Origin of the sequence: Paraburkholderia sp. SIMBA_027 (assembly GCF_046535315.1) — a bacterium.
In the GTDB taxonomy this organism is placed as follows: domain Bacteria; phylum Pseudomonadota; class Gammaproteobacteria; order Burkholderiales; family Burkholderiaceae; genus Paraburkholderia; species Paraburkholderia tropica.
Window position 1 is genome coordinate 113,901 of the sequence record NZ_JAWRWY010000010.1, and the last position, 115,343, is coordinate 229,243.

Below are 115,343 nucleotides of genomic sequence, written 5' to 3' on the forward strand. Positions count from 1 at the left end.
AGGAGACGCTCTTGAAAATTGCCATTCTGGGAGCCGGCGCGCTGGGCTGCGCGATCGGCGCCACGCTGACCGAAGGCGGCCACGAGACCTGGTTGATCGACCGTTCGCCCGCGCATGTCGAGGCGATGCGCACGCACGGATTGCGCGTCGACGACGCGCGCGGCTCGCGCCAGGTCGCCGTGCGCGCGACCACGCAGGCCGCGGAGGTGGGCGTGGCCGAAGTCGTCATCGTGCTCGTCAAATCGTTTCATACCGACGCGGCGATTCGCGGCGCGCTGACGCTCGTCGGGCCGGAAAGCGTCGTGCTGTCGCTGCAGAACGGCCTCGGTCACGAAGACATTCTGGCCGATGCCGTGGGCCGCGAACGCGTGCTCGCGGGCAAGACCTATGTGGGCGGCGTGCTGCGCGGCGCGGGCCATATCGAGTCGGGCGTCGTGGGCAAGCACACGGTGATCGGCGAACTGGATGGACGCGTGACAGCGCGCGTGCAACGCATCGCCGCAGCGTTCGATCAGGCGGGTCTCGCCACGCAGGTCAGTGACAACATCGTCGGCGCCATGTGGGACAAGCTGCTCGTGAACGTGGCCACGGGCGCGCTCACGGGCCTCACGTCGCTCACCTACGGCCAGCTTTACGACGAGCCGCTGCTCAAGGCCGCGTCGCTGGCGGCGGTGGCCGAAGCGATCGCGGCGGCGCAGGCCGCGGGCGTCACGCTCTCGATGACCGAACCGGAACAGGCGTGGACGCTGGCGGCCGACGGTCTGCCCGCCGCGTTCAAGACCTCGATGCTGCAGAGCCTCGAAAAAGGCTCGGTGACCGAGATCGACTTCATCAACGGCTCGGTCGTGCGCTGGGGCGCGCGTCATGGCGTGCCGACGCCCGTCAACGCGACGCTCGTCGCCTGCATCAAGGGCGTGGAGCGCGCGATGGCCGACCGGCGGCAAGCGCAGGCGCGGGCATGAGCGCGCCGAAAGCCTATCTGGAGCACGTCGCCCTTTTCGTGCGCGACATCCACTGGCATATCCGCTTCTTCGAGGACGTGTTCGGCATGACGATGCGCGAGGTCGACGGCACGCTCGACGCGCCGCGCCAGTTCTGGACGCTCGGCGGCATGCAGTTCATCCAGATGGCGGATTTCGCGGGCCCGGAAGGGCGGCTCGGTCATCTCGGCATCATGTGCGAGGACGTCGACGCGGCGCTCGCGGCGGCGCGCCGTTACGACGTGCAGCCGATGCCGCAAGGCGCGAACTGGCTGCGTCTGCCCGATGGTCTCGCCATCGAATTCATTCAGGCGAAGCCCGCGCGCTGTGTCGCGCAGGCGCTCGCCATCGATCCGCGCGCGGAGGCATGACATGAGCATCATCGAAAAAACCTGGGACGACGCGCGCGAAGGCGACGAATGCGTGAGCCCGACTTACGTCGTCACAAAAGAGCGCATTCTCGCCTACGCCGATCTCACGGGCGATCACACGCCGGTGCATGTCGATGAAGACTACGCGAACGCCAGCCATTTCGGTTGTCTCGTCGCGCATGGGCTGTTCGGTCTGTCGATCGCCGACGGCCTGAAAACGCAGAGCGATTATCGTTTTCTGCCGGGCATGTCGCTGGGGTGGAGCTGGGACTTCGTTTTGCCGATCAAGGTGAACGACGTGCTGCACGTGAAGTTTCGCGTCGGCTCGATGCGGCCTAGCCGAAGCCGTCCCGATTGGGGCATCGTCGTGCTGCCTTCGGAACTCGTCAACCAGCACGGCGACGTCGTGCAGCGCGGCGAGCATCGCCTGATGGTGCCACGCCGTCCCCGAGGTGCGCGATGAAACAGGCGCGTCCACTCGAAGGAATTCGCGTTGTCGATTACAGCCACTTTCTCGCGGGTCCGTATGTGGGGCGCTGCCTCGCGGCGCTCGGCGCGGAAGTGATCAAGGTCGAGCGCCCCGGCGGCGGCGACGCCGGACGTCAGCATGCGACCGTGCTCGACGCGCGCAGCAGCGGCTATTTTCTGCAGCTCAACATGGGCAAGCGCGGCGTCAGCGTCAATATGAAAGACCCGCGCGGCAAGGCCTTCATGGAGCGTCTCTGCGATTCGGCGGACGTGTTCGTGGAGAACTATCGTCCCGGCGCGCTCGACAAGCTCGGGCTCGGCTATGAGGCGCTGTCGGCACGCAATCCAGGCCTTGTTTACTGCTCGATTTCGGCTTACGGCCACACGGGACCGGACGCGCATCGCGCCGGTTTCGGCCTGATCGCCGAAGCGAAGAGCGGCATCATGCAGATGGTCGGCACGCCGGGCGAGCGCCCGCCCTTGCTGCGCATCTCGCTCGGCGACATGTACACGGGCATTCATGCGGTGGCGGCGATCAATGCGGCGCTGCTCGGCCGCGTAAAGAGCGGTCGCGGCCAGCATATCGACATGGCGCTGTACGACACGCTGGTGTCGATGCACGAGTACGCGGTTCAGTGCTATACGCTCGCGGATGTGCTGCCCGAACAGACCGGCCACGATATGCCGGGCTCGACGCTCTACGGCGTGTTTCGCGCGACCGACGGCGATCTCGTGATCGCGGCCCAGGTGGACGACGCGTGGAAGCGTTTCGCCGCGCTGATCGAAGCGAGCGGCGGCCCGCGCGGCTTTGGCGCCGACGCGCGCTTTCACGACAGTGTGGGGCGCAACACGCATCGGCTCGATATTCTCGCCGTGGTCGAACCGTGGGTGGCGGCGCGCACGGTGGCGCAGATTCTCGCTCTGCTCGATGGCATCGATGTGCCTTGCGCGAAGGTGCAACGCATCGACGAAGTGATCGCCGATCCGCAGATTCAGGCGCGCGGCATGATCGTCGAACAGGAGCATCCGCGTTACGGCACGCTGCGTCTGCCCAATCTGCCGTTTCGTTTTTCCGCGTGCGATACGACGATCTGCGAAGTCGCGCCCGATCTGGGTCAGCACAATGCGGAAATCGCGCAATCGCTCGGCTTCACGCCCGCCGAGATCGATGCGATGCAAACCGATGGCGTGCTGTTCGAACAGTGAGGCCGCAATGAAGGATGCATATGCAGTCATTGGCCATCCGGTCGGCCATACGAAATCGCCGCTGATTCACGGCCTGTTTGCCGAAGCGACGCAGCAGGCGATGCACTACACCGCGATCGAAGCGCCGCGCGAACCGGCAGGCGCGTTTGCAGCGACGGTGCGCGAATTCATCGCGGCGGGTGGCAAAGGGTTGAATATCACCGCGCCGTTCAAGCTCGCCGCATTCGAAATGGCCGACGCGCGCAGCGAACGCGCGACGCTCGCGGGCGCGGCGAACGCATTCAAGTTCGAAGACGGCAGGATTATCGCGGAGAACTTCGATGGGATCGGTTTGCTGCGCGATATCGAGGTGAATCTGCGCACGCCGCTCGCCGGGAAGCGGGTGTTGCTGCTCGGCGCGGGCGGCGCGGCGCGCGGTGCGTTGCTGCCGTTTCTGGGCGCGCGGCCCGTTGAACTGGTGATCGCGAATCGTCATGTCGAGAAGGCGCGGGCGTTGGCGGCGCAACTGGCCGCACACGGCCGGATCAGCGCCTGCGCCTACGGCGAACTCGAACGCAGGGGGCGTTTCGATCTGGTGATCAACGCGACTTCCGCGAGCCTGACCGGCGATCTGCCGCCGGTGCCGCCGGGCGTTTTCAGTCCGCGTGGCACGGCTTATGAGCTGGCTTATGGCAAGCGACTGACGCCGTTTCTGCGGCTCGCGCGCAATGCGGGCGTGGCGGGTGTGGCCGATGGTGTGGGTATGCTGGTGGAGCAGGCCGCCGAAGCATTTGCATGGTGGCGCGGCGTGCGCCCGGAGACGCAGGCGGTCATCGACCGGCTGACGGTGCCGCTCGATTGAGCGCGAACAAGGAGACGAAGTGACGACGATTCTGATGTTGCACGGCATTAATCACAACATGTTCGGCAAGCGCGATCCGCGCCAATACGGAACCATCACGCTCGAACAGATCGACGCGCAATTGCAGGCGCTCGCGCGCGAACTGGAGGTACGCGTGGAGTCGTTCCAGACCAATAGCGAAGGCGCGATGTGCGAGCGCATTCATCGCGCTTTCGAAGACAGTGTCGATGCGGTGCTGATCAATGCGGGAGCGTGGGCGCATTACAGCTACGGCATTCGCGATGCGCTCGCGATCCTGACCTGTCCCGTGGTCGAACTGCACATGTCGAACATTCACGCGCGCGAGGCGTTCAGGCATCGATCCGTGTTCGCGGAAATCGTGACGGGCCAGATTGGCGGATTCGGCTCGCAGAGCTATTTGCTGGCGCTGCGCGCGGCCGCGGACGCGGCATCGGTGCAGCAGGCTGAGCGTGTTCAATCCGCAACGTGATCCATCACTCGTGACGCAAGGCGAATGATCCCAGATCGTCAAGATGCCTAAGCAATGCCTCGACGTCGTTCGGTGCATGAGCGAAACCTTCGGCTTCGCCGTCCCGCAGACTGACCTTGCGGCTCGCATGTCCGTGAAGCCAGCCGCACAGCCCCGCGCCGAGCACCGGCCATACCGCCTGGCTCGCCGGCAGCGCGAATTGCAGCGCGGTCGACGGCGCTTCGCCGTCACGGGGCGGCCTTTGAGGCGCGGGCGTCAATCCCGTTCCGCCGTCCAGCCGGATCGTTCGCGCCGCGCGCCGCGCATCGTAGAGAAACGCGAGCGCCGCTTCATGGCTGGCGGGATGCAACACCAGATGAACGAGTTTCGTATCCACTTCGCTGGCTCGTCGACGCAGGGTTGAGAACAGGGGATCGACAGCGGTCGTCGCGCCGACGCGCGAGCATCGACGCACGCGACCCTCAAAACTCCACGGCATGCCTGAGCTGGACGCGCGCGGTCAGGCCGGAAGGGCGGCGGTTGAAGAGCGTGAGATGGCCGTCATGCGCGCGCACGATGTCGCGCACGATCGCGAGTCCGAGCCCGACGCTGCCCGGCTGGCTGCCGCGCGACGGATCGAGACGCACGAACGGTTCGAGCACGTCGCGCAGCCGCGTTTCGGGAATGCCCGGACCGTCGTCGCTGACGTCGATGAGAATCGTGTCGTCGCGCACCGAGGCCACGACCACCACGGTCTCGCCGAATCGCAAGGCGTTGTCGATCAGATTCGCCATCACGCGCTGCATGCCGTCGGGGCGGCAGAAGTAGCGGATCTGGCGCGGGCCGTCATAGCGGATCGCCGCGCCGGCTTCCTCGTACTCGTCGCACACGGTCGCAATCAACGCGCTCAGATCGAGCCATTCCTTGTTTTCGTTGTCGTTGCCCGTATTCAGATACGACAGCGCCGAGGACACCATCGTCTGCATCAGGTCGATGTCCTTGCGCACTTTGTCGCGCATGGACGGGCTTTCGTTGGTGTCGATCTGTAGACGCATGCGCGTGAGCGGCGTACGCAGATCGTGGCTCACGGCCGCGAGCATGCGCGTGCGGTTGTGCAGCGACTGCGTGATGCGCTCCTGCATCAGGTTGAACGCATGCGCGGCGCGGCGGATTTCGAGCGGACCTTCTTCCTCGATCGGCGCGAGCGCGATGTCGCGGCCGAACGCGTCGGCCTTGTCGGCGAGACGGCGCAGCGGACGCACCACCAGCGACACGGCCCACACCGACATGCCGAGCACGCCGACGCACATGAACAGAATCGCGCCATAGAACGGGAAGCGAAGGCGCGGCGGCTCGGGGCCGATGTGCTGCGTGCGGACTTCGAGTTGCGCGTCGTCGCCGGGCAGTTTGACGAGCACCTGGATCGTGCCGCCGGGATCGGTCTTGTCGCAGGAATGCACGCTGACCGTCGCGCCGATGTCGCGCAGTTCGTCGCGCAGCGTGTGATACAGCTCGCCGTTGTCGAGCGTGTTGACGGTGCAGCGCGCGGGCGTGGTCGTCATGCCGAGCACGTAGTCGGGCGTCTGCATGACGGCCGCCGTGTGTGCGCGCGCCTCGACGGGCAAGCGCGCGAGCACGCGCGCGAAGTTCGCGATGCGGAAGGTCGGCTGCCACGGCCACGGCGGTTTGGGCGGGCCGCTCGGGTTGAGCAGCAGCAGCGTGAAGAGCGCGAACGTGACGCTCGACGAGCACACGATGATCGCGAGAATCTGGCCGAGCGTGGTGGAAAAGAAGCGGCGCATCACGCGTGCATCACTCGAAAACGACGTCGCGCTGGAAGGCATAGCCGTCCGCGCGCACGGTGCGTATGGTTTCGTCGAGCGGATCGTCGCCGCTGAGCTTGCGGCGCAGGCGGCTGACGAGCAGATCGATCGAGCGCGCGGCGATCGGGAAATCCTTGCCGCGCGTGAGGGCGATCAGTTGTTCGCGCGAGAGCACCTGGCGCGCGTGGCGGCAGAACACGAGCAGCAGATCGGTTTCCGCGCCCGTGAGCGGAATGCGCAGGCCCGTGGGCGAGCGCACGAAACGCCGGTACGGATAGAACGTGTGTCCCGCGAACGCAGCCACGAGCTCGGCGCCGGGGTCGCGCGCGGCGTCGCCGGGCGCGGCGCTCTGGCTGGTCTGGGCGGGCTCCGCGCCGCTCGGCGGACGCCGCAAGGCGGAACGGATGCGCGCGAGCAGTTCGCGCAGATCGAAGGGCTTGGAGACGTAGTCGTCGGCGCCGAGTTCGAGGCCGATCACCTTGTCGGTGGTCTCGACGAGCGCGGTCAGCATGATGATGCGCGGACCGCCTGAGGCGCGCAGACGGCGGCACAGCTCCAGCCCGTCCATGCCCGGCAACATCACGTCGAGCAACACCAGCTCGACGCTCTCCTGCGCGAGCATCGCGAGACCCTGTTCGGCGCTCCCGGCCACCCGCGTGCGATAGCCTTTGCCGCTCAGGAATTGAGCCAGCGGCGCACTGATGTCGGGGTCGTCTTCGACGATGAGAATGGGAACGTTGTTCAAGGGAGGGCGGCAGCGGAGAGGCGTGTGGAGTTCGCTTTCATTGTCCGATAATTCGCTGACGATCGGGCTGCATATCGTGTGTCAATCTGGCTACATTGTGTTGATTCCATTAAAAATCAACAAGATATGAGCGTCATGCCGTATCGTTCGCGGCTTCATTCACGTATTGCGAACGGCATGGACAAGCGCGTAGAGCCCCCCCGAGCACCCGATGAAACCCCCGTGCGCGAGCCGCACGAAACACGCTCGCAGCGGCGTCGCCGCGTCTGGCCGTGGGCGCTGCTGCTGCTCGGCGTCGCCGCGGGCGCGCTGTTCGCGCTGCGTCCCCACGCGCCTGGCGCGGGCGGCCCGCCGGGCTTGCCGGGCGGACCCGGCGGCCCGGGTGGCCCCGGTGGTCCGATGAGTGGCATGGCGCAGTCGGTCGGCGTCGCCACCGCCGCGACGGGCGACGTGCCCGTGCGCCTGAGCTCGCTCGGCACCGTGACGTCGCTCGCGACCGTCACCGTCAAATCGCAGATCAGCGGCTATCTCCAGTCGATTGATTTCCGCGAAGGCCAGCACGTGAAGAAGGGCGACGTGCTCGCGCAGGTCGATCCGCGCCAGTACGAAGTGCTGCTCAAGCAATATCAGGGGCAGGTCGTGAAGGACAAGGCGCTGCTCGACAACGCGCGCCTCGATCTCGCGCGCTACCAGCGCCTCGCGAAAACCGACTCGGTTTCGCAGCAGACGCTCGACACCGCCGAGGCCACCGTGCGCGAGTACGAAGGCACGGTGCTGACCGATCAGGCGCAGGTCGACGCCGAAAAGCTCAATCTCACCTATTGCCGCATCGTGTCGCCGGTCGACGGACGCGTGGGGCTGCGTCAGGTCGACGTCGGCAACTACGTGACGGCGTCGGACACGGACGGCGTGGTCGTCGTGACCGAGACCGATCCGATTTCGGTCGTGTTCACGCTGCCCGAGGACGATCTGGGCCGCCTCAACAAGCGCCTCGCGAGCGGCGCGCGTCTGCAGGTGACGGCCTACGACCGCTCAGGCGAGGAGAAGCTCGCGGACGGCGTGCTCGACACCGTCGACAACCAGATCGACACCACGACCGGCACCGTGAAGCTGCGCGCGCTGTTCAAGAACGCCGACGGCGCGCTGTTCCCGAACCAGTTCGTCAATATCTCGCTGCTGCTCGACACGCTGCACGGCGCGGTGACGATTCCGTCCGAGGCCGTGCAGACCGGCACGCCGGGCACCTTCGTCTATCGCGTCAACGACAATCAGACCGTGTCGCTGCGCAAGGTGCGCGTGGGCGCATCGGCCAACGGCCGCACCGCCGTGCTCGCGGGGCTGGCGGCGGGCGATCGCCTTGTCGTCGACGGCGCCGATCATCTGAGCGACGGCGCGAAGATCCGCGAGCCGAAGCAGGGCGCCAGAAACGTCACGAAGGACGCGGGCAACGACGCAGGTAAAAGCGCGGGCAACGACGCGGGCAATAACGCAGGCAACGACAGCGCCGGCGCAAAGGCCCGCCCGCAGTCATGAATCCGTCGCGCCTCTTCATTCTGCGGCCGGTCGCGACGACCTTGCTGATGGCGGCGCTGCTCGTCGTCGGCCTCGTCGCCTGGCGCTTTCTGCCGCTCTCCGCACTGCCCTCGGTCGAATACACGACGATCCAGGTGCAGACCTTCTATCCGGGCGCGAGCCCGGACGTGATGACGTCCGCCGTCACCGCGCCGCTCGAAGATCAACTCGGCGAAATGGCGGGCCTTAAGCAGATGGCCTCGCATTCGTCGGCGGGCGCCTCGGTCATCACGCTGCAATTCGATCTCGCGGTGTCGATGGACGTCGCCGAGCAGGAAGTGCAGGCCGCCATCAACGCGGCCGACAGCCTGCTGCCGAGCGATCTGCCCGCGCCGCCCGTCTACGCGAAGGTCAATCCCGCCGACGCGCCGATCCTCACGCTCGCGATCACCTCGCCGACGATGCCGCTCACCGAGGTGCAGGCGCTCACGAACACGCGCATCGCGCAGAAGATTTCGCAGATGGCGGGCGTGGGCCTCGTCACGCTCTCGGGCGGCCACAAGCCCGCCGTGCGCGTGCGCCCGAACATTCGCGCGCTGGCCGCTTACGGCCTGAACGTCGACGACTTGCGCACCACGCTCACGAACGTCAACACGAATGCGCCGAAGGGCTCGCTCGACGGCCCGCATCGCGCGTGGACGATCGACTCGAACGACCAGATCGAAGATCCCGAGCAGTATCTGGATACCGTGATTGCGTATCGCAGCGGTCGTCCCGTGCGTCTGCGCGATGTCGCCGACGTGGTGGCGGGCGCGGAAAACACGCAGCTCGCCGCGTGGAGCAACGACACGCCCGCGATCTTGCTGAACGTGCAGCGCCAGCCCGGCGCGAACGTGATCAAGGTCGCCGATTCGATCAAGGCGATGCTGCCTGCGCTCACGCGCGATCTGCCGTCGTCGGTGCATGTGGCGCTGCTCACGGACCGCACGACCACGATTCGCGCCTCGGTGAAGGACGTGCAGTTCGAACTCGCGCTCGCCGTCGCGCTGGTCGTGATGGTGATCTTCGTGTTCCTGCGCAACGTGCCCGCGACGCTGATTCCGAGCCTGTCGGTGCCGCTCTCGCTGGTCGGCACCTTCGCGGCGATGTATCTGTGGGGCTTCAGCCTCGACAACCTCTCGCTGATGGCGCTGACGATCGCCACCGGCTTCGTGGTCGACGACGCGATCGTCGTGATCGAGAACATCAGCCGCCACGTGGAAGCGGGCATGGAGCCGCTCGATGCCGCGCTGAAGGGCTCGCGCGAAATCGGCTTCACGATCATCTCGCTCACGGTCTCGCTGCTCGCGGTGCTGATTCCGCTGCTGTTCATGGGCGACGTGATCGGGCGTCTGTTCTACGAGTTCGCGGTGACGCTCGCGGTGGCCATCGTGATCTCGGCGCTCGTCTCGCTCACGCTGGTGCCGATGCTGTGCGCGCGGCTGTTGCGCGCCGCGCCTCATGGCACGCACGGCACGCATGCAGCGTCGAAAGCACGCAAAGGCCGCGACTGGTTCGGTCCGATCATGACGCGCTACGACCGCGCGCTGACGTTCGCGCTCGATCACGAAAAGGCCACGCTCGCGGTCGCGGTGGGCACCTTCGCGCTCACGGCCGCGCTGTACGTGCTGATCCCGAAGGGCTTCTTCCCGACGCAGGATACGGGCGTGATCCAGGGCATCACCGAAGCCTCGCAATCGATCTCGTTCGAGCGCATGAGCGCGCTGCAAACGCAGCTCGCCGACGTCGTGCTGAAAGATCCGGACGTGGTGAGCCTGTCGTCGTCGGTGGGCGTGGACGGCAGCAACATGACGCTCAACATGGGCCGCATGCAGATCAACCTGAAGCCGAAGGACGAACGCAGCGCCTCGGCGAGCGAGATCATCCGCCGCCTGCAGAACGAAACCGCCGACGTGACGGGCATCGCGCTGCATATGCAGCCCGTGCAGGATCTGAGCGTGGATACGCAGGTGAGCGCGACGCAGTATCAGTTCATGCTCGACAACCCGTCGATGGACCAATTGAGCGTGTGGACGCCGAAGCTGGTGGCCGAACTGCGCAAGCAGCCCGAACTCGCCGACGTGACGAGCGATTTGCAGGACGCGGGTCTCGCCGCCACGGTGCAGGTCGATCGCGCGACCGCGGCGCGCTTCGGCATCACGCTCGCGACCATCGACAACGCGCTCTACGACAACTTCGGCCAGCGCATCGTCAGCACGATCTTCACGCAATCGGACCAGAAGCGCGTGATCATGGAGATCGATCCGAAGCTCGCGCGCGGCCTCAATGCGTTCGATTCGGTCTATCTGCCGTCGTCCACGGCGACCGATGGTCAGGTGCCGCTCTCGGCCGTCGCGCGCATCGTCACGAGCAAAAAACCGATCCAAATTTCGCACCTCGGCCAGTTCCCGGCCACGACCATTTCGTTCAATCTCGCGAAGGGCGCGTCGCTCGGCGCGGCGGTCAAGGCCGTCAAGCGCGCGGAAGCGTCGCTCGCGATGCCGGACAGTTTCGAAACGCGTTTCCAGGGCGCGACGGATGCGTTCCAGTCGTCGCTGTCGAGCGAGCTGTATCTCGTGCTCGCGGCGGTGCTGGTGATGTACGTGGTGCTCGGCGTGCTCTACGAGAGCTTCGTGCATCCGCTCACGATTCTCTCGACGCTGCCTTCGGCGGGCGTCGGCGCGCTGCTGGCGATGGCGCTCACGGGTGCGGATCTCGACATCATCGGCGTGATCGGCATCGTGCTGCTGATCGGCATCGTCAAGAAGAACGCGATCATGATGATCGACTTCGCACTCGTGGCCGAACGCGACGAAGGCCTCACGCCGCGCGAGGCGATTCATCGCGCGTGTCTGCTGCGTCTGCGCCCGATTCTCATGACGACGATGGCCGCGCTGATCGCCGCCGTGCCGCTCGCGCTCGGCACCGGCAGCGGTTCCGAATTGCGCCATCCGCTCGGCATCGCGATGATCGGCGGCCTGGTGTTCAGCCAGGCGCTCACGCTGTTCACGACGCCGGCCGTGTATCTCGCGATGGAGCGCATGGCGGCGTGGCTGCGCGCGCGCGGCTGGACGCTCAACGGCGCACAGCGAGGCGCGTCATGAATCTGAGCGCCGTGTTTATCCGGCGGCCGGTCGCGACCATTCTGGTGACGATCGCGATTGCCGCGGCGGGCGCGCTGGCGTTCGGCCGTCTGCCCGTCGCGCCGCTGCCCGCCGTGGACTTTCCGACCATCCGCGTGCAGGCGCAGATGTCGGGTGCGAGTCCCGAGACGATGGCGGCCACCGTGGCCGCGCCGCTCGAACGCCACCTCGGTCAGATCGCCGACGTCACCGAAATGACCTCGCAGAGCAGCGTCGGCTCGACCGACGTGATCCTGCAATTCGGTCTGGACCGCGATATCAACGGCGCGGCGCGCGACGTGCAGGCGGCGATCAACGCCGCGCGCGCCGATCTGCCGAGCGCGCTCAAGTCGAATCCCACCTATCGCAAGTTCAATCCCGCCGACGCGCCGATCCTGATCGTCTCGCTCACCTCGAAGACGCTCACGCCGGGCCAGCTCTACGACAGCGCCGCGACCGTGCTGCAACAGCGGCTCATGCAGATCGACGGCATCGGCAACGTCGACCTGAACGGCAGTTCGCTGCCGGCCGTGCGCGTCGAGCTGAACGCGGGCGCGCTGTTCAAATACGGCATCGGCCTCGAAGACGTGCGCGCCGCGCTTTCCGCCGCGAACGCGGACAGCGCGAAGGGCATGGTCAGCGACGGCGCGCTGCGCTGGCAGCTCTACGCCAACGACCAGGCCGAACGCGCCGACGAATACCGCAATCTGGTGGTCGCGTGGCGCAATAGCCGGCCCGTGTTCCTGCGCGACGTGGCCGAGGTGAACGACTCGGTCGAGAGCCTGCGCAACGCCGGTTATGTGAACGGCAAGCCCGCCGTGATGCTGTGGATCTTCAAGCAGCCGGGCGGCAATATCGTCGACGTGGTCGACCGCGTGAAAGCCGTGTTGCCGCAATTGCAGGCCGCGCTGCCGCCGGGCACCGAAGTCACGGTTTCCGACGACCGCAGCAGCACGATACGCGCGTCGCTCTCGCATACCGAACGCACGCTCGTGATCGCCGTGGTGCTGGTCGTGCTCGTGGTGCTCGCGTTCCTGCGCAACGTGCGTGCGACGCTGATTCCCGCCGTGACCGTGCCGGTGTCGATCCTCGGCACGTTCGGCGCGATGAAACTGTTCGGCTACAGCCTCGACAATCTTTCGCTGATGGCGCTGACCATCGCGACCGGTTTCGTCGTCGACGATGCCATCGTGGTGCTGGAAAATATCGCGCGCCATCGCGAACGCGGCGCGTCGCGTCTCGAAGCCGCCTTCGCGGGCGCGAAGGAAGTGAGCTTCACGGTGATCTCGATGAGCATGTCGCTGATCGCCGTGTTCCTGCCGATCCTGTTGATGGGCGGACTCGTCGGGCGGCTTTTCCGCGAGTTCGCGATCGTGCTGTCGATCGCGATTGCGGTGTCGATGATCCTCGCGCTCACGACCACGCCCACGCTGTGTGCGCTGCTGTTGCGCAGCGCCGAGGACGAAGCGGCGCAGCCGCGGCGCGACAATCGTTTCACGCGTTTCTTTGCACGCGTGAGCGACGCGCTGGGCCGCAGCTTCGACGCGGCGGAACGCGTTTATGAGCGCACGCTCGGCGCGGCGCTGCGTCATCCGCTGCTGGTGCTCTGCACCTTGATCGCCACGATTGCGCTGAACGTCGTGCTCTACGCCGTGGTGCCGAAAAGCCTGTTTCCGCAGCAGGACAGCGGCATGATGGGCGGCGGCATGATGGCCGACCAGAGCATTTCGTTTCAGGCGATGAGCGTGAAGGTCAAGCAGGCGCTCGCGATCGTCAAGGCTGATCCGGCGGTGCAGACCGTGGTGGGATTTACGGGCGGTCACGGCACCAATCAGGCCTTTACGAGCATCACGCTCAAGCCGCTCGACGAGCGCAAGGTGTCGGCGTTCACGGTGATGGCGCGGCTGCGCAGCAAGCTCGCGTCGATTCCCGGCGCGCAACTGATGATGTTCCCGCGCCAGGATCTGATGGTGGGCGGACGGCAGAGCTTCGCGCAGTTCCAGTACACGCTGCAAGGCGACGACACCGCGCAAGTCCAGCAATGGGCCACGCGTCTGACCGAGGCGCTCAAGCATGTTCCCGCGCTCGCCGACGTCAGCTCCGATCAGCAGAACGGCGGTCTTTCCGCGAAGGTCGTGGTCGATCGCGCGACGGCGATGCGCTTCGGTCTCACGCCGGACACGGTCGACGCGACGCTGTACGACGCGTTCGGCGAGCGCGAGGTGTCGACCATCTACAAGGCGCAGAACCAGTATCACGTGGTGATGGAGATCGCGCCGAAGTGGTTGCAGGACCCGTCGTCGCTGAACGATATCTATGTGAGCACCTCGGGCGCGGCGGCAAGCGGCACGTCGACGACGAACGCGGTTTCCGGCACGGTGACGAGCGCTTCGTCGTCGTCATCGAGCACGACTTCAAGCAGTTCGGCCACCAACGCCTCGACCAATTCGATCGCGACCAGCAGCGGCGGCAGCGTTTCGACGGGCGCGGCCGTGAGCACGTCGAGCAGCACGATGGTGCCGCTTTCCGCGTTCTCGAAGCTTGTGCAGGCGCACACGCCGGTCTCGGTGAATCACCAGGGCCAGGCCGTGGCCGTGACGATCTCGTTCAACCTCGCGCCCGGTCATCAACTCGCCGACGCGACCGCCGCCGTCGATCAGGCCGTCAAGGATCTGAACATGCCGAACACCGTGCACGGCGCGTTCGCGGGCACGGCGGGCAGCGCGCTCGCGGCGGCCTCGGCCATGCCCTTGCTGATCGGCGCGGCGCTGCTGGCCGTGTATGCGGTGCTCGGCATGCTCTACGAGAGCTATGTGCATCCGCTCACGATTCTGTCGACGCTGCCCTCGGCGGGCGTGGGCGCCGTGCTCGCGCTGCTCGCGACCAACACGGAGTTCTCGGTGATCGCGCTGATCGGCGTGTTTCTGCTGATCGGCATCGTCAAGAAGAACGCCATCATGATGGTCGATTTCGCGCTCGACGCGCAGCGCACGCAGAACCTCGCGCCCGCCGACGCCATTCGCGCCGCCTGCGTGATGCGCTTTCGCCCGATCATGATGACGACCTGCGCGGCGCTGTTCGGCGCGGTGCCGCTCGTGCTCGATCAGGGCATGGGCGCGGAACTGCGCCGACCGCTCGGCATCGCCATCATCGGCGGGCTCATCGTCAGCCAGTTGCTGACGCTCTACACGACGCCCGTCGTCTACCTCTATCTCGATCGCCTGCGCCATCGCGCGCGCGCCCTCTGGCGGCGCGTGCGTCCCGGTTCGTCCGGTGGCGCGATGACGGACACATCCGCATGAAGCTCGCACCTTTCCGTATCCGCAATTCTCTCTGCACGACCCTCGCCGTCGGCGCGGCGCTGCTCGCGCTGCAAGGCTGCACGGTCGGCCCCGACTATCGACGTCCCGACGTCGTCACGCCCGTCGCGTTCAAGGAAGCGCCTAAGGGCTGGAAGAGCGCGACGCCCGCCGACGCCGCCGCGCGCGGCGACTGGTGGAGCGTCTATCACGATCCCGTGCTCGACTCGCTCGTGCCGCAAGTGGCGATCAGCAACCAGAACCTGAAGGCCTACGAGGCCGCGTATCGCCAGGCACTCGCGGTCGTGCGCGAGGCGCGCGCGAATCTTGCGCCGACCGTCGCGCTCGCGCCGGGCGTCACGCGTTCGCGCAGCAGCAACACGACGGCGACGACGGGCTCGCTGGAAGCCAGCGCGTCGTGGGATCTGGATCTGTGGGGCAAGGTGCGCCGCCAGGTGGAAAGCGACAAGGCGAGCGCGCAGGCGAGCGCGGCGGAACTGGCGGATCTGACGCTGTCCGCGCAGGAATCGCTGGTGTCGGATTACTTTTCGATGCGGTATCAGGACTCGCTCACGCGTTTGCTGAACGACACCGTGAAGGCCTATGAGCGCAGCCTCGATATCACGCGCAATCAGTACGAAGCGGGCGTGGCCGCGCGCTCGGACGTGGTGACGGCGCAGACCACGCTCGCGACCGCGCGCGCGTCGGCCATCGCCGCCGAAGCGTTGCGCGACCAGTACGAGCATGCCATCGCGCTGCTGATCGGCCGTCCGCCTTCGGGGCTGACGATCGCGCCCGCCGAACTCGCGAGCGAGGTGCCGGACGTGCCGCTCGTGGTGCCGTCCGAACTGCTCGAACGCCGCCCCGATATCGCCGAGGCCGAGCGCACGATGGCGCAGGAAAATGCGCTGATCGGCGTGGCCGTGGCCGCGTACTATCCGACCATTTCGCTCTCGGGCGCGGCGGGCTATTCGGGCGTGCTGCCGCTGCTGAGCGCGGCCAACACGCTCTGGTCGATCGCGGCGAGCGGCAGCGAAACGCTGATCGACGGCGGCGCGCGCTCGGCGGCCGTCGACGCGGCGCGCGCGTCGTACGACCAGAGCGTCGCGAACTATCGGCAGACGGTGCTCACGGCGTTCCACGACGTCGAGGACGAACTGTCGAATCTGCGTGTGCTCGGCGAGCAGGCGGTCGCGCAGGACGAAGCCGTGAAGCTCGCGCGCCAGTCGGTGCAGATCTCGCTCGACGAATACGAGGCGGGCACCGTGACGTACACGACGGTCGTGACCGCGCAGGCCACGGCGCTGTCCAACGAGCAGACCGCGTTGCAGGTGCGTTCGAACCGGTTGATCGCGAGCGCCAGTTTGATCGAAGCGCTGGGCGGCGGCTGGGACGCGTCGCGCCTGGCAGGGACGGAGACGGCGCAAGCGTCAGACGACCCGCAAACGCTGCAAACGGCGCAAGGTCGATGAGGTGCTTGACGTGTATGGCGGTATGACAAGCGAGGTCGGTGCGAAGGCGAAGGCGAAGATGCGCGCCGACATGAAGCCCGTGTCCGCCCGTATTCTCGTGGTCGATCCTGACCGCGCGCTGTGTGAACTGCTCTCGCATTTTCTCGTCGAGGCAGGTTTCGAGGTGTCGCTGTTGTCGACGCCGACGCAGTTGCCGCACGACGTGCGCGCCGCGTCGCCCGATCTCGTGCTGATGGAGCGCAGCTTTCCTGACGTCGATGGCTTTGCGTCGCTCAAGGCGTTGCGCGGACACGGCGACGCCACGCCGGTCATCCTGTTCTCGTCGCTCGCCGATGCGATCGATCGCGTGATCGGTCTCGAACTCGGCGCCGACGATTACCTCGCCAAACCCTTCGTGCCGTCCGAACTGCTGGCGCGCATTCGCGCCGTGTTGCGCCGCACGTCGGCTCGCGCGCAGGTCGCGGTGCCGGAGGCGGCCGTTACGTGGAACGATGTGCGCGGCTTGCGCGATTGCTGCTTTGGCCCATTCCGGCTCGTGTTCGCGTCGCGTACCTTGCTGCGCGACGGCGAGCCGCAAAGCATGACGGACAGCCAGTTCGCGCTGCTCGCGGTGTTCGCGCAGCGGCCGATGGAAACGCTTTCGCGCAGCCGCCTCGTCACGCTCACGCGCGGCTGCATTCGCGACAGCAGCATGACGGTGGCCGTGGCGCGGCTTCGCACGCTGCTGGAGGCCGACCCCACGCGGCCGCGCTGGATACGGACGGTGCGCGGCGAAGGGTATTGCTTCGTGCTCGATCCGGACGGGCAGGCGTGAGGCGAGTCTGGCGGGGGAGAGGTCGCTTCGCGCTCGACGCGGCGCGCTGAAGCGCTGACACGGGGATGTCGATCAATAAGTCTTTGTTATCGCGGGAGAACGAATCAATCTTGGTGTTATCGCGGCCTCGCCTATAACGTGTGAATCAGCTCGCACGCGTCCCGTATGCGTGCTTCCCGCTGCTTCAACACATGGGGTTGGATCTCTACTATGTACAAGGCAATCAACAAGATTCCCTCGGCGCCACAGGCGACGCCTGCAACTATTGCGGCTTTGCGTGAACTTCCGGTTTCGACACTGAGCGACAGTATGCATCGCAACACGGGAACGTCAAGGCTCCGGCCGTATCATCGGCTGGGCAAGCTGACCATGGCGGGCACCGCGGTGACGGTGCGCTCGCGCGGCGGCGACAATCTGGCGTATCTGCGAGCGCTCGATTTTTGCCGTCCGGGAGATGTGCTCGTGGTCGACGCCGGTGGCGATCTGAACAACGCCGTGGTGGGGGGCATCCTGTCGTTCTACGCGGCGTCAGCGGGCCTGGCCGGACTCGTGGTCGACGGTGCGATCCGCGATGTCGCCGAAATCCGCGAGCGTGATTTCCCGCTTTATGCGCGGGGTGTAACGCATCGTGGTCCCTACAAGGATGGCCCGGGTGAGATCAACGTGCCGGTGTGCGTCGACGGCATGGTGGTGCATCCGGGCGACATCGTGGTCGGCGATCAGGATGGCTTGCTTGCCATTCCCCAGGCCGACGCGGAGTCCGTGATCGAGAAGGCGAGGGCCGTCGTGAAGGCCGAAGCGGAAACGATGCGCGCGATGCGCGAGGGACGCTGGAGCCGTGAGTTTGTCGACGCGCTCGAAAGCCGCAGCAACAATTAAAGCCGTCTCTTCCGACGATCTGAACGCCGGCATTGAACGATGCCGGCGTTTTTTATGAGCACGTTTCTGCGAGGACTGTTGCGGGCAGGAAGGGCACGGCTGGAGGAGTCGGAGGTGCGTTCCCCATCGCGCGATGAACGAGGGAAACGCACGGGTCAAGCGATCAGTCGAATATCATGACGACCTTCATCGAGGTCGAGCGATTGCCTGCGGTCTGGAAGGCGCTGAGCGATTCCTGATACGGAAAGATGTCCGAAATCAGCGGCCTGAAGTCGATAAGGCGTTTGTTCAGCAATTCGACGGCGGTGGCGAATTCTTCGTGGAAGCGAAATGCGCCACGCAGATCGAACTCCTTGGCGACGATTACGTTGATCGGCAAGGTCATCTCACCGCCAAGACCAACCTGAACGACGATGGCGCGCGGCTTGAGCACGTTGAATGCGCCGCATAGCGCCGCAGCATTCCCGCTGGCCTCGAACAGCACATCGAACCAGCCTTTGCCGATTGCATAGCGATCGAGCGCGTCCGGCGTCTGCGCGATATTCACGGTGGCGTCGGCGCCCACGCGGCTCGCGCATTCCAGCGGGAGCGAGTTCATGTCCGTGACGACGATTTCCGCAGCGCCGGCGCGTCGCGCGGCCGCGACGATCAACGCGCCAATCGGACCCGATCCCGTGACGAGAACCCGCTTGCCGAGCAGCGGGCCCGCGCGGTTCACCGCGTGTAGCGCTACGGCAGCGTCGGCGGCCCCATGAACCGATCTTTGGGGGCCGACGAACAAGGTGCTCGCACGGGCGCTGGTTCGTCTTCACGCGGAACGCGTGGACGTTGACGCGGTCTGCGTCGTTTGGGCTGTTATCCCAGCGCCTGGTTGATCACCGCGTAATAGCGCCAGTTATTGTCGAGTTCGCCGAACTGAGCATTCTCGGCGATGTTGCGGACCATTCGCACCACATGGCTTGCGGGCGTCAGACCCAGATGGCGAAGCCACGGACCCAGGTTCGCTGTTTCCGGTGCGTCGACCCGCACAACGTCGCCTGCATGCTGCGCCAGCCAATGACCGATCAGCCGCTTCGCCCGCGCATCGTCATGCGACGGAGCGGCGATCACCGGACCGATCGCATAGCCCAATCCAAACGGTCTGATCAGCGAAAACCCGACAATTTCCCCCTCGCGCTCGATCACCACGCCGCGTGCCAGGGCTCGCAGCGACAGCAATATGTCACGCCGGTCCAGTCCGCAAGCACGCGACGCCATCTGAATGACCGCAGGCATGTCTTCATCCGCGAGCTCCCGCAGGGTCTCCTGTTCGAGTGCGTGTTTCTCCGGAATATGCGCGGGAATCCCGCGGTACTGAGTCAGCGTGCCACAAGCCCGGAAGCCGACGCTTTCATACAGGGGCTTACCTGCTGCGGTGGCGTAGAGAAACGTCATGCGGTTCCCTGCTACGTTCGCGACATGCTCCAGCAGACGCCGCCCGATGCCGCAGCCTTGCCGTTCCGGAGCGACGATCAGCATGCCGAGCGTGGCGCGATCGTCGCCGAATGTCCAGCAGAAGGCCGTGCCGATGATCGCGTCTTCTGAACACGCGACGTAGCCATTCCCGGCCGCAGCGGCGAAACGCCAATCCTCTTGCCGGTGCGCCCAGCCGACAGCGGCTGAAAGCCGGGCTGCCGCTTCGACGTCGCCCATCATGAAAGGGCGGTAGTGGAGAGTACCGGTGCGGGCTGAACTGAGCATAGGCGGCGACGGGCGTTGCGACGTGAACTCGGGTGGAACGTGCAATCTTCCACACGACTCGGGCGGAGGATAGGACGTTCTTCTCACGAAACTTCACACCGGCTGACCGAACGTCCATCGGGAATGGATCGATCCGTCGATTCAATATAATGATGGGGATGGTGAGCCACCCCGGGCGGCAACCCCCTTCTCTTCTTTTCGCGCGCTGTCGGTGCATCGAATCGGGCAGTTCATTGCGACCCCGCAAATTTATTTTTGATCACTGGTCAAAGATTCTGTGTTCACTATACTGAAATCCAGTGAGCTAATTTTCATTTGTCGACGGGTCGATACTGCGCGGCGATCGCGGCGTGCAGACATCGCCGCACGGGTGGCTGAAACGACTCCCGTACCTGGCCGATTGTTGTTCCAGAAACCCCTAAAGGAAAGGACGCCATGTCGTACATCGCATTCAACCTGTCTCGCGCTACGTTCGGTGCCGCTTTGAAGCGCTTTGCCGTTGTCTCGGGCGTCACGCTGTCGCTGTCGGTGTGGGGGCATGTTGCACAGGCCGACGCCGCCACGCTGCGGGCCGGCTCGCCGCCCTCGAGCGCCCCGACTACGTTCCTCGACATCAAGACGCAACAGATCGAGGGCTTGATGCCCGACGTCGTGCGTGAGATCGCGAAGCGCGAAGGCTTCGATGTCGATTATCAGGCGGTGCCGTTTTCGGCCCTGATTCCTTCGGTGGTGTCGGGCAAGATCGACCTGATCGTTGCCGGCATGACGCCGACCGAGAAACGGGCCGAAGTCGTATCGTTTTCGCAGCCGGTCACCGCATTCGGCGAAGGCGTTATCGTGAAGGCGTCGGACAAGACCAACTATCGTTCGGCGCAGGACTTCAAGGGCATGTCGATCGGCGCGCTGACCGCGACCGACTATGGCGACCAGTTGACCAAACTCGGCATCTTCAAGGAAGTGAAGATGTACGACAGTCCCGCCGACATGACGCGCGATGTCGCGCTTGGCCGCATTGTTGCCGGTTTCAACGATTACCCGCTGCTCAAGGCGCAGGAAGCGATGGGTTCAATGGCTGGCACGCGCGTCGACGACGCCTATGTGCCGATGAAGAAATTCGACATTGCAGTCGCGGTGAAGAAAGGCAACGACGCACTGCTCGCAAAGATCAACGACGCGCTCACGAAGATGAAGGCCGACGGCACACTCGACGCGCTGCTGAAGAAGTGGCACATGATCGCTTGAGTATCGATGCCACTGCAGGCCCTGCTGTTGAGGCCACTCAGTAGCGTCGACATGACGGTTTCATTGAACAGACGAGAGACATGCTTAAGATCGATGAAGTCATAAATAGCGAAGGCTTTCCCGATCGCTGCGATGTGGCGGTGATAGGGGGCGGCATCGTCGGCGTCAGCACGGCCTATGAACTCGCGCGGCGCGGCGTATCGGTCGTCTTGCTGGAAAAAGGCGTGATCGCGGGCGAACAGTCGGGGCGCAACTGGGGTTGGGTACGTCAGCAGAATCGCGATCTCCATGAATTGCCGCTTGCCATGCAAAGCCTGCGGCGTTGGGGCGAATTGAACGAGGAGTTGGGCGACGATATCGGCTTTCGCAAGTCCGGCATTTTGTACAGCACGGAGAGCCAGGCGGATGTTGCGCAGTGGGAGAAGTGGCTGGCGGGGGCGAGGGCCTTAGGGTTCAGCAGCGACATTCTGTCTGCGCGTGAACTGGCTTCGCGCATTCCATCCGGCAAGGGGAAATGGGCGGGAGGTTTGTGGTCGCCGTCCGATGGTCGCGCCGAACCGTCGAAAGCCGCGCCTGCGATTGCCAGAGGCGCGCAAAAGCTGGGCGCCAGGATTTATCAGAATTGCGCGGTCCGCGCACTCGACGAAAGCGCGGGTCGCGTTTCCGGTGTCTGGACGGAGCGAGGCCGTATCGCTGTCGATAACGTCGTGCTTGCGGGTGGCGCATGGAGTGCGCTGTTTTGTCAGCGGCAGGGCATCGCGCTTCCGGCCATCAACGTGATCGGCACGGCGTTGCGTACCGCCGAGGCGCCGGGTGTGATCGACGGTTGTTTCTCGGGGCCGAATTTCGCGCTGCGGCGTCGGCTCGACGGTGGCTATACCATCGCGGTTCCTGGATATGGCCGCGTAGAACTGGCGCCGCAAAACCTGCGGCATTCGATCCAGTTTCGCACCATGTTCCGCAGCAAATTGAAGAAGAAACTGAAGATCCGCGTCGGGTCGAGTTTCTTCGACGGTCCGGAAGCGCGCGCCAGTTGGGGCGACCGTGACGTTACGCCCTTCGAGCGGCATCGCGTGCTCGATCCACGGCCCGATACCGAGTGGCTCGAGCGCGCTTTGCGCAACGTGGCGAGTGTCTTTCCAGAACTCGCGGGGCTGCGGATCGCGCACGCGTGGGCTGGCGCGATCGACACCACGCCAGACCTGGTTCCTGTTATCTCGCCCGTCGATGCGAAGCCCGGCCTCACGATCGCCTCCGGGTTCAGCGGCCACGGCTTTGCATTGGGACCGGGGGCGGGCATGCTCGTGAGTCAAATGGTGATGGGCGAGCGGCCGCAGTTCGATATCTCGCCATTTCGCTTGGGGCGATTTAGCGACGGTTCCGATGTACGCGTCCCCGAGATGATGTGAGTCGCACGGCGTATTGTGCGCGGTCTTGAAGGCGTGCGACTTTCCGTTGAGCGCGATTTAAAGCGCAGCACGCCTTTCGAGTGCGCGAGATAATGCGCGGAAGGCGAGAAGCTGGGTTTCATGCAATTGTCTGTTGCTGTCGCGCCCGACGAATATCTTGAGCATCGCGCGCCCATCGGCATTGATGAACCAGATGGACGCGGTGTCGACGCCCATGAAACGACGTTCAACGAACGCGATGTGTTCGCAGCGATCGGAGCGGATGTGGCCTTTCAAGCCCTGGTCGCCCTGAAGATTGAAGAAACCGTGTGCATGTTGGCCGCGCGGTAACGTCCCTTGAAATTCGAGGATCAGGTCGTCGTGATGGATGAGCGTGGTGACCTCGCCCCAATCGCAAACGTCCGACCAGACCGTTTCAAAAAGTCCGCCATCCAGAACGTGAGTGTGCGGAAGTCGCCGAATGATCTGCAACGGCGAGACAGAATACGTACGGGCGATGTCTTCGACAGTGCCATCCGGCCCGGTTGCGAGAAAGTCGATCAGTGCCTGGGTGCTATGCATTTGCGAAGTCGCCATGGAGCGTGGTCAGTTGAGGAAGCAGAGTCTGTAGCGCCTGCAGCAGATTGTTGCCCCAGAAGCGGCCTTCGGGCGTCAGGGTAAAGCGCGAATCTTCGCAGTTCACGAGGCCGCACCGTTGCCATTGCTGTAGCAGGGGAGCGAGCACGACTGGGTTTTCGACAATACGGCTCAGGTCGTAGCGCCCCGCTTCGATGCCGCCCTGAAGATCGAGACGCCAGCGTTGTTCGCCATTTGCGCGGGTCATCGCCATGATGGGTTTTCGTCCATCGTCCAACTGCGCAAAATAAGTGGTGAGGTCTGGCGCAATCCTGTACGAATCACCATCGAGATTGCCGCCCGCACCGCTGCCGAATGCAAGACAATCCGCGCCTTGCTTGATCAACAGGTTGTAGATGTTGCGCTCACGCGTGGTTCGCGCCCAATGGCTATTGCTGAGTTGATGCCAACCATTTTCGCCAAGCAGTCGTGCGCCCTCGACATAGAAGTCTCGGCGCGCGGCGAGATCCGGCAACGTGATGCGCTGATCGACGACGGCTTTGGCCAGCGCAGTCGAAGGCAGCAGATTCAGCGAATAGAGATCCACGCCGTCAAGCCCAAGATCGCGAACCAACTTCAGATCGTCGAACCACGATTCGTGAGTTTGGCCGGGCAATCCGAAGATCAGATCACAGACAACGGCTGCGCTGTCGCGTCTCGTCAGCTTGCGCAGGAACGCGAGCGCTTCCTCGCGGGTGGCTCGACGTCCTAAACGACGTCGTATGAGGGTGTCGAACGTTTGAATGCCGATCGAAAAGCGGTTTGCGCCCGCGTCGAGGCATGCATCGACACGATCGTCGTCAAAATTGAGGACGCGCCCTTCAATGGTGATCTCGCAGTCCGGCGCCAGCGGCAAGCAGCGCCGTACGACACTGATCAGCCGATGTAGTTGTGCTGCACCCAGCGCCGAGGGTGTCCCGCCACCCAGGTACACGGCGTGAACCGGCGCGTCGCGATGAAGCGCGCAAGCGGATTCCAGTTCAATTTCGCGGATCAGGTAATCGCAGTATTTCTCCATGACGTCATCTTCCAGACGATTCTGGTAAAAGCCGCAAAACCTGCAGCGTGTCGCGCAAAATGGAATGTGGAGATAGACGAGGCGCTTGTTTGAGGGCAGGCGACGGTTGCAGAGCGTTTGCCATTGCGCGGCAATTTCCTGCGCCGGGACGCTGTTCTGTGCGCGCCAGGGCATGATGGCCGGGCGATCCGCGAACGGTATGCCGTTTTCCGCAGCATAAAATCTTGTGATGTCTGGCGTCATGCGAGTCTGCTTTTCCGAAGATGTCGATGACTCACAATAGATGAGACCGTTTCTCATTTATTGGGTATCTCCGGTCTGCTCTGAGCTATGTCAATTCTGTGCAGTGGCTTACCCACGCACAGCACCGCGCATGAAGTCGAGTGTCTCGCGACACTTTCAACCCGCATTTCCAGCAGAGACTGTTCGTCTATCAGACGGTCCGCAGAGGTTCGCATCGTGCAGGTCTCTCCTCCAGGCCCGTTGCATCGCTGATGCAGTCGCCGATGCCCAGGTAGGTTCTGTTCGTGTGCGGCTCCGTGCGTTCTGTGGCGAGAAACGGTGGGCCTGGCGCGCAACGATCGACAGAAAGCGAGCGGAGCCGCCAAGGCTGCGCTCGCGTCGGAGTGCCTATTTTCGGAGTCACGCAACGCCGTGCGCAGCGGGCGCCGGCGCCCGATACCCACCGGACGCGAGCCGCCGCGCTCTGTCAATCAGCTCAGCGGCACCTCGACCGATGCCTGTTCGCCATCGCGCACCACCGTAATCGAAACGCTGTCGTTGGCCTGAGCGATCATGTCGCGCAGTTGCTCGACACTCCGGATCAGTTCGCCATCCACCGCGACGATGATGTCGCCAGTTCGAATGCCCGCTGCCGCGGCCGGCCCGGTCGCCTGCTGCACCATCAATCCGCCCGGCAACTGCGCTTGCTGCTGCTCGTCGTCGCTCAGCGGTCTGACGGCGACGCCCAGACGCGGGCCGCTCTGCTGCTGGCGTTGCTGGCGCGGTGCAGTTTCCGCGCGTTCCGGCGATTGCTGCGCGCCGATGACCATCGGCAGCTTGCGCTCGGCACCGGAGCGCCACACGCCGACGCTCGCGTCGCTCCCCGGCGAAAGCTGGGCGATCTGGCCGATCAATTCCGTCGGGCTGCCAATGTGCTTGCCGTTGACGCTGATGATCACGTCGCCTGCACGCAGGCCGGCCGCTTGAGCGGGGCCGTCGGGATCGACAGAGCCTACGAACGCGCCGCTGTTCGAGTCGAGGCCAAGCGCTTTTGCCTTATCCGCGCCAAGCGGTTGCACGCCCACTCCGATGCGGCCGCGCGTGACGTGGCCGGTGCTGACGAGTTGATCCTTCACGTGCATGGCGGCATCGATCGGAATTGCAAACGACAGGCCCTGGAAGCCACCTGTGCGCGAATAGATCATCGAGTTGATGCCGATGACTTCGCCGTTCAGATTGAATAACGGGCCGCCCGAGTTGCCGGGATTGACGGGCACGTCGGTCTGTATGAACGGGATTGGGCTGTCGTCGGAGAACGAGCGTGACTTCGCGCTGATGATGCCAGACGTCACCGTGCTGTCAAAGCCGTACGGCGAGCCGATCGCGACGACCCATTCGCCGACCTTGCTGTTGTCCGGATTTCCGATCCTCACCGTTGGCAGATTCGACGCGTCGATTTTGACAACGGCCACGTCCGTGGTTTTGTCCTTGCCGATGACGCGCGCGTGGAATTCACGGCCGTCGGTCAGCTTGACGCTGACGCTGCTCGCGCCGTCGACGACATGGTTGTTGGTAAGTATGTAGCCATCCTGACTAATAATGAAGCCGGAGCCGAGTGCTTCACCGCCGCTTGTGCTCTGGCCGTTCTCATCGATCGAAGCAGCTTCCTTGACTCCGATATGCACCACCGCCGGGCCGTAGCGCGCAACAATGCCAGAAAAATCCGGGGCAGCCGGGCTGGAGGCGCTGGTTTTCGCGGTCCCGCCGCCGCCCGATGCGGACGTCGACGCTTGCACTTCATTGACGACCGCATCGGCAGGTCGATGAAGAATGGCGTACGCGCCGCCGAGCGCGAGGACGAGACAGATCGCAACGCTGTTGCGCCGATATTTTTTGGAGATCATGGCCAGGGAGTGTTGCTGAGGAGAAAGAGATCGACGCGTAATGTAGTGGCGCCTACTTAAAGGAAGCTTAAAGGTGGCGTGAGATTGGACGAATTCGAACGGAGAGGGTTGGGGTATGCATCTGCTCGTTGGAAGTGCTGACGGTTCGACGCTTCTGTGTGCGATGGAGTTGAATGAATCCGTTCACGGTAGCGATGCGCCATGAAGCAATGTTGGTCCACCGATTTCCGTTGTGGTCGCAACCTATTTAATATCGGATGCCTCATGTCGGCTGTTCCTGTTATCGACGGTTGCGGGACGACGGCGTTCGCATCGGAAGCGTTCCTCTAACTTTTCTATGTGATGATCGTCGGGGAAATTGGGGACGTACGCTTTTTGATGAGTGTGTTAATTCCGCGGACGGCTCGTCCCGGCTCTGCCGGGATGGCCGGCATGAATCGTTACAATGTATGGACGAGTTCCTGTCGACAGAATCGCATGCGAAATATCCTGACTTCCTTTTTCCGGAGCGGCGACGCCATCCGCAGTCGTCGCGTAAGTGACATCGTTTTATCCGGTACGCTCGATCTGCCGGCGCCTTCTGCGGCCGTGCTTGCCGATTGGCAAAGAGAGACAGCGTTGCGGCTCGCTCTGGAACCCGGGGATGTCGAGGCAATGCCTCTGGCGCGCACGCAAATGCGCTGGCCGGACTACAGGCGCTGCGTGGAGGCGATGTCCGGTTGGGCCGTGGCCCTGGGACTGCCTGCGGGGATTGCAGATTGCGACATGGCGCTGATGGCCTGTCGTGGCGCGCGGTATCACCACGATGGCGAGCAATATGGCGATACCGCTTTCTGCAATCTCTTCCTGAGTGAAGATAAGGGGCTGGATTTGCATTTTCCCTTGACGGGCCAACGCTTTCCCATCGAGCGGGGAACAGCCGTGATTTTCGATCCGGTCCAACCCCACGGCGTCATTCGGCGCGGCAGCAGCAATTTTTCCGCAGCCGAATTTGCATCGGGCGAGGACTTCACCCAGGTTTTCCTGACGTGGGAACTGCCGATAGAAGACGCCGATATTGGAAGCGCGCTAAAGGTCGCTTTCGATATTGCTCCCTCGACTTCGCTGCAAGTCGAGAAAGAGCAGGTCTGGTACAACGGCTCACCCGCTACCGTGTGTCCGCAATCGGGTCGCCTGCTCCGCGTTGAGCAGTATTGAAGTCACGGCCCGGTACCGCGCACAGCAACGCGAAATAGGCGACTCGTAGCTGATCCACAAGCCGCCGTTTTTCTTAAGCGGTCGATCAAGACATCATTGCTCGCTGTGGACGAGGTTAGCTTCGCCCTCCGCGATTAGGTCTGCGGCGATCTCCAGCACTTCGGCGAGCCTGAACAACAACTGCTCGCGCCACTCTTCATCGTCAGCGGATGCCGAGGGTTTTGCCAGGCTCTCCATCAGCGAGCTGGCGGTTTCAAGGAATGGCAGGCTGCGGTGATAGCTCGATGCGGCCATCATCGCGGCATCTGTCGCGGCCTTTATCGCTTGCGGATTCTCGTCGGGGAATTGCTGCGTCGGCGTCTGTCCTTCGGCTGCGAGCAAATCAATACGCAACTGACTTTGCGACCATACGCGCAGCGCTCGCTGCTGAAGGTTCGCATAGTGCTCGCGCAGTTCGGTTTCACTAAGCATTTCGGCGTTTGCTGCTCTCATGTTCGGGAAGCGATATTTTACGTTAGCGCAGAGACACCGATTGAAGCTTCCTGCTTGCTCGCTCAGAAATATTAGCCACCGTATCAGTTGGCAAAACGATATCTGCCGCCATAAACCGTTGGAAAAGCCTGTTCGGAAAATCGTGCTCGTTTATGGCGAGTCAAACGTCTCCTGTCGTTCGCAGCACCGTTTCCTCACGAGTTCGACAAGCCAGTCGGCGAATACCTGAAGGCGCCGGGAGAGGTGTTGCCGATGCGGATAAAGCAGCGTGACCGGCATGGGCGCAGCACGATATTCCGGCAGAACCTCAACCAGTTCTCCGGCCTGGAGATGGGTCTCGACGTCGTAAGCGGGGATCTGTATGAGCCCGAGGCCCGACAGGCAACACGCGATATACGCCTCCGCACTGTTGACGGTGACGCGCCCCTTGATCGCGAGCGTCCTCGCCGTGTCGCCCTCAACCCATTCCCACGGCGCGAGCCGGCCGCTGGTTGGAGAGGCGTAACCGATCGGTATGTGGTCGACGAGGTCGTCGGGGGCGCGCGGTACGCCGTGGCGGGCAAGATAGGCAGGGCTGGCGACGTTGATGAGCGTGAGCGCGCCGATCGGACGCGCAATGAGCTCGGATTCGTGAAGCATGCCCACGCGCAGTGCGCAGTCGACTCTTTCTTCGATCAAATCGACGGTTCGATCCGTCGCGCCAATTTCAATGTCGATTTGCGGATACGCATCGAGAAACGCAGGAAGCGCCGGCGCAACGATCAAGCGACCAATGCGCCCGGGCATATCGACACGTAAGGTACCGGCGGAGGCGAAGTCCGCCGAACGGAACAGATGTTCCGTTTCCTCTACATCGGCGATCAGTCGCTGGCAGCGTTCGTAGAAGGCCGCGCCGTCCTGGGTTGTGGTGACCTTGCGTGTGGTGCGGTTCAGCAAACGCGTACCGACGCGGTTTTCCAGTTCCTGAATGGCGGCCGATACGGACGAGCGAGGCATGCCGAGCGTATCCGCGGCGCGCGTGAAGTTCGCGCATTCCACGACGCGGGTGAAAACACGAAACAGATCGATTCGGTCCATGTTCGCCGATTAGCCAGAGCGCATTCGATAGGGGAAATTCGACGCCAATAATTGGTCGCGATTTCTGACTGATGCATCCAGAAATACAGGCTTTATAGACCATAAATCGAACTATACCATTCGCTATAGAGTGACTGCATCGGGCGGTCACGCAGATCGGAGCGGCAGAATGGCAAACCATGAAATCCACGGTAAAACGGTGCTGATTGCAGGGGGGGCGAAGAACCTCGGTGGCCTCATCGCGCGGGACCTCGCCAGTCACGGTGCGAAGGCAGTCGTCATTCATTACAACAGCGCGAGCACGAAGCAAGCTGCGGAGGAAACGGTTGCCGCCGTCAAGCAAGCCGGCGCCGCGGCCATTGCACTGCAGGCGGACCTGACGAGTGCCGCAGCGGTGGAGACACTGTTTGCGGATGCGATTGCCGCGGTTGGGCGTCCGGACATTGCGATCAACACCGTGGGGAAGGTGCTGAAAAAGCCTTTCACGGAGATCAGCGAGGCGGAATACGACGAGATGTCGGCGGTCAATTCGAAATCCGCATTTTTCTTCTTGCGCGAAGCAGGCCGCCACGTGAATGACAACGGGAAAATCGTCACGCTCGTGACATCGCTGCTGGGCGCATTCACACCGTTTTACGCTGCTTACGCGGGCACGAAGGCGCCGGTCGAGCATTTCACGCGCGCGGCCGCGCAGGAGTTTGGCGCGCGTGGAATTTCGGTGACAGCGGTCGGGCCTGGCCCGATGGACACGCCGTTCTTCTATCCGGCTGAAGGCGCGGACGCCGTTGCTTATCACAAAACGGCCGCGGCACTGTCGAAGTTCTCGAAGACGGGCTTGACGGATATTCAGGACGTCGTGCCGTTCATTCGTCATCTTGTGAGCGATGGCTGGTGGATCACTGGCCAGACTATCCTGATCAACGGCGGGTACACCACGAAGTAAGTCGCCGGCGCGCCGGGACGCATCCTCCCGGCGTGCGCACGCTTGCACGAAAGATGACGTCAGCGTAAATGGCGAGGTAGTATTCGATGAAATCAGAAACTGCCTTCATCGAATAATGCAGTCGACATAAAAATGGCCAAACTCGGGATCCCTGCCGCTGTCGTGGTGCTGGCATTGCTGTGCGTTGGCATCGCGTCGCCGGGCCGCGCGCAAACGCCGGCCATCCCGACTGCCTCCACACCGGCTCCGGGCACTGAGCGCGATGCCGAGCGGCGGGAAACCATTGCGCGCGTCATCACGGGCATTATTCGTTTTACACATTGGCCTGTTTCGTCGGACAAACTCCGCGTATGTCTGATGGGTGACGAGGCCGATATGGCGCGACTGGCGCCGTCGATTCGCGATCAGGGAGCCGGCCTGGCGCCACCGTTGTCGGTGACGACGCAAGCGAATCTTTCTGGCCGCGCGCAACCCCAAGCCGACTGCAACGTCATTTATTTCGCATCACGATCCGTACTCGATGATGCCGACCGCCATGCCTTTTTTCGCCGCGTGGCGGACCGTCCCATATTGACGGTCGGCGCGCTTCCCGTCGCATGCGATATGGGGGCGATGTTCTGCCTGAAAGCCGAACAGGATCCCGCTTTATTCGGTGCGAATCTGGATGCGATTTCTCGCAGCGGCTTGCACGTCGATCCCAAAGTATTGTTGCTGGCGCGCCGGCCCGGGAGCGCGAAATGAGCAGAGCAAGGCATGAACCGGAAAAGGGGCATACGCCTATCCCGCTCGCAAAGGCCTTGCGCCGGGCGCACGTTTTGAGCGTTGCGGTCGTCGTGATCGTATCGAATGTCTTGCTGATGAGCGGTGGCTTGATCGAATTGCGTCATATTGCAATCGAGAATATGTCGCTGACGGCGAGTTCGATCGCCTACACGCTGGAAGCGGCCGTCGTCTTCCATGACCGGGCAGCCGCGATGGATATCGTGAAGCGCATTGCCACTGCGAACGCAGTGGAAACGGTTGATGTGCTCGATGGCAATGGCGCGCCGTTTGTGTCCTGGCGCGACGCCACCGACGCTGCCGGTGCGGCGCCCTTGCCGATATTCGCTTCCTTCTATCACGCATTAGGACCCAGCCAGATCACCGTTCCGGTCGTCAGCGGTCAACAGAAAGTAGGCGAAGTACGTCTGCGTGGCCGTCCCGACCGCGAAGTGGCATTCATTCTCTCAAGCGCGGCGTGGATTCTGCTGTGCGTGGCCGTGAGCATTCCTGGCATGCTGGCGCTCTCGCACCGGATGTTCAAGGCCATCGTGGAGCCGCTTGGCAATCTCGCCAATGTCACGCGACAGGTTCGCCTGGTGCGCGCGTGGAACCAGCGCGTTCCGCGCTCGCGGCTCACGGAAATCAACGATCTCGCCACGGACTTCAACGCCTTGCTGGAGGAGTTGCAGGTCTGGGAGGCGCGGATGCAAACCGAACAGGCGACGCTGAGCCATCGCGCCGCGCATGACAGCCTGACGGGTTTGCCGAACCGGTCATTTTTTACCGAACGATTCGAAGTCTTGTTACAGGGGGCAGCCGCGACGCACGGACGGCTCGCGGTGCTCTACGTGGACTGCAACGATTTCAAGGTCATCAACGACGAATATGGCCACGATGCGGGCGATGATGTGCTGAAAGCGCTGGCTTCGCGCATGCGTTCGAGCGTGCGCGTCAATGACATGGTCGCTCGCCTTGGCGGCGATGAGTTTGTGATCGTGCTATCGCCCATCACGGATGTTCAGGAACCGCAGCAGATTGCGTTATCCATCGCGCAGGCGATGGCCGACCCGATTCACATCGGCAACGCCAGGACCGTCACAGCGTCGGTGAGCGTGGGCATTGCGGTCTATCCGGAAGATGGCCTGGACAGTGCGGGCTTGACGCGGGCCGCGGATCGCGCGATGTACGAAATGAAGCAGCGCAAGCCCACAAGGCAGCTTGGCGCGACCTCGCACAGCGAAGGGCAAGACGACCAACGGGAAGACCCGCCGGCGGCGTCGCACACCGGCTCGAAGGCTGGCGCGCAAGCAGACCAGACTGCATCCATTCCACCCTTTATCGATTCGTTCAACTCCCCGGCGAACTAATATGCATGGTATGCAACACAATTTTCGCGCAATCGTTGCGGCGAAGGTGATCCGGTTCTTCGGTTTAATGAGCATCGTAAGCGTGGCATTCACGCTTGCGGCCTGCCAGACAGCGGCCAAGGAAACGGGATTCAGTCAGGCACAGATTGCCGTCTTGCAGTCCGAGGGCTTCGTGCAAACCGACGAAGGCTGGACGCTTGGGTTATCGGCAAAACTGCTTTTTCCCACTGACGACGCGGAACTCAGTTCGCAAAGTCGCGAAGTGGTGAAAAAGCTGGCGTCGTCGCTCAAGTCCGTGGGATTGACGCGTCTGCGCGTACTGGGTTTCACCGATTCGGTGGGCAGCGACGCGTATAACGATCTGCTGTCACAGAAACGGGCTGACTCCGTCACGAACGAGATGGTGGCTTCGGGCATTCCGCGCGAAGGCGTTGTTGCACAAGGCATGGGCAAGCGACACCCTATTGCCGATAACAGCAGTGCGCAAGGGCGCGCACAGAACCGGCGGGTAAGCGTTGTGGTGCAGAGCGAGTAGCGGTATTGCCCGCAAAGGATGCTCGTATCTCTCCGTACTACGCGGGCTGCGGCGAGACGCCCGGATTGGCCGCCACAAACGCGGCCAGCGTCTGGATGGGCATGGGTTTGCCGAAGACCCACCCTTGTGCGAACTGCACGCCGGCCGCACGCAGAATGTCGCGTTGTTCGACAGTCTCAACGCCTTCCGCAATCATCTGCAGATTCAGCGAGTGTGCCATTTCGATGATGTGCATCGTCACCTGGCGCGTGGGGGCGGTCGTGGCAATGGAATCGACGAACATTCTGTCGATTTTCAGAAAATCGAGTTTGTACGTGGCGAGATAAGACAAACTCGAATTCCCTGTGCCGAAGTCATCAATCGCGACTTTGAATCCCTGTGCGCGCACGTTCAGCAATACGTCCGTTGCCTGCTCCGGATTCATGAAGCCGCGCTCCGTTGCTTCGATAACGATGTTCTCCGGCAGTGCATTCATCGCGGCAAGCATGTCATTGAGCTTGGCAGGCGTCTCCGCAGAGTTCAAATCGGCTGCGGAGACGTTGATCGCAATATGCAGATCCGGATGGTTCTTGATCAGCAGCGAGGCATCGCGCGCTACCAGTTCAATGACTTTCTGTGTGATATTGACGATCAGGTTGCTCGTCTCCGCAACCGGAATGAATTCAGATGGGCCAACCGGTCTTCCGTCACGGCGCTTCCAGCGGATCAGTGCTTCGGCTCCGACGCATCGAAGCGTACGTAAATCCATGACGGGTTGATAAAGCAGATAGAACTCGTCGTTTTTCAACGCGATCCTGATCTGATTCGACAAAGAGAAGTATCTGCCAATCGCAATCCAGCTGAGCAATGCCAACAAGGCACCGATCTGCACGGAGAGCGGAATCGCGCTGCGTGCAGGTCCGTCCGATAGCGTTTGCCACCACGTCACGGGCATCGATGCAAAAATCACGTCGCTTTCTTTTTCTGTGCGCACGGCGACAACGAGTCGATCTCTATCGACAAAATGGGTGTCCCCTTGCTGGAATCGGCGTGTCCATGCCGGGTCGTAATAGCCGTGAGAGCGGACCACGGATTGCGATGGGAAACTGATGTGCGAAAATGACACCGACGACGTTTCAGGCAGGATATCGAGCACGACGCCCGGCGCAATGAAAATGGCATCGTTGCCTCGCGCATTGACGTTGAACGTTGTGCCCGGCAAGGACGGCAGATTAACGGCGCTCCACGATTTCATCCCGCTCGAATCGATTCGTTCCGGTTGGCCCAATGGTTGGCGTTGCGCCAGATTTGTCATCGTGGCGCACTGGAGCGCGCCGTCGGCGAGGTAGCCCATGCCTTTGAGCATCGGCTTTGTCGCAATGATGTTTCGCATGCGAGCCAATTCACGCTCTGAGCAAGGGTCTTGCGCAGTGGCAACAGTTGTCGATCCAGAACGCCGCGCGTTTTGTACCTCGCTCAGTGCGCGCATCACTTCGTCGCGCGTTTCGGACGAGCGTCGGCCAATATCGGTCGCCAGCGCATTCAGGTGCTGCACTTGCGCCTGTCGTCCGGCGAGCCAGGTCAATGTCACCCCGAGGGCAACGGGCAGCGCCATCGAAACGGTTGCCGCGAGCAATGATGCAATCCAATATTTTGTACCGGAGGCCACGTTTACCCCGCTCTAACATATGGAATTACCTGCGCCCGACTGTTGACCAGTGTAAGCGTTCGTCAGTCAAACGCGATTCTGAATCTCGGCCCTTAACAATAGTTAACGAATCTCGGGAGCCGGCGGTTTGGCCGGGTTTCGCATGGGGCTTATCAGTGGCGTATCGGGAACACCGCGCGCAGATTAACCGGGAATGCGGTTGTGATGGCGTCAGCGACGGTGAAGAGCCCATCAGGGCTTGCTTGCCGTGAACGGCGCGTGAAGTTCATTGACTCGAGAAATGCCGATGAGAGATTGGGACGACGAAACCGAAGAGGAAGAAGCGCCGCCGCTGGTTGGACCGCAGCGGCCTTCAGCGCGCTCTGTCAATTTTTGGCCTAAGGGATCGCGCGGTCTTGACCGCATGGACCAGCAGGCGGCAGAGGCGCGCGCGCAAGTGCTCTTCGGCACGGCATGGGCAAAAGATCCGCTGGAGAAGGGCAGAATAGACGGGATTGGCTTCGCCGGTGATGGTGTAAGGCGGCTGCCAGACGACCGTGCTTCGTCGACGTTCAAGCTGGTGCCCTCGGAGTTTCTTCGGCATGCGCAAAAGATGCGGCCGGAGAAACCAGAAGCGACGGTTTCGGCATTCTCACAGTGGATTTATTCGCTCTACGGCCAGGCGTTTGGCGACGATGAAGACCGCGAGCGCGGGAAGGCGATGGAGCAGGAGATTCTCGAGAGGAGGACAAAGGCAGCCTGTTGCGTCAACAACGGATTTCTGCGCAGCATTGATTCGGATTGGCGTCTGATTCACAACGGTTTGCATGTGCGCGATAGAGATCATGTGGACTACTTCACCATCGATAGTTTGAACGTCAATGGTGAGCCACTGCGCGCGTCTCCGGATCTGGTCTACCGCAACCAGCGGTTTTCAGAGGTCATCATCGTCGAGATCAAGTATTCAAGAATGCAGATTCCGGCGAATCTTTGGCCCAATATTTGGGGGCAACTCTGGTGCTACGCCCAGATCGACGTCGCACGGAACGCCAGCAGCCTCACTGCCGTTGGTGAGGTGTGGGGAGAAAGTTGGACGAGGGGGTACGGACGAGGGCGCAACTACACGCCAGGTGTGCCACTCGTGAGTTTGCGCGCATCGGTGCGCCGGGACCCGCGTTCGGCCGCGTATCACCGGTTCTTTCGGGCGCTCTTCGAGATCTATGGTGGTCGTGGCGGGACTGTATAACTGACGAAACGCCGTCTTGATGTTGCGGCTCCGCGTTCGTTCATCGAAGGCGGCAAATTCAAGGCGGTCGACAGCAGCGCCAACACCTTTGCGCCAACGAAATCGATGGGCGGCAAGCGGCGTCGAGAAAAGTACCCGGCGTGACGTGCGGCGCTCGCAACGGCGCCGTACGCGCCGATCTTTTCAAATAGCGCTTGATTGCAGGCACGAAACCGGCAAAGTGCCACGAAAAGCAGTGGCACGGAGCAGCAGTCACGACTGCATGGCGTCCTTATAAATGAGTCCGTCTTTCATGATCATTTTCAGGTTCCGGTCCGGATCCGCTAGAAGGGCGATGTTTTGAAGCGGATCGCCATCGACGACAAGAAGATCGGCCCACGCCCCGGGTTCAAGCACCCCGAGCCTCGCCGGATACGGATTGCGCTTCCCCGACATGGCGAGCAACTCGCCGTTCGTTGACGTCGCCATGCGCAGCGCCTGCGAACCGGAATACCAGCGGGTGAGGTGCCCGATCATGGTTCCCTGGCGCGTCGCGAGGGCCTGTGAAAAAATCAGGTCCGTTCCGAATGCGACCTTGAGTCCGTGCTTGCGCGCGAGCTTGTACGTATTGTCCGTCCCCGCGGTGACTTCCATGAATTTTTCTCTGCCCGACGGGGGCAATGGGGCCACGTCTTCTTCGGTCAGGAAGGGCTGGGTGCTCAACCAGGTCCCGTTCTTCGCCATGGCTTCGGCGGTCCTGTCATCGATGAGATGGCCGTGCTCGATGCATTGAACGCCGGCGGCAAGCGATCGTTGCACGGCTTCGGGCGTGTAGGCATGCACGAGCACGTATGTTCCCCAGTCCGCTGCCGTTTCAACAGCCGCTCGCAGTTGCGGTTCGGTGAACGTCAGCATGTCGAGCGGGCTGCGCGGCGTGGACACGCCACCGCATCCCACCAGCTTGATCTGCGTGGCGCCCTGCATGAACTGCTCGCGCACGCGCAAACGGACTTCGTCTGCCGTATCGGCAATCGCGCTGCCGCCTGTTCTCTCCACCGCGCTGATCTGGCCAGTCGTGCGCGGTATGTCGGTGAGGAGGCGGAAATCTCCGTGCCCACCCGTCGTGGTGATCATCGCGCCGGACGGGTAGATGCGCGGGCCGCTGATCAGGCCCGTGTCGATGGCTTGCTTGAGCGCGAAAGCGGGCCCGCCCGCATCGCGGACAGTCGTGAAGCCTCGCAACAGGGTGCGCTGAGCTTCGGCGCCGGCAGCGAGGAACAGGAAGCTCATGTCCGCCTGCAGGATGGTCTGGATGGGGACCGCGGCAAGCAAGGAGTGCCAGTGCATGTCGATGAGCCCCGGCATGATCACCTTGCCCGCGCAGTCCACCGTCCTGGCCGAGCTGGATGCCGGCGGCTGGCCTCTTTCGAGCTTCGAAATCCGTTTTCCCTCAACGATAAGATACATCCCGTCGACGAGCGAAGCAGACTTGCCGTCGAACAGCCGGAAGTTCGTGAAGGTAGTGACAGGCGATGAGGCCGGCGGGCTGGCGTTGCCCTGCGCCAGTGCGAATTCGGGCACAACGGTAACGAGCATTGCCGCGGCCATGTCCGCCAGGAAACCACGTCGCGCCAGATCCGCGCCGATGCGCCGGTTCGCATACTGCGCCAGTGCCTTGTTGCAAAAGCAGGAGTACGGCAGGTTTGCAGTCGTTACACCGCGAAACTTTCCTGATGGCATGGCCATGCCCTCCTGAGTCGTCTTCACGGACCAGAGCCAGATCGTCGAGTCGTGCCGATGCGCCGTCTACACAATCTGCTCGCGCGTTACGGCGCATGTTACGACACATTCTTTGCGCGTCGCGAATGCGTGTCCGGCGTTTCAGTGTGGCGTGCTTGGCGGTCGCATTTCTGGCGCACCGGTTAGCCGGGCAAGATGCGCCGATATTCGCACGACATTGCCAGTCTGAAATCTCTCTCTGACGCCGCAAACGTGAACACCCGCGGCTGATGGGGGCAAGCCAGGCAAATTCGTAAAGTCAGATTCCCGGCCGCCTTTGGTGCCGAGACTCTGAGCCAGCGGTGTTTTCTTCGTCGATGGTTACCTTCTAAAGGCGCATCATTTTCTCTCAGATTCTATTTTTTTCACTGCCTCGAGCATCGGTTGATGCTTCGAGTCGAAAATAGCGCAGTTAAATAACAATTTCAAATCTTTGTTCGCAGATTTAAATCGCAAACGTTTGCCTTTCTGCTTCGGCGCGAAAATTAACCGTTTTGCATTAAAAGTCACTGGGGCGGCGAGACCTCGATTCGTCGCCGGTTAAAGGGCGCTGATGACCGGATCGCCAAGGTCATCACATTCATTCGTTTTCACGGAGATCGCGGCGCTTTGCTCTACGACCTGTTCAACAGCCGGGCCATGCTGCGGTTGACCCAGCACCACCGCTGCGAACCCATCGGCGAACAGCGCATTGAATACATCAACGTGCCGACCCAGACGTGATGTCGCGGTTTGCGTGACAGTTTCTTCGTAATCCATATTATCTGGTCCCGGCAAATGATACGAGGACGAATCAGCGGCTTGCGACTCAGGCGAATCAAATCAGTAAGCAGCGGCCGACAACCGATAGCGGATAATTCGCGGCGTGCCAGCCGTGAAGGCAAATCCTGTCCGGCTCGCGAGCGGATGGTCGGCTGAAGGCGTCACAACTCTGCCCAGATCGAAGAAGCCGCTCACGGGCTCCACGCCCAGCGCGAAATTACGGCTGGCCCAAGGCGCGTAATTGCGGCCGCCGTTACTGATCCAGAGCACGGCGTCCGGAAAATCGTCCGTGTTCCAGTCGAGCTTGACTTCCGCTCGGTCAACGGGGTAACGCAGCACGAAGGGCGGTTGGCAAGCCTCCAGCTGCACGAGCTCCTCGGTTTGCTGCGGTAACGGCAGACGCGATACATCGAACGATCCCTCGCAGGTGTCCAGCTTCGTCAGCGAATCGAAACGCCGATTGCGCAGAATCTGCGAAAACTCCGGCTCGATGGCGACCGGATACGTATGGACGGCGCGATACGGGCATGCCAGCACCTCGACACCTTCCGGGGGCACCGCGAAAGTCGGATGGAGGGCGAATGGCAGCGTCACGTCACGCCGCACATGGACCGTCAGGGTGACGGTCAAGGACGCTTCGTGCGGGTGCGCTTCGACGAGCCGTTCGAGATAGTCGATCGCGCTTTCAGGCGGATAGTCGATGCGTAGCTTGATCGCGTGCGCCGTCTGCTCGACGCATCGCCACATATGATTCGAGCTGTAGCCGTGCCGCCATTCGTCGTCGGCCACCTTGGACGCGAAGCCTTCCGGAAGACCGGGCGGCGCGTCGGTCGTCCCGAACGGCAGGCAAGGCCACTCGCCGCGCAGCGCGCGCAGGAGGCCGGGCCACTCCGGATCGTCTCCCCACGGCGCGACATGCAGCGGCGAGACGCTGCGTCCCGCGCCCAGTTCGAATCGCACCGGCGCGAGCATGCCGCCGAGGGCTTGGACCGTCGCCACGCCGTGCGGCCACTTCAAGGTCCAGCGTTCGTTGTCCAGCGTCGTTGCGTCTTCCACGTTCGTCTCCTCGCACAGAGCGTTTTCAATGCCCGATGCGGATCGCGGTCTTGTCGAAGAACGCCCGATCCAGTTCGAAGCCGAGGCCGGGTCGGTCGGGCGCATCGAGCCATCCGTTTCGCTGTTCGAGAGGCTGCGTGACCAGTGCCGTTCTGAACGGATGCGATGACGTATCGTATTCGAACAGCGGTTGATCGGCGTACAGCGCATAGTGCGTGTCCGGCGTCGCGGCGATCATGTGCAGCGAAGCGTACTGCCCGACGGCGGTGCCCCAAACGTGCGGATTGACCTTCACGCCGTGAACCTGCGCGAGCGCGTTGATATGCCTGAGCGCGGTGAAGCCGCCGGCGAGACAGATATCGGGCTGCGCGATATCGACTGCGCCGGCCGCGAACAGATCGTGAAATCCATACATCGAAAACTCGGCTTCGCCGCCGGCGATCGGCGTGTCGATCGCATCGCGCACGCGGCGATAGCCCGCGAGATCTTCGGGAACGACCGGCTCTTCGAGCCAGCGCAGACGCATCGCGTCGAGCGCCCGCCCGAGACGGATCGCTTCGTTCGCACTGTATGCGTGATTGACGTCGACCATGAGCTGCGTCTCGGGCGCCAGCGTGTCGCGTATGGCGTGCATGACCGCGATATCGTCATTCAGACCGAAGCCCAGTTTGACCTTCATGATCGAGAAGCCGGCGCTTTCGTGACGCTTCGCTTCGGCGGCCATCGCGGCGGATTGCCCTTGTCCCTCGGGGCGGAAAAAGCCGGTCGCGTAGCACTGCACACGTTGGCGGAACGCGCCGCCCAGCAGTTGCCATACGGGTTGGTTCGCCACCTTGCCACAGATGTCCCACAGCGCGATATCGACTGCGCTGATGGCGCCCAGCACAACGCCTTTACGGCCAAAGTCGCGCGTGCGGACATACATGTTGTTCCAGAGCACTTCGGTGTCGAGCGGATTCTTTCCGAGCAGCAGCGGCTTGAGCGCGCTTTCGATCACGGTCGCCGCGATTTCGGGCGGTTGCAGGCCGACGCTGAACGTTTCGCCCCAGCCTTCGATGCCGTCGGTGGTGCGGATCCGCACGACGGTGGTTGAGCGGCCCGTCACCCATCCTTGCGAATAGGCGAACGGTTTGTCCAGTGCGGTCTTGAGCACATAGGTGTCGACGCTTTCGATTTTCAACATGAGTGACCTTCCTTGCAATGCATTCGATAAATGGCGCAGCGTCTTGTTGCCGATGGTTTTCGTCGATGCGCTCAACCGACGACATAACCGCCGTCGACGGCCAGCGTGGCGCCCGTGATGTAACGCGAAGCGGGCGTCGACAGAAAGATCGCCGCGCCGACGAGGTCGTCGGCTTCGCCCCAGCGCTTGAGCGCGGTCCGGTCGGCAATCTTCGTCGCGGCGTGCGGTTCGCTCCATAGCCCGTGCGTCATGGCGGTGCGGTGATAGCCGGGCGCGATGGCGTTCACGCGCACGCCGTCGCGCCCATGCCGGTGCGCCAGCGCGCGCGTCAAGCCGAGAATGCCGCTCTTGCTGGCGCAATAGGCGGGGACTTCCTCGTCGGCGAGATAACTGAGCATCGAGGCGATATTGATGATCGTGCCTTGCGAGCGCTTCAGGAGCGACATCATGGCGCTCGACAGGCGCATCGCGCTGACGAGGTTGATGTCCATGACGTTCAGGAATGTCGCGTCGTCGTATTCGTCGCCGGGCCGCGAAATGCCCTGAGAATTGACGAGAATATCGAGGCGTTCGAATCGTTCGGCAAATGCGGTAATCGACGCCGGCGAAGTCACATTCAGGCTGTCGAATTCGAGCCGGTCGGTGGCGTGTTCCCGTTTGAGTTGCGCGATTTTTTCGGCGGAGCTGCCGGTCGCCGTCACGCGTGCACCGAGGCCCGCCAGGCCGCGAGAAATTTCCAGACCGATGCCACTCGTTCCGCCCGAAACCAGCGCGGTCTTGCCGGCCAGCAAATCGGGCGCGAAGCAGGAGAGAATATCGTTCATAACGTATTTACACCTTAGGGATCCTGATCATAGGGAAGCGATCGAACGTAGGGTGTCGATCGACGCAACCGTTTAAAGCGCGGGCATCAGCGCGGCGTCGGCGGGCGTGCTCCGGCATGCGGGGAGTGCGCCGGGCAGCGTCTCGCCCATCATCAGCGCCACGCCGCGATCGGCGACGGCGTAAGTCGTGGCCACCGTGTTGCCGCTGATGATGGTGGGCCACGACGACGTGTCGAACACGCGCAGGCCCGCGATGTCGCGCACCGTCATGTCGTTGCGCAAGACGGCCATCGGGTCGTTGTCCGCGCCCATGCGCGCCGTGCCCGCCGGGTGATAGACGGTCTTGACGGTGCGTCTGCAATGCTCGGCCAGGGCTGCGTCCGAGGCCGCGCAAGCGTGCGTGACGGCCTGTTCGTCGGGCAGCACGATCCGGTCGACCATCGCGGCGAGCGGACCTTCGCGCATGATTTGCGCGGCGCGGCGCAGTCCTGCAATCGACAGGCGCAGGTCGTCGGGATGCTCGAGATAGTTGGGATAGACGATAGGCGTGGCGCTCGGGTCGGACGTTTGCAGCGTGACCCGGCCACGGCTTTTCGGGCGCATCACGCAACTGTTGAGCGTAAAGCCGTAGGCCGCCTTGGTCGACGTCACGTCCGGGTCGAGATAGACGGTCGGCAGGCAGAACATCTGGATCGACGGCGCGCCGGATGTATCGTCGGGATTGAAGAATGCACCGGCTTCCACGGCGTTCGACGCAACGGGGCCGCTGCGGAACGCGAGATATTGCAGGCCGTTGCGAATCTGGTTCCAGCCGCGGTCCTGACCGAAATAGCCTTGCCGCCCGTTGCAGAATGCGACCACAGGCACTTCATGATGGTCCTGGAGATTTTCTCCCACGCCTGGCAGATCCGCGATCACCGGAATGTTCAGGCGCGCAAGCGCATTGGCCGGGCCGATGCCGGACAGCATCAGCAGCTTGGGCGTCACGAGCGCGCCCGCGGTGAGCACGATCTGATCCGCGAATAGCTGTTCGCGCTGCGTCCCGCTTTGAATTTCTATGCCCTTCGCCACGTTCTGCTCGATCAGAATGCGCGTGACCTGTGCGCCGGTGCGGATCGTCAGGCGTGCATCGTTCATGACCGGCGCGAGGAACGCGTCGACGCCGCTGCACCGGCGTCCCTGAAACGTGGTGGTCTGATAGAAGCCCGTTCCCCGCTGCGTGCCGCTGTTGAAGTCCGGGTTATAGGGCAGGCCGTTCTGTTGCGCCGCGAGCACGAAGGCGCGCGACACGTCGCTCAGATTGGCGCCATCGGAAACCTTCAGCGGGCCGTTCACGCCGTGCGCGGCATTGTTGAAAGTCGAGTTGCCTTCGAGCCGGATGAAATGCGGCAGCAAGGCCTGATAGCGCCACGACTCGTCGCCGGTGAGGGAGACCCAGTCGTCGTAGTCGCGCGCCTGACCGCGAATGTAGACCATCGCGTTGACCGAGCTGCCGCCGCCGAGCACCTTGCCTTGCGGGATCGACGGTTGACGGTCGTTCAGATGCGGATGTTTCGCGCTGCGGTGGAACGTCATGTAGTCGTGATTCGACAGCAGTTTGACGAATCCCGCGGGCATGTGGATGAGCGGATTGCGATCAGGTGCGCCCGCTTCGACGAGCAGCACGCGCGCGCCATGGTCGCGCACGAGCCGGCCCGCCGTCAGGCATCCCGCCGCGCCCGCGCCGATGACGATGAAATCGTAGTGTGTCGTTGCCTTAGCCATGAATGAAACCCTGGAACTGTTCTGTGATTCAGCCGCCGGCCGGCGCGATTGCCAGGCCGGCGGGGCCGGGCGTTCAGCGGCGTGTTTGCCGCGCCACGCCCGCGAGAATCGCCGCGCCCGCAATCGCAAGGCCTTGAACGATGAGCTTGCCCGACTCGCCCGCGCCGTACGCGTTGAGCACGTTGAACAGCAGCGTCAGCGCGAAGGCAGCCGCGCCGGGGCCGATGAGTCCGCCGCGTCCGCCGCCGAAGGTGATGCCGCCGAGAATCACGCCGGCAATCGAGTTCATCACCACATCCGCGCCGACGCTGGTCGTGCTCACGCCCACATAGCCCGAGAGCAGGAGGCCGCCGCCCGCGGCGAGCAGCCCGGCCGCGACGTGCGAGGCAATGAACACGCCTTCCACCGGCAGCCCGGAAAGCGCTGCCGCCGCCGGATTGCTGCCGACCGCTTTCAGCAGACGCCCGAACACCATGAGGCGCAGCGGAATGGCAAGCAGCACCAGCACGGCGACCCAGAGCACGGTCGCGACCGGCACGATGCCGATCTTCGCGCTGCCGAGCATTTGCACGGAGTCGGGCACCGAGCCGGGACTGCTGCCCGAACTCAGGAACAACACGGTGCCGGTGAGAATCGATGCCATCGCCAGCGTGGCGATGACGGCGGACGCGCGGAACTGCGTGATCAGCAAACCGTTCACGAGGCCGACGAGCGCGCCGACGGCGAGCGCACCGGCGATCAGCATGGGCGCCGACAGCTCGTTGAGCGGTGCCGAGGTGATCAGATAGTTGGTGAGGACGAACACGCCGCCGATCGACAGGTCGATCGAGCGGCAGCGCATCACGATCATCTGCGCGGCCACGGCGAGCCCGAGCGGGGCGGCTTGCCGCGCGATGACCATCTGGAACGGCCATTGCAGCAGGACCGGCCTGAAGAACAGGCAGAACAGGAGCAGCGCGACGAGCACGACAATCGACGGCGGCACCACGTTGACGAACTGGCGCACATTGAAGCGCGGCGCCGCGCGCAGAGACAGGTTTCCGGTCTCGGAAGCGTGTTGAGCAGGCATGATTTAGATCCCGATTTCTTTGCGGCGACGCAGGCATACCGCGAACAGAAGCAGCGTCCCGTTGACGACCGAGAGCAGGAAGGGATTGATCTGAACGATATTCATCCCGTTGCCGACGATGCCGAGCAGCAGCGCGCCGAAGATCGTGCCGAGCGGGCCGCCGACGCCGCCGCTCAGCTGCGTGCCGCCCAGTGCGACGGCCGCGACGGAGTCGAGTCCGTAAGACGCGCCGACCCACGGATCGCCCGACGAAATGCGTCCCGCGAGGAAGATGCCGGCGACCGCCGCGAACAGCGCGCAGAGCACATAAGCGGCAATCGTCGTGCGCGCGACGCCCACGCCGGCCAGCGCTGCGTTGTCCGCGCCGCCGCCCACGGAATAGAGATGCAGCCCGAAGCGCGAGCGATGCAGCAGCGACCACGCGATCCACGCGGCCAGCGCGACCCAGAGAACGGCGACCGGCACGCCCATCACCGAGTTGCCGACCGCGGCGGAGATCGGCGCCCAGATGCTGCCGCCGGGCGAAGGCTGAACCAGCAGCACGATGCCTTGCAGGATCGTACCGGTCGACAGCGTCATGATGATCGGGTGCACGCGAAAGCGCGTCACGCCGATGCCGTTCACGACGCCGACCAGCGCCGCGCTCGCAACCGTGAGCGCGATCGCGAGCGCGGGCGAGCCGGTCGTGGCGAGGATGCAGGTCGAGAGGCTCATGACCACGCCCACCGAGAGATCGAGGCCGCCGGTCAGAATCGGCAGCGTCTGTCCGAGCGCGACCACCAGCAGCGGCGTCGCCTGAACGATCAGGTTGGCGAGATTCTGCGGCGTGCGGAAACTGCTGAACGACGCGCCCAGCGCGACCACGGCGACCAGCAAAAGCAGTCCCGATACGTATTGGCCGCCGTTACGGTCCGCGCGCCGCGATGCGAGGCGATTGATCATGCTGCGACTCCTGCGGGTTGGACGGTGCGGGCGACGGCGGCCTGAAGGATGTCTTCCTCCGTCGCGTCCTTCGCGTCGATTTCCTTCACGATGCGATGGTCGGACACCACCAGGACGCGATCGGCGAGGCCGATCACTTCGGGCAATTCGCGCGATGTGAAGAGTACTGACCCGCCGCGCGCGCAGAACGTGCGCAAGGCGTTGTAGATCTCCACCTTCGCCCCGACGTCGACGCCGCGCGTCGGCTCCTCGATGAGCAGCACCTCCGCGTCGATCGCGAGCCAGCGCCCCAGCATGACCTTTTGCTGATTGCCGCCCGACAGGTTCACGACGGCCAGCGCGTGACTGGCGGCGCGAATCCGCAAGTCGTCGGACAGGCGCTTGACGAGCGCCGAGAGCGGCCGCGCGAAGGCCCACGGCAGGCGGCGCTGATGCACGCCGAGCGTGAGGTTGTCGCGAATCGGCTGATCGAGATACAGGCCTTCGCCTTTGCGGTCTTCGGGCATGAACGCGAAGCCGTTCGCGAGCGCGCGGCGGGCGCTCGCACGCGGACGCAAGCGCGTCGACGCGCCCGAGCGGCGATGCAGTTCGAGCGTGCCCGTGCAGCCTTTCACGACGCCGGCCAGCGCGCGAACGAGGTCGCGCTGACCTTGCCCTTCAAGACCGCCGAGCGCGACGATTTCGCCGCGCCGCACGGTGAAGTCCACGCCCAAGCGGCCCGGCGCCGTGCTCAGGCCGCTCACGCGCAGCGCGACGTCGTCGCGCGTTGCGGCGCGCGGCGGGTAGAGATGTTCGACGTCGCGGCCCACCATCAGCGAAAGCAGGCGGTCGGGGTTCAGGTCGGCGGTGGCGTACGAACCCACGAGCTTGCCGTCCTTGAGCACGGTCGCCGTGTCGCAGAGGTCGAAGATCTCGCGCATGCGGTGCGAAATGTAGAAGATGCACTTGCCCTGGTCGCGCAGCTTCAGCAGTAGCGACTCGATGCGCTCGACGTCCTTCGTATTGAGCGCGGCAGTCGGTTCGTCGAAGATGAAAACATCGGCGTTGACCGCAAGGCCCTTGGCGATCTCGACCGACTGCTGCTCCGCCACGGTCAGCGAGCCGACGAGGCGGCGCGGGTTGATCTGCAAACCGATGTAGCCGAGCGCGGCCCGCGCCTCTTCTTCCATGCGCCGCCGATCCACGCTATACAGCCCGCGCTTCGGTTCGCGGCCCAGAAACATCGTTTCCGCGACCGTGAGATTGGCGACCAGCGAGAACTCCTGAAACACGGTCGAGATGCCCGCATTCAGCGCGTCGAGCGGCGAGGAAAACTTCACCGGCTTGCCGCGCAGAAAAACCTGTCCTTCGGTGGGCGCGACCACGCCGGCGATGATTTTCATCAGCGTCGACTTGCCCGCGCCGTTTTCGCCCGTGACGGCGTGGATCGAACCGGCGCGGCCGGTGATGCCGACATTCACGAGCGACGGCACACCGTCGTACAGCTTGGTGATGTGCGTCGCTGCGACTAAGGTATCCATGCGAATGACTCCCGCTTGACTACTTCGAGCCGTAGTACTTTTTGAGGTCGGCTGCGGAGAGCGCGCTTGGCGCCCAGTAGTTGTCGTTCAGGTCGGGCCGGTAGAACTGCGCGAAATTGGCCTTGGTGATCGGCGCCGGGCGCAATACGTAGTGCTTGTGCAGCGATTCGCCGCTGAGCAACGCAACGGCGGCGCGAATGCCCGCCGCGCCCTGTTCGGACGGGAAGACGGCAGCCGTGGCGTTCGCGCCGCTGTCCTTCCATGCGCGCATGAAGCCGTTATTGCCTTCGCCGGTGATGGGCGGAACGGGCTTGCCGAATTCCTTGAACACTTCGATGCACGCACGGCTCATGTCGCCGCCGGAGGACCAGATGCCATCGGGGTTAGGATTACTGAGCATCAAGGACTCGCAAACCTGCTTGCCCTTGTTGTAAGACCAGTCTCCATATTGCTCGGAAGCGATCTTGATGTTCGATCCCGCGAGCGCCTTGCGCAGACCTTCGTAGCGCATGGTGTCGGCAGCGATGCCCGCCTGGCCGCGCAGCACCCAGATATTGCCCTTGCCGTGCAGCGTGTCGACGAGGAATTTGCCGCCGACCTCGCCGAAGTACAGCGCCTCGCCCTGAATTTCGGTGGTATACGCGTCGGTTTCGATTTCCGTCGAATGCACGATCACGGGAATGCCCGCGGCGACGGCCTTCTTGATCACGGGCGTCAGCGCCGTATAGGACACCGGCGCGACGATGATCGCATCTACCTTCTGCGCAATCATGTCCTCGATGTCGGCGATCTGCTTGGCGGGCTTGGAATTGGCGTCGGCGAAAATGATCTTGCCGATTTCCTTGTGTTTCGCGGCTTCCGCGTCGGTCTCGTGGACCATCTGCGTCATCCAGGTGTTGCCGAAACCCCAGATGCTGAAACCGATGCGCCACGGCGGCGCTTTCTTGAACTGGTTCGGCGCGCTCAGCGGATTGTTGCCTTCGCGTACGATGGCCCCCGGCATCAAAACGGGCTCGGCTGCATGAGCGGCGACGCCCGCGAGGGCAAGCGCGGCCGCGACGATAGCGCGGCTGAACGAAGTTTTTCGTTGTTTCATGGATGTCTCTCTCCAGGTTGTCCTGCGTCTTATGTGTTCTGTGCGCTGCTTGGCAGCGTTCTTCGTGTAGTGTAATATGTCACATGTTAGATGTTGATGTCAACGACATCTGCGACGGCTCATCGCAACCGAATCGAAAGGAGCAGTGCAAATGAATCGCGTGTTTACGCCCATCACGCATACCCATCTGACCGATCAGGTGTACGACGCGGTGCGGGCCCGCATCCTGAGCCGCGCTATCAAGATCGATGAGCAGATCAACGTGGAAGAGGTCGCCGCCGAGCTGCAGGTCAGCCGCACGCCGGTGGTCGACGCCATCAAGCGGCTCGCGACCGATGGCCTCGTCGAAGTGCGGGCGCGGCGCGGCACGTTCGTCAAGGGCATCACCGAGCAGGATGCGAACGAGATCTTTCAGGTGCGCGAGGCGCTCGAACTGTTCGCGGCTTACCAGGTGATTCACAGCCCGGAAAGCGCGGCGGTGACGGCGCGCATGCAGTCGCTGATCGAGGAGATGAGCGGCTTCATGTCGAACGACGAGTTCCGCGACTACACGGCGTTTTCCGTCGCCGATGCGGGATTCCACAACGCATTGATCGACGCGTGCGCGAATCAGCGCCTGAAGACCAGCTACGAAAATCTCAACATCTATATGCACATCATGCGCAGCCATTTTTATCGGCCGCTCGTGCCGCCTCGTCGCGTGCATACGGAGCACCTCGCGATTCTCGAAGCGGTCGTGGCGAAAGACGACGCGGCGGCGGCGCGCGCCATCCGTCAGCATCTGGCTTCGACGCGCGAAAAGATGATCAACAACATTCGCAACAGCGGCGGCGTGTTGTAGGCGGCAGCACGCCTGTTCCGCGCACCGGCCAGAAGAAGCCGGGCAGCGGGACTGCCGGTTCGCCGGAAACGAATAAAACATGGAGACAAACGTGAACAAGGACGCGGGCAGTACGTGCACGCTGGCGGTGGGCACTTATACCTTGCCCATGCCGCATGTGGAGGGCAAGGGCGCAGGCATTTATCTGCTGGATTTCGACGCATCGACTGGCCGCTTGAGCGAACGCGCGGTCGAGCGCGCGGCGAATCCGTCGTATCTCACGCTATCGAAGGATGGCCGCCGCCTGTATGCGGTTCGCGAAGTGAACGCCGAGGACGGCCCAGGCGTGAGCACGTATGAAGTCGATGCGGCCGGTCGCTCGCTCACACTGCTCGGCGATCTGTCGACGCCGGGCGCGTGGCCGTGTCACGTGGCCGTGGACGAAGAACTGGCCTTGCTGCTCGCATCGAATTATCTGAGCGGCGAAGTGCTCGCCTACAGGCTCGATGCGAATGGCGTGCCGGCGGGCGAGCCGGTCGTGCTCGAACGTGAAGGCAGCGGCCCGAACGCCGCGCGTCAGGAGGCGCCGCATGCTCATTGCGCGGTGTTCAGTCCGGACCGTCGCCATCTGTATCTGGCCGATCTCGGCGTCGATGGCGTCGTGCGCCATGCGCTCGACGCAAGCAAGGTCATCAAGACGCCGGACCGGTTTCTCGATGCCGCGCCCGGCGCCGGTCCGCGTCATCTCGTGTTCACGGCGTCCGGCAAGCATCTGCTCGCCAACTACGAACTCGCGTCGACCGTGCGGATGTACCGGCTCGCGGACCACGCCGCAGAACTCGTCTGCGAAGTGTCCAGCCTGCCCGAAGACTTCGGCGGCGAAAGCGGAGCGGGCGGCATGCGGCTGCATCCCTCGGGCAAATTCGTCTACGTGGGCAATCGCGGACATGACTCGATCTTTTGCGCGCGTATCGACGAGGCCGCGGGCACGCTCACGCCGGTCGGCAACTGGAGTCTGGGCGGGCGCACGCCCCGCGATCTGGCGATCTCACCCGACGGAAAGTATCTACTGGCTGCCGCGCAGGATGACGGTTTCATCCGCGTGTATGCGATCGATGCGCAGACGGGTGCCTTGAACGACACCGGCTACACCTATCCGATTCCCACCGCAGTGTGCCTCGAATTTATCCAGGGAGAATGACACCGTGAATCACACTATGCCCCGCAAGATCATGGTCACGGGTGCCGGCGGCAACCTCGGACAGAAAGTGGTCGAAGCGCTCACGCGCGCCGACTGGTGCGAGCAGGTCATCGGCATCGACCGCAGCGGCGACTATTCGAAGTTCTCGGAGCACGCGCGCAAGCGTCTGCGGCTGGTGCGCGGCGACCTCACGCAACGCGCCGGCGAATGGACCGAGGCGATGAACGAGGTGCACGCGGTCATCCACTTTGCCGCCTTGAATCCCGTTCCGGATTCGTCGTGGCTGGAGTCCATGGCGTCCTACGACATGACGCAAAATCTGTTGATGGAGTGCGTGCGCGCCGGCGTTGGACGTTTCGTGTTCGCGTCGTCGAATCATACGATGGGCGCGTACAAGGACGATCCGCTGGCGCAACAGATGGGGCCGGGGCGCTTGACGACCCGGATCGCCACGGCGCCCGGCACGCGCTGGCACGACGGCAAGCGCGAATTGCATTCGCTCGCGTACGGCACCGCAAAAGTCATGGGCGAAAAACTTTGCGCCTCCATTGCTGAGTTGTCCGAAGGACGTTTGAGCACGGTGTCGATACGGGTCGGCTGGGCGCTGACCGGCGATAACAATGCGCGCGACATCACGCATTCCGGCTCGCCCGCTTCGACCTCGGATACGACCGAGCTGGACGAAGCGGCGCGTCGCACGCTGCGGTGGTTCCGCAACATGTGGCTGTCCAATCGCGATCTCGACCAGTTGTTCATTCGCTCGGTGCTCGCGCCCAGCGACGAATGGCCGGCACCGGCCATCATCGTGAATGGCGTGTCGAATAACGCGGGCATGGATTGGGATTTGAGCGATGCCATCCGCTATCTCGGCTATCAGCCGGAAGACGACGCGTATCTGCACGTCGAGCGGACATGACGGAATCGCGTGCCCATGACCATCTCCAATATTGAGGATCTGCGTCGGCAGGCACGGCGCAAGTTGCCACGCATGTTCTTCGACTATATCGACGGCGGTGCGTTTTCAGAACGCACGCTGGCGAGCAACACCGAAGACTTCGATGAGTGGACGCTCGAGCAGCGTGTGCTCGTCGATCTTTCGAAACGCGATCTGTCGAGCGACATCCTCGGCGCGCGCTACTCGATGCCCGCGATGCTCGCCCCTGTGGGATTCGCCGGATCGTTCTGGCCGAACGGCGAGGTGCAGGCGGCGAGGGCGGCGACACAAGCCGATATCCCGATGTGTTTGTCGACTTTTTCGATTAACTCGATCGAGGAGGTCGGCGCGGTGATGCCGCGCGGTCTCGCGATGCAGTTGTATGTCTTCAAGGATCGCGAGCTGGCAACCGAAATTGTCCAGCGCGCCTGGCAGGTTGGCGTGACCACGCTGTTCCTGACCGCCGACACCAACGTGTCTTCCGTTCGGGAACGCGATACGCGCAACGGATTTCGCACCGCTTCGTCGCTGAAACTCGGCACCGTACTCGATCTGCTGTCGCGGCCCGCTTGGTGTCTGCGCATGGGGCTGAACGGCAGGCTGACGCTCGGCAACGTGAAGGGCAAGGCCGGGGTGCCGCGCAGCCTGATGGCGCAGGCCGCTTACCTGTCCGGCAACGTGGACCCTGGCATGAACTGGGCCGATCTCGCGTGGCTGCGCGAGCAATGGCCAGGCAAGCTGGTGGTGAAGGGCGTGCTGTCCGTCGAGGATGCGAGCCGCGCGCTCGATGGCGGCGCGGATGGCGTCTGCGTGTCCAATCACGGTGGACGTCAACTCGATGGCGCGCGCTCGTCGATTTCCGTGCTGCCGGACATTGCACGGTTTGTCGCCGGGCGCGCGGAGGTGTTGCTCGACAGCGGCATTCGGCGCGGCAGTCATATCGTCAAGGCAATCGGCCTGGGCGCGGACGCCGTGCTGCTCGGACGCGCCTATGCCTACGGACTCGGCGCGGCCGGGCGCAAGGGCGTGAGCCAGGCGATCGAATTGCTGCGCACGGAAACCGAATTGACGCTTGCCCTGATGGGCATGCGGTCGATCGACGAGCTGCGCGCCAATCGCGATGCCGTGCGTCATCGCAGCCATCACGCTGGACAGGCGGGCGCCGTTGCCGGGGCGCTGATCGACACACTCCCGCGCAAATTCACCCCCTCGAAGTCTGAACGCGATACCTGCCATGCCGACAAAGGCGCGACGCTGTAAAGCGGCGTCGGCTTATCGAATGTCGGCGCTTGATTGTCCCCGAAAAAGCCACAACGGAGCACTACCATGCCGGAAATCATCGAGAAGTATTCCCCCATGATGCCGTACCAGTTGCCATTTCCCAAGGAGGCCCAGAAAGAGGTCGTCGTGCCCTTCGCCATCCCCGACGACGAGCGCGTATGGGTGCCGCAGGCGGAGAACGTCTCGTTTCGTCCGCTCTGCCTGAACGCCTCGCAGGGTTACTGGATGAACCTGCTGCGCGTGCGCAAGTCGGGCGTGCTGAGCCGCCATCGCCATCCGCAGGGCGTGCACGGCATGGTGTTGAAGGGGCGCTGGAAGTATCTGGAGCACGAGTGGACCGCCACCGAAGGCAGCTACGTCTACGAGCCGCCGGGCGAGACCCATACGCTCTACGTGCCGGACGACGTTGAAGAAATGATTACCTATTTTCAGGTGAATGGCGTGATGTTCTATTGCGATCCTTACGGCAATTACACCGGCTACGAAGACGTCTTTACGAAGATCGATATGTGCAGAAAGCACTATGCTTCGGTCGGTCTGGGTGAGGACTACGTCGATCAATTCATTCGCTGATCGGCTTATTTCGAACGTCGCTACACGATTCTATTCAAAACGCGTAGTAGTGCAAATAATGTCGATTTAAAACCAGACCCCCTTGATTCCGGAACTCATATGACGTTCAAAGAAGGACTGCTCGAAGGAAAAGTCGCGCTGGTGACAGGTGGACGAACCGGTATCGGCGCCGCGATCGCCAACGGCCTTGCGCAACTCGGTGCAAAGGTTTTCGCGGCGGGATTGCCGCCGCCCGCCGATACGGCCGACACGCTCGCCAGGACGGTCGAACAGGTCACGCTGGATGTGTGTTCGACCGACGAGGTGAATGCGGTGCTCGGCCGCTTCGAGCGTCTGGATATCGTGGTGAATTGTGCCGGCGTGATCCGGCGCGGCGACGAACACCAGGTCGAGGTATTCGAAAAGGTTCTCGACATCAACCTGAACGGCACCATGCGGGTGTGCGCGGCCGCGCGCGCGTTGCTCAAGCAATCGTCGGGCTGCATTGTCAATACGGCGTCGATGCTGAGCTTTTTCGGCGGCGGTCTCGTGCCCGCCTATAGCGCGAGCAAGGGCGCGGTCGCGCAATTGACCAAGTCGCTGGCGATTGCTTATGCGGCGGACGGCATTCGCGTCAATGCCGTCGCGCCCGGCTGGATCGCCACGCCGCTGACCCAGGCGCTGCAAAACGACGATAGCCGCTCGCAGGCCATTCTCGGCAGAACGCCGCTTGCTCGCTGGGGTTCGCCCGACGAAGTGGCTCAGGTCGCACTGTTTCTCTGTACGCCCGCCGCGTCGTTCATGACGGCGGCGATCGTGGCCGTCGACGGCGGCTATCTCGCGGCATAGCGTCGATGCACGGTGAGGCGCGCCGCAGCAAGCGCGCGCACCGTGCATTGTCAATGCGCCCCATGCACTTCGGCGCTTGCAATCCGCGCGGCGATCCGAAGTGTCCGGGCCAGGATTTATGTAGCAGGAAACAGGCATGGACATTCAATCCACCGAAACGCCCGCGCTGATCGGGCTCGATTGGGGCACGTCGTCGCTACGCGCCTATCTGTTCGACGTGTCGGGTCGCGTGCTCGATTCCTGGCACTCTGCCTGCGGCATCATGCATTTGCCGAAGCCGCGCGAGTCGGGCGGCTTCGACGACGTATTCGAATCGATATGCGGCGACTGGCTGAATGCGAGCGCCGTGCCGGTGATCGCGGCCGGCATGGTCGGCAGCGCGCAAGGCTGGGCGGAGGCGCCTTATATTGCGGCGCCCGCGAACAGCGCGCCGCTAATCGGCGCGTTAAAGACGGTTGTGTCGTCACGCGGCACGCTGGTCCATATCGTGCCGGGCATCATCGAACGCGGCGCGTTCCCTAACGTGATGCGCGGAGAGGAAACGCAAATCTTCGGCGCGCTGACCGCACATCCGGCGCTGGGCGCTGGCGGCAAGACGCTGATCGGCTTGCCTGGCACGCACGCGAAATGGGCGTTCGTGGTCGACGGCTATCTCGAACGCTTCCTCACCTTCATGACCGGCGAAGTATTCGCCGTGTTGCGCGACTACACCATCCTCGGCCGCACGATGCATCCGAGCGGAGGCCGCGACGACGACGCCTTCCTGCGTGGTATCGACATGGCCGTGCATGCGGGCGCAACCGGCATGCTGTCGACCATCTTCAGTACCCGCACGCTCGGACTCACCGGCGAACTGCGACCCGAGCAGCAATCCGATTATTTATCGGGTTTGCTGATCGGACATGAACTCGCGGGGCTGTCGAGTCATCTGGCAAGCCAGGGATCGACACTGGACGACTGGAAACTCGGTTTGATCGGCGCAGAAAACCTGTGCGAACGCTATCGGACGGCGCTCCATCGAATCGGCGCGCCCGATGCGGGCATTCTGCACGGCACCACCGAATGCGGGCTTTTCCATATCGCCCGCGAGGCGGGACTGCTGCCGACGATTGCGCGCTCAATCCCCGAATGAAACAACGTGATAATGAATTTCGAATCCGATGAAGTGCGCTGAGCGGAAATCCGCTCACAACTGAAGACGGCGTTGAAAGCCTGCCCGTTGATTGCCATTTTGCGTGGCATGACGGTGCAAGAGGCTGCCGATCACGCGAACGTGTTGTGCGAAGCGGTGTTTCGCGTGAGGGAGGCGCCGCTCGGCGTGGGGCGGCATCGGTATTGATGCCGCTTCACGCAACACGTCGAGGGAATCGATCAGCGACGCTTGTCGGTCACTTGACTGAGCATGACCGCGGCGACAATCAGACCGCCGCGCACGACATACTGCCAGTACTCCGAAACATTCAGCAGTGTCATACCATTGCCGATCACGCCAAGAAACAGTACACCGACAAAAGTGCCCCAGATGCGGCCCTTGCCGCCGAACAGACTGGTTCCGCCGATGATGGTGGCCGCGATCACGTCGAGTTCCATGCCTGTGGCCGTCGTGCCGGTGCCGGAGCCGATCTGCGAGGCAATCAGAATGCCGCTTACTGCGGCGAGACCGCCGGTCAGCACCAGCGTGGCGGTTTTGATCCACGAGACCTTGATGCCCGAGAGGCGCGCGGCCTCGGGATTGCCGCCGACTGCATAGACGGCCCGGCCGAACGTGGTGTAGTTCATCACGAAGTGCATGATCAGCACCACGGCCACGAAGACGAAGGCCGGAAACGGCAGGCCAAACAAGGCGCCGTTGCCGACAAAATCGAACCAGCCCGGAAACGTCGCCAGAGGATAGCCGCCGGTAATCAGGTTCGCGGCGCCGCGCAGCGCGGTGAACAAGCCGAGCGTCGTGATGAAAGTCGGCACGTTGAATACCGCTTTCATCGCGCCACTGAACGCGCCGCACGCCATACCGCAGACAATTGCGGCACATGCGCCCAGGATCACGGCCGCGATGCTCCCGACGAACGGCGTGCAGGCGCCTACCACCCAGGCCAGAATGCAGCCTGCCAGCGCCATGCCGGAGCCGACCGAGAGATCGATTTCGGCGCAGATGATCACTGCGGTCATGCCACAGGCGACGATGCCGAGCATGGAGATCGTCCGCATCACATTGAGCAGATTGGACAGCGTGGAAAAACCCGGCGCGTAGATCGTGAGCATCACGGCCACGAGAATCAGCACGACCTCGAGCATGTAGCGATACAGCAGACCGTTTGCAGGCTGCCGTGTGCGTGCGGGTGACGTTGTGGCGGTCAAGGTGCTGTCTTTGGCGTTCATTGCACGCCCTCCATCATGATTTGGTAGAGATCGTCGAGTGCGATCGTTTGCGGGTCAACCTCGGCCACGAAGCGCCCGTGGTGCATGACCAGAATGCGATCGCACACCTCGAGCAATTCCTCGGGTTCGCTCGACACGACGATCGCGCTCATGCCGTGCAAGGCCTTTTCGCGAATGATGTTGAAGATCTGCTCCTTCGCCTGGATGTCGATGCCACGGCTGGGCTCGTCGAAGAACATCACGCGCGGGTTCGTGTTGAACCAGTTGCCCAGCACTACCTTCTGCTGATTGCCGCCCGACATCGACGACACCGGCAATTGCGCGTCCTGCGCCTTGATGGCCATTTCAGCGATTTGCCGGCGCACCGGTTCCGCTTCCATCCGGCTGTTGACGAAGCCGAAGCGCGACAGGCGCGCGAGCCCGGCCATGCACAGATTCGCGTGGATCGACTGCGCCTGCACGAGCGCATGTTCCTTGCGGTTCTCCGGCGTGTAGCCAAGGCCGCGCCTTTTCATCGCGGAGGGCGAAGGCGAGTCGACGGTTTCGCCGTGCAGTTCGATCGTGCCGCCGTCGAGCGGGTCGGCGCCGAAGATCGAACGCAGCAATTCGGTGCGCCCGGCGCCGAGCATGCCCGCGATGCCCAGTACTTCGCCGCGCCGCAAATCGAAGTGGATGTTTTCGAATGCGCCCTTGCGATGCAGGTTCCGGACCGAGAGCGCGGGCTCGTTCGCACTGAGCTGGCGCGGCTGCACGCGCGCCGGCAAGTGATGCTCGCCGAACATCGCGCGCACGACGTCCTTCGGGCTCGTCTGCGCGATCGGCAGCGAACTGATGTGATCGCCGTCGCGCAGCACCGTGCAGGTATCGGCGATATCGAAGATCTCGTTCATGCGGTGCGTGATGTACAGCATCGTCACGCCGTGCGAGCGCAGGCGTCGCACCAGCATGAAGAGTCGCTCGACTTCGCGATGACTGAGCGCCGAGGTCGGCTCGTCGAGCAGCAGCACGGCGGGCGAAGTCGCGTAAGCCTTGACGATCTCGATCATCTGCTGCTGACCGACCGGCAGTGTCGACACCAGCGCGTCCGGCGAAATCTCCAGCCCGGTGCTTTCGAGCATGCGGGCAGCGTCCTCGCGCAACTGCTTCCAGTCGATGCGGCGCACCAGTCCTTTGCGCGCGAGCGGCAAGCGTCCGAGGAAAATGTTCTCCGCAACCGAAAGCGTGGGCACCAGCGACAACTCCTGGTGCACCATGCGGATGCCTGCGTCGAATGCATCGGACGGGTGATGGAAATCGCATTCCTCGTCGTTGATGATGAGCTTGCCGGCATCCGCGCGGATCGAGCCCGCGAGAATCTTCAACAGCGTGGACTTGCCCGAGCCGTTCTTGCCCATCAACGCGTGAATCTGCCCGGGCTCGAACGTATGCGTGAAAGGTTTGAGCGCGATGCTGGCGCCAAAGCTTCGCGACAGACCGCGCGCTTCGATACGCGCGGTCGTGGCAAGACGGGCGCTTTCGCTGGCCATCTCAATTGACATTTTTGAGGCTCGCGGCGTAAGTGGCGAGCGTCTTGGGGTCGTCGCGGCTCAGCGGCACGGCGGGCACTTCGATGACCTTGTCCACCGGCTGACCCTTGACGGCCCTGAGCGCCGCCTTCACCGCTTCGCGGCCGATGAGCTTGGGCTGCGCGGCGGTGGTGGCCACCAGCACGTCGTCGTTGTCCTGGAGGAAATTCGTCAACTGCTCGGAACCGTCAGTGCCGAAGACGAAGACCTTGCCCTGCTTGTTCATGCGCCGCACGGCCTGGACCGCGCCCACGGTGCCGCCTTCGTTGGCCGCGTAGATCACGTTGATGTTGGGGTTGGCCGTGAGCATGTCGCTGACCACGCTCACGGCTTTTTCCGCGAGCCATGCATCCTGTTCCGCGACCACGTTGAGCTTGCCGCCCTTGCGCGCTTCGGTAAGGAAGCCCTGTGTGCGCGCGTTGCTCAACTCGGGCAACTGCGCCTTGAAGCCGATCAGGCCGACCGTGGCCGAGCCGCCGAGTTTCTCCTTGATGAAGCGTGCGGCGGCCTTGCCGGTTCCGCCGCCCATGATGGCGCCGGACGACCCCACGCGCGCGGCCGGAAAGTCGGCCTTGATGTCGGTGGTCCACGTGACGATCTGGACGCCCTTGTCGTGCGCGCGCTTGAGCGCGGGAATCGACGCCTGATCGCTGAGCGGCGCAATGACGATGGCCTTCACGCCACGCGCCACGTAGGTGTCGATCAGGCTGGCTTCTTTTTCGGCCTTGTTGTCGGAGTTGCCGTCGAGCAGGGTGACGTTTTCCGCCTTGGCTTCTTCGCTCATGCCGCGTGCGACGCTGCGCATGAACATGTCCTGCTGAAAGACGATGCCGGCAATGGAGGTGTTGTCCGCGGCTTGGGTCGCGCCGGCCTGGAGGGCAAAGAGGGCCGCGGTCGCGAGCAGGGTGAGGTTGCGTAATTTCATCGTCGACGTCCTTGATTGTTGGAGAGTGGTTGGAGCGAAGCCACAGGCTGGTCAGGTAGCGGAGATCTGAATGGAGGCGTTCAGGGCGTCTTCGGACGCGGCGATGATGGGCTGGCGCACGAACCAGTGATAGATGCCGGCGCCCAGCACAGAAACGAACGCCGATATGACGAACACCGACGCGAACGACCCCGTGGCATCGACGATCACGCCCGCGACGAGCGGCGAAACCGTCGCGCCGAGAAAACCGCCGAAGTTTTGCACCGCGCCGACCGAAGCGACCGTCGACGCCGCAGTGACTTCGGCCGGCAGCGACCAGGCATGCGCCACGACCGCGCCGTTGAAGCCGAGAGCGAACGCCATCAGCAGAACGGCGAACGTCAGGCCTTGCGTCGCGCCGAAGAGGCTGTTGAGCGGCAGCAGCGCCAGCACGACGGCCTGAAGCAGCAGCGCGCCCACGAGCGTGACCTTCTTGGCGCGCAGCGTGCTCCAGCCCGGACGCGCGGCGAGCTTGCCGGAAAGCACGCCGCTGGCGAGATCGCCGATGATGGCGCCGATCCACGGCACGCTGGCGACGAGGCCGAGCGACGCGAATTTCACGCCGAACTGCTTGATGATGAAGAGCGGAATGAAGACGAGGAAGGTCTGGTAGACCCACATGTTGCAGAAGAAGCCCGCCATCATGCCCCACATGCTGCGTCGCTTGAACAGCGTGAGCCACGGTGCCCGCGATTCCGTTCCGGATAATAATTCGTGATCCTGATCGATCCATTGACGCTCTTCGCTGCCGAGCTGGCGGCAACGATTCACGTCGCGGAAACTCGCCAGAAATACGATGGCGACGACAATGCCGGCTGCGCCTGCAAAGTAAAACATCGTGCGCCAGCCGAGTTCCGCCACGACCCACACGAGCGCAAACGTCAGGAAGGCGGGGCCGACCTTCAGCGCCGCGTCCCAGCTTGCGTTGGCGATGCCTTGTTCGCGGCGCGGAAACCATTGCGTCACGATCTTGTTGGTGGACGGCAAGGACGGTGCCTCGGCGATGCCGAGCGCGGCACGGGCGCAGACGAACGCGCCAAGCGAATTCGAAATCCCCATCGCGGCCGTCGCCGCGCTCCAGACCATGACTGAAATGCCGAGCAGCCAGCGCGGTCCGAAGCGATCGACGAACCACCCAGCGGGCAATTGGCCGAACGCATAGAAGAGCGAAAACGCACTGCCGAGCAGGCCGATTTCGGTCGCGGTGATGCCGAGGTCGGCTTGCATGGCCGGGGCGGCGATCGACAGGGCGAGTCGATCGATGTTGTTCACCAGCGCGAGCAGGCAAAGCAGGGCGAGGACGTACCAGCGGCGTCGGCCTCGCGGTTTGTGCAGCGCGCGCATGGGCGCGTCTTTGAAATGAGTATGCATACGGTGTCTCCTTCTTGTCTCCCGGCCTGCTGGCGCGCGGACTAGATGCGGCCGAACTTCGCGAGCAGGTCCTGGAAGGTCTTGCCCTCGAGAATGAGTTCTCGCATTTGCGCTTCATTGCGCGCGATGGTCGCGGCGCGTTCGTGAACCTCGGCCATCTGCGCGACCGGCACGACGGCCACGCCGATTTCGTCGGCGACCACGAGATCGCCGGGATGGACGATCACGCCGCCGCACGAAACCGGCACGTTGACCTTGAGCGGCTCGCGACGACCCGAGAGCGCCGTGTGCGCCTGGCGCGGGCCGACGGCTTTCGAGGAAATCGCGAAGTCGAGGAAGCGCGCCTCGTCGGTGTCCCGGCAACTGCCGTCGATCACCGCGCCGACGATGCCCGCGTTTTTCGCGAGACCCGTCATGAGGCCGCCCCAGATCGACGTTTCGGTCTCGCCGAATGCGTCGATCACTACGACGTCGCCGGGCCGCGCGACCGTGAAGATTTCGAGGCAGTCGACGATGTCGCCGGCCGTGAGCTGGACCGTCAATGCGGGGCCGATGATCTTGTGTGCGGCCGCACGCGGCTTGATATCGTGGCGCATGGTGCCGTTGCGCTCGAGCGCATCGGAGACCACGCAGGACAGCGACATGACGTCTGCCATCGCGACGAATCGCGCGATCAGGTCGGTATTCAGCTCGGGGCGCGGGTTGATGATGATGCTCATTTGAATTCCTGAAGTAGTACTAAAAGATCAGTTGCGATAATGCACCGCGTTAGGCGGCACCTGTCCGAGCAGCACGGCACGCACGTTTTCGGCGGCGACGCGGCGAGCCTCGTGCAGCGCATCTTCCGAAACGTAGGCGACGTGCGGCGTGATGATGCAGTTGTCGAGCGAGAATAGCGGATTGTCGTTCGGCGACCAGTCGGTCTGTTTGGCGGGTTCTTCTTCTGTGTCGTCGAGCGCCGCGGCGGCGAGCCGGCGGCTGGTGAGCGCGCGATGCAGCGCCGCGTTGTCGACGATCTTGCCGCGCGCGCAGTTGACCAGCAGCGCGCCGGGTTTCATGCGCTCGATGGCCGCTTCGTCGATCAGATGATGCGTCTCGGGCGTGTATGGGCACATCACGTCGACGAGATCGGCGTGACGAAGCAGTTCGTCGAACTCGACTTTACGCACGCCGTGCGAGTGCATCACGCCCGCCGAAACATACGGGTCGTACGCGAGCAGTTCCAGGCCGAACGGTTTGAGCTTGTGCGCCATGTTCTGCGCGATGCGCCCGAAGCCGACAAAGCCGAACACGCTGCCGCGCAAGCGCCGGATAGGCCGGTTCCACGCCGACCAGTGCCAGGTGCCGCGCCGCGTCGCGTCGGCGTAGGTGGGAATCGAGCGCAATAGCGTGAGCGCCATGCTGATGGAATGGTCGGCCACTTCTTCGAGGCAATAATCCGGCACGTTGGTCACGACGATGCCCGCAGCGTGGGCCGCCTTGACATCGAGAATGTCCAGGCCGATGCCGTAGCGCGCGATGACCTTGCACTGCTTGAGCGAGCCGATCGTATCGGCCGAAATCTTCGCGTATTGCTGCATCAGTGCGTCGGCGTCGCGCGCGGCTTGTGCGAGATGCGCGCCCGTGCGGTCCTGCAAGCCGATGACCTGCGCGCCGATTGGCGCCAGCACGGACTCCTCGATCGCGAGGTCGGGGTAGTCGTGATCGGTGACGTACACCTTGTACACGTTGATGTTCTCCTTCAAGGGTGAGATTGCGGTTAAATGTGTTGCGCTATACGCAACATGGATGTATATTTCGCAACACAGGGTCGACAGTACCCTTCGCAAGCCTTTGGGGCAACCAAGGGAAAACGCGTAGGCGTAGCCGCGTCGAGCGGATTGCTCCGCGACCGCCGGGCGTCTGTTCGAGAAAGAGAGAGGAGATACGACGTGTCACAAAGCATCGAGCGCGCGATCGAAGTGCTGGTCTTGCTGGGCGAAGGACCGCAAACGCCGGCTGAGGTCGCGCGGCGACTCGACGTCCATCGTTCGACGGCGTTGCGCATCATGGAGGTGTTGCAGGGGCAGCGGCTGCTGCGCAAGCTCGCCGACGGACGTTATGGTGTCGGGCCGGGCATCGTCTCGCTGGCGCATCGCGCGCAGGACCAGTTCAATCTCGCGCAGTTGGCGCATCCGCATCTCGTGGCGTTGAGCGAGTTGCGCGATCAGACCGTGCATCTTGCCGAGTTGCAGCACGATGCGATCGTCTATATCGACAAGATCGAGCCCAAGCGGTCCATTCGTCTCACGTCGCGCATCGGTCAGGCTGCCTGCCTGCATACGGCGAGTGTCGCGAAATGTATTCTTGCGTCGCTACCCGAAGACGCGAGACAGGCGCTTTTCGAACATTACGTGTTCGAGAAACACACGCCGACGAGCCTGCTTTCCTATGAGGCGCTGGAGCGTGAACTGCGCACCGTGCGCGAGCGCGGCTGGGCGACCGACGACGGCGAGCGCGAAGACTACGTGACGAGTATTGGCGCGCCCATTCGCGATGTAACCGGACAGGTCGTGGCCGCGCTGTCGGTCATTGAGCTCAAGGCCATTCATGATCTTGGTTCGATGCAGCAATTGATGCTGGAGCCGCTGCTGGAAACGGCGAACGCGATTTCGCGGGATCTTGGCTGGAACAGCTAGCGTTGAGGGCTTCACGAATTGCCGCGTCAACTCCGCGCGCGACGTCGCGCGGACATCGCGGCATGGGCTCTAGCACGAACGCAATTGCTCGCAGGCGAGAATTGCGCGGATTTCCTTCATGCGCGCCCGCCAGGAACAGGGTGATTCGCCCACGAACTGCTTGAATACGCGACTGAAGTGCGCCTGATCGCTGAAACCATATTTCTGCGCGATATCCGACGTTTTCAGCGGCAGCGTGATCAGATCGCGTTGCGCTGCGGCAATGCGTTGTTTCAGCCGCCATCGATGCGGCGTCTCTCCCACTTTATCCCTGAAGGCGCCGAAGAAATGCGCCTTCGACATGTGCATGCATGCGGCGACATCGGCGATCGCCATCCCGCCGCACAGATCGGCGCCGAGAAGATGCAATGTGCGCGCGACCCAGGAGTCGTCCGCCGTCGCGCGTGGACGTAAGGCGTCTTCTGGCGGGTTCGGTGCTTTCACGGTGCGTGGGTGTGGGCTTGGGGAGTCTATCGGTCGACAGACTCTGCACGACCCGTCGTTCCGCGTAAATAGACCGCCGGTCAAAACACTCTTGACCGGAAATCAAGGACGCGCGCAGGCGCGCGCGCATCGAGACCGCAGTCGCGCGCGAGATCCACACGGCAGGCCGTGCGCCGCCGATCAAGCGCCGTTTCCACCTTGCACGGCGACGGCGCCCGTGCAATCGATCAGCGCAGTGAAATTCGGCGTAGCCGCGTTTTGATCCGGCGTTCGAAAAGGGACGACCCAGTGACGTGCTTCGTCGTCCCAGTGAGCGCCCGGCTGAATCGCGAACTGCTTGCTGGCGAACGCGGGCGCAGTCGCGCCGGCGATCTTGCCTCTGAGCGCTTTCTCGCGCCATTGCGGCGGATTGTCGGCGCACAGGCCGGCTTCGGCGGGCTTACGGGACCACGGTTTCATTTCGGCGAGCACGAAGGTGGTGATCAGCAGGGCTGCGCAGACGAGCGCGGCGAGGGTCGAGTTCTGGCGCGAGCGGCGACGGACGGCTGGCTGCATGAAGACTCCTGGGTGGCGAGGGGCACGACGCCCCGTTGCAGGTAGGTACATGCTTCAGAGCGCAAGCACGATGCCCGTGAGATTCGCCGATGCGGTTGACGTCGACGGCAACGCCCACGCCGCGCGGCGGCACGTGAATTGCTGGCGCGTTGTCGAACACGAACAACACGCGCGGGAGGCGAGGGTGACCAGACATCAAGTATTGACCGACGTCCCCGAACGACTCGCTGTCGTTCGCAAGGCCGTGGCGGACGAGCTTCCCTGCGGGCTGCGTTATGTCGACGACTCGCGCCGGGGCTACACGCGCAAGCGCAGTCGCAGCGGTTTCGTGTACTTCGATACACGCGGCAAGCGCATCGACGGCGAGCGGGAAATCCGCCGCATTCGCGCGCTCGCCATTCCGCCCGCCTATACCGATGTCTGGATCTGCCCGGATGCGCGCGGCCATCTTCAGGCGACCGGTCGCGACGCACGCGGGCGCAAGCAGTATCGCTATCATCCCGAGTGGCGCGCGACCCGCGATGCCGATAAATACGAGCGTTTGCTCGCGTTTGGCGCGGCGCTGCCGAAGCTGCGCGCCTGCGTCGAACGCGATCTCGCGCTCGACGGCATGCCGCGCAACAAGGTGCTGGCGACCGTGGTGCGTCTGCTCGATACGACGCTGATCCGGATCGGCAGCGAAGAGTACGCGCGAGACAATCGCTCATACGGATTGACGACGCTGCGCAAGCGGCATCTGACCGTGTCGCCGAAGGGGCTGCGCTTCCGGTTTCGCGGCAAGAGCGGCATCGAACACGACGTCGCCGTGAGCGACCCGCGCGTGGCGCGCATCATGAAGCGCTGTATGGATTTGCCGGGCCAGGAGCTGTTTCAGTATCTCGATGCGGACGGCACACGGCACGTCGTCGACTCGGCGGACGTCAACGATTATCTGCGCGAGGCGACCGGCGCGGAATTCACAGCAAAGGACTATCGAACGTGGGCAGGCAGCGTGTTCGCGCTCGCGGCTTTAAGGAAGCTGGAGTGGGCGACGGTGACCGAGGCGCGTTCGCAACTGGTCAGCACCATCAAGGCGGTCTCGCAACTGTTGCGCAATACGCCGGCTGTGTGCCGCAAGTGTTACGTGCATCCGGCCATCATCGCGGCATTCGAAGCCGGTGAACTGGCTGCGGCGATGGGCATTTCACGCCGGCGCGGCTTGAAGAGCGATGAGGCCGCGCTCGTGATGTTTCTTGGCAAGTATGCGAAGCCGGTCGTGAAACGTGCCGCATGAATGCACTGCGAAGCTTGCCCCGGAGCGCGGGGCTGGCGCGCTGCTTGTGCGTAGCATGGCATAGGGATTGCGCTGAAGGTTGGCTCACTTTCAGGAGGCACCCATGCCACATCGCAATCGTCCCCATAGCAAAGACTCCGCACCATCGAACGGCGCCGCCCAGACGGACGCCAAGTCGCAGAGTCTGGAGCCCTTTCGCTCGCGTGCGGAGGGTGAAGCGTTGCGCACCAATCAGGGCGTCAAGATCGCCGATAACCAGAATTCCTTGCGCGCCGGTCCCCGTGGTCCCTCGCTTCTCGAAGATTTCATCCTGCGCGAGAAAATCACGCATTTCGACCACGAGCGCATTCCGGAACGGATTGTGCACGCACGCGGTTCTGCCGCGCACGGCGTCTTTCAGGCCTATGAATCGCAAGCCGATCTCACCCGCGCCGATTTTCTGCAGGACCCCGCGAAACTGACGCCTGTCTATGTGCGGTTTTCGACTGTTCAAGGTCCGCGCGGCTCTGCCGATACCGTGCGCGACGTGCGTGGTTTCGCCACCAAGTTTTATACCGATGAAGGCAATTTCGATCTCGTCGGTAATAACGTGCCGGTGTTCTTTATTCAGGACGCGATCAAATTCCCCGATTTCGTTCACGCGGTCAAACCGGAGGCGCCCGATGAAATGCCGACGGGCGCCAGTGCGCACGATACCTTTTGGGACTTTGTCTCGCTTGTGCCCGAAAGCGCGCACACGGTCATCTGGGCCATGTCGGACCGCGCGATTCCGCGCAGCCTGCGAACGATGGAAGGGTTCGGCGTACACACGTTTCGCTTCGTCAATGCGAAAGGTCGGGCGCGCTTCATCAAATGGCATTGGCGTCCTGTGCTCGGTTCCTATTCGCTGATCTGGGACGAAGCGCAGAAAATCGCCGGCAAGGACCCCGATTTTCATCGGCGCGATTTGTGGGAAGCGATCGAGCGCGGCGATTATCCGGAATATGAACTGGGCGTGCAGATCATCGAAGAGGAAGACGAGCACAAGTTCGGTTTCGATCTGCTCGATCCGACCAAACTCGTACCGGAAGAACTGGTGCCGGTGAAGATCATCGGCAAGATGACGCTCAATCGCAACCCGGATAATTTTTTCGCGGAAACCGAGCAGGTCGCGTTTCATCCCGGGCATATCGTGCCGGGCATCGATTTCACGAACGATCCGCTTTTGCAAGGGCGATTGTTCTCGTACACCGATACGCAGATCAGCCGTCTGGGCGGCCCGAATTTCCACGAGATTCCGATCAATCGCCCCGTGTGCCCGTACGCGAACAATCAGCGCGACGCCATGCATCGGCAAACAATCAACGTGGGGCAGGCGTCTTATGAGCCCAATTCGGTCGGCGACGGCTGGCCGAAGGAAACGCCGCCGGCCAAAGGTGGTTTCGAAAGTTATCAGGAGCGCGTGGACGGCACCAGGATTCGCGTGCGCAGCGAGTCGTTCGCCGATCACTTTTCACAGGCGACGATGTTCTATCACAGCATGTCGACGCCGGAAAAAGAGCACATAGTGGCGGCGTATACGTTCGAGCTGGGCAAGGTCAAGAAGCCGGAGATTCGCGAGCGCGTCGTCAACGAGATTCTGGCGAATATCGATGCCGATCTCGCCGCCCGCGTCGCGCTCGCGCTCGGTTTGACCAAGCCGAAGGCGGGCAAGAAAGCGGGCAAGCCGAATCCGGCCACGTCGCCTGCGCTCAGTTTGCTCAACCGCGCGCAGCCCGGCATCAAGACGCGCAAGATCGCCTTGCTGGCGGCGCCGGGTGCGGACGCCGCCACGCTCAAAACCGTGCGCGATGCGTTGGCGAAGGAAGGCGCAACGGCGCTGGTCGTCGCGCCGACGCTTGCGCCCATCGACGGCGTCGTGCCGGATGCCACGATTGCCGGCATGCCTTCGGTGATGTTCGACGCGGTGTTCGTGACGGGCGGCGAGACGGCGTCGCAAACGCTCGCGCAATCGGGCGATGCCCGCCATTTCGTGGCTGAAGCGTTTCGCCACCTGAAAGCGCTCGCCGCGATCGACACAGGACGTTTGCTGCTCGCGGCGGCGCAGTTGCCCGCGCAGGCGGACGGCGTGGCGCAAGGCGATGCATCGGACCTCAAGGCCGTGCTGAAGGCGTTTATCGAGGCGGCCGGCCAGCATCGTATCTGGACGCGCGCGGCGCAGGCGGAATCGGTGCCGGCATGATGGCGGCAGGTGCAAGGCGGCAGCGTCAAGCGAGGCGAAGATGAAACTGCGAAAACCCGGAAAGCCGAAGCCGCGCGAGAACGCGCAGACGCGCTTTTCCACCTGCGCAAAGCCGCTCGTGGATGAAGCGATCCAGCGTGCCGCGCGGCTCGACGAGAACGCCGACGAGCTGCACAAGCTGCGGGTGGCGTTGCGGCGCCTGCGCACGCTTTTGTGGGCGTGGCGTCCGCTGCTCGACCGGGAAAAGGTGGCGGTCGAGCGCGCCTATCTGAAGCGCGCGGGCATGGCGGCGGGCAGCGCGCGCGATTGGGATATCGCGTTGCAGTTGCTGGGTGAGGGCGCCGACGAGTCCGCGCCTGTCGGCGAACGCATGCGGGCGGCGCGCGCCGAGGCCTGCGAACGGGCGCGCGCGACGCTCGCCGCCACCGGCCTCAAACCCGCCTTGCGCGAGATGCTGCACACGATGAATCGCGAGTTGAATACCGCTCATGAGCGCGTGCCGGTCAAACGTTTTGCGCGCGAGCGGGTGCGGGCCGCGCAACGCGCCCTGACAAAGCGCGAGCGACGGGCGAAGCGCGCGAAGCGTGACGATTACGCCGCGTGGCACGACGTCCGCAAAGCAGCGAAGCAATTGCGTTACTTGCTGGAGTTTTTTGCTGCCGATTTGCCGCGTCGCGAGGTGAAGCGTCTGAAGTCGCTCAAGAAGCTGCAAAAGCGTTTTGGGGCGCTCAACGATGCGGTATCGGTGACACACCTGGTCGATGCGCATCGCGAAGTCTTTGCCGATGCAGCCAGCCGCGACGTCACGCTCGCGGCATTGGCGCGCACGCGCAAGCGCAGGATGCGCCGGGCGGGGAAATTGATCGGCGCATAAGGGCCGTTCCGATCCCGGCGAGCGGGTTCGCTGCGCGCGCCGCTTGACCCGCGCGCAGCCGCTTGCAGCCGTTTGCAGCCGCTTGCAGCCGTTTGCAATCGAGAACCCGCTTTCGCGGCTCAGGCGAGCAAGGCGTCCTTGGTCACGATCTTGCGCGGAATGAGCTTGAGTTCGTAGAAGGTATCGGCGATCTGCTGTTGTTGCGCGATCACTTCTGCATCGATCGGCTTGTAGATGTGCGCGTAGTGCTTGAGGCCGCTCTCGATGATCGCGGCGTCGAGCCCCTGGATCGGCGCGAGTTGTGCGGCCGCCGCGGCAGGATTGGCGCGAACCCATTGGCCCGTTTTGCCGAGTTCGTCGAGGGCGATCGCAATCGCGTCCTTGCGCTTTTGCGCGAATTCGCGCTGACTCAGGAAGAATTGATGATGCTGGGCGATGCCGTTCGCGTCGGTGATGAGACGGGCGCCGTCCTGCGCCTCCACCGCCGCGAGGAACGGGTCCCACACTGCCCACGCGTCGATCGAACCGCTTTGCAGCGCGGCGCGCGCATCGGCGGGCGCGAGGTAGACGGGCTGGATATCGCTCAGCGCGATGCCGTTCTTCTGCAGCAGCGCGACGAGGAACCAGTGCACGTCCGATCCCTTGTTCAAGGCGATTTTCTTGCCCTTGAGTTCGGCAACGGTCTTGATCGGCGATTGCTTGCCGACCACCAGACCTTCGGCGTGGGGCGTCGGCACTTCGTAGGCGGTGTAGACAAAGTCCGCGCCGGCGGCCTGCGCGAAAACCGGCGGCGCTTCGCCCACGTAACCGAAATCGATCGCGCCGACGTTCAAGCCTTCGAGCAGTTGCGGCCCCGCCGGGAACTCGTTCCACGTCAACTTGATGCCGAGCGGCGCGAGGCGCTTTTCGAGCGCGCCGTTCGCCTTGAGCAGCACCAGCGTGCTCGCGGCCTTCTGATAGCCGATGCGGAATTGATCGGGCTGAAATTTGGCCCAGGCGGGCAGCGCGGCGCCTGCGAGCGTGGCGCCCAGCGCGGCGAGTACGGTACGGCGGCGGTCGAATCGGGTGGTCATGTTTTGCGGTCCATCGTCAAATCGGGCAGGTGCAAAATGTACCGTTTCGGCCGCGTTCCACGAAGGAATCTTCTACGCTAAGCAAATGACGCTGCCGGGATTGCGATTTGTCCGCTGCTGCGTCGATGCTTTTGTGACGACCGCGTGTCTTTTGCCCAGGTCGATCACGGCGGCCGGTTTCCTCAAACCCTCGGGCGAGAAAACACGTTGACGAGATTTCCGTCCGGGTCGCGCAGCAAGAGCGAACGATTACCCCACGGCATCAACGTGGTCGGCATGACGACCTGTGTGCCGCAGGCATTCATCCGATCGAACACCGCGTCGACATCCTCCACTTCGAACTCCAGAATCGCCGATTGATTCGCCGATTGATTCGCCGCGGCCGTGGCAGCACCGGCATTGAAACGCGCGATCAACTGCTCGGACGACATGGCAAGCGTCGCGCCTTCGAAGCGCATTTCAGCAAACCCATCGGCCGGACGTAGCGCTTCGAGGCCGGATAGCCTTTGATAAAACGCCACCATCCCATCGATATTCCGAGTAACAACACGAACCGATGCGAACTTCATTTCTTTGGCTCCTCGCCTGGAAAGGAAGCTCAGTCTAATGGTCGACACTGTCAATTTCCGGCAGTATCGTGCGGCTGGCGACGTGATTGCGCATGCGCCACTCGCGAAAGCACGCGGGGCTTCCGGATTGGCTGGCGAGGCGCGAGCCAGGGCAGCGCGGCGGTGATCGGCGCGCTCAGCGGCGCGGCGCTCTACGCGACCCTCGACACGTCGTCGCTCGAATCCTGGGGCTGGCGCGTGCCGTTTCTGCTCGGCTTGCTGATTGCGCCGGTCGGTCTCTACATCCGGCGACACCTCGACGAAACGCTCGAGGCGCGCGCACGAGACGCAATCGCTCACCGAACTTTTTGCCTCGCACAAGAGCAAGATCGTGCGCGGCGTACTGTCGATCGTCGCGAGCACGGTGGGCATGTACCTCGTGGTGTTCTTCATGCCGACCTTTCTGGTGCGCGTGCTGCACCTGCCGACCTCGCTTTCGTTGATGGCGGGCTGCGTATCGGGCGCGACCATGATGGTGATGTGTCTCGTCTCGGGGCTGTTGGCGGACCGCATGCGCGCGCGCAAACCGATGGCGCTCGCCTCGATCGCGCTCACGACGCTGCTGATTTATCCGGCGATCGCGCTCATGACCACGCATACGGGCGTGCCGCTCGCGCCGTGACGACGAGTTGCGCGGTGCCGCCAAACAACGCCCTGGAGGATACGCAGCCAGCGGTTGCGGCGTCCAATACTGTCGATGGAGAATGCGATACCGAATCGGTATCGCGTATAGATAGCCGGGGGGCGATCAATCCGGCAATGAGCGGGGCGTGAGTTGCGCCGTAGAAAATGCGGTTGCCGAAGAACTCTTCGCCTCGCGACCGTCAATATCGATGGCCTGCGATCGCCGCACGGCCATCACGCATGCAGATAGCGTTCGAGTGCAATGACGGGGGCCGGCTTGGCGAAGAAAAAGCCTTGCAGTTCGTGACAGCGCTCATCGAGCAACGCTTGCCGTTGGTCTCTCGTTTCCACGCCTTCGGCGGTAATCGGCAGATCGAGGCTGCGGCACAGCTCGGTGATCGCGTGGATAATGGCGGCCGATTTCGGATTATTACCGAGTCCATTCACAAAGCCGCGATCGATCTTCACGCGCGTAAAGGGAACGCTCTGCAGCAGCCCCAATGACGAATAGCCCTTGCCGAAATCGTCCATCGCGACACCCACGCCCATTGCGCGAATTTCGTTCAGAATGCGCGAGGACGTGCCGGACGATTCCAGCAATACCGATTCGGTGATTTCCACTTCGAGACGATGTGCCGGAAGCGCCGCGTTCGTGAGTGCGTTCGCGAGGATGAGCGTGAAGTCCGCGTGAATCAGCTGAGCCGGCGAAACGTTCACGCTCAGGCGAATATGCGCAGGCCAGAGCGCCGCGTCCCGACACGCCTTCTCCAGCACCCACGCTCCGAGTTCCGGCATCAAGCCTCGCTCTTCCGCAACCGGAATGAATTCGGCGGGCGACATGGGGCCCCGTTTGGGATGACGCCAGCGCAGCAGCGCCTCGCATGCGGTGGTGATGCCGCTATGCGCTTCGACGATGGGCTGATAATGCAATTCCAGCTGATTCGCGCGCAGGGCGTTTCGCAGATCGTCTTCGAGTTCGTTGCGCAGTCGGATCGGATTGTTCATGCCGCTCTCGTACAGGCGAAAGCAGTTGCGGCCCGCGCGTTTGGCCGCATACAGCGCGAGGTCCGCGCGTTGGAGCACCGTGCCCGCATCGATCCCGGCCCGCGCGTGAACGACGATGCCGACGCTTGCGCCGATGCTGATTTCATTGTTCGTGATTTCGAACGGCGCGGAGAGATTGTCGATGCAGCGTTGCGCGAGTTCCGCGGCGTCATTCACGCTTCGAAACGGGACTTGCAGAATCGCGAACTCGTCGCCGCTCAAACGGGCCAACTGGCCGCTCGAGCGCACGGCGCCGGCGAGCCGTTGCGCCACGGCCTTGAGCAGTTCATCGCCGACATGATGACCGAGCGTGTCGTTGACGGACTTGAAGCGATCCAGATCGAGAAAAAGCAGGGCAAACGGCTGCTCGGACGAGGCGCTTTCGGCCAGCTCGGACAAGCGTTGCTGGAAGCTCAAACGATTGGGCAGGTCGGTCAGGTGATCGTGATGAGCGAGATGAGTGATACGGTTTTCGGCGATACGCCGCTCGGTCATGTCTTCGATCGTGGACACCCAGCCGCCATCCGACAGCAGGCGCGTGACGACCGAAATGCTGCGGCCCAGACGGGCGACTTCCATCGTCGCCTGCTGCTGATTCGCTTCAAAACGCTGAACGTGCTGCGCGCGGACCTCTCTGGCCCACCCTGCCGCCTGAGCCTGGGACATGCCAGCGTGCTCGCCGATTCGCCGTAGCAGCGTGCTCAGCCGCATCCCTTCGAACAAGGTGCCCCCAGGGAGCGACAGGATGTGGGCGAACTGGTCGTTGGACACGACGAGGCGTCCGCGATGATCGAACAGACACAATCCATGCGCCATGTTGTCCAGCGCGAGATCCAGATTGCGCGTGGTCTCCTCGAGCGCAAGCGAGATCTCGCGCTTTTCGCTGCAATCGCGCGTAATTTTTGCGAAGCCGAACAGCTCGCCGGCATCGCCGTAGATCGGCTGGATGACCACGTGCGCCCAGAGCCGGCTTCCATCCTTGCGAACGCGCCAGCCTTCGGTCTCGAACTTGCCGGTTCGACGAGCTGTTTCGAGGCCGTACTGCGGCAAACCGCGATCGCGGTCCGCGGGCTCGTAAAAGCAGGAGAAATGCTGGCCGACGATCTCGGACGCCTCATAGCCTTTCGCCCGTTGCGCACCGGCGTTCCAGTTCGAGACGATGCCGTTCGTGTCGAGCATGTAGATCGCGTAATCGGTGACGCTTTCCACCAGCAACCTGAAACTGCGCTCATGGTCGCGCGTCGGCTTGTCCAGCGAGCGCTCTATGATGCGATCGCGCATTAAATTATCAGACCCGTGGAGTCGAGGTTCGCCGCCTGGGAGAGGCGCGAGGGAGACAGGTGCCCAGATTTGCGTGCCGTTCTGACGCACGCGCCAGCTTGCTCAGCTTTCATTTTTTTGAAGATCTGATCTGTTTCGCGAGATGCCCAGTCGGAATATATGCGGCTTGGCGGGGCGCGTGCAATGGTTAAAAAGCACTTGTGGGCACGCAAACGTTTCATTCCGACGATTCAGCGCCGAGGCTGCATTTTTCGTCGGCTCAAAAGCGTTCGGTAAGGGACGAGCACATGGACGGATGCCCCGATCCGCATTGGTCTGCGTTGGTCGCTTCCCTGTTGGACGCGCTCGATGCCGGAGCGAGGCGTCGGCAGGATGGGGGAGAAAGACGGCTGCTGCGGGGCGGAGATTTTGCGCTTTTCCACAGGACCTGCGGAGCCGCATGGCGCCGTGTGGGAAGAACTTCGATTCGCGGAAAGGAGCGGTTTTCCGCTCCGCTTCCGTTTCCGCTTCAGCCGAATTACTGCCGCATCAACGCCATCATCGCGCCGAAGCCGACGAATACGCCGCCCGTCACGCGATTGAACGCCTTCGCCACGCGGCGGCTCTTGAGCGTCGCGCCAATGCGCGTGCCGAAGCCCGCGTACACGAGATACCAGCTCACTTCGCAGACCGCGAAGGTCGCCACCAGCACGCCGAACTGCGGCAGCGTCGGGCGGCTTGCGTCGATGAACTGCGGCAGCAGCGCGGCGGCGAACAGGATCGCCTTCGGATTGCTGCTGGCCACGAGGAAGCCATTGCGGAACAGCGTGGCGGGCGAGCGCGCCGGGCGGGCGGCGAGCGTTTCGGCTTCAGCGTTGCTGGCGGCGTGTTCTTCGACGGGCGCGCCCCAGGCCTTCACGCCCAGGTACACGAGATAGGCTGCGCCGATGAAGCGCAGCACGTTGAACATCGTCGGCCAAGCCTGCAGGAACACCCCGAGCCCGGCGGCGGAGACCGCGAGCATCAGCACGAGCGCGGACAGGCAGCCGCCCATGGTCGCGCTCGTGCGGCGCAGGCCGTACTGGGCGCCGTGCGACATGATCAGCAGCATGTTGGGACCGGGGATGGCACAGACGACGAAGACCGTGGCGAGGAAAAGCCACCAGGTATGCAGGTTCATTGCGACGGCGGACGTAAGAAAAAAGTAGGCGAAACGTCGATTATGCCAGTGCGCGCGCGTCCACAGCGACCGGTCTCTGGCCGGCATCTGGCCAGTCATGGACCGATTCCGGGGCCGCAAAAGAAAAAAGCCCGCGATGAAGGCGGGCTTGAACCACGTCGATAGAGACATGGAGGAGACGAATCCAGTATAGGCAGGGCTTTGGCGAGGATCAATATTTGTCTGCGGATTCAACCGTTAACCATTGTTAAACAAGGAGATTTATGATTGCTCTGCCAGTCGGTCGCGCCCAGAATGCATCAACGCCGATGCTCGGCGAGCGTGGTGAGCGCAATGGGAGAAAGGTGCGGCGGCAACGGTGTCTGTGCGGCCCGCATCTCGACAGGCAGGCAGCAGGGATGGACAGCAGTGATCGGAAATCGGGCAAACCGGAGGGGTCAAATGGGCATTCTGGACAAGTTGGGTGAAGTGGCTGGCGCGGTGGCCGCGGTGGAAGCGGCCGAGAAAGTCGATCCGAACGCGGGCTTTTTGACGAAGGCGGCCGCCGCGGTCGCGGGCTTCGAAGGCGCGGGGGCGCTCGAGAACATGGTCGAAAAGAAGGAAGATGAAAAGCAGGCCGACGACGACGCGGCCGCCACGGATTCGCAAACCTGAGCCGGCGCAGGCGAAGTTTCCGCCTTGATGCATCGGTGATGCGCCGTGATTCACGGCAGCCGGGAGTGACAAGCGCTCATGCGCCGCGGTCTTCGGGCCGCGGTTTTTTTATGCGCAATCGATGCGTCAACGTTGCGTCATCTTCGATCGACCGGATTAGCGGCGCTCACTGCTTCACGAAAACAAAATCGCAATGCCGCGTGGTGGTGCGCTGGCCGCTGCCCGAAGCCGCGTCGAAATGCGCGCTCACTTCGTACGTGTACGGCGTGCGCGGCTGCGGATGACCGACCGCATACGCGGGCGCATTCGTGAGTCCATTCGCCATGAGCGTGGAGGAACCGTCGGGCTCGATCTTGCCGTCGAGCGTGAGCCAGCCGCCTCCGTCCTTCACGCCATGTTCGCCATGCAGCACGCCCTGCACCACGGTGGCGGGGAATTGCCAGGTATAACTCAATGTATTGTCAGGCGCGGTCGGGCAATTGAGCGTGACGTTCCACGCGCCGTCGAAGGGACCCGCGGCCTGGGCGTCGAGTCCGTAACCGAGTGAAACCGCGCAGGCGCCCAGTATCGCCATACAGCTTGCCGTCCTCGATCTGATGCGCAGCGTGTTCATCGCCGCTTCTCCGGTTTCGCGCCGTCATCGCGCCAAACCGTGTCTCACGCAAGGCGCATTCCCGCGTGCACGCTCACGCGGGTCGCCTTGATTCATCCGATCAGCCCTGGCGATTCACGCAGACGGGTTGCCGATCGCATCGAGTTTCGCGAGCACGTCCGCGCTCAGTTCGAGATCCGGCGCGCGCAGGTTTTCGCGCAGATGCGCACGCGACGACGTACCCGGAATCAGCAGAATATTGGGCGAACGGTGCAGCAGCCAGGCGAGCGCGACGCTCATCGGCGTGGCGTCGAGTGATCGCGCGAGGGTCGAGAGCGCCGTCGACTGGATCGGCGTGAAACCGCCGAGCGGAAAGAACGGCACCCACGCGATGCCGCGCGCGGCGAGCGCGTCGACGAAGGCGTCGTCGGCGCGATTGACGAGGTTGTAGTGGTTCTGCACGCAGACGATGGGCGCGATGCGCTCGGCGTCGGCGACCTGTTTCGCGGTCGCGTTCGACAGGCCGATATGACGCACGAGGCCGCGCTCGCGCAGGCGCGCGAGCCTTTCCATCTGCGGTTCGACCGGGCCTTCGGCGGGCTTGTGCACGTCGCCCATGATGCGCAGGTTCACGACGTCGATCGCGTCGAGCCCCAGATTGCGCAGATTGTCATGCACGGCGCGCTCGATGTCGTCGGGATCGTGCGCGGGCAGCCAGCCGCCCTGGTCGTCGCGCACGGCGCCGACCTTGGTGACGATCGTGAGGCCGGCGGGATACGGATGCAGCGCCTCGCGGATGATCTGGTTCGTCACGTGCGGGCCATAGAAGTCGCTCGTGTCGATGTGGTTCACGCCGCGTTCCAGCGCCTCGCGCAGCACCGCGACGGCCTCCGCGCGGTCCTTGGGCGGCCCGAACACGCCGGGGCCGGCGAGCTGCATGGCGCCGTAGCCCATGCGGTTGACCGTGCGGCCGGCGAATTCGAAGGTGCGGCTCGGGGTGGTCTGCTGGCTGGTCTGCGGGGTGGTCGGCTGGGTCATGGCGTTCTCCTCGAAAAGGGATGGCGCCAGTATGGACTGAGTCGCGTTGGTGGATAATCCCGTCAGATCCGCACGGGTTGTGCAAAATTTTGCACAATGGCGCATGGGCGCCCCCATCAAACTGTCCGCGCCGCATTCCGCTTTTCTCGACCCGATTCGTCCCGATTCGACCTCATCATGACGCGCGAAACCCGACCGCAAGGCCATCCGGCCCTCGAAATGAACGATCTGGCCGCCTTCGTCGCCGTGGCGCGCGCGGGCGGTTTCCGCGACGCCGCGCGCGCCGGCGGCGTCTCGCCGTCGAGTCTGAGCACGGCGGTGCGGCGGCTCGAAACCCGGCTGGGTCTGCGGCTGCTGAACCGCACGACGCGTAGCGTCGCGCCGACCGAGGCGGGGCAAAGTCTGCTCGACACCATCACGCCGCTGTTCGCCGAGATGAAGGCCGCGCTCGACGTGCTCAACGGCTATCGCGACCGGCCCGCGGGCGTGCTGCGGCTGAACGTGCCGGCCAACGTCGCGCGCAGCGTGCTGCCGCCGATTCTCGCGGGCTTCGCGCGCGCCTATCCCGAGATTCGCGTGGAAGTAGTGGTGGAAGACGGTTTCGTCGACGTGTTGCAGGCGGGCTGCCACGCGGGCATTCGCTACGACGAGCGGCTCGAACAGGACATGATCGCGATTCCGATCGGGCCGTCCGTGCAGCGCTTCGCCACGGCGGCGGCGCCGGACTATCTGAAGGCGCGCGGCGCGCCGGCGCATCCGCGCGATCTGCTCGACCACGCCTGTCTGCGCGTGCAGTTTTCGGGCGGGGCGATGGCGATCTGGGAGTATCAGCGCGACGGCGAGACGGTGCGTCTCGATCCGCCGGGGCCGCTGGTGGTGAAGCCCGCGGCGGCGCTCGATCTGGCGATCGAAATGGCGCTGCGCGGGGCGGGCGTGGTCGCGATGTTCGAGGACATGCTCAAGCCGCATTTCGCGAGCGGCGCGCTGGTGCCGCTGCTCGAGGACTGGTGGCCGCAGTTTTCCGGGCCGTTTCTCTACTACCCGGGGCGGCGGCATCCGCCCGCGCCGCTGCGCGCTTTCGTCGACTTTCTGAAGTCGGGCGCCGAGGCAGGCGCGAATACTTCGTCATCCTGACGAGATATCCGCGCGGGGCAAACGCGCGGGGAAAGCGCAGCGTTTAGCGCGCGGCGCGCGTCCAGCCGAATTCGATGAACACGCGGCACAGCTCGGCCATGCCCTTGGCGTCTTCGTCGTCGAAACGCGCGAGGTGCGGGCTGTCCACGTCCCACACGCCGATCAGCGTGCCGTCCGCCGCCACGAGCGGCACCACGATTTCCGACTGCGAAGCCGAATCGCAGGCGATGTGGCCCGCGAACGCGTGCACGTCGGGCACGAGCTGGGTCTCGCGCGTCTGCGCCGCCGTGCCGCACACGCCCTTGCCGAGCGGAATGCGCACGCAGGCGGGCTTGCCCTGGAACGGGCCGACCACGAGTTCCTTGCCGTCGAAGAAGTAGAAACCGGCCCAGTTCAGCCCGTCGAGCGAGTGGTAGACCAGCGACGAGAAGTTCGCCGCGTTCGCGATCGCGTCGGTTTCGCCTTCGATCAGCGCGCGCGCCTGGGCGGCGAGCGTGGCGTAGAGCGCGGGTTTGTCGGCGGGAAGGGAGTCGGTGAGCGAAAACATGGTGTGTCGAGCCTGGTGAATCTGGGGTGAATCCGGGAATGAAGCGGCGCACAGCGCGCCTGCGAGGGCGCCAGTTTAGGCCAGATCGGGGGTTTTTGCTCGATTGGGCCCGATTGTCGGGGGCGGCGGTGGGGCCTTTGTGACCTTGCCGTGGGCGTTACCGCGCGCGGTCGTGCGATCGGTGCGGGCGATTCTGCTCGGCGATGTGCTGCGCCAGCCGTCGCGCGAGCAACACGAACGCTGGATGGTCGCGAGTACGCCGGGGCGCAACCGCATTCGCGCGGCACTGCCCGCGGACTGGCTGGCGGGCGATCGTCCCGGCACCAGTGTGGAGGCGCAGACCAACGACTACGCGATCGTGCGTCCGCTGGGCCGCGCGCCGCCGCTGGTCGCGGCGTATCGCGGTGGACATGCCGCACCGCGGGGCGGTGCGGCTTGAGGCGCGAGGTGAACGAGCGTGGATAACACGGCGACACCGCCCGCAATCAGACGACTGCGTGCGCTTCGAGCGTTTCCGCGAGATGGTGGGCGAACGCGCGCACGCGCGCGCTCATATCGTGTCGCGACGGATAGACGATAAAGAGGCCGGTTTCCGCAGCCGCTTCGCCGCCTGTTTTCACTTCGATCAGCGTGTCTCGCGCGACGTCGTCCTCGCACAGATGCGACGGCAACGCGGCCTCGCCCGCGCCGCACAGCGCGAGTTGTCTGAGCAGTGCGAAGCTGTTCGCCCGTGCGGCACGACGGTTTCTTTCGCGCGATGGCGGCGTTGCCGGTGCCGCACGCACTCGCCGCCGTGCGGCGCGTGTGCGCGCAATACCGCCAGGAGATCGTCGGGGTTTAAGGCTTTTCGGCGCGCGTCTGGCGCGCGTTCGCGCGACCCGCTTCGTCGGCGATATCGAGCGCCTTGCGTTCGCGGCGCTCCTCGTTGCCGCGCCGCGCACGCATGCGCTGACGCGAGAGCACGCTGATGATCTCGCCCGTGCTGGCGTTGGCGGGAATCTCGTTGCGGATGACGTTGGGCACCATCGGCAACCCCTGACGCTGCCGGCGCAGCGCCTGCGAAATCGCGCGGCGGCAGTCGTCGCCGTGGCAATCCCACTCGTCGCGCAGCTCTCCGCAGTATCGGCATTTGTCCATCGGTTCAGTTTACCCGGAATCGGCGCGCGCTTTCGGGGCGCGACCACGTGACCCCGCCACGTAACCACGCGACTACGCGCAGGCAAGCGCTGCGTGCGCCCGCCGACGCAGCGCAGCAATCGGCGCACGCGCGCGCCCGGCGCGGCGCTATCATCGGCGATGACTCGAAGCGGGAGCGGCCCATGGCAACGAAAACGTCAGCGACAGCGACGACGGCGCAAAGCGGCAACATCGGCACGGTCCTGTTCGACATGGAAGGCGTGCTTTCGCACTACGACCGCGACGCGCGCGCGGCACATCTCGCGGCGCTCACCGGCGCGACGCCCGACGCGGTGCGCGCCGCGATCTGGGATTCCGGCCTCGAAGCGCGCGCCGATGCCGGCGAACTCGCGCCCGATGCCTATCTGCGCGCGCTCGGCGAACTGCTCGGCTGCGCAATGGACCGCGCGACCTGGCTGGCGTCGCGGCGCGCGTCGATCACGTCCAACGACGCCACGCTCGCGCTCGCCGCGCGCGCGGGCGAGCGCTGCCGCATCGCCGTGCTGACGAACAACGGCAGTCTCGTCACCGATCACCTCGACGCACTGAATCCGCCCGTCGCGCGTCTGTTCGGCGGGCGCGTCTATGGCTCGGCGCAATTCGGCGCGGTCAAACCCGCCGCGCGGACCTACCTCGGCTGCGTCGAGCATCTCGGCGCAGCGCCGCATGAAACCCTCTTCATCGACGATAGCGACGCGAACGTGCAAGGCGCGCTCGACGCGGGGCTGCACGCCTGTTTGTTCGTCGATACCGGCACGCTCGAGCACGACCTGCGCCGCTTCGGCGTGTTGCACGACTGAAAGCAGGCACGAACGCCTGCGCAAGCGCAGCTTCAGGGTGGATCCGGCTTGAGCCGGGTGCGTTTCGCGACTACGCTCGGACATTCAAAAAACGCATTCTCACCGATGGGAGCTTGCAAGGCATGCATGACCTGAGTGTCCGGCGTTTGAGCCACGTGGTGGCGCTCGCGGAGGAGCGCAGCTTCGCGCGCGCGGCCGAGCGCGTGCATCTGAGCCAGCCCGCGCTGAGCCGCAGCATCCAGGCGATCGAAGAGGAACTCGGACTACGCCTGTTCGACCGCGCGGTGCGCGGCGTGGCGGTCACGCAGGCGGGCAAGGCGGTGGTGGAGCGCGCGCGGCGCGTGCTGTTCGAGGCCAGTTGCCTGACGCGCGACGTCGAACTGCTCAAGTCGCACGAAGCGGGCGAGGTGCGCATGGGCCTCGGGCCGTATCCGACGATGGTGCTCATGCCCGACCTGCTGGTGGCGTTGTCGCGCCGTCATCCGGCGGTCGAGATGAAGGTGTCGGTGAATCAGGGCATGCAGATGGTCGAGATGCTGCTGGCCGAACAGCTCGACTTTCTCGTCACCGACCGGCGCGTGCTGCCCGACAATCCCGCGCTCGCCATCAAGTCGCTCAAGCGGCACGACGGCGGCTGGTTCGCGCGCGCCGGGCATCCGCTCACGCGCCGCGGCGCGGTGAGCACGGCGGTGCTGCGCGACTTTCCGCTGGTGTCGGTGCCGCTGCCGCCGTTCATGCGCGCGGCCGTGCATCGGCTCATGAAGATCCGCTCGCACGAGTCGATTGGCGTGCAGCTCGAATGCAACGATCTGCAGGTGCTGAAGTCCTTCGTCGAGCAGACCGACGCCTTGCTGTTCGGCACGGTGTCGTCGGTGCGGCGCGAGCTGGCGGCGGGCACGATCGAGCGCATCGAGGTGGCCGATTCGCCGCGCATGGGGCTCGATATCGCGCTCGTGGTGCTGGCCGAGCGCACAATGTCGCCGGCGGGCGAGGTGGCCGTCACGCTCGCTCAGGAACTGCTCGCGGATGCGCAGAAAGCGAACGTCTGAGCACGGCCGGCACGCAGAAGGAAATCGTCGCGCGCCGCGACTATGATGGACGCATCGTCCATCGCCGGAGTGTCCGATGAGCCTGTCCGCACGGCGTTCTACCTGGCGTTCTGTGCTCGCCGCGCTGTGGTTCGGCGCGAGCGTGGTTGACTCGCAAACTCCCGCTTACGCGCAAACTCCGGCGACTGCCGAAGCGGTGCAGTCCGCCGTCCCCGCGACCGCGCCGCTCGTCTACGTAAGCGATTTCGAACTCGACGCCTCCAGCGTCACGACCGATCAGAATCCCGTCGATCAGGCGCGGCGTCTCGCGGGCGGTTTGCTGCCGAGGCCTTTGCCGCGTCTGCGCGGCGAGGATCCGCAGGCGAAAGCGCGCGACATCGTCGAGGAGATGGCGTCGACGCTGGTCGCCGACCTGCGCCGCGCCGGTGTCGATGCGCGCCGACTCGCGGCGGGCGCGCCCATGCCCGCACAAGGCTGGCTCGTGCGCGGCGTGTTCCTGCAGGTGGACGAGGGCGACCGCTTGCGGCGCGCGATGGTGGGCTTCGGCTCGGGCGCGAGCGAGGTTCAGCTGGCGGTGGCCGTCGACGATCTGGCGACGCACGCGCCCGCGCCGCTCTATCAGGTGATCGACGCGCAGTCGAGCCACAAGACGCCGGGCGCGGGGGCGGCCATCGCGCTCAATCCCTACGTGGCCGCCGCGAAGTTCGTGATCGCGCGCGGCGATCAGCGCCTGACCGTGGAGCGCGCGGCGGGACAGGTTGCCGATACCGTGGTGGCGCGCGTGAAAGCCGCGCCCTGAGTCATGCCGCGACGCCGCAGAAAAAGCCGCGTTCACACGCGCTTCGGAATCTCCAGCCCGCGCTGCACCGCAGGACGCGCGACGAATGCATCGAGCACGCGCTTGACGTTGCTGAACGAGTCGAAGCCCACCAGATCGCCCGCTTCGTAGAAGCCGACCAGATTGCGCACCCACGGGAACGTGGCGATATCGGCGATCGAGTAGTCGTCGCCCATGATCCACGTGCGGCCCGCGAGGTGCTGGTCGAGCACATTGAGCAGACGTTTCGACTCGGCGACGTAGCGGTCGCGCGGACGCTTGTCCTCGTACTCCTTGCCCGCGAACTTGTGGAAGAAGCCGAGCTGGCCGAACATCGGGCCGATGCCGCCCATCTGGAACATCACCCACTGGATCGCTTCGTAGCGCGCCGCGCCCGAGCGGGCGAGGAGCTGGCCGGTCTTGTCGGCGAGATAGATGAGGATGGCGCCCGATTCGAACAGCGGCAGCGGCGCGCCGTCCGGACCGTTCGGGTCGAGAATCGCGGGAATCTTGTTGTTCGGATTCAGCGAGAGAAACGCGGGTGACAGTTGATCGTTGGCGTCGAAGCGCACGAGATGCGGCTCGTACGGCAGGCCCAGTTCTTCCAGCATGATCGAGACCTTCACGCCGTTGGGCGTGGGCAGCGAATAGAGCTGGATGCGCTCGGGATGCTGCGCCGGCCATTTTTCGGAGATCGGGAAGGTCGAAAGTGCGTTCATGCTTTTCCTCTGAGTGGTCTTGTCGTGTCGATCGGTCTGGCCGTGCGACGAAGGCCGCCTAGTGTAGAAGAATTACGGCAAGCGCGTTGGGCGTGTCCTGATTCTTGCTCGATCCTTGCCGTTGCGCGTGACGGCGTTCACACGCTGCCTTCCTTCTCGATCACGAGAATGCGCGCCGCGCCGCGCGGATGCGCCACGTGTTCGCAGCCCACCTGCGCATAAAACACGTCGCCGGTTTCGAGCACGGCCACGTGTTCCGACACGCCGGTTTCGCTGCGTTCCCGGTAGTGCATGTCGACAGTGCCGTCGAGCACTGCGAACACTTCCTCGCCGTCGTTCACATGCCATTTGTACGGCTGGTCGGTCCAGTGCAGACGCACGGTCGTGCCGTTCAGATTCGCGATATCGAGCGCGCCCCAGGCGCGCTCGGCGGTAAAGCTCTTGCTGCGGATGATCTTCATGAGGGAGCACGAAAACAAGGGATAAAACGCGGCGCGCGATGCTGGATGCTGCGCGTTTAATGTTGCGCCGGCAACGACTGCTGAAAGCTGATCAGATTGAGCGGCGCAACGCGGATGAGGCCGCCGCGCGGGCTGTCGATATCGGCGATCAGGGTCAGCGACAGCGAGACCGTGATGGGCAGCACGAACAGCAGAATGCGCTTGCCGCTCCTGCCGCGCGCGCCATAGCCCTGCATCAGATTGCTGAACAGCGCGATGATGATCATCAGTATCCATGCCGCCACGGGAATGCGGTTGATCCACGCGGCCTGCGTATAGCCCTGGGTGTTGATGACGTCGTTCATGCCCGCCACCACGAGCGCCGTGACCGGATTCGGCTGCGCCGCCGCCGCGTCGCGCACGCCGTTCCAGAGCTGCGTTTGCAGATCGGCGGTCGTGCGGTTGATTCGCGCGAGGGCGTGGCTTTCGTGCGTGGTGTAGTAGAGCACGCGCGTCTCGGTGTACTTCGCGAGCAGCGCTTTGAGGTTCGCCGCGCCCGCGCCGCCGATCAGATCCGCGCGCAGATATTCCGTGCCGATCGCGTTCGCTTCTTCCTCCTCCAGATTCTTGCGCTGGTCGTAGCGGCCCACCGCCATCGAGAGCGTGAAGCCGATCAGCAGCGCGAGCAGCGTGAGCGTGGCGCCTTGCACGACGTTGTAGTTTTCGCGCGCCTCCTCGGAGAGCGGGAAGCGGCGGTCGAGCACGACCGCGCCGAGCGCGGCGGCCAGCGGCAGGCAGACAATCAAGGTGACGAAGAGATACGCGGGATGCTGAAGGTATTGCGTCATGGTGGCTCCGAGTGGCGTGAGTCGAAGGCGCGTGAACGGCAATAAACGTTGGCAGGCAAGGCGGCTGGGTGGAGCGATTCTACGCGTTTGCCGCGTCTTCGCGCTCGACCTCGTTCAGATGCACGGCGCGCAGATCCTCGATGAATGCGCGCTGAATGTCGCCCGCGTTCGTCATGCGCCGCGTGACCATATGGAAGGTCACGTCGTAGCGCAGCGCCGAGGGATTCACGGCGCGCAGCAGGCCGCCGTCGACATAAGGCTTGGCGAAATGCACCGGCAGATAGCCGAGATGATGGCCCGAGAGGATCAGCAACGCGACGGCTTCCATGTTGTCGGCGATGGCGGTCACATTGCGCTCGTGCGTGGAATGCTGCGCCTCCGGCAGCGGATAGCTGCGCCACGCCCACTCGCACGCGGCGGCTTCGGCGGCCCCCACGTCGCCCGGTTGGTCAGCGTGGGCGACGCGCCCGAACAGCGCGTGGCGCGCGCCGCAATACGCGTACTGGCGCTCGATGAACAGCGAGGTGTAGTCGAGGCTCGGCACGCGGTGCCAGAAATAGCCGATCGCGATATCGACCTTGCCGTTGAGCACCTGCTCCTCCAGTTCGCCCGGCGAGCGGATCTGGATGTTGAAGCGCACGGCCTGGTCGCGCTGGCGAAAGCGCGCGATGGCGTCGCTGATGCGCGCGTTCTGGCTGAACGGCGTGTGGCCGATCAGGCCGAGATTGAGTTCGCCGACGAGCTGGCGGTCCATATTGGCCGCTTCGGCGCAGAACGTATTGGTGGCCATCAGCAGCCGCCGCGCCGACATCGCGAAACGTTCACCCTTGGCCGTGAGTTTGAAGCCGCCGCGCCCGCGCTCGCAGAGCCGGAAGCCGAGCCGCGTTTCCAGCGAAGCGAGCTGCGTGCTGATCGTCGATTGCCCGACGTTGAGCGCGGCCTGCGCGGCCGTCAGCCCGCGCGCGTCGACCACGGCGAGAAAAACGCGGATCAGCCGCAGGTCGAAGTCGGTCAGGTTGGCCAGCATGCTTCAATCCTCACATTGATGCGAATCGATGTAAACATCATCAGGCCGTCATTTTATCCGTATTTTTTTCCCTCTAGCATTGCCAGCATTGGGTTTCATCCCACTGCTCCTATCGATGTTTTCAGGGTTTATACGGATATGAACGACTCGCAACACACCCCGCTGAACCAGCCGCTTTCCGGTAACGCCATGCCGCGCTTCGGCGGCATCGCTTCGATGATGCGTCTGCCGATCGCCGACACGAGCGCGGGACTCGACGCCTGTTTCGTCGGCGTGCCGTTCGATCTGGGCACCTCGAACCGCAACGGCGCGCGCCTCGGCCCGCGCCAGATCCGCGCCGAGTCGGTGCTGCTGCGGCCCTATAACATGGCGACGCGCGCCGCGCCGTTCGACTCGCTGCAGGTGGCCGATATCGGCGACGTGGCGATCAATCCGTTCGACATCCACAAGGCGATCGCCGATATCGAAACGGCCTACGACGGCATCATCGCCGGCGGCTGCAAGCCGGTCACGCTGGGCGGCGACCACACGATCGCGCTGCCGATCCTGCGCGCGATGCACAAGAAGTACGGCAAGGTCGGCGTGGTCCACGTGGACGCGCATGCCGACGTCAACGACACCATGTACGGCGAGAAAATCGCCCACGGCACGCCGTTTCGCCGCGCGGTGGAAGAGGGCCTGCTCGATTGCGACCGCGTGGTGCAGATCGGTCTGCGCGGCACCGGCTATCATGCCGACGATTTCGACTGGTGCCGCGATCAGGGCTTTCGCGTGGTGCAGGCCGAGGCGTGCTGGAACCGCTCGCTCGAGACGCTGATGAAGGAGGTGCGCGAGCAGATGGGCAACGGTCCCGTCTATCTGAGCTTCGATATCGACGGCCTCGATCCCGCGTTCGCGCCAGGCACGGGCACGCCGGAGATCGGCGGACTCACGGTGCCGCAAGGTCTGGAAATCATTCGCGGTTTGCGCGGCCTGAATCTGGTGGGCGCGGATCTGGTGGAAGTCTCGCCGCCGTACGACCCGCAAGGCACCACGGCGCTGCTGGCCGCGAATCTCGCCTTCGAAATGCTGTGCGTGCTGCCCGGCGTGGCGTATCGCGCCTGAGCGATGTCGATTGATACGGCATCCGAAATGATTCAAAGATGACGCCAGTTCCCCGGAGAGCAAGCATGAGCGAGACCCCGACTTCCACCGAGACCGCCGTTCTGGCCGCCGCCGATGCGCTGATCGCATCGTTCGCGCGCCACGACCGCGACGCCTATTTCGCGGCCTTCGCGCCGCACGCCAGTTTCGTATTTCATCACGTGAGCGAAGCGCTGCCGATGCGCGCGGCCTACGAGGCGCTGTGGCGTCAGTGGGAACGCGACGACGGCTTCGCCGTGCTCGGCTGCGAGTCGAGCGGGCGCGCCGTGCAGTGTCTCGGCGACGTGGCGATCTTCACGCACAACGTGCGTACGCAGGTAAGCACGCACGCGGGCCGCGAGACGCTGGTCGAGCGCGAGACGATCGTGTTCGCGCGTGAAGGCGCCGGCTGGATCGCCGTGCACGAGCATCTGTCGCCGCACGCCTGCGTGGCCGTGCAGCACGACGTGAACGAAGCGAACGCGCTGGAGGTTTCCGCATGAAGCGCGAGACCGTAGTCGCGGCCGTGGAGCCGGGCGTATTCGTCGATGGCGAATGGCGGCATGGCGAAGGCGCGCCGCTTGAGCTGATCGATCCGTGCAGCGGGCAACCGGTTGCGCGCGTGTCGGCCGCGAGCGCCGCCGACGTGGACGCCGCCGTCGCCGCTGCCGCGCGCGCCTTGCTCGGCTGGCGCAAGACGCCCGTGACCGTGCGCGGCGAGCTGCTCGAACGCATCGCGCAAGGCATCGAAGCGCGCAGCGTCGAACTGATCGACCTGCAGATGCAGTGCAACGGCAAGCCGCGTTTCGAAGCGCAGCTCGACGTGAGCGACGCGGCGGCCACGTTCCATTACTACGCGCAGTTGTGTCGCGATGGCGGCGTGGCCACCACATCGACGGTCGCGTTGCCCGACCCGGGTTTCGACGCCGAAGTGCGCCACGAAGCCGTGGGCGTCTGCGCGCTGATCGTGCCGTGGAATTTCCCGCTCGTGACAGCCGCGTGGAAGCTCGCGCCCGCGCTGGCGGCGGGCTGCACGGTCGTCATCAAGCCGTCCGAACTCACGCCGCTCGCCGAACGCGCGCTGGCCGACATCGTCGCGTCGGCGGGCGTGCCCGCGGGCGTGGTGAATCTGGTCGCCGGCGCGCGCGAGGTGGGCGCGCATCTGGCCGCGCATCGCGGCGTCGCGAAGGTCTCGTTCACGGGCAGCACCGCCGCCGGGCAAGCCGTGATGCGCGCCGCCGCCGAGCGCATGCAGCGCGTCTCGCTCGAACTGGGCGGCAAGTCGGCGCTGATCGTATTCGACGACGCCGATCTCGACGAAGCCGTCGAACTCGCTTTCAACGGCGCGTTCTTCAACGCGGGGCAGATGTGTTCGGCGACCTCGCGCGTGCTGGTGGCGCGAGCGCTGCACGACGCGTTCGTCGAGCGGCTCGTGGCGCTCGCGCGCGACGCGGTCGTCGGTGCGCCCGGCGATGCCGACACACGCGTGGGACCGCTGATCAGCGCGGCGCAGCGCGAGCGCGTGCTCGGCCTGCTCGCGCGCGGCAAGGACGAAGGCGCGCGCGTGCTGTGCGGCGGTGCGCTCGCGCGTCCAGGCTTCTTCGTCGCGCCGACGGTCTGCGCGAACGTCGCGCCCGACAACGTGCTCTGGCGCGAGGAAATCTTCGGCCCGGTCGCACTGGTGCGTGCGTTCGATACCGAATACGAGGCGATTGCGCTCGCCAACGACAGCGACTACGGACTCGTCGCCACGGTCGTGACCGCCGACGCCGAACGTGCCGCGCGTGTCGCCGACGCCTGCGAGTCGGGCGTCGTCTGGGTGAACGCGCCGCAAGTGATCTTCCCGCAGACCGGCTGGGGCGGGCGCAAGCTCAGCGGCATCGGCCGCGAACTCGGACCCTGGGGCGTGCGCGCCTATCAGGAAATCAAGCATGTCATTCGCGCGCGTCCGGCTGGCGCGCCGCCATTGTCGCCGTCGCTGCAACCGTAATAACGAACCCGCCGTCAACGCCATCGCTCGCGCGCGTCGCGCGCGCGGGCAGGCGCACCCCACAGGAACAGACAGATGAACACTGACAACGTCAACGGTTGGGCGGCCGACGGGGCCGAACCGCCACGCAGCATGGAAGCGCCCGGCGCCGCCGTGCCCTCGAAATGGCGCAAGATCGAAGTGCGTTCGATCGACTACGTGCCCGCGCACGAACGCCACGGCAGCGTGGCGGGACAAGGGCCGTTCTGGTTTCTCGGCAACTTCCAGTTCTTCACGATCGCCATCGGCTTCGTGGGTCCGAGCATGGGACTGTCGCTCGGCTACACGATCCTGTCGGGCGTGCTCGGCATTCTGTTCGGGACGCTGTTCATGGCGTTTCACGCGTCGCAGGGCGCGCATCTCGGCCTGCCGCAGATGATCCAGTCGCGCGCGCAGTTCGGCTATCGCGGCGTGGTGCTGATCCTGATCGCCACGCTGTTCACGTTCATCGGCTTCAACGTGGTCGATACCGTGCTGATGGCGAGCGGCGTGAAGGGCATCTTCGGCTGGTCGCCGACGCTCGTCACCATCGTCACGGCGCTGATCGCGCTGGCGCTGGCGATCTACGGTCACGACTGGCTGCATCGCGTGTTCAAGTGGCTGCTGGTCGCGAGCCTGCCGCTCTATGTGCTGCTGACGCTGTGGATCCTGTTCGGCGCGGTCGGCGTGAAGCCCGGCATCGTGCACGCGGGCGGCTTCTCGCTCGTTGCATTCGCCGCGCAGTTCGCGGCCAGCGCGAGCTACAACATCACCTATGCGCCGTATGTGTCCGATTACTCGCGCTATCTGCCGCGCGATACGAAACCGCGCGCGATTATCGCGGCGGTGTTCGTCGGGGCGTCGGCGTCGGCGATCTGGCTGATCGCGCTCGGTGCGTGGCTCGCGACGCGTCTGGGCGCGTCGGACGGTCTCGTCGCGCTCTACGATGCGGGCAACGCGATGTTCCGCGGCTTCGGCGTGCTGATCTCGCTGGCGTCGGTGGGCGCGATGGTCGCGACGATGGGCCTGAACGCCTATAGCGCGATGCTCACGGTGGTCACGGCGGTCGATTCGTTCAAGCCCGTGAAGCCGACGCAAACCGTGCGCGTGGTGACGGTGCTCGCGCTCGGACTTGTCTGGGTGGTGATCTCGCTGTCGCTGTCGGGTAACGCCATCGACATTCTGTTCGCGGCGCTCACGATCATGCTGTATCTGCTGGTGCCCTGGACGGCGGTGAATCTGGTCGATTACTTCTTCGTGCGCCGCGGCCACTACGCGATCACGCAACTCTTCACGCCGCGCGGTCTCTATGGCGCGTGGGGCGCGCGCGGGCTGATCGCCTACGCGGTGGGTTTTGCCGCGACGGTGCCGTTCTTCGTGCTGCCGGGGATTTATACGGGGCCGCTGGCCGCGCGCATCGGCGGCGTGGATGTGGCGTGGGCGGTGGGGCTTGCGGTGTCGGCGCTCGTGTATCTCGCGCTGGCCCGCTCGATCGACGCGCAGGGCGAGCGCAAGGCTGTCGCGCAGAGCGAGCGGGAGATTGCGGAGCTCGATCAGGCGATGACGCGGAGGAGTTGAATCGAATTGAAGCGGTAAAACGAGCGCGGCGCACGGTTTTTTACGTGCGCCGCGCTCGTTTTGTGGTGTCGGTTTGTCCTTGTAGAACGGTGTGGCGTGGAGAGTCGAAATGCGGAAATTCATCGCCGGAGGCAGCGAAGTCGACGTGATATGACGTGCCCCAGGGTCACGAAGTGACTGTGACAATTCTTGACGAATGTGCTTGTAAGGCGGTGTTAGATTCGCGCTCCAAATCGATCTGCGTGGATTTCAACGAGCATGAAAGCCGAAGCACGACTCAGGAGACAGCTGGCCCCGCAGCATGTTGCGCGTGATGCGCGACGCTTGACAGGCGCGGCCGGAACAAGCGAAAGCTTGCGCGAGACAAGACGTCCGATATGGATGCGGGCGACCGCCGCGATCATGACGGTGGTGATGTACTTCACGCCTGCGATGCTGCTGGCGGATCAGGCTGCGCACGCCGCGCCGCCGATCGTCGATCCACGCGCGCCGGTCCAGTTTCAGCCAACGATAACGCAGACGGGCGCGGGCGTGCCCGCCGTCAACATCACTGCGCCCAATGCGGCGGGTCTGAGCGTTAATCAGTATTCCTCATTCGGTGTCGACGCGGGCACCGGCCTGGTGCTGAACAACAGCCTCGTCTCCGGTACGCCGCTGCTCGGCGGCGCGCTTGGCGCGAATCCGAACCTCGCGGGTCGCACGGCAACGACGATTCTCAATCAGGTGACGTCGACCGCTCCGGCGATCCTCGCCGGGCCGCTCGAAGTGTTTGGCTCTCCGGCGAGCGTGATCGTCGCCGCGCCGAACGGCGTGAGCGTCAGCGGCCTGTCGTTGACCAACGCGCCGGGGCTCGTCCTGACCACGGGCGTGCCGCAGTTCATCACCGGCCCGGGTGGTGCGGCGGCGAGCTTCGCGAACGCGGGCGCGGTCGCGTTCGCCGTGTCATCGGGCAACGTCAGTATCCATGGAGCGCCGGGCTCGACGGGGGCGAACGGTCCCGGCGCGGGCATCGAAGGCACGGTCGGCAACATCGATCTGATCGGGCAGTCGGTCAGCCTCAACGCGCCGCTCTACGCGAACCAGGCCGTCAACGTCGTCACCGGCAACCAGACGGTTACGCCGACGCCGGGTTCGACCGGCTCGGCCTACTGGACGTCGAACGTCGTTGCGGGGCAGCCCGGCGCGGTGGCCGTCGACGCGAGCGCGTTCGGATCGGTTACCGCAGGGCAGGTGTTCATCGTCTCGACCGCCGCAGGCCAGGGCGTCAACCTGCAAGGTCCGCTCGCCGCGACGGCGGGCAACGTCAGCGTCAGCGCGGCGGGCGATATCGTCGTCGGCAAGACCTTCGGCAGCGAGAACGTCACGCTGGCGAGCGGCGGGAATGTCTCGATCAACGACACGGGCCTCGCGAACCAGAACTACATCAAGCTCGCAGCGCCCGGAACGGTCACGCCGCTCTCGACCTCGTCGTCGGTCTCGGTGCAGGGCGGCGCGGGGCAGATCGTCGCCGGTCATGACGTCAATCTCTCGGGCGGCGATCTGACGAACGCCGGATCGATTGCCGCGACGAACAACGTCAACATCACGTCGAACAGTTTTACGAACCAGGGCACCAACGTCGGCACGATGACGACGACGGCCGGTTGCGCGGCGGGTTACAGCGCGGGCTGCGCGACGCTCTCGACCACGAACCCGAACTCGGAAAGCTACAGCTACCAGCAGACCAACGCGAACGTCACGGCGGGCAACGATATCGTCGTCGGCACGAACGCGCTCGCGAACACCTACGGGAATCTCGTCGCGGGACATGACGTCGTGATCGGCGGCGCGGGGACGAGCGCGGGCAGTACGACGCAGGCCGCGAGCGTCACGAATACCTCGGGCGCGATTACCGCGCCGATGCTCTGGTACGTCGAGCAGACGGTCCCGCAGCCGGGCTGTACGGCGACGGGCAACGCGAGCTGCCCGACCGTTCAGGCGCTCATGCCGCAGGTGCTGCTGCCGCAGAACTGGGCGAGCGTGAGCGCGGACGGCGAGATCAGCGGGACGAACGTCGCGCTGAATTACGCGAACAGCATCCTCAACACGGGGACGGTGACCAGCGGACTGATCGCGCGTGAAGTGTTGCGCCAGGGCGCGGAGAAAGCGCATTACGACCAGAAGCCCGAGGTGAAGCAGGCGCCGGCGCAGGCGAAGATCGACACCGAGGTGAGGCTCTATCTCGCGGACCACGTGCATCCCGACGCGGTGACGGACGCGCAGGTTCGCTCGCGCTACGACGCGCTCGTCGCGTCGCTCGGCAAGGACGAATTCAAGGCGCGCATCATCACCGTCGGCGACGAGGCGACCGCCCGGAAGGTGCTCGCGCAGGTCAAAGCAGGTGAGCCGTTCGACGCACTGGCGAAAGCGTATAGCGTGGCGGCGACCGGGGCGCAAGGCGGTGAAATGCCGTGGATGAGTTTTCCGGTGCCGGCGGCGGAGGGCAAGACTCAGGGACTTCCGCTGCCGATCGCGCGCACAATCGCGCAATTGCCAGCAGGCGGGATCACACCGCAGCCGGTCCAGATCGGTAACGCATGGGTGATCGTGAAGCTGGATGCAAAGCGTCCGACGCAGATTCCGCCGTTCGAGCAGGTGAAGGACACGGTGAAGGCGCAACTCGAGGTGCTGGCGCTGCAGAAAGCAGCGGCGGCTTTCACCGCAGCGCAGATTCGCGGCGCGACGATCCAGCAATGAGGTGAGTCGCGTCCCGTCTCTTTGTGGGACCATCGCGCGGCGCACGTTCGAAAACGTGCGCCGCGCTTTTTCCATGCTTTCAGCCAGCGGCTACACGCCGCCGCGCTCAGCCCTGCTTCCAGAGCGTGCGGCCCCAGAACGTCAGCGTGCGGTCCCACGCCTGCTGCGACCAGACCGGATCGAATTGCGTGTGCGCGATGCGGCCCGGGCCGACGGCCTCTTCGTTCGCGAACGCGTGATAGGCGAGGTAGCGATGGAACTCGACGTTCACGCCGCCGTCCTTGAGCTTCTTTTCCAGTTCGTCGACGGTCTCGACCTTGAAGAAGCCGTCCTGCGTGCCCCAGTGGCCCAGCACCGGCGCGGTGATCTTGCTCGCGTCGAGGTACTCGAGCGGAGGGAAGCCGTACCACGTCACCACGCCCGCGAGATCGGGAATCTGGTTGGCGGCCAGCAGCGTGAGCGCGCCGCCCATGCAATAGCCGGTCACGCCGATGCGGTCGGTCAGCGTGCGCAGATGGTCGACCGCGCCGCGGATGTCCTGCGAGGCGGCGTCGCCGAAATCGAGACCCGTCATCAGGTGATGCGCTTCTTCTTCCTCGACCGTGCTCTTGCCGCGATAGAGGTCGGGCACGAGCGCGTAGTAACCGGCTTGCGCGAGACGGTCGGCCACGCCGCGAATCTGGCCGTTCAAGCCCCACCATTCCTGGATCACGACGATGGCGGGCGCGCCCTCCGTTTTGGCGGGCGTGGCCAGGTAGCCTTGCAGCGCTTTGCCGTCGGGGCGGTTGAAGGAAATCATGGAGCCGGTGGTCTTTGTCATAAGGCGTTCCTTGAGGGTTCGGTGAATCGGTGAGGAATCGTTCGAAGGCGTTCGAAGGCGTTCGCGTGCGAAAGCGGCGAACGCAAACCGGTGTCGAAAAAGCGCAAGCCGTAGCATAGCGTCTGCGCGCGCGCTTTGCTCGGATGCAGCGGCGCGAAGTCGATGCTGGCGCGACGAGGTTCGCTAACGGCGGGTGTCCGGCGCGCGTCTATTCACCGATCAGGTGCAGCACGACATCGCGCGTCGAGGCGTGACGCCGATGCTCGAACAGATAAATCCCCTGCCACGTGCCGAGCACCGGACCGCCGAACTCGACCGGAATCGACAACTGCGTCTGCGTGAGCGCGGTGCGCAGATGCGCGGGCATGTCGTCGGGGCCTTCGGTGTCGTGCTCGTAGCGCTGGGCATCCTCGGGCGCGATTGCGTCGAAATAGCGTTCGAGATCGCGGCGCACCGAGGAATCGGCGTTCTCCTGAATTAGCAGCGAAGCCGAGGTGTGACGGCAGAACAGCGTCAGCAAACCCGTGCCGATGCCGGTTTCGCGGACGAATTCGCGCACCTGCGCGGTGAAATCGAAAAGCCCGCGCGAGCGCGCGTGCACGTGCAGATGATGGATGGCCTGGCGCATGGGTTTCTCCGGTAAGGCGCGATGCGTAAGCGGGGCGGGCGAAGCGAGCAGGCGGGGCGAGCAGGCAGAGCGGGGACGCCGCAGCAGGTCCGATGGCCGCCTGCACGGCCTTCGCTGCATGCTGGTAGGATACCGGCCTTGCCGCCGCGCTGGCGGCCGACGTCAGACCTCGCATCGATTCAGGAGAATGTTTTGAACCTCACCCGCTTCGCCAAGTCGCGCCATTCGACCAAGTCTTTCGATCCCGCCCGCAAGATCCCGGCCGCGGTCATCGACGAACTCAAGGAGCTGATCCGCTTCAGCCCGTCGTCGGTGAACTCGCAGCCGTGGCACTTCGTGGTGGCCGAAAGCGACGCGGCGCGCGCGCGCGTGGCGAAGTCCATGCAGCCCGGCTACGCATACAACGAGCCGAAGGTGCTGAAGGCTTCGCACGTGCTCGTGCTGTGCGTGCGCAAGGACATGGACGAGGCGCATCTGAACGCCGTGCTCGCGCAGGAAGAGGCCGATGGCCGCTTCGCGAGCGCCGAAGCGAAGACGGGGCAGGCGAACACGCGCAATTTCTACGTGAACCTGCACCGCGAGCGCAACGATCTGCCGTCGTGGATGGAAAAGCAGGCGTATCTGGCGCTGGGTTCGGTGCTGATCGGCGCGTCGACGCTCGAAATCGACGCCTGCCCGATGGAAGGTTTCGACGCCGCGGCGCTCGACGCGGAACTCGGTCTGGCCGATCAGGGCCTGACGTCGCTCGTCGTGATCAGCCTCGGTTACCGCAGCGCCGACGACTTCAACGCGAAGCTGCCGAAGTCGCGTCTCACGGCGCAAGCCGTGTTCACGGACCTCGCGTAAGGTCCACGGCGCGCATGCCGTGAAAACGGGAGGCGGCGCGGATGCTGGTACCATCGCCGCTTCCGGTTTTCACTTCCGGTTTCCAGGCAAAACATCGCGCGGGAGCGCTCACGGCATGCAGGGAATCAAACGCAGGATCGTCTACGTCGCGCTGTTCGAGGGGATCGCGATCCTCATCACCAGCACGAGTTTCGCCTCGCTGTCGGGCAGCGGCATGGACCGCGCGGGCGCGGCGGCGATTTTCTCGTCGCTGATCGCGGTGATCTGGAACGTCGTGTTCAACACGTTGTTCGAGCGCTGGGAAGCGCGCCAGACGAAGCGCGGACGCAGCGTCGCGCGGCGCATCGCGCATGCCGTGGGTTTCGAAGGCGGCCTGATCCTGTTTCTCGTGCCGATGATTGCGCTCACGCTGCGCGTGCCGCTCGGCGAGGCGTTCGTGATGGACGTCGGCCTCGCGGTGTTCTTCCTCGTCTACGCCTACGTCTTCAATCTGCTCTTCGATCGCGTGTTCGGTTTGCCCGCTTCGGCGCTGCCGCTGGAGCCGCGTGCGGAATCGGAACCTTGCACGTGATCCGGCGCGCACTTCAGTACGCAACTCAGCGCGCACTTCAGTACGTAACTTAGCGCCACGCGCTGCCCACCTGAATATAGAACGCGTTCTGGCCGTTGCCGTGCGCCACATCGATGCCCATCGACAAACCGAGCTTGCGCGCAATCAGATAACGAAAACCGGTGCCGAAGCCGAAAGCCGTCGGCGCGTCGCCGAACGCATGCAGCTTGCCCCAGGCCTTGCCCGCGCCGCCGAAGCCCAGCAGCGCCCAGCGCGGCGTGACGTTCCAGCGTAGTTCCAGTTCGCCCGTGACCTGATTGCGGTCCTGGAATCGGGCATCGGAGACGCCGCGCAAACTCACGTAAGGTTGCGCGAAAAACGGGATGTCGCCCTGCGAGAAGCCGCTGTCCACGCGCAGTCCGAGAATCCAGCGCGGCGTCATTTCGATCCAGTGATACGCCTTCACCGATTGCATGTCGAACGCGTTCGAACTGCCGAAGCCGCCGCGCGCGAAATCGGCTTCGAATTCCGCGTAGGTGCCGTGGCTCGGATAGAACATGTTGTCGCGCGTGTCGTAATCGACGACGATGCCGCCTTTGCCCACGCGCACCTCGCGCTCGAAATGGTGGAGGCCGTTGGGCAGCAGCGGGCCGAAACGCGTGGCCGAATCGAAGAACGTATAGCGCGGCCCGACGTACCACGGGCTATTGGCAATCCTGAATAAAATCTGCTGCACCACGGTGACGCCGCTCAACTGGTACGCGTTGGCGTTGCCTTGCGGACCGTAGTAATTCAAATGCAGATTGACCTTGCCGAGCACGCCGAGATAGCGGATGTGGTCGTCGTCCCAGCTGTGGAAGTGCATGAGGCCCGCGCCCCAGCTATGCGTGCCGGTGAAGAAACCGCCCACGCCGGTGATGTTGGGCGGTGACATTGTCGGTTTGGCGTCGGCGCTGTTCGATGCTGAGCCGGCATTGTCGCTTGCCTCGCGTTTGGGGGCCCTGAAGTACAGCAGCCCAAGTCCGAAGCCGTAGCCCACGGCCGGTTCGGTGATGATGGTCGGTACCGGCAACACGCCCTTGTGATTGAGCAGCAAGTCGCTGAGGTCGAACGCGCCGTCTTGCGTGTCGCGAAACCGTGCGAACCCCGTGGGGTGCGCTGCGGTTGTCCTGTTAGCGTCGTCCGCGTTGGGTGGGGATTCGGCGTGGGCCGTCACGGCGAGTGCGAGCAGCGCGCACAGCATGGCGAGGTTCGAGTGCCGGTGGCGTGTCATCGTGGCGAAATCTCCCGCATCGGCATCGTGCCGATGCTGTGGTGCAGGCGATGATCGACGGGGGGCGCGGCGGCGCGCGTGAGCACGAGCCAAGCGCACGAGCAAGCGCACCAAGGCACAAAGCCGACGATGCGCGCCCGACAATTCAGCATAGCGCAGCCGATCTCACGATCGGTTGCGCTCGCAGGGGGTGAAGAGGGGGATGAGAAGGGCTGCATCAAAGCGCATGCACGAACGGCATGCGCGGCACATCAAGGCGCGGCAAGTTCAACGAAAATGCGCGCGCGACCGCGCCCGAGTCTTACGGATTCGGCGCGGCCGCCGCCACGCCGCTCGCCTGCACAGGCGCCGCCGCACCGGCGCTCGCGCTCGCGCCGATGGCCGGATTCGCGTTGCCGTCGACCCGATCCGGATGACGCGCATCGTGCATCTGGCCGTTCCAGCCGCCGCCCAGGTCGCCGATCAGCGCGGCGGCGTCGAGCAGGCGGCTCTGCTGCACGGTCAGCGCGCTTTGTTGCGTGCTCAATTGCGTGGCCTGCGCGGTCACGACCGTCGTGTAATCGACCGTGCCAGCCTCGTACTCGTTCTGCGCGATCTGCGTGGCGCGCGTGGCGTCACGCACGGCCGATTCGAGCACCGCGCTTTGCTGCGCGAGAATCCGCAGGCCCGAAAGATCGTTTTCGACGTCCTGGAACGCCGTCAGCACGGTGCCGCGATAGTTCGCCACCGAGGCGTCGTAGCTCGCGCGCGCGGCGTCCACGTCGGCGCTGCGCAGGCCGCCGTCGAAGATCGTTTCGGTCGCGCTCGCGCCGAGCGACCACACATAGTTGCTGATGTGCAGCAGACCCGACAGCGGCGATTGCGTGAAGCCGTCGAGCGCCGAGAGCGAAATGCTCGGGTAGTACGCCGCCACGGCCACGCCGATGGCCGCGTTTGCCGAAGCCATCTGACGTTCCGCGGTCGCGACATCGGGGCGGCGTTGCAGGATGGTCGACGGCACGCCCGCCGGGATTTCCGGCAGGATCGGCAGGCGCTCGCTATGCGGGATCGTCACGTCTTCCGGATTGCGGCCTACCAGCACCGCGATCGCGTGCTCGTACTGCGCGCGCGAAACGCCCAGCGCGATCAGGCTCGCCTGCGCGTTTTCCAGTTGCGTGCGCGCCGTGAGCAGATCGGACGGCGCGACGGTGCCCGCCGCATCCTGATCGCTCACCACGCGCAGCGAGTCCTTGTATGCCGCGACCGTCGCTGTGAGCAGGTCGATGTCGGCGTCGGTGATGCGCAGGTCGATCACGGCGTTCGCGAGCGCGATCTGTTCCGAAAGCTGCGCATTGGCGAGCGTGGCTTCGCTCGCCTGGGCCGTGGCCGACTGCTCCTCGATCTGGCGGCGCACCTCGCCCCAGAGGTCGGGCGCCCAGCTTGCGTTTGCTTCGAGCGAGCCCGCGTTGACGATGCGGGCGGCGCTGCCGGTCGTGGTGGTCGTCGAGGCGCGCTCGCGCGTGGCCGAACCGGTCACGCCCAGCGTCGGAAAGAGGCCCGCGCGCGCCACGCGCACTTCGGCGAGCGCTTCCTGATAGTTCGCGTAGCTCTGCCGCACGGTCTGGTTCGACACGGTGACGAGCGGTTCGAGTTCGTCGAGCAGCGGATCGTGGAAGGCGGTCCACCAGTCGCCCTTCGGCGCTTCGGCGGCGCTGGGCTCGGCCTCGGTCCAGCCCGGCAGCTCTTTCCATTGAGCGGGCACCGACACCTGCGGGCGATGGTAGTCGGGGCCGACCATGCAGCCGCTCAGCGCGAACGCGAGGCCGGCGGCGAGCGCGAGCGGCAGCGTACGCCGCGTGCGGTGAATCAGAGTGAAGTCAGTCGTTTTCATGATGCGCTCTCATCGGCCTGGCGATTCCAGGGCAGACGTGCGGCCCAGCGTGCGAGTCGCGCGCGCAGGCGGTCGAGGAACAGATAAATCACAGGAGTGGTGTACAGGGTGAAAACCTGCGAGAGGAGCAGGCCGCCCATCACGGTCACGCCGAGCGGCTGGCGCAGCGACGCGCCCTGGCCGATGCCGACCGCGAGCGGCACCGCGCCCAGCACCGCGGCGAAGGTCGTCATCATGATCGGGCGCAGGCGCACCACGGCGGCGTCGTGAATCGCGCTGCGCGCATCCATGCCCAGATTGCGCTGATTCTGGATCGCGACGTCCACCATCATGATCCCATTCTTCTTGACGATACCGATCAGCAGAATGATGCCGATCATCGCGATCACCGAGAACGGCGTGCCGAAGATCAGCATCGCGAGAATCGCGCCGATCCCCGCAGAAGGCAGCGTCGAGAGAATCGTGAGCGGGTGGATGGTGTTCTCGTAGAGCACGCCCAGCACGATATACACGACGACCAGCGCCGCGAGAATCAGCAGCGGCACGGTGCCCATCGACTGCGCGTACGCCTGGGCCGCGCCCGCGAATTCGCCGTGAATCGCAGCGGGCATGCCGATATCGCGTTCGGCCTGCTCGATGATCTTGCCCGCTTCGGACAGCGAGCCGCCCGTCGGCAGATTGAACGAGATCGTGCCCGCGACCTGGCCGCTCTGGTGGTTCACCTGAGTGGCGGTGTGGCTCACGCTCCAGTTCATCATCGCGGTCACCGGCACCATGGTTTCGGCGGCCGTGCTGTCCGCGCTGCCGCTCGAACTGCCGCCCTTGCTGTTGGCGATCGAGTTGTTCTGCTGGTTCGCCACGGCGTCGGCGTTGAGGGCGTTGGTGCTGCTGCTCGACGTGCTCGTGCTGGTGATCGCGCTATACGCGGTCACGCCCGATACCGTGCTGCTCGACATCTGCGTGGACGCCGAGCCGCTCGCGTTACCCGCCGCCGTGCTCAGATAGATGCGATCGAACGATTGCGGATACTGCCAGTATTCCGGCGCCACTTCCATCACCACGAAGTACTGGTTGATGGGGTTGTAGATGGTCGAGACCGTGCGCTGGCCAAAGGCGTCGTACAGCACGCTGTCGACCTGGTTCGGATCGAAGCCGTAGCGTTTCGCGGTCTGCCGGTTCACGGTCACATAGGTCTGCAGCCCGTTTTGCTGCAGGTCCGAATTCACGTCCATGATCGCGCCGCGATGCTTGTTCAGCTCGGTCACGAGCTTGGGCACCCATTTGAACAGCGCGTCGGCATCATCGCTCGTGAGCGTGTACTGATACTCCGCCGCCGACTGCCGTCCGCCGATCTGCAGATCCTGCTGCGCCTGCAGGAACAGGCGTGCGCCCGATACGCCGTTGAGCTTGGGCCGCAACCGGTTCACGACTTCGCTGGCCGAGAGCTTGCGCTGCGCGAGCGGCTTCAGTTCGATGAAGACGTTGGCCGTGTTGAGCGCGCGCCCACCCGTGAAGCCCGCCACCGACGCCACCGCCGGATCCTGCTGCACGATCTCCTGCAGTTGCGCGAGCTTCTTCTCCATCGCCGTGAACGAAATGCTCTGGTCGGCGATGATCTGCCCGATCAGAATGCCCGTGTCCTGCTCGGGAAAGAAGGTGCCCGAGAGCAGGCGCGCGAGAAACACGTTGCCGACCAGCAGCGCGAACAGCAGGAAGATCACGAGCTTCGCGTGATCGAGCGCGACGTTGAGCGAGTGCGAATAGAACTGCTTGAAGCGCTCGAACTGCGCGTCGATCCATTTCGCGGCGCGCGACGGCTCCTTGTGCACCTGCTCGCGTTTGAGCACGTAGGCGCACATCGCGGGCGTGACCGTGAGCGAGACGATCAGCGAGATGAGGATCGCGATCGAGAGCGTCATCGCGAATTCGTGGAACAGCAGGCCGACGATGCCCGGCATCAGCAGGATCGGCAGGAACACGGCGATCAGCGAGAGGCTCATCGAGAGCACCGTGAAGCCCACTTCGGCCGAGCCGCGCAACGCGGCCTCTTTCGGATCGAGCCCGGCCTCGATATGGCGCACGATGTTTTCGAGCACCACCACGGCGTCGTCGACCACGAAGCCGGTGCCGATGGTGAGCGCCATCAGCGAGAGCGAGTCGATGCTGTAGCCGAGCAGGTACATCGGGCCGAAAGTGCCGATGATCGAGAGCGGCAGCGCCACGGCCGGAATCAGCGTGGCGCGCGGCGAGAGCAGGAACACGAACACCACGCCGATCACCAGCAGCACGGCGATGAAGAGCGTGCGCTCGGTGTCGGCGACCGAGGCGCGCACCGACTCCGAGCGGTCCACCGCCACGTTCACCTTGATGGTGGCGGGCAGGGCGGCCTCGATGTTGGGCAGGCGCGCCTGGATCTGCTGCACCGTCTTCACGACGTTGCTGCCCGGCATCGGATAGACGATCACGAGCACCGCCGACTTGCCGTTGTAGAGGCCGGCGTTGCGGATGTTTTCGTTCGAGTCGCGCACGGTGCCCACGTCGCGCAGATACACGGGCGCGCCGTCGCGATAGGCGATCACCACGTCGCGGAACGGCGCGGCATTGCTGATCTGGTCGTTCGAGGTGACGACGAAACGCTGGTCGCCCTGGTCGAGGTGGCCTTTCGCGCTGTTCGCGTTGGCCGCGCCGATCGCCGCGCGCACGTCTTCGAGGCCGATGCCGTAGCTATTGAGCTTGCCAGGCTGCAACTCCACGCGCACCGAGGGCAGCGCTCCGCCGCCCAGCGTGATCTGGCCCACGCCGTCCACCTGCGAAAGCTGCTGCATGATGACCGAGTCGGCGGAATCGTAGAGCTGCGCTTTCGTGAGCGTGTCGGAGGTGAGCGCGAGCACCATGATCGGCGCGCTCGCGGGGTTGTACTGCCGGTAAGTGGGATTGCTGCGCAGCGTGGTGGGCAGGTCCGCGCGCGCGGCCTGGATGGCCGCTTCCACGTCGCGCGCGGCGCCGTTGATGTCGCGGTTCAGGCCGAACACGACCACGATCAGCGACGAGCCCACGTTGTTGATCGACGTGAGCTGGCTGACGTCGGCGATCGTGCCGAGCCGCCGTTCGAGCGGTTCGGCCACGGTGGACGCCATGGTTTCCGGGCTCGCGCCCGCCATGTTCGCCTGCACCACGATCACCGGATAGGCGATGTTGGGCAGCGGCGCGACGGGCAAACGGAAGAACGCGAGCGTGCCGGCGAGCAGGATCGCGATCGCGAGCAGCGAGGTCGCGACCGGTCTGCGGATAAAAAGCGCCGAAAGGTTCACGGTGTCGCCTCGGGCGCGGGCGGCGGGTTGTTGCCACTGCCGCCGTTGTTCCCACCGCTGTTTCCACCGCCGCCGTTGTCGCCAGGCGCGTTGCTGTCCGCGTCGCCGCTTTCATCGCGGTTGCGCTTGCGGCCGAAACGCTCCGCGAGACGATCGAACATCAGATAGATCACGGGCGTGGTGAACAGCGTGAGCAACTGCGAAACCGTCAGGCCGCCGATGATCGCGAGCCCGAGCGGGCGGCGCAGTTCCGAACCCGTGCCGGTGCCGAGCAGCATCGGCAGCGCGCCGAGCATGGCCGCGAGCGTGGTCATCAGGATCGGGCGGAAGCGCAGCAGCGAGGCCTCGAAAATCGCCTCGCGCGGCGGCTTGCCGTGCACGCGTTCGGCTTCGAGCGCGAAGTCCACCATCATGATGGCGTTCTTCTTGACGATGCCGATCAGCAGCACGATGCCGATGATGCCGATCACGTCGAGGTCCTTGCCCGCGATCATCAGCGCGAGCAGCGCGCCGATGCCCGCCGAAGGCAGCGTCGAGAGAATCGTCACCGGATGCACGTAGCTCTCGTAGAGCACGCCCAGCACGATATACACGGCCACAATGGCGGCGATCAGCAGATAGACCTCGCTCGACAGCGAGTCCTCGAAGGCCTGCGCCGCGCCCTGGAACGACGAGGTGATCGACGGCGGCAGCTTCACGGCGGCTTCGGCCTTGCGGATGTCGCGCACGGCGGAGGAGAGCGACGCGCCGTCGGCGAGATTGAACGAGATCGTCACCGAGGGGAATTGCGCGAGGTGGCTGATCATCAGCGGCGAACGCGTGATGCTGATGGTCGCGATGCCCTTGAGCGGCACCTGGCCCGTGCTCGCGGTCTGGCTCGGCAGATAGATGTCGCCGATCGAATCGACCGTCGGCAGCGACTCCGGCTTCGCGACCAGAATCACGCGGTACTGGTCCGACTGCTGGAAGATGGTCGAGACGATGCGCTGGCCCAGCGCGTCGTAAAGCGCATTGTCGATGGTCGCCGCCGTGATGCCGTAACGCGCCGCGAGCTGGCGGTTCACCTGCACGTTCACGGAGAGACCGTCCGTGTTCAGGTCGCTCGTGACGTCGGCGATCGACGGAATCTGCTTCATGCGCGCGACGAGGTCGGGCACGTACTGCCCGAACGCTTCCTGGCTCGGGCCGCGCAGCACGAAGTTGTACTGGCTGCGCGAGACCGTCGTGTCGAGCGTCAGATCCTGCTCGGGCTGCACATAGAGGCGAATGCCCGGCACCTTCGCCACCGACTGCTGGATGCGCCGGCCGATTTCCTCGGCGGTTTCCGAGCGGTCGTCGTGCGACTTCAGGTTGATCAGGAAGCGGCCGTTGTTCAGCGTGTTATTGATGCCGTCGATGCCCACGTAAGACGTGAGCGAGACCACGTCGGGGTCCTTGAGGATCTGCTCGGCCAGTTCGCTCTGGCGGCGCACCATCGCCGAATACGACACCGAATTGTCTGCCACGCTGATCGCCTGGAGCACGCCCACGTCCTGCACCGGGAAGAGGCCCTTCGGGATCACCACATAGAGCAGGCCGGTGATGGCCACGGTGAGCACGGCCACGATCAGCGTGAGGATCTGATGGTCGAGCACCCAGCGCAGGCCGCGCTCGTAGGCGGCGAGCGTCTTGTCGAACAGCCCTTCGCTGATGCGCTCGAAGCGGCTCGGATGGCGTTCGGCCTGGGGCCGCAGAATGCGCGCGCACATCATCGGCACCACGGTCAGCGAGACCACGGCGGACAGCACGATGGTCACCGCGAGGGTGACCGCGAATTCGCTGAAGAGACGCCCGATCACGCCGCCCATGAACAGCAGCGGAATCAGCACGGCGATCAGCGAAATGGTCAGCGAGAGAATCGTGAAGCCGATCTGTCCCGCGCCTTTTAGCGCAGCCTGCAAGGGCTTTTCGCCTTCTTCCAGATAACGCACGATGTTCTCGATCATCACGATGGAATCGTCGACGACGAAACCGGTGGCGATGATGAGCGCCATCAGCGAGAGATTGTCGATCGAATAGCCGAGCTCGTACATGATCGCGAGCGTGCCGATCAGCGAGACCGGCACCGAAATGCTCGGAATGATCGTGGCGGGCAGATTGCGCAGGAACACGAAAATCACGGCGACCACGAGCGCCACCGCGAGCACGAGTTCGAACGCGGCGTCGTGCACCGAGGACTGGATCACGCCGACGCTGTTCGACACCACCGTGACCTTCATGCCGGCCGGCAGCGTCGCTTCGAGCAGCGGCAGCTGGCGCATGATCTGGTTGACCGTGGCGATCACGTTCGCGCCCGGCTGGCGCTGCACGTTCAGCACGATGGCGGGCTGCTTGTTGTACCAGGCGCCGCGCTCCACATCCTGCGCGGCCGTGGACACGCGCGCCACGTCCTTCATGTAGACCGGCGCGCCGTTCTGGTACGCGATGACCGTGTCTTCGTAATCTTTCGGATCGGAAATCTGGTCGTTCGAATTGATCGTGTAGTCGAGCTCGGGGCCGTCGAAGTTGCCCTTCGGCGCGCTCACGTTCACGTTGGCGAGCAGCGTGCGCAGATCGTCGAGATTCAGGCCGTAACCGGCGAGCTTCTGCGGATCGGCTTCCACGCGCACGGCCGGAACGTTGCCGCCCGCCGTGCTCACGAGACCCACGCCCGGCACTTCGGAAATCTTGGTCGCGAGGCGGTTGTTGGCCGCGTCCTGCAACTGCGTGAGCGACATCGAATTCGACGTGACCGCGAGCGTGAGGATCGGCTGGTCGGCGGGATTGACCTTGGCGTAGGTCGGCGGCGCGGGCAGGCCGCTCGGCAGATAGCTGTTGGCCGCGTTGATGGCCTGCTGCACGTTCTGCTCGGCGACGTCGAGATTGAGCGAGAGGTCGAATTGCAGCGTGATGACCGAGGCGCCCTCGGAGCTGTACGAGACCATCTGCTGCAAGCCCGGAATCTCGCCGAGCTGCACTTCCAGCGGCGCGGTGACGGTGGTGGCCATCACGGTCGGGCTCGCGCCGGGGTAGAAAGTCTGCACCTGAATGGTCGGATAGTCGACCGCGGGCAGCGATGAGACCGGCAGGAACTTCATCGCCACGAGGCCGACCAGCACCAGCGCGATCATCAGCAACGATGTCGCGACGGGCCGCAGGATGAAAAGACGCGAAATATTCATCGGGGCGGGACGGGTTGCTTAGGACGCTTGCGAAGCGGAATCCGCCGTGGCCGCGCTGGCGGCCGGGGCGTCCGACGCTGCGGTCGTGGCATGCGCATGCGCGTGCGAGGCGTTGCCCATGCGCGCCGCTTTGGCGCCGCTTGCTGCACTGGCCGGGCGCGCGCCCGCGGGCTGGATCTTCGCGCCGTCGTTGAGGCGGTCGAGACCGTCGGTGACCACGCGCTGACCCGCGCTCAGGCCCGAGACGATCACCGTATGCTGGCCGTCGCCCGGCCCGATCGTGACCTTGTGAACCGACACGGTGTTGTTGTCGTTGACGAGATACACGTAGTCGCCGGGCGCGCCCGACTGCACCGCGGGCGTGGGCACGAGCACGGCGTTCTGCATCGTGTCGACCAGCAGCTTCACGTTGACGAACTCGTTCGGGAACAGCGCCTCGTCGTCGTTCGGGACGCTCGCGCGCAGCGTGACCGTGCCGGTGGCCGTGGCCATCTGGTTGCTGATCGCGTAGAGCGTGCCGGTGGCGAGTTCCTTGGTGTTGTCGGCGCTATAGATGGTGACCGGCAGCTTCGCGCCCGCGTTCGTGCGTTGCAGCACGTCGGACAGCGCGTTTTGCGGCACCGTGAACTGCACCGTGGTGGGTTTCATCGTCGTGATGACGGCGATGCCCGTGGAGCTGGACGCCGTCACGTAATTGCCCGGATCGACGAGACGCAGGCCGACGCGGCCCGACACCGGCGCGGTGATGTGGCAATAGATCAGATCGAGCTCGTACTGCTTGATGGTGGCGAGGTCCGACTTCACGGCGGCTTCGTCCTGCGCGACGAGGAACTTCTGGTCGGCGTAGGTCTGCTCGGCGATCGACTTCTTCTCGTTGAGCAACGTGTAGCGCGCGAGGTCGGAGCGGGCCTGGGCGAGCGAGGCCTGATCCTTGGCGAGCGTGGCCTGGGCCTGCTCCTTGTTGATCTCGTATTGGCGCGGGTCGATCTGCGCGAGGAACTGGCCTTTGACCACGTCCTGACCTTCGCGATACCCGACTTCCGTGAGATAGCCGCTCAATTGCGGCAGCACCGTGACGGTGGCCACGGGCGTGACCGTGCCGAGCGCGTTGAGCGTGACGGGCATTGCGCCGAGCGCGGCGGGCGCGACCGTGACGACCTGCGCCGCCGCGCCGCGTTCGGGCTTCTTGCGGTGCAGCACGTGCAGCACCACGAGCACGATCAGCACGAGGATGACGAGCGCCAGAATCCACACGCCGCGACGCTTGCGCGCGGGCGGCGGAGTTTGCCGGGAAGGCGGCGAAGGCGGCGTGGGCGGTGGCGTTTGCGGGGCGGCGGGGTAGTTCGGCGTATCGCTCATGCCAGTCTCCCGGTCGATGCGGCGTCGCTGTCGATCCCGCAATCAGCGCGATGGTCTTCGTGTGCGGCACGCGCGTTGACGCGCTTGCAGGGGCCATGTGCGGGACACGGCGTTTTTCCCGCTTCGGAAACGTGCCGTTCGACGTCGATTCGCATACGCATTCTCGTGTTTGTTGTGGGCCGCCCATGGCTGCGCATCACGCAGCGAAAGGCGAGACTCGCAGTCTAACCAACTCGCGCGCTAATTTCGAAACGTTAGTTTTTTGAAAGGTTTTGCCTTGTTACAAGGGCTCGTTTTCGTCATGCGCCGTTACGAACGCAAGCTGGGCGAAGGCGTTCGTACGCATCGACAAGCGGGCGTGCCACGGCGTAACGCACGCGAACGGCGTTTGCTTGCAATCGGCTTTCGATGCAGGTGGCGATACGGCAAGTGAAGCGTTATCGCTTCATCCATAGCGTGGCGGGCGGCTTTTAAACGTGCGGTATGTATCGCAATGTATCGGGACGCAGATACGACATACACGCTTGCAAATTGGCACGCGCGCGGAAACAAGCCAGATACATCGCGGCGTTCAAATAACTCCTGTGCACGGTTGATCCCTCATCCACTGCATCCCACCTACTCAATGCCAGGAGAAACACCATGAAGCTCGTTCAATCGCTCGTCGTCGCCGCTCTCGTTGCCGTGCCCGCGCTCTCGTTCGCGCAGTCCGGCGTCCAGAACGCGCCGGTCACCCGCGCCGAGGTCAAGGCCGAACTCGTGCAGCTTCAGCAAGCCGGCTACAACCCGGCCAGCGACAACACCCAATACCCGGCGAACCTGCAAGCCGCATTGGCGCGCGTGAGCGCGGCGAACGGCGAAACGGCTTCAGCTTCAGCGTCGTCGGCATCGTCGTATGGCGGCGTGACGCAGGGCGCATCGGCGGCGGGCAGTCGCGCACCGCGCGTCCAACTGAATGCGCCGGTGAACGGCCCCGACGCGGACGTCCCCGGCCTCGGCCCCATCTACGCGCACTCGTAATGCGCACGTAATGCACACGCATCGCCCGTGCATCGCCTTGCACCCGACACGCGCGCGGCTGGCCCGCGCGCAGCCCTGATACGCTGCCGACCATCCGCCTCATATCCGCCTCATTCACTGGCCGATCACCGCCACCGACCGGGAACCCGACCGTGCGCCCCATTCATGCCGCAATCCTGCTCATTGGCGTGCTGCTTGCCTCAGGCGGCTATGGCGCGACGTTTCTGTTCTCGATGCACGTGCGCGCGATCGGCGGCACCGACTTCGACACCGGCGTGGCGCTCGCGGGCGCAGCGCTCGGCACGTTCGCGGGCGTCTCGCTGACCGGCTGGGTTGCGCAGCACGTCGGCGCGGCGCGCATGGCCGCGCTCGCGGCGCTTTGCGTGGGCGCGGGCGTGGTGGGCTTCGCGCTCATGGCACATGCGAGCGGCATCGACGCGCTGCCCGGTTTTCTCGTCGGCCTTGGCTGGGGCGCGTTCTGTCTCGCCGCGCCGATGGCGCTCGCCGAACGCACCAGCGACGCCGACCGCAGCCTCTGGTTCCTGCGCTTCGCCACCTTCCAGATGGCGGGCGTGGGCGGCTGCCCGGCGCTCGCCGCCTTCGCGATGCGCTTCTGGCGCATGCCGCTCGAAGGCGTGCTGTACGCGATCGGCGCGTTGTGCCTGATCGGCGCGCTCACGCTCGAAATCTTCGGCCGCCTCGCGCGCGTGCAGCCCGCACAGGAGCGCTGGCTGCGCAGCATCGGCGCGATTGCGCGCACGCGCGCCGTGTATCCGATCGTCATCATCGCGTTGGGCGGCTGTGTGTTTTCCGGCCTGATGACGTTCCAGATGTCGCTCGTGCAAGGCACGCAGGCCAAGGCGAGCACGTTCTTCAGCCTCTACACGATCACGGTGATCGCCACGCGCTGGCTGCTCGCGCGGCTCGTCGTGCGCATGCGCGCGGCCACAGCGACCAAGGTGCTGCTCGCGATGATGGTGCTCGGCAGCGCCGCGATGTTCGCGGTGCCGTACCACGCGGGTTTCCAGGCGCTGGCGGCGGTGCTGCTCGGCACGGGCTACGGCCTTGCCTATCCGATCGTGCAGGTGCAGGCCATCGACGACGCCGCTGCCGCGCACCGGCGCGCCGCGCTCACCTGGTTCGTGGCGGCGTATTTCATCGGCGCGTTCGGCTTTCCGTCGCTCGGCGGCTGGGTGCTGGTGCACAGCGGCAAGGGCGCGCTGCTCGCGCTGATCGCGGGCTGCGGACTCGCGGCGCTCGCGCTGGCGATCCTGCGCGACCGGCGGCGCGGTGGATCGCTTTCGGCGAGTGCTTGACTGTGATGAACCCGGGCGATTTCCCTCATCGACATCGCGAATTTTTTACCCGACGCAACATCCCATCACCCCAGAAGAACCGGAGGAAACGTGACTGAACTTTGGCGACTATCGGCAACGGAACTGGCGCGGCGCATTCGAACCCGCGAAGTGTCGGCCCGCGAGGCCGCGACCGATGCGCTCGCGCGGCTCGACGCCGTCAACCCGCGCATCAACGCGGTGGTCGCGCACGACCCGGCGCGGGTCTACGAGCAGGCCGACCGCGTGGACGCGGCCATCGCGCGCGGCGAAGATCCGGGCCCGCTCGCGGGCGTGCCGGTCACCACCAAGATCAACGTCGATCAGGCGGGCTTCGCCACCACCAACGGCACGGTGCTGCAAAAAGACCTGATCGCGCCGGCCAACAGCCCGGCCGTCGACAACCTCGTGCGCGCGGGCGCGGTGCTGCTCGGCCGCACCAATTCGCCGACCTTCGCGCTGCGCTGGTTCACGAGCAATCAGGTGCACGGCGCGACGCGCAATCCGCGCAACGCGTCGCTCACGCCGGGCGGATCGAGCGGCGGCGCGGCGGCGGCGGTCACGGCGGGCATCGGCCAGATCGCGCTGGGCACCGACATCGGCGGCTCGGTGCGCTATCCGGCCTACGCGTGCGGCGTGCACGGGCTGCGGCCGAGCCTCGGACGCATTCCGGCGTTCAACGCCTCGTCGCCGGAACGGCCGATCGGCGCGCAACTGATGTCGGGCGCGGGACCGATGGCGCGCAGCATCGACGACGTGAGCCTCGCGTTCACGGCGCTGGCGCAGCCCGACATGCGCGATCCGTGGTGGGTGCCCGCGCCGTTCAAGGGACCGGACGCGCCGCTGCGCGCGACGATCTGTCTGCGCCCCGGCGGCATGACGATCGCGAAGGAAGTGGAAGACGCGCTGCTCGACGCCGGACGCCGTCTCGCGGATGCGGGCTGGACCGTCGAGCAGATCGACGACACGCCGTCGATGCGCGATGCCGCCGAAGTGCAGGAACGCCTGTGGCTCGGCGACGGCTATCCGGCTCTGGTCGATGCGGTGCTGCGCGACGGCGACCCGGGCGCGCGCGCCGTGGTGGAGGGCGTGCGCGCGAAGGTCGCGGCGATGCCAGAGGACGTGGTCAGCAAGTCGCTGGTGCGCCGCACGACGCTCGCGCGCCAGTGGCGGCTGTTCTTCGCCGGGCATCCGGTGCTGCTGCTGCCGGTGTCGGGCGAGCTGCCGTTCGCGGACGGGCTCGATCTGCAAGGGCCGGAGGGATTCCAGCGCGTGTGGGATGCGCAACTGACGCTGCGCGCGTTGCCGGCGGTGGGCTTGCCGGGGCTGGTCGTGTCGACGGGGATGGTGAACGACGTGCCGGTGGGCGTGCAAATCGTCGCCGGGCATTATCGCGAGGACCTGTGCCTGCTGGCGGGCAAGGCCATCGAGGCGCGCGGCGCGCCGCCTTCGCCGATTGATCCTGCGGCGTAAGCGGGCGGGCCAGGTGGCGATATAGGTGGGCGGTATAGGCGGTGGGCGTCGCTAGCGTTCGTCGGCCGGTGTGTTCGAGTCGGCGGACGCGGAGGCCGACGCTCCGAGCGCCAGCGTGTCCTCCGGCCGATACTCGCTCGGCGGGACGCCCAGCTCGCGGCGGAACATGTCGCTGAAACTGCTGGGCAAAAAGCCGAGCAGGCGCGCTACGGCGCTCACCGACTGGCCTTCCGCGAGCCGCGACACCGCGATGGCGAGTTGCACCTGCCGCCGCCATTGCGCGAAACCCACGCCCAGCTCGCGCGTGAAGAGGCGCGCGAGCGTGCGCACGCTCGCGCCCACCGACGCCGCATGTTGCTCGAACGCGATCTCGTTCGATGGATTGTCGATCACCGCGCGGCACAGCATCGCGAGACGGCGATCGGCGCTGCCCGAGCTATCGGGCAAGGGAATGCGCAGCGTCGAGCGGCGCGCGTGGGCCAGTTCCATTCCCGCGAGACGCGACGCGGCGGCACGCCAGGCGTCGTCGCGATCGTGCTCGCGTTCGGCGAGATTCTTGATCAGTTCGCGCAGCAGGCCGTCGACTTCGAACACCTCGCAGCGCGTGCTCAGATGTGGGATGTCGTGCTCGTGCAGATACAGATTGCGCATCTCGACCGCGCTCATCATATGGATCGCGTGCGGCGTGCCGGGCGGCAACCAGACCGCGCGCTGTGGCGGCACCACCAGCGCTTCGCGGCCCGCTTCGACCCACATCACGCCGGAGACGGCATACAGCACCTGCGCCCACGTGTGCGAATGCGGCTCGATCTGCAGGCCGCGTGGATAGTGGCGCGCGAGCGAGCGGGTGTGGCCGGGGGCGTCGTCGAGGGTGGGTGGGGTGGCTTGAGGCATGGGGGACGTGCGTCTTGCGTGCGTTCGTGCGTTCGTGCGTTCGTGCGTTCGTGCGTTCGTGCGTTCGTGCGTTCGTGCGTTCGTGCGTTCGTGCGTTTGGTACGTCGCAGGCGATAGCGCCGATGCAATACGCTACCACGGGACGCGGCCTTTAGCGCGTTCGGGCACACAGGAAACGGCGGCGCGGTGCTCGACCTTGCCGCCGTTTTTTATTCTGGCTTTGCGATAACGATATGTATAGCTAATTAATTGTCAATCGATCCGCTATCGCGCAGGCATGAATACTCAATTATCAAACGTCCCCTGATACTCCGGCGCAGCATCTTTACGCGTATTCAATTCGAACATCACGCCGCCCGGCGCGCGGCAAAAGAAGCGCGAGCCGCGCCCGTTATTGAACACCTCGGTTTCCATCTGCACGCCTTCGGCCTTGAATCGGGCATAAAGCTGTTGCAGGTCTTCGACGTTGGGCAGCTCGAAGCCGACATGAAAATTCCCCGGCCAAACCGGCGTTTCGCTGCTCGAGTGGTCGATCACCACGTCATAACCGGGGCGTTTAAGAATGTACGACTGCTCCCACGATCCGGCGATCGTGAAGCCCAGATAGCGTTCGAAGAAGCGCGCGGTGGCGGCGGTATCGGAAGAAGGGAAGCTCAGATGGTTGAGCTTCATGATGTGCGTGACGTCGGTCATTGCGGGTCTCTTTGCGGTGGCGACGGCCCTATGCCGTGTTCGCCCGAGGAGTTCAGAATATAAGCAAATGCTCGCATTCGATACTCGCATTGATTGCACGTCTCACTGGCATCGAAACGCCGGTAAAACAAGAGGTATTCGCGGTTATGGCGTGAACACAGCGAGTGAAAAGCTCGCGTTCACGGCACCGTTTTCGGGGGCGCGGCGGCTTCGATCAGCGTCATCAGATGCGCGCGCGCCGGTTCGCTCACGTGTTTCGACGTCTGTTTCGGATCGACGCGGCTCACCACCACGAGATCGAGCGACGGCACCACGATCGCGTACTGGCCGAGATGGCCGTCGGCCCAATAGCTCGCGATCTGCGGGGCGCTGGCGGTGTTTCCGGCGGTATCGACGGCATCGGCGGGCGTGCTCGTCCACCACATATAGCCGTAGCCACCCCACGGCGTGTTCGAGCCGGGCCGCGTCGATGCCTCGACCCAGGCGGCGGGGACGATCTGCCGGCCGTTCCAGCGTCCGTCGTTGAGATAGAGCCAGGCGAAGCGCGCGAGGTCGCGTGTGCTCATGTCGATCGGGTAGGCGGGATAGCGCGTGTCCGGTTCGCCGGACGCGTATCGGCCATCGGACGGCGCATAGTCCTGCATGCCGATCGGGCGGGCGATTTCATCCGCGAAGGCCGTGAAAATATCGTGGCCCGATTGCTGCCGGTAAATCCCGCCCAGCGCATTGAAATCCCAGTTGTTGTAGCACCAGAACGCGCCGGGCGCGTGGCTGCCGCGCGGCGGCTTGATGCGTTGCATCCACGGCGTTTCGTACGTGGTGGCGTGATAGACGCCCGAGCGCGCTTCGAGCAGTTCGCGCACGGTGGCCTGGCGTTCCGTGGGCGTGAGCGCGGGCGCGTTGTCGTCGATGCCGAGTTGCGCGAGCGTGGCGTCGAGATCGATCCAATGCTGCGCGACGGCGATGCCGATCAGCGCGCTCAGCAAGCTCTTGCGCACCGAGTAGAGCGGCGTTTTCGCCTGCGTGTTGCCCCATTCGTCCACGACCGCGCCGCCCTGGACGATCATCAGCGAAGTGGCGCCGACGCGATGCGCGTAGGCATCGGCGTCGGCGAGGCGGGCGGGAGACCAGCCGAGGCTGGCGGGATCGGCGTGACGCCATTGCGCGGCAGGAAAACGCGCCGCGTTCGTGGCGATACGGGGGGGGGCGTTGGCCGACTCGCTGGAAGTGGCGGGCGTCGTCGCGTGCTGCTGTGTCGTGCAGGCGAGCGGCAGCGCGGCCAGCGCCAGCCACACAAGCGGTTTGAAAGTGTTCAAGCCGGACGCTCCTGGGGAAACGATCCGGCCATCATAGTGCGCTTTCGCGGCGGCGCGCCGATGACGCGCGCCGTTGAGGCACAGCCGCACTCAGGCGCCGAAGCCGCCGTCGATCGTATGCAGCGCGCCGGTGATGCCGCTCGCATGCGGACCCGCGAGATAGCCGACGAGGCTCGCCACGTCCTCGGCCGTGCCGTGACGCTTGAGCGCCATGACGCTGTGCATCATGCTCGCCATCGGGCCTTCGGCGGGGTTCATGTCGGTGTCGGTCGGGCCCGGCTGGACCACGTTCACGGTGATGCCGCGCGCGCCGAAATCGCGTGCGAGTCCGCGCGCCATGCCTTGCAGCGCCGACTTGGTCATGCCGTAGGCCGTGAGTCCCTCGAACGGGATGCGGTCGCCGTTGACCGAGCCGATCGCGACGATGCGGCCGCCGTCGTGCATCAAGCGGGCCGCTTCGACGCTAGCGTGATACGCGCCGCGCACATTCACGTCGAGCATGCGATCGACGGCGTCGGCGTCGATCGTCAGCGGATCGCCCACCACGAGCAGCCCGGCGTTGTACACGAAGACGTCGAGCGGTCCCGCTGCCTTCACGGCGGCGATCAGCGCGTCGCGGTCGGCCGCGTCGGCATGGACGGCGCTCGCGCCGGTTTCCTTCGCCAGCGATTCGGCGGCTTCGCGCGAACCGGCGTAGGTGAAGCGCACCTGCGCGCCGCCTTCGGCGAAGAGCTTGACGATGGCCTTGCCGATGCCGCGGCTGCCGCCGACGACCAGAACCGATTTGCCTGAGAACTGCGTCATGATGGATGACCTCCTTGAATTAAAGTAGTGACCACTATATATTTCAGGTTCGGGTAAGGCAAGGAATTTTTATAGTGGTCACTAATTTAAATTCAGGACGCAAGCCAGGTCGTGGCCGGCCGCGGGTTTTCGACCCGGAGGCGGCGCTGGAAATCGGCGAGCGGATGTTTCACGAACACGGCTACGACGCTGTGGGACTGGCCGCGCTCACGGAGGAGCTGGGCATCAAGGCGCCGAGCTTTTACGCGGCGTTCGGCAGTAAGGCGGCCTTCTTCGAGCGCGTGATGGAACGTTACGCGCAAACGGCGTTGCCCGCCGCCGATCTGCTCGCGCCGGGCCGGCCGCCCGCCGATGCACTCGCGGATCTGCTCGAGCGCGCGGCGCGCACCTACGCGAAGGACCCGCGCCGACGCGGCTGTCTGGTGCTCGAAGCGGCGCGCGGCGCGGGCGACACCGAAAGCGCGGTACTCGCGCGCCGGGTCGCGCAGGAACGCCGCGATGAGATTCGCGCCTACGTGGCCGCGACGCGCCCCGAGGCCGCCGACGCCGTGACCGATTACGTCGCCAGCGTGATGTCGGGTCTTTCGGGCAGCGCGCGCGAAGGCATGAGCGAGGCGCGTCTCGCCGCCGTGGCGCGCGCGGCGGCGGGCGGCCTGCACGCGCTGCTCGGCTGAGCGTTTCGGCGTTCTGGCGTCGATAAAACAGCGCTGGCGGTGAGCGTGCATCGTCGCGTCATTTAATCAGTCGAGCTGATTAATTGGGCGATCCCGACCGCGCTCGCGGACCGGGTTGTCCTCCTTGTGTCCCACCGGGCAAGAAAATTGCTACCTCAACGGCTTCGGGCGCGGCCGCCGTAGCCGCATCCGTTCAAACCCCGTACACCGATTCCAAACATGTCCGGTACTATGGAGCCAGTTGCCTGTCTTGCGCCGCCGCACCGCAGCATCGCCGTGCGGGCGGCCCGGGCAGGGCAGTCCAGGTTCCGATGTGCAGGTGCAGTGAAGCCGGCCCATTGAAGTCGTTGCAGAATTCAGCCGCAGTGAAGCGACGTCGATGAAGCCGGGTCAGTGAAGGCGATTCGTGCGTTTTCGGCCCATCCGTACTGATCAGTCCGTCGCCAACGGCCCCTGGCCATCGGTAGCCATCGGTCGATCGGGCGGAAGACGCGAACCCCAAGGAGACATCCCGCATGTCCGCAGTGCAGTCCCAAGACAACCTGGCGAGCGAGGCATCCGTGCGCGATCTGCGCCGGGTCCCCATTCATCCCGACTTCTGGTACCCCCTCGCGTGGTCCAAAGAGGTCAAGCGCGGCAAGGCGCACGGCGTGCATTTCGCCGGCGAGCCCATCGTTCTCGCGCGCACCGAATCGGGGCGCGTGTTCGCGCTCGAAGACCGCTGCGCCCATCGACAGGTGCCCTTGCACGCGGGCGTGGTCGAAGGCGAGGGCATTCGCTGCGGCTATCACGGCTGGACCTACGACTGCAGCGGCCAGTGCGTCGACATTCCGTACCTCGGCCGCGAGCGCCTGCCCAACGGCGTGCGCGCGTATCCGTGCCGCGAGGCGCACGGCATGATCTTCGTGTTTCCCGGCGACGCCACGCTGGCCGAGCAGACGCCGTTTCCCGAAATGCCCTCGGTCACCGACAAGGCGTACAAGACGCGCCGTTTCGGGCGTCCCGTCAAGTGCCATTACTCGTTCATGCACGAAAACCTGATGGACATGAACCATCAGTTTCTGCATCGCCGCCAGATGGGGCAGATGCGCGCGCGTTCGCTCGGCCGCCGCCGCGGCGAGAACTGGATCGAAGTCGATTACACCTTCATGCGCGAGGCGGGCAAGCAGCCCGCGGGCGAGGCGCTGGTGTTCGGGTCGAGCAAACGCAGCGAAGACCAGAGCGACAGCAGCGTCATGACGATCCGCACCGGTTATCCGTATCAGACCTTGCAGATCCGTTCGAGCGAAGACTCGCTGGTGATGGACCTGTGGATCGTCTACGTGCCGCTCGACGCGCAGCAGCGCACCAACCGCACCTTCGGCATGCTGTCGATCCGCAAGCCGAAGGTGTCGTTGCTGCTCGACGCCGCGTGGCCGCTGCTGGTGTGGTTCACGGAGCGCATCTTCAAGGAAGACCGCGCGATCGTCGAACTGGAGCAGGCCGCGCACGACAATCAGGGCGCCGACTGGAATCACGAGGTGTTTCCGGTCATCAACGAGTTGCGCGACGTGCTGCGCAATTGCGGCGCACGCACGGTCATTCCGATTCGCGCGGTGGAAGATCTCGCCTGAGCGGGCGGCGCTCCGCGTAACGCGCTTCGTGCCGTGAACGAGGTCCAGCGGGTAAGATATTCCGCTGGACCTTTTTTTGCGCGCCGCGCCTTTCACGCCGATGAACGCCACGCCACTCGCCGTGCCCGACAACAGCCCCGAAGGCGTCTACACGCGCGGCGCGAAGGCCGCGCGCGAATGG

At 64.4% G+C, this 115,343-nt stretch carries 104 protein-coding genes (1 of these 104 only partly in view); 51 read left to right on the forward strand and 53 right to left on the reverse strand.

Annotated features, from left to right (window positions below; all coding sequences use genetic code 11):
- The first annotated feature begins 11 nt into the window (after positions 1–11).
- The 6 genes from SB764_RS19840 to aroQ are packed head-to-tail and all read left to right on the forward strand — an operon-like array spanning position 12 to position 4,356.
- Entirely contained in the window at positions 12–962 is a 951-nt protein-coding gene (locus SB764_RS19840) for a ketopantoate reductase family protein (protein ID WP_321854760.1), read from the forward strand.
- Positions 959–1,351: a VOC family protein gene (locus SB764_RS19845; protein ID WP_074985067.1), complete on the forward strand. Its 393-nt coding sequence runs from the start codon at positions 959–961 to the stop codon at positions 1,349–1,351. Before SB764_RS19840 ends, SB764_RS19845 begins: the two co-directional genes overlap by 4 nt.
- Position 1,352: 1 nt before the next feature.
- Entirely contained in the window at positions 1,353–1,814 is a 462-nt protein-coding gene (locus SB764_RS19850) for a MaoC family dehydratase (protein WP_183715485.1), read from the forward strand.
- Positions 1,811–3,025, forward strand: coding sequence for a CaiB/BaiF CoA transferase family protein (locus SB764_RS19855; RefSeq protein WP_183715483.1), 1,215 nt, complete (start codon positions 1,811–1,813; stop codon positions 3,023–3,025). Before SB764_RS19850 ends, SB764_RS19855 begins: the two co-directional genes overlap by 4 nt.
- Before the next feature lie 7 nt (positions 3,026–3,032).
- A complete protein-coding gene (gene aroE / locus SB764_RS19860) occupies positions 3,033–3,866 on the forward strand; it encodes a shikimate dehydrogenase (protein ID WP_065059069.1) in 834 nt (277 codons plus the stop codon).
- Between the two features lie 19 nt (positions 3,867–3,885).
- Positions 3,886–4,356 carry a type II 3-dehydroquinate dehydratase gene (gene aroQ, locus SB764_RS19865; RefSeq protein ID WP_410864490.1) on the forward strand — a complete coding sequence of 157 codons (471 nt, stop codon included), beginning with the start codon at positions 3,886–3,888 and terminating at the stop codon, positions 4,354–4,356.
- Positions 4,357–4,360: 4 nt separating this feature from the next.
- Here aroQ and SB764_RS19870 read toward each other — a convergent pair whose 3' ends face one another.
- The 3 genes from SB764_RS19870 to SB764_RS19880 are packed head-to-tail and all read right to left on the reverse strand — an operon-like array spanning position 4,361 to position 6,903.
- Positions 4,361–4,834: a hypothetical protein gene (locus SB764_RS19870; protein ID WP_410864492.1), complete on the reverse strand. Its 474-nt coding sequence runs from the start codon at positions 4,832–4,834 to the stop codon at positions 4,361–4,363.
- On the reverse strand, positions 4,818–6,179 hold the full coding sequence (locus tag SB764_RS19875; protein ID WP_322003886.1) for an ATP-binding protein: 1,362 nt from the start codon (positions 6,177–6,179) through the stop codon (positions 4,818–4,820). The genes SB764_RS19870 and SB764_RS19875 overlap by 17 nt, the downstream gene beginning before the upstream one ends.
- Positions 6,148–6,903, reverse strand: a complete 756-nt coding sequence (locus tag SB764_RS19880) for a response regulator transcription factor (RefSeq protein ID WP_074985059.1) — start codon at positions 6,901–6,903, stop codon at positions 6,148–6,150. Before SB764_RS19880 ends, SB764_RS19875 begins: the two co-directional genes overlap by 32 nt.
- Before the next feature lie 177 nt (positions 6,904–7,080).
- Between SB764_RS19880 and SB764_RS19885 the strand changes: the two genes are divergently transcribed.
- The 6 genes from SB764_RS19885 (at position 7,081) to SB764_RS19910 (ending at position 18,040) form a co-directional block, all read left to right on the forward strand.
- Positions 7,081–8,436, forward strand: a complete 1,356-nt coding sequence (locus SB764_RS19885) for an MdtA/MuxA family multidrug efflux RND transporter periplasmic adaptor subunit (protein ID WP_183715477.1) — start codon at positions 7,081–7,083, stop codon at positions 8,434–8,436.
- Entirely contained in the window at positions 8,433–11,558 is a 3,126-nt protein-coding gene (locus SB764_RS19890; protein WP_183715475.1) for a multidrug efflux RND transporter permease subunit, read from the forward strand. Before SB764_RS19885 ends, SB764_RS19890 begins: the two co-directional genes overlap by 4 nt.
- The gene (locus SB764_RS19895; protein ID WP_410864495.1) at positions 11,555–14,878 is read left to right on the forward strand and encodes an efflux RND transporter permease subunit; all 3,324 of its coding nucleotides are present in this window, start codon (positions 11,555–11,557) and stop codon (positions 14,876–14,878) included. The genes SB764_RS19890 and SB764_RS19895 overlap by 4 nt, the downstream gene beginning before the upstream one ends.
- A complete protein-coding gene (locus SB764_RS19900; protein WP_410864497.1) occupies positions 14,875–16,347 on the forward strand; it encodes an efflux transporter outer membrane subunit in 1,473 nt (490 codons plus the stop codon). Before SB764_RS19895 ends, SB764_RS19900 begins: the two co-directional genes overlap by 4 nt.
- 22 nt (positions 16,348–16,369) lie before the next feature.
- Positions 16,370–17,161 (forward strand): response regulator, encoded by a 792-nt coding sequence (locus tag SB764_RS19905; RefSeq protein ID WP_410864499.1) that lies wholly within the window; start codon positions 16,370–16,372, stop codon positions 17,159–17,161.
- A 210-nt stretch (positions 17,162–17,371) separates the two neighbouring features.
- Positions 17,372–18,040 (forward strand): RraA family protein, encoded by a 669-nt coding sequence (locus SB764_RS19910; protein ID WP_410864501.1) that lies wholly within the window; start codon positions 17,372–17,374, stop codon positions 18,038–18,040.
- Positions 18,041–18,203: 163 nt separating this feature from the next.
- On the opposite strand, the gene SB764_RS19915 is transcribed toward SB764_RS19910, so the two are convergent.
- Complete coding sequence (locus tag SB764_RS19915; RefSeq protein ID WP_410864503.1) at positions 18,204–18,758, reverse strand: zinc-binding dehydrogenase; 555 nt, start codon at positions 18,756–18,758, stop codon at positions 18,204–18,206.
- Between the two features lie 137 nt (positions 18,759–18,895).
- Positions 18,896–19,735, reverse strand: coding sequence for a GNAT family N-acetyltransferase (locus tag SB764_RS19920; protein ID WP_410864505.1), 840 nt, complete (start codon positions 19,733–19,735; stop codon positions 18,896–18,898).
- Positions 19,736–20,215: 480 nt separating this feature from the next.
- Between SB764_RS19920 and SB764_RS19925 the strand changes: the two genes are divergently transcribed.
- Both SB764_RS19925 and SB764_RS19930 read left to right on the forward strand, forming a co-directional pair.
- Positions 20,216–21,022, forward strand: a complete 807-nt coding sequence (locus SB764_RS19925) for a substrate-binding periplasmic protein (protein ID WP_080180464.1) — start codon at positions 20,216–20,218, stop codon at positions 21,020–21,022.
- Between the two features lie 80 nt (positions 21,023–21,102).
- Positions 21,103–22,431, forward strand: coding sequence for an FAD-binding oxidoreductase (locus SB764_RS19930; RefSeq protein WP_321866457.1), 1,329 nt, complete (start codon positions 21,103–21,105; stop codon positions 22,429–22,431).
- Between the two features lie 57 nt (positions 22,432–22,488).
- Here SB764_RS19930 and hutX read toward each other — a convergent pair whose 3' ends face one another.
- The 3 genes from hutX to SB764_RS19945 form a co-directional block, all read right to left on the reverse strand.
- Complete coding sequence (gene hutX, locus SB764_RS19935) at positions 22,489–22,992, reverse strand: heme utilization cystosolic carrier protein HutX (protein WP_183715467.1); 504 nt, start codon at positions 22,990–22,992, stop codon at positions 22,489–22,491.
- Complete coding sequence (gene hutW, locus SB764_RS19940; protein ID WP_065059081.1) at positions 22,985–24,307, reverse strand: heme anaerobic degradation radical SAM methyltransferase ChuW/HutW; 1,323 nt, start codon at positions 24,305–24,307, stop codon at positions 22,985–22,987. The genes hutX and hutW overlap by 8 nt, the downstream gene beginning before the upstream one ends.
- Positions 24,308–24,777: 470 nt before the next feature.
- The gene (locus tag SB764_RS19945) at positions 24,778–26,190 is read right to left on the reverse strand and encodes a Do family serine endopeptidase (protein WP_110326291.1); all 1,413 of its coding nucleotides are present in this window, start codon (positions 26,188–26,190) and stop codon (positions 24,778–24,780) included.
- 432 nt (positions 26,191–26,622) lie between these two features.
- Between SB764_RS19945 and SB764_RS19950 the strand changes: the two genes are divergently transcribed.
- Complete coding sequence (locus SB764_RS19950) at positions 26,623–27,387, forward strand: hypothetical protein (protein ID WP_065059160.1); 765 nt, start codon at positions 26,623–26,625, stop codon at positions 27,385–27,387.
- A 93-nt stretch (positions 27,388–27,480) separates the two neighbouring features.
- Here the strand turns inward: SB764_RS19950 and SB764_RS19955 are convergent, their stop codons facing one another.
- Both SB764_RS19955 and SB764_RS19960 read right to left on the reverse strand, forming a co-directional pair.
- Positions 27,481–27,879, reverse strand: coding sequence for a hypothetical protein (locus tag SB764_RS19955; protein ID WP_124261318.1), 399 nt, complete (start codon positions 27,877–27,879; stop codon positions 27,481–27,483).
- Positions 27,880–28,029: 150 nt separating this feature from the next.
- Positions 28,030–28,956 (reverse strand): LysR family transcriptional regulator, encoded by a 927-nt coding sequence (locus SB764_RS19960; protein WP_410864509.1) that lies wholly within the window; start codon positions 28,954–28,956, stop codon positions 28,030–28,032.
- Positions 28,957–29,125: 169 nt separating this feature from the next.
- Between SB764_RS19960 and SB764_RS19965 the strand changes: the two genes are divergently transcribed.
- The 4 genes from SB764_RS19965 to SB764_RS19980 all read left to right on the forward strand — a co-directional run bounded on the left by SB764_RS19965 (position 29,126) and on the right by SB764_RS19980 (position 32,563).
- Positions 29,126–29,899: an SDR family oxidoreductase gene (locus SB764_RS19965; RefSeq protein ID WP_183040461.1), complete on the forward strand. Its 774-nt coding sequence runs from the start codon at positions 29,126–29,128 to the stop codon at positions 29,897–29,899.
- A gap of 132 nt (positions 29,900–30,031) precedes the next feature.
- Positions 30,032–30,640: a YfiR family protein gene (locus SB764_RS19970; RefSeq protein ID WP_410864511.1), complete on the forward strand. Its 609-nt coding sequence runs from the start codon at positions 30,032–30,034 to the stop codon at positions 30,638–30,640.
- A complete protein-coding gene (locus SB764_RS19975; protein ID WP_410864513.1) occupies positions 30,637–32,028 on the forward strand; it encodes a diguanylate cyclase domain-containing protein in 1,392 nt (463 codons plus the stop codon). Before SB764_RS19970 ends, SB764_RS19975 begins: the two co-directional genes overlap by 4 nt.
- 10 nt (positions 32,029–32,038) lie before the next feature.
- Positions 32,039–32,563, forward strand: coding sequence for an OmpA family protein (locus tag SB764_RS19980; protein ID WP_410864515.1), 525 nt, complete (start codon positions 32,039–32,041; stop codon positions 32,561–32,563).
- 37 nt (positions 32,564–32,600) lie between these two features.
- Here SB764_RS19980 and SB764_RS19985 read toward each other — a convergent pair whose 3' ends face one another.
- Entirely contained in the window at positions 32,601–34,178 is a 1,578-nt protein-coding gene (locus SB764_RS19985) for an EAL domain-containing protein (protein ID WP_410864517.1), read from the reverse strand.
- A 319-nt stretch (positions 34,179–34,497) separates the two neighbouring features.
- On the opposite strand from SB764_RS19985, the gene SB764_RS19990 reads away from it, so the two are divergent.
- Positions 34,498–35,436 (forward strand): hypothetical protein, encoded by a 939-nt coding sequence (locus tag SB764_RS19990; RefSeq protein ID WP_410864519.1) that lies wholly within the window; start codon positions 34,498–34,500, stop codon positions 35,434–35,436.
- Between the two features lie 252 nt (positions 35,437–35,688).
- On the opposite strand, the gene SB764_RS19995 is transcribed toward SB764_RS19990, so the two are convergent.
- The 10 genes from SB764_RS19995 to SB764_RS20040 form a co-directional block, all read right to left on the reverse strand.
- Positions 35,689–37,182, reverse strand: coding sequence for a metal-dependent hydrolase family protein (locus SB764_RS19995; protein WP_244144321.1), 1,494 nt, complete (start codon positions 37,180–37,182; stop codon positions 35,689–35,691).
- Positions 37,183–37,734: 552 nt separating this feature from the next.
- Positions 37,735–37,953 carry a hypothetical protein gene (locus tag SB764_RS20000; RefSeq protein WP_111475076.1) on the reverse strand — a complete coding sequence of 73 codons (219 nt, stop codon included), beginning with the start codon at positions 37,951–37,953 and terminating at the stop codon, positions 37,735–37,737.
- 63 nt (positions 37,954–38,016) lie between these two features.
- Positions 38,017–39,012: a hypothetical protein gene (locus SB764_RS20005; protein WP_321941904.1), complete on the reverse strand. Its 996-nt coding sequence runs from the start codon at positions 39,010–39,012 to the stop codon at positions 38,017–38,019.
- Between the two features lie 25 nt (positions 39,013–39,037).
- Complete coding sequence (locus SB764_RS20010; RefSeq protein WP_410864522.1) at positions 39,038–40,195, reverse strand: mandelate racemase/muconate lactonizing enzyme family protein; 1,158 nt, start codon at positions 40,193–40,195, stop codon at positions 39,038–39,040.
- Positions 40,196–40,266: 71 nt separating this feature from the next.
- Positions 40,267–41,019, reverse strand: a complete 753-nt coding sequence (locus tag SB764_RS20015; RefSeq protein WP_110326280.1) for an SDR family NAD(P)-dependent oxidoreductase — start codon at positions 41,017–41,019, stop codon at positions 40,267–40,269.
- A gap of 72 nt (positions 41,020–41,091) precedes the next feature.
- Positions 41,092–42,783, reverse strand: a complete 1,692-nt coding sequence (locus SB764_RS20020; protein ID WP_410864525.1) for a GMC family oxidoreductase — start codon at positions 42,781–42,783, stop codon at positions 41,092–41,094.
- Positions 42,784–42,856: 73 nt separating this feature from the next.
- Positions 42,857–43,852, reverse strand: a complete 996-nt coding sequence (locus tag SB764_RS20025) for an ABC transporter permease (RefSeq protein ID WP_410864527.1) — start codon at positions 43,850–43,852, stop codon at positions 42,857–42,859.
- Positions 43,853–43,855: 3 nt separating this feature from the next.
- Positions 43,856–44,794 (reverse strand): ABC transporter permease, encoded by a 939-nt coding sequence (locus SB764_RS20030; protein WP_110326274.1) that lies wholly within the window; start codon positions 44,792–44,794, stop codon positions 43,856–43,858.
- Complete coding sequence (locus tag SB764_RS20035; protein ID WP_074984990.1) at positions 44,791–46,314, reverse strand: sugar ABC transporter ATP-binding protein; 1,524 nt, start codon at positions 46,312–46,314, stop codon at positions 44,791–44,793. The genes SB764_RS20030 and SB764_RS20035 overlap by 4 nt, the downstream gene beginning before the upstream one ends.
- A gap of 19 nt (positions 46,315–46,333) precedes the next feature.
- On the reverse strand, positions 46,334–47,410 hold the full coding sequence (locus tag SB764_RS20040) for an ABC transporter substrate-binding protein (protein WP_065059094.1): 1,077 nt from the start codon (positions 47,408–47,410) through the stop codon (positions 46,334–46,336).
- 151 nt (positions 47,411–47,561) lie between these two features.
- On the opposite strand from SB764_RS20040, the gene SB764_RS20045 reads away from it, so the two are divergent.
- The 7 genes from SB764_RS20045 (at position 47,562) to SB764_RS20075 (ending at position 54,179) form a co-directional block, all read left to right on the forward strand.
- A complete protein-coding gene (locus SB764_RS20045; protein ID WP_065059095.1) occupies positions 47,562–48,251 on the forward strand; it encodes a GntR family transcriptional regulator in 690 nt (229 codons plus the stop codon).
- A 79-nt stretch (positions 48,252–48,330) separates the two neighbouring features.
- A complete protein-coding gene (locus SB764_RS20050; protein WP_065059096.1) occupies positions 48,331–49,431 on the forward strand; it encodes a lactonase family protein in 1,101 nt (366 codons plus the stop codon).
- A gap of 4 nt (positions 49,432–49,435) precedes the next feature.
- Entirely contained in the window at positions 49,436–50,347 is a 912-nt protein-coding gene (locus tag SB764_RS20055; protein WP_410864530.1) for an NAD-dependent epimerase/dehydratase family protein, read from the forward strand.
- A 15-nt stretch (positions 50,348–50,362) separates the two neighbouring features.
- On the forward strand, positions 50,363–51,625 hold the full coding sequence (locus tag SB764_RS20060; RefSeq protein ID WP_074984984.1) for an alpha-hydroxy acid oxidase: 1,263 nt from the start codon (positions 50,363–50,365) through the stop codon (positions 51,623–51,625).
- 66 nt (positions 51,626–51,691) lie between these two features.
- Positions 51,692–52,219 (forward strand): 2,4'-dihydroxyacetophenone dioxygenase family protein, encoded by a 528-nt coding sequence (locus SB764_RS20065; protein ID WP_065059099.1) that lies wholly within the window; start codon positions 51,692–51,694, stop codon positions 52,217–52,219.
- Positions 52,220–52,318: 99 nt separating this feature from the next.
- Positions 52,319–53,047, forward strand: a complete 729-nt coding sequence (locus SB764_RS20070) for an SDR family NAD(P)-dependent oxidoreductase (RefSeq protein ID WP_065059100.1) — start codon at positions 52,319–52,321, stop codon at positions 53,045–53,047.
- 136 nt (positions 53,048–53,183) lie between these two features.
- On the forward strand, positions 53,184–54,179 hold the full coding sequence (locus SB764_RS20075; RefSeq protein ID WP_183715451.1) for a 2-dehydro-3-deoxygalactonokinase: 996 nt from the start codon (positions 53,184–53,186) through the stop codon (positions 54,177–54,179).
- Positions 54,180–54,418: 239 nt separating this feature from the next.
- Here the strand turns inward: SB764_RS20075 and SB764_RS20080 are convergent, their stop codons facing one another.
- The 6 genes from SB764_RS20080 to SB764_RS20105 are packed head-to-tail and all read right to left on the reverse strand — an operon-like array spanning position 54,419 to position 61,053.
- A complete protein-coding gene (locus SB764_RS20080) occupies positions 54,419–55,426 on the reverse strand; it encodes an ABC transporter permease (RefSeq protein ID WP_074984981.1) in 1,008 nt (335 codons plus the stop codon).
- A complete protein-coding gene (locus SB764_RS20085) occupies positions 55,423–56,964 on the reverse strand; it encodes a sugar ABC transporter ATP-binding protein (protein ID WP_410864533.1) in 1,542 nt (513 codons plus the stop codon). Before SB764_RS20085 ends, SB764_RS20080 begins: the two co-directional genes overlap by 4 nt.
- Positions 56,954–57,916, reverse strand: coding sequence for a substrate-binding domain-containing protein (locus SB764_RS20090; RefSeq protein ID WP_074984977.1), 963 nt, complete (start codon positions 57,914–57,916; stop codon positions 56,954–56,956). Before SB764_RS20090 ends, SB764_RS20085 begins: the two co-directional genes overlap by 11 nt.
- Before the next feature lie 51 nt (positions 57,917–57,967).
- Positions 57,968–59,326 carry an MFS transporter gene (locus tag SB764_RS20095; protein WP_221224634.1) on the reverse strand — a complete coding sequence of 453 codons (1,359 nt, stop codon included), beginning with the start codon at positions 59,324–59,326 and terminating at the stop codon, positions 57,968–57,970.
- Positions 59,327–59,367: 41 nt separating this feature from the next.
- The gene (locus SB764_RS20100; RefSeq protein WP_065059106.1) at positions 59,368–60,045 is read right to left on the reverse strand and encodes an RraA family protein; all 678 of its coding nucleotides are present in this window, start codon (positions 60,043–60,045) and stop codon (positions 59,368–59,370) included.
- Positions 60,046–60,072: 27 nt separating this feature from the next.
- Positions 60,073–61,053, reverse strand: a complete 981-nt coding sequence (locus tag SB764_RS20105; protein ID WP_176080273.1) for a C-terminal binding protein — start codon at positions 61,051–61,053, stop codon at positions 60,073–60,075.
- A gap of 204 nt (positions 61,054–61,257) precedes the next feature.
- On the opposite strand from SB764_RS20105, the gene SB764_RS20110 reads away from it, so the two are divergent.
- Complete coding sequence (locus SB764_RS20110) at positions 61,258–62,004, forward strand: IclR family transcriptional regulator (RefSeq protein WP_065059108.1); 747 nt, start codon at positions 61,258–61,260, stop codon at positions 62,002–62,004.
- A 69-nt stretch (positions 62,005–62,073) separates the two neighbouring features.
- On the opposite strand, the gene SB764_RS20115 is transcribed toward SB764_RS20110, so the two are convergent.
- Entirely contained in the window at positions 62,074–62,487 is a 414-nt protein-coding gene (locus SB764_RS20115; RefSeq protein WP_410864536.1) for a helix-turn-helix transcriptional regulator, read from the reverse strand.
- Positions 62,488–62,667: 180 nt separating this feature from the next.
- On the reverse strand, positions 62,668–63,042 hold the full coding sequence (locus SB764_RS20120) for a hypothetical protein (RefSeq protein ID WP_065059110.1): 375 nt from the start codon (positions 63,040–63,042) through the stop codon (positions 62,668–62,670).
- Positions 63,043–63,244: 202 nt separating this feature from the next.
- Here SB764_RS20120 and SB764_RS20125 point away from each other — a divergent pair, with 202 nt between their 5' ends.
- From SB764_RS20125 to SB764_RS20135, 3 genes are all read left to right on the forward strand, one after another.
- Complete coding sequence (locus tag SB764_RS20125) at positions 63,245–64,315, forward strand: DNA topoisomerase IB (protein ID WP_244145692.1); 1,071 nt, start codon at positions 63,245–63,247, stop codon at positions 64,313–64,315.
- Positions 64,316–64,418: 103 nt separating this feature from the next.
- Positions 64,419–66,536, forward strand: a complete 2,118-nt coding sequence (gene katE, locus SB764_RS20130) for a catalase HPII (RefSeq protein WP_410864538.1) — start codon at positions 64,419–64,421, stop codon at positions 66,534–66,536.
- Positions 66,537–66,654: 118 nt separating this feature from the next.
- Positions 66,655–67,410: a CHAD domain-containing protein gene (locus SB764_RS20135; protein ID WP_410864540.1), complete on the forward strand. Its 756-nt coding sequence runs from the start codon at positions 66,655–66,657 to the stop codon at positions 67,408–67,410.
- Between the two features lie 119 nt (positions 67,411–67,529).
- Here SB764_RS20135 and SB764_RS20140 read toward each other — a convergent pair whose 3' ends face one another.
- Both SB764_RS20140 and SB764_RS20145 read right to left on the reverse strand, forming a co-directional pair.
- Entirely contained in the window at positions 67,530–68,483 is a 954-nt protein-coding gene (locus SB764_RS20140) for a sulfonate ABC transporter substrate-binding protein (protein ID WP_410864542.1), read from the reverse strand.
- Between the two features lie 182 nt (positions 68,484–68,665).
- Entirely contained in the window at positions 68,666–69,052 is a 387-nt protein-coding gene (locus SB764_RS20145; RefSeq protein ID WP_065059114.1) for a VOC family protein, read from the reverse strand.
- A gap of 262 nt (positions 69,053–69,314) precedes the next feature.
- Here SB764_RS20145 and SB764_RS20150 point away from each other — a divergent pair, with 262 nt between their 5' ends.
- Entirely contained in the window at positions 69,315–69,713 is a 399-nt protein-coding gene (locus tag SB764_RS20150; protein ID WP_321868751.1) for an MFS transporter, read from the forward strand.
- Between the two features lie 236 nt (positions 69,714–69,949).
- Here SB764_RS20150 and SB764_RS20155 read toward each other — a convergent pair whose 3' ends face one another.
- Both SB764_RS20155 and SB764_RS20160 read right to left on the reverse strand, forming a co-directional pair.
- The gene (locus tag SB764_RS20155; RefSeq protein ID WP_065059116.1) at positions 69,950–72,040 is read right to left on the reverse strand and encodes an EAL domain-containing protein; all 2,091 of its coding nucleotides are present in this window, start codon (positions 72,038–72,040) and stop codon (positions 69,950–69,952) included.
- Between the two features lie 517 nt (positions 72,041–72,557).
- On the reverse strand, positions 72,558–73,199 hold the full coding sequence (locus SB764_RS20160; RefSeq protein WP_065059117.1) for a LysE family translocator: 642 nt from the start codon (positions 73,197–73,199) through the stop codon (positions 72,558–72,560).
- 441 nt (positions 73,200–73,640) lie between these two features.
- Between SB764_RS20160 and SB764_RS20165 the strand changes: the two genes are divergently transcribed.
- Positions 73,641–73,853: a hypothetical protein gene (locus SB764_RS20165; RefSeq protein WP_110326245.1), complete on the forward strand. Its 213-nt coding sequence runs from the start codon at positions 73,641–73,643 to the stop codon at positions 73,851–73,853.
- Between the two features lie 166 nt (positions 73,854–74,019).
- Here the strand turns inward: SB764_RS20165 and SB764_RS20170 are convergent, their stop codons facing one another.
- A complete protein-coding gene (locus tag SB764_RS20170; RefSeq protein WP_065059119.1) occupies positions 74,020–74,427 on the reverse strand; it encodes a hypothetical protein in 408 nt (135 codons plus the stop codon).
- Positions 74,428–74,580: 153 nt separating this feature from the next.
- Complete coding sequence (locus tag SB764_RS20175) at positions 74,581–75,483, reverse strand: aldo/keto reductase family oxidoreductase (protein ID WP_410864546.1); 903 nt, start codon at positions 75,481–75,483, stop codon at positions 74,581–74,583.
- Between the two features lie 177 nt (positions 75,484–75,660).
- Between SB764_RS20175 and SB764_RS20180 the strand changes: the two genes are divergently transcribed.
- Entirely contained in the window at positions 75,661–76,617 is a 957-nt protein-coding gene (locus SB764_RS20180; protein ID WP_176080265.1) for a LysR family transcriptional regulator, read from the forward strand.
- Between the two features lie 43 nt (positions 76,618–76,660).
- On the opposite strand, the gene SB764_RS20185 is transcribed toward SB764_RS20180, so the two are convergent.
- Complete coding sequence (locus SB764_RS20185; protein ID WP_065059121.1) at positions 76,661–77,164, reverse strand: GAF domain-containing protein; 504 nt, start codon at positions 77,162–77,164, stop codon at positions 76,661–76,663.
- Positions 77,165–77,303: 139 nt separating this feature from the next.
- Here SB764_RS20185 and SB764_RS20190 point away from each other — a divergent pair, with 139 nt between their 5' ends.
- Positions 77,304–77,603, forward strand: coding sequence for a serine hydrolase (locus SB764_RS20190; protein WP_321866439.1), 300 nt, complete (start codon positions 77,304–77,306; stop codon positions 77,601–77,603).
- Between the two features lie 46 nt (positions 77,604–77,649).
- On the opposite strand, the gene SB764_RS20195 is transcribed toward SB764_RS20190, so the two are convergent.
- On the reverse strand, positions 77,650–78,105 hold the full coding sequence (locus tag SB764_RS20195; RefSeq protein ID WP_410864549.1) for a LysR substrate-binding domain-containing protein: 456 nt from the start codon (positions 78,103–78,105) through the stop codon (positions 77,650–77,652).
- A complete protein-coding gene (locus SB764_RS20200) occupies positions 78,002–78,301 on the reverse strand; it encodes a hypothetical protein (RefSeq protein ID WP_074984952.1) in 300 nt (99 codons plus the stop codon). The genes SB764_RS20195 and SB764_RS20200 overlap by 104 nt, the downstream gene beginning before the upstream one ends.
- A 182-nt stretch (positions 78,302–78,483) precedes the next feature.
- Between SB764_RS20200 and SB764_RS20205 the strand changes: the two genes are divergently transcribed.
- The 3 genes from SB764_RS20205 (at position 78,484) to SB764_RS20215 (ending at position 80,988) form a co-directional block, all read left to right on the forward strand.
- Entirely contained in the window at positions 78,484–79,140 is a 657-nt protein-coding gene (locus SB764_RS20205) for an HAD family hydrolase (RefSeq protein WP_410864551.1), read from the forward strand.
- A 122-nt stretch (positions 79,141–79,262) separates the two neighbouring features.
- The gene (locus tag SB764_RS20210; protein WP_124261295.1) at positions 79,263–80,189 is read left to right on the forward strand and encodes a LysR family transcriptional regulator; all 927 of its coding nucleotides are present in this window, start codon (positions 79,263–79,265) and stop codon (positions 80,187–80,189) included.
- A gap of 76 nt (positions 80,190–80,265) precedes the next feature.
- Positions 80,266–80,988 carry a DUF4410 domain-containing protein gene (locus SB764_RS20215; RefSeq protein WP_080180475.1) on the forward strand — a complete coding sequence of 241 codons (723 nt, stop codon included), beginning with the start codon at positions 80,266–80,268 and terminating at the stop codon, positions 80,986–80,988.
- Positions 80,989–81,020: 32 nt separating this feature from the next.
- Here the strand turns inward: SB764_RS20215 and SB764_RS20220 are convergent, their stop codons facing one another.
- From SB764_RS20220 to SB764_RS20235, 4 genes are all read right to left on the reverse strand, one after another.
- Positions 81,021–81,725: a glutathione S-transferase N-terminal domain-containing protein gene (locus SB764_RS20220; RefSeq protein ID WP_110326229.1), complete on the reverse strand. Its 705-nt coding sequence runs from the start codon at positions 81,723–81,725 to the stop codon at positions 81,021–81,023.
- 137 nt (positions 81,726–81,862) lie between these two features.
- Positions 81,863–82,186, reverse strand: a complete 324-nt coding sequence (locus tag SB764_RS20225; RefSeq protein WP_065059127.1) for a cupin — start codon at positions 82,184–82,186, stop codon at positions 81,863–81,865.
- A gap of 56 nt (positions 82,187–82,242) precedes the next feature.
- Complete coding sequence (locus SB764_RS20230) at positions 82,243–83,013, reverse strand: hypothetical protein (RefSeq protein ID WP_074984946.1); 771 nt, start codon at positions 83,011–83,013, stop codon at positions 82,243–82,245.
- A 79-nt stretch (positions 83,014–83,092) separates the two neighbouring features.
- Entirely contained in the window at positions 83,093–84,040 is a 948-nt protein-coding gene (locus SB764_RS20235; RefSeq protein WP_410864554.1) for a LysR family transcriptional regulator, read from the reverse strand.
- Positions 84,041–84,178: 138 nt separating this feature from the next.
- Here SB764_RS20235 and speB point away from each other — a divergent pair, with 138 nt between their 5' ends.
- From speB to SB764_RS20260, 5 genes are all read left to right on the forward strand, one after another.
- Positions 84,179–85,144: an agmatinase gene (gene speB, locus SB764_RS20240; RefSeq protein WP_065059130.1), complete on the forward strand. Its 966-nt coding sequence runs from the start codon at positions 84,179–84,181 to the stop codon at positions 85,142–85,144.
- A gap of 65 nt (positions 85,145–85,209) precedes the next feature.
- Positions 85,210–85,665, forward strand: a complete 456-nt coding sequence (locus tag SB764_RS20245; protein ID WP_110326226.1) for a nuclear transport factor 2 family protein — start codon at positions 85,210–85,212, stop codon at positions 85,663–85,665.
- On the forward strand, positions 85,662–87,152 hold the full coding sequence (locus SB764_RS20250) for an aldehyde dehydrogenase family protein (protein WP_410864556.1): 1,491 nt from the start codon (positions 85,662–85,664) through the stop codon (positions 87,150–87,152). The genes SB764_RS20245 and SB764_RS20250 overlap by 4 nt, the downstream gene beginning before the upstream one ends.
- 132 nt (positions 87,153–87,284) lie before the next feature.
- On the forward strand, positions 87,285–88,748 hold the full coding sequence (locus SB764_RS20255; protein WP_065059168.1) for a purine-cytosine permease family protein: 1,464 nt from the start codon (positions 87,285–87,287) through the stop codon (positions 88,746–88,748).
- A gap of 381 nt (positions 88,749–89,129) precedes the next feature.
- Positions 89,130–91,484: a peptidyl-prolyl cis-trans isomerase gene (locus SB764_RS20260; protein ID WP_410864558.1), complete on the forward strand. Its 2,355-nt coding sequence runs from the start codon at positions 89,130–89,132 to the stop codon at positions 91,482–91,484.
- A 106-nt stretch (positions 91,485–91,590) separates the two neighbouring features.
- Here the strand turns inward: SB764_RS20260 and SB764_RS20265 are convergent, their stop codons facing one another.
- Positions 91,591–92,304: a dienelactone hydrolase family protein gene (locus SB764_RS20265; protein ID WP_205996052.1), complete on the reverse strand. Its 714-nt coding sequence runs from the start codon at positions 92,302–92,304 to the stop codon at positions 91,591–91,593.
- A 208-nt stretch (positions 92,305–92,512) separates the two neighbouring features.
- Positions 92,513–92,932: a secondary thiamine-phosphate synthase enzyme YjbQ gene (locus SB764_RS20270; protein ID WP_410864560.1), complete on the reverse strand. Its 420-nt coding sequence runs from the start codon at positions 92,930–92,932 to the stop codon at positions 92,513–92,515.
- Between the two features lie 192 nt (positions 92,933–93,124).
- Between SB764_RS20270 and nfsB the strand changes: the two genes are divergently transcribed.
- Together nfsB and SB764_RS20280 are read left to right on the forward strand one after the other, a co-directional pair.
- The gene (gene nfsB, locus SB764_RS20275; RefSeq protein WP_065063464.1) at positions 93,125–93,778 is read left to right on the forward strand and encodes an oxygen-insensitive NAD(P)H nitroreductase; all 654 of its coding nucleotides are present in this window, start codon (positions 93,125–93,127) and stop codon (positions 93,776–93,778) included.
- A 115-nt stretch (positions 93,779–93,893) separates the two neighbouring features.
- Complete coding sequence (locus tag SB764_RS20280) at positions 93,894–94,349, forward strand: PACE efflux transporter (RefSeq protein ID WP_410864562.1); 456 nt, start codon at positions 93,894–93,896, stop codon at positions 94,347–94,349.
- A gap of 49 nt (positions 94,350–94,398) precedes the next feature.
- Here SB764_RS20280 and SB764_RS20285 read toward each other — a convergent pair whose 3' ends face one another.
- The 5 genes from SB764_RS20285 to SB764_RS20305 form a co-directional block, all read right to left on the reverse strand.
- A complete protein-coding gene (locus tag SB764_RS20285; RefSeq protein ID WP_410864564.1) occupies positions 94,399–95,601 on the reverse strand; it encodes a BamA/TamA family outer membrane protein in 1,203 nt (400 codons plus the stop codon).
- A 301-nt stretch (positions 95,602–95,902) separates the two neighbouring features.
- The gene (locus tag SB764_RS20290) at positions 95,903–97,471 is read right to left on the reverse strand and encodes an efflux transporter outer membrane subunit (protein WP_410864566.1); all 1,569 of its coding nucleotides are present in this window, start codon (positions 97,469–97,471) and stop codon (positions 95,903–95,905) included.
- Positions 97,468–100,782 carry an efflux RND transporter permease subunit gene (locus tag SB764_RS20295; RefSeq protein ID WP_065063472.1) on the reverse strand — a complete coding sequence of 1,105 codons (3,315 nt, stop codon included), beginning with the start codon at positions 100,780–100,782 and terminating at the stop codon, positions 97,468–97,470. The genes SB764_RS20290 and SB764_RS20295 overlap by 4 nt, the downstream gene beginning before the upstream one ends.
- Positions 100,779–103,982, reverse strand: a complete 3,204-nt coding sequence (locus SB764_RS20300; protein ID WP_074984927.1) for an efflux RND transporter permease subunit — start codon at positions 103,980–103,982, stop codon at positions 100,779–100,781. Before SB764_RS20300 ends, SB764_RS20295 begins: the two co-directional genes overlap by 4 nt.
- 18 nt (positions 103,983–104,000) lie before the next feature.
- Positions 104,001–105,341, reverse strand: a complete 1,341-nt coding sequence (locus tag SB764_RS20305) for an efflux RND transporter periplasmic adaptor subunit (RefSeq protein ID WP_124261283.1) — start codon at positions 105,339–105,341, stop codon at positions 104,001–104,003.
- 642 nt (positions 105,342–105,983) lie between these two features.
- Here SB764_RS20305 and SB764_RS20310 point away from each other — a divergent pair.
- From SB764_RS20310 to SB764_RS20320, 3 genes are all read left to right on the forward strand, one after another.
- A complete protein-coding gene (locus SB764_RS20310) occupies positions 105,984–106,361 on the forward strand; it encodes a DUF4148 domain-containing protein (RefSeq protein WP_074984926.1) in 378 nt (125 codons plus the stop codon).
- 152 nt (positions 106,362–106,513) lie between these two features.
- On the forward strand, positions 106,514–107,677 hold the full coding sequence (locus SB764_RS20315; RefSeq protein WP_065063477.1) for an MFS transporter: 1,164 nt from the start codon (positions 106,514–106,516) through the stop codon (positions 107,675–107,677).
- Between the two features lie 90 nt (positions 107,678–107,767).
- Complete coding sequence (locus SB764_RS20320) at positions 107,768–109,168, forward strand: amidase family protein (RefSeq protein ID WP_065063479.1); 1,401 nt, start codon at positions 107,768–107,770, stop codon at positions 109,166–109,168.
- Between the two features lie 51 nt (positions 109,169–109,219).
- Here the strand turns inward: SB764_RS20320 and SB764_RS20325 are convergent, their stop codons facing one another.
- From SB764_RS20325 to bdcA, 4 genes are all read right to left on the reverse strand, one after another.
- Positions 109,220–110,062: a helix-turn-helix transcriptional regulator gene (locus SB764_RS20325; protein WP_321854785.1), complete on the reverse strand. Its 843-nt coding sequence runs from the start codon at positions 110,060–110,062 to the stop codon at positions 109,220–109,222.
- 285 nt (positions 110,063–110,347) lie between these two features.
- A complete protein-coding gene (locus SB764_RS20330) occupies positions 110,348–110,755 on the reverse strand; it encodes a VOC family protein (protein ID WP_173816847.1) in 408 nt (135 codons plus the stop codon).
- A gap of 179 nt (positions 110,756–110,934) precedes the next feature.
- Entirely contained in the window at positions 110,935–112,071 is a 1,137-nt protein-coding gene (locus SB764_RS20335; protein WP_410864570.1) for a serine hydrolase domain-containing protein, read from the reverse strand.
- Between the two features lie 90 nt (positions 112,072–112,161).
- On the reverse strand, positions 112,162–112,875 hold the full coding sequence (gene bdcA / locus SB764_RS20340; RefSeq protein ID WP_065063484.1) for an SDR family oxidoreductase: 714 nt from the start codon (positions 112,873–112,875) through the stop codon (positions 112,162–112,164).
- Between the two features lie 164 nt (positions 112,876–113,039).
- Between bdcA and SB764_RS20345 the strand changes: the two genes are divergently transcribed.
- From SB764_RS20345 to SB764_RS20355, 3 genes are all read left to right on the forward strand, one after another.
- Positions 113,040–113,549 (forward strand): TetR/AcrR family transcriptional regulator, encoded by a 510-nt coding sequence (locus tag SB764_RS20345; RefSeq protein ID WP_080180478.1) that lies wholly within the window; start codon positions 113,040–113,042, stop codon positions 113,547–113,549.
- Between the two features lie 515 nt (positions 113,550–114,064).
- The gene (locus SB764_RS20350; protein WP_065063488.1) at positions 114,065–115,162 is read left to right on the forward strand and encodes an aromatic ring-hydroxylating oxygenase subunit alpha; all 1,098 of its coding nucleotides are present in this window, start codon (positions 114,065–114,067) and stop codon (positions 115,160–115,162) included.
- A 100-nt stretch (positions 115,163–115,262) separates the two neighbouring features.
- A protein-coding gene (locus SB764_RS20355) for an AAA family ATPase (RefSeq protein WP_410864573.1) crosses the window boundary here: on the forward strand, positions 115,263–115,343 show its 5' portion. Its footprint extends 1,188 nt past the window's final position; 81 of the gene's 1,269 nt are visible here — the first part of the coding sequence; it begins with the start codon at positions 115,263–115,265; its stop codon lies beyond the right edge, outside the window.

Coding starts and splice junctions, on each gene's coding strand:
- SB764_RS19845 (WP_074985067.1), top strand. CDS start 959: ATGAGCGCGCCGAAAGCCTATCTGGAGCACGTCGCCCTTTTCGTGCGC.
- SB764_RS19850 (WP_183715485.1), top strand. CDS start 1,353: ATGAGCATCATCGAAAAAACCTGGGACGACGCGCGCGAAGGCGACGAA.
- SB764_RS19855 (WP_183715483.1), top strand. CDS start 1,811: ATGAAACAGGCGCGTCCACTCGAAGGAATTCGCGTTGTCGATTACAGC.
- aroE (WP_065059069.1), top strand. CDS start 3,033: ATGAAGGATGCATATGCAGTCATTGGCCATCCGGTCGGCCATACGAAA.
- SB764_RS19870 (WP_410864492.1), bottom strand. CDS start 4,834: ATGCCGTGGAGTTTTGAGGGTCGCGTGCGTCGATGCTCGCGCGTCGGC.
- SB764_RS19875 (WP_322003886.1), bottom strand. CDS start 6,179: ATGCCTTCCAGCGCGACGTCGTTTTCGAGTGATGCACGCGTGATGCGC.
- SB764_RS19885 (WP_183715477.1), top strand. CDS start 7,081: ATGGACAAGCGCGTAGAGCCCCCCCGAGCACCCGATGAAACCCCCGTG.
- SB764_RS19890 (WP_183715475.1), top strand. CDS start 8,433: ATGAATCCGTCGCGCCTCTTCATTCTGCGGCCGGTCGCGACGACCTTG.
- SB764_RS19895 (WP_410864495.1), top strand. CDS start 11,555: ATGAATCTGAGCGCCGTGTTTATCCGGCGGCCGGTCGCGACCATTCTG.
- SB764_RS19900 (WP_410864497.1), top strand. CDS start 14,875: ATGAAGCTCGCACCTTTCCGTATCCGCAATTCTCTCTGCACGACCCTC.
- SB764_RS19905 (WP_410864499.1), top strand. CDS start 16,370: ATGACAAGCGAGGTCGGTGCGAAGGCGAAGGCGAAGATGCGCGCCGAC.
- SB764_RS19910 (WP_410864501.1), top strand. CDS start 17,372: ATGTACAAGGCAATCAACAAGATTCCCTCGGCGCCACAGGCGACGCCT.
- SB764_RS19920 (WP_410864505.1), bottom strand. CDS start 19,735: ATGATGGGCGACGTCGAAGCGGCAGCCCGGCTTTCAGCCGCTGTCGGC.
- SB764_RS19925 (WP_080180464.1), top strand. CDS start 20,216: ATGTCGTACATCGCATTCAACCTGTCTCGCGCTACGTTCGGTGCCGCT.
- SB764_RS19930 (WP_321866457.1), top strand. CDS start 21,103: ATGCTTAAGATCGATGAAGTCATAAATAGCGAAGGCTTTCCCGATCGC.
- hutX (WP_183715467.1), bottom strand. CDS start 22,992: ATGCATAGCACCCAGGCACTGATCGACTTTCTCGCAACCGGGCCGGAT.
- hutW (WP_065059081.1), bottom strand. CDS start 24,307: ATGACGCCAGACATCACAAGATTTTATGCTGCGGAAAACGGCATACCG.
- SB764_RS19945 (WP_110326291.1), bottom strand. CDS start 26,190: ATGATCTCCAAAAAATATCGGCGCAACAGCGTTGCGATCTGTCTCGTC.
- SB764_RS19950 (WP_065059160.1), top strand. CDS start 26,623: ATGAATCGTTACAATGTATGGACGAGTTCCTGTCGACAGAATCGCATG.
- SB764_RS19955 (WP_124261318.1), bottom strand. CDS start 27,879: ATGAGAGCAGCAAACGCCGAAATGCTTAGTGAAACCGAACTGCGCGAG.
- SB764_RS19960 (WP_410864509.1), bottom strand. CDS start 28,956: ATGGACCGAATCGATCTGTTTCGTGTTTTCACCCGCGTCGTGGAATGC.
- SB764_RS19965 (WP_183040461.1), top strand. CDS start 29,126: ATGGCAAACCATGAAATCCACGGTAAAACGGTGCTGATTGCAGGGGGG.
- SB764_RS19970 (WP_410864511.1), top strand. CDS start 30,032: ATGGCCAAACTCGGGATCCCTGCCGCTGTCGTGGTGCTGGCATTGCTG.
- SB764_RS19975 (WP_410864513.1), top strand. CDS start 30,637: ATGAGCAGAGCAAGGCATGAACCGGAAAAGGGGCATACGCCTATCCCG.
- SB764_RS19980 (WP_410864515.1), top strand. CDS start 32,039: ATGCAACACAATTTTCGCGCAATCGTTGCGGCGAAGGTGATCCGGTTC.
- SB764_RS19990 (WP_410864519.1), top strand. CDS start 34,498: ATGAGAGATTGGGACGACGAAACCGAAGAGGAAGAAGCGCCGCCGCTG.
- SB764_RS20000 (WP_111475076.1), bottom strand. CDS start 37,953: ATGGATTACGAAGAAACTGTCACGCAAACCGCGACATCACGTCTGGGT.
- SB764_RS20010 (WP_410864522.1), bottom strand. CDS start 40,195: ATGTTGAAAATCGAAAGCGTCGACACCTATGTGCTCAAGACCGCACTG.
- SB764_RS20015 (WP_110326280.1), bottom strand. CDS start 41,019: ATGAACGATATTCTCTCCTGCTTCGCGCCCGATTTGCTGGCCGGCAAG.
- SB764_RS20020 (WP_410864525.1), bottom strand. CDS start 42,783: ATGGCTAAGGCAACGACACACTACGATTTCATCGTCATCGGCGCGGGC.
- SB764_RS20025 (WP_410864527.1), bottom strand. CDS start 43,852: ATGCCTGCTCAACACGCTTCCGAGACCGGAAACCTGTCTCTGCGCGCG.
- SB764_RS20030 (WP_110326274.1), bottom strand. CDS start 44,794: ATGATCAATCGCCTCGCATCGCGGCGCGCGGACCGTAACGGCGGCCAA.
- SB764_RS20035 (WP_074984990.1), bottom strand. CDS start 46,314: ATGGATACCTTAGTCGCAGCGACGCACATCACCAAGCTGTACGACGGT.
- SB764_RS20040 (WP_065059094.1), bottom strand. CDS start 47,410: ATGAAACAACGAAAAACTTCGTTCAGCCGCGCTATCGTCGCGGCCGCG.
- SB764_RS20045 (WP_065059095.1), top strand. CDS start 47,562: ATGAATCGCGTGTTTACGCCCATCACGCATACCCATCTGACCGATCAG.
- SB764_RS20050 (WP_065059096.1), top strand. CDS start 48,331: ATGGAGACAAACGTGAACAAGGACGCGGGCAGTACGTGCACGCTGGCG.
- SB764_RS20060 (WP_074984984.1), top strand. CDS start 50,363: ATGACCATCTCCAATATTGAGGATCTGCGTCGGCAGGCACGGCGCAAG.
- SB764_RS20065 (WP_065059099.1), top strand. CDS start 51,692: ATGCCGGAAATCATCGAGAAGTATTCCCCCATGATGCCGTACCAGTTG.
- SB764_RS20070 (WP_065059100.1), top strand. CDS start 52,319: ATGACGTTCAAAGAAGGACTGCTCGAAGGAAAAGTCGCGCTGGTGACA.
- SB764_RS20075 (WP_183715451.1), top strand. CDS start 53,184: ATGGACATTCAATCCACCGAAACGCCCGCGCTGATCGGGCTCGATTGG.
- SB764_RS20080 (WP_074984981.1), bottom strand. CDS start 55,426: ATGAACGCCAAAGACAGCACCTTGACCGCCACAACGTCACCCGCACGC.
- SB764_RS20085 (WP_410864533.1), bottom strand. CDS start 56,964: ATGTCAATTGAGATGGCCAGCGAAAGCGCCCGTCTTGCCACGACCGCG.
- SB764_RS20090 (WP_074984977.1), bottom strand. CDS start 57,916: ATGAAATTACGCAACCTCACCCTGCTCGCGACCGCGGCCCTCTTTGCC.
- SB764_RS20095 (WP_221224634.1), bottom strand. CDS start 59,326: ATGCATACTCATTTCAAAGACGCGCCCATGCGCGCGCTGCACAAACCG.
- SB764_RS20100 (WP_065059106.1), bottom strand. CDS start 60,045: ATGAGCATCATCATCAACCCGCGCCCCGAGCTGAATACCGACCTGATC.
- SB764_RS20120 (WP_065059110.1), bottom strand. CDS start 63,042: ATGCAGCCAGCCGTCCGTCGCCGCTCGCGCCAGAACTCGACCCTCGCC.
- katE (WP_410864538.1), top strand. CDS start 64,419: ATGCCACATCGCAATCGTCCCCATAGCAAAGACTCCGCACCATCGAAC.
- SB764_RS20140 (WP_410864542.1), bottom strand. CDS start 68,483: ATGACCACCCGATTCGACCGCCGCCGTACCGTACTCGCCGCGCTGGGC.
- SB764_RS20145 (WP_065059114.1), bottom strand. CDS start 69,052: ATGAAGTTCGCATCGGTTCGTGTTGTTACTCGGAATATCGATGGGATG.
- SB764_RS20155 (WP_065059116.1), bottom strand. CDS start 72,040: ATGCGCGATCGCATCATAGAGCGCTCGCTGGACAAGCCGACGCGCGAC.
- SB764_RS20160 (WP_065059117.1), bottom strand. CDS start 73,199: ATGAACCTGCATACCTGGTGGCTTTTCCTCGCCACGGTCTTCGTCGTC.
- SB764_RS20165 (WP_110326245.1), top strand. CDS start 73,641: ATGGGCATTCTGGACAAGTTGGGTGAAGTGGCTGGCGCGGTGGCCGCG.
- SB764_RS20170 (WP_065059119.1), bottom strand. CDS start 74,427: ATGGCGATACTGGGCGCCTGCGCGGTTTCACTCGGTTACGGACTCGAC.
- SB764_RS20175 (WP_410864546.1), bottom strand. CDS start 75,483: ATGACCCAGCCGACCACCCCGCAGACCAGCCAGCAGACCACCCCGAGC.
- SB764_RS20180 (WP_176080265.1), top strand. CDS start 75,661: ATGACGCGCGAAACCCGACCGCAAGGCCATCCGGCCCTCGAAATGAAC.
- SB764_RS20185 (WP_065059121.1), bottom strand. CDS start 77,164: ATGTTTTCGCTCACCGACTCCCTTCCCGCCGACAAACCCGCGCTCTAC.
- SB764_RS20200 (WP_074984952.1), bottom strand. CDS start 78,301: ATGGACAAATGCCGATACTGCGGAGAGCTGCGCGACGAGTGGGATTGC.
- SB764_RS20205 (WP_410864551.1), top strand. CDS start 78,484: ATGGCAACGAAAACGTCAGCGACAGCGACGACGGCGCAAAGCGGCAAC.
- SB764_RS20210 (WP_124261295.1), top strand. CDS start 79,263: ATGCATGACCTGAGTGTCCGGCGTTTGAGCCACGTGGTGGCGCTCGCG.
- SB764_RS20215 (WP_080180475.1), top strand. CDS start 80,266: ATGAGCCTGTCCGCACGGCGTTCTACCTGGCGTTCTGTGCTCGCCGCG.
- SB764_RS20220 (WP_110326229.1), bottom strand. CDS start 81,725: ATGAACGCACTTTCGACCTTCCCGATCTCCGAAAAATGGCCGGCGCAG.
- SB764_RS20225 (WP_065059127.1), bottom strand. CDS start 82,186: ATGAAGATCATCCGCAGCAAGAGCTTTACCGCCGAGCGCGCCTGGGGC.
- SB764_RS20230 (WP_074984946.1), bottom strand. CDS start 83,013: ATGACGCAATACCTTCAGCATCCCGCGTATCTCTTCGTCACCTTGATT.
- SB764_RS20235 (WP_410864554.1), bottom strand. CDS start 84,040: ATGCTGGCCAACCTGACCGACTTCGACCTGCGGCTGATCCGCGTTTTT.
- speB (WP_065059130.1), top strand. CDS start 84,179: ATGAACGACTCGCAACACACCCCGCTGAACCAGCCGCTTTCCGGTAAC.
- SB764_RS20245 (WP_110326226.1), top strand. CDS start 85,210: ATGAGCGAGACCCCGACTTCCACCGAGACCGCCGTTCTGGCCGCCGCC.
- SB764_RS20250 (WP_410864556.1), top strand. CDS start 85,662: ATGAAGCGCGAGACCGTAGTCGCGGCCGTGGAGCCGGGCGTATTCGTC.
- SB764_RS20255 (WP_065059168.1), top strand. CDS start 87,285: ATGGAAGCGCCCGGCGCCGCCGTGCCCTCGAAATGGCGCAAGATCGAA.
- SB764_RS20260 (WP_410864558.1), top strand. CDS start 89,130: ATGCGGGCGACCGCCGCGATCATGACGGTGGTGATGTACTTCACGCCT.
- SB764_RS20265 (WP_205996052.1), bottom strand. CDS start 92,304: ATGACAAAGACCACCGGCTCCATGATTTCCTTCAACCGCCCCGACGGC.
- SB764_RS20270 (WP_410864560.1), bottom strand. CDS start 92,932: ATGCGCCAGGCCATCCATCATCTGCACGTGCACGCGCGCTCGCGCGGG.
- SB764_RS20280 (WP_410864562.1), top strand. CDS start 93,894: ATGCAGGGAATCAAACGCAGGATCGTCTACGTCGCGCTGTTCGAGGGG.
- SB764_RS20285 (WP_410864564.1), bottom strand. CDS start 95,601: ATGACACGCCACCGGCACTCGAACCTCGCCATGCTGTGCGCGCTGCTC.
- SB764_RS20290 (WP_410864566.1), bottom strand. CDS start 97,471: ATGAAAACGACTGACTTCACTCTGATTCACCGCACGCGGCGTACGCTG.
- SB764_RS20300 (WP_074984927.1), bottom strand. CDS start 103,982: ATGAATATTTCGCGTCTTTTCATCCTGCGGCCCGTCGCGACATCGTTG.
- SB764_RS20305 (WP_124261283.1), bottom strand. CDS start 105,341: ATGAGCGATACGCCGAACTACCCCGCCGCCCCGCAAACGCCACCGCCC.
- SB764_RS20310 (WP_074984926.1), top strand. CDS start 105,984: ATGAAGCTCGTTCAATCGCTCGTCGTCGCCGCTCTCGTTGCCGTGCCC.
- SB764_RS20325 (WP_321854785.1), bottom strand. CDS start 110,062: ATGCCTCAAGCCACCCCACCCACCCTCGACGACGCCCCCGGCCACACC.
- SB764_RS20330 (WP_173816847.1), bottom strand. CDS start 110,755: ATGACCGACGTCACGCACATCATGAAGCTCAACCATCTGAGCTTCCCT.
- bdcA (WP_065063484.1), bottom strand. CDS start 112,875: ATGACGCAGTTCTCAGGCAAATCGGTTCTGGTCGTCGGCGGCAGCCGC.
- SB764_RS20345 (WP_080180478.1), top strand. CDS start 113,040: ATGTTTCACGAACACGGCTACGACGCTGTGGGACTGGCCGCGCTCACG.
- SB764_RS20350 (WP_065063488.1), top strand. CDS start 114,065: ATGTCCGCAGTGCAGTCCCAAGACAACCTGGCGAGCGAGGCATCCGTG.